At 55.4% G+C, this 115343-nt stretch carries 115 protein-coding genes and 2 tRNA genes (2 of these 117 running past the window's edge); 77 read left to right on the top strand and 40 right to left on the bottom strand.

The features are described from left to right. The 4 genes from KO486_RS11880 to KO486_RS11865 all read left to right on the top strand — a co-directional run. Positions 1-322 carry the 3' portion of a hypothetical protein gene (locus KO486_RS11880; protein ID WP_216037434.1) on the top strand. 50 nt of this gene lie to the left of the window's left edge, so 322 of the gene's 372 nt are visible here — the last part of the coding sequence; its start codon lies off the left edge, out of view; the stop codon is at positions 320-322. 346 nt (positions 323-668) lie between these two features. Then, a complete protein-coding gene (locus KO486_RS11875; protein ID WP_216037433.1) occupies positions 669-872 on the top strand; it encodes a hypothetical protein in 204 nt (67 codons plus the stop codon). A gap of 89 nt (positions 873-961) precedes the next feature. Continuing rightward, positions 962-3007 carry an acetyl/propionyl/methylcrotonyl-CoA carboxylase subunit alpha gene (locus tag KO486_RS11870; protein WP_216037432.1) on the top strand — a complete coding sequence of 682 codons (2046 nt, stop codon included), beginning with the start codon at positions 962-964 and terminating at the stop codon, positions 3005-3007. Positions 3008-3056: 49 nt separating this feature from the next. Continuing rightward, positions 3057-3824 carry a hypothetical protein gene (locus KO486_RS11865; protein WP_216037431.1) on the top strand — a complete coding sequence of 256 codons (768 nt, stop codon included), beginning with the start codon at positions 3057-3059 and terminating at the stop codon, positions 3822-3824. Between the two features lie 4 nt (positions 3825-3828). Here KO486_RS11865 and KO486_RS11860 read toward each other — a convergent pair whose 3' ends face one another. Continuing rightward, positions 3829-4296, bottom strand: coding sequence for a DUF4174 domain-containing protein (locus KO486_RS11860; RefSeq protein ID WP_216037430.1), 468 nt, complete (start codon positions 4294-4296; stop codon positions 3829-3831). A 253-nt stretch (positions 4297-4549) separates the two neighbouring features. Here KO486_RS11860 and KO486_RS11855 point away from each other — a divergent pair, with 253 nt between their 5' ends. Genes KO486_RS11855 through KO486_RS11820 form a run of 8 tightly spaced genes read left to right on the top strand, consistent with a single transcriptional unit; the run spans position 4550 to position 11265 of the window. Further along, a complete protein-coding gene (locus KO486_RS11855) occupies positions 4550-5503 on the top strand; it encodes a hypothetical protein (RefSeq protein ID WP_216037429.1) in 954 nt (317 codons plus the stop codon). Beyond that, entirely contained in the window at positions 5463-7589 is a 2127-nt protein-coding gene (gene scpA / locus KO486_RS11850; protein WP_216037428.1) for a methylmalonyl-CoA mutase, read from the top strand. Before KO486_RS11855 ends, scpA begins: the two co-directional genes overlap by 41 nt. Continuing rightward, positions 7586-8068, top strand: a complete 483-nt coding sequence (locus KO486_RS11845) for an MAPEG family protein (RefSeq protein ID WP_303435516.1) — start codon at positions 7586-7588, stop codon at positions 8066-8068. Before scpA ends, KO486_RS11845 begins: the two co-directional genes overlap by 4 nt. Before the next feature lie 10 nt (positions 8069-8078). Then, on the top strand, positions 8079-8675 hold the full coding sequence (locus KO486_RS11840) for a VOC family protein (RefSeq protein ID WP_216037427.1): 597 nt from the start codon (positions 8079-8081) through the stop codon (positions 8673-8675). Next, entirely contained in the window at positions 8672-9148 is a 477-nt protein-coding gene (locus KO486_RS11835) for a GNAT family N-acetyltransferase (RefSeq protein WP_216037426.1), read from the top strand. The genes KO486_RS11840 and KO486_RS11835 overlap by 4 nt, the downstream gene beginning before the upstream one ends. A gap of 31 nt (positions 9149-9179) precedes the next feature. After that, complete coding sequence (locus KO486_RS11830; protein ID WP_216037425.1) at positions 9180-9863, top strand: molecular chaperone DjiA; 684 nt, start codon at positions 9180-9182, stop codon at positions 9861-9863. Then, complete coding sequence (locus KO486_RS11825) at positions 9860-10861, top strand: endonuclease/exonuclease/phosphatase family protein (RefSeq protein ID WP_216037424.1); 1002 nt, start codon at positions 9860-9862, stop codon at positions 10859-10861. Before KO486_RS11830 ends, KO486_RS11825 begins: the two co-directional genes overlap by 4 nt. Positions 10862-10896: 35 nt before the next feature. After that, entirely contained in the window at positions 10897-11265 is a 369-nt protein-coding gene (locus KO486_RS11820) for a hypothetical protein (RefSeq protein WP_216037423.1), read from the top strand. On the opposite strand, the gene KO486_RS11815 is transcribed toward KO486_RS11820, so the two are convergent. The 4 genes from KO486_RS11815 to KO486_RS11800 form a co-directional block, all read right to left on the bottom strand. Continuing rightward, entirely contained in the window at positions 11262-12845 is a 1584-nt protein-coding gene (locus KO486_RS11815) for a Ppx/GppA family phosphatase (RefSeq protein ID WP_216037576.1), read from the bottom strand. The two genes, KO486_RS11820 and KO486_RS11815, sit on opposite strands and share 4 nt — an antisense overlap. A gap of 62 nt (positions 12846-12907) precedes the next feature. After that, a complete protein-coding gene (locus tag KO486_RS11810; RefSeq protein WP_216037422.1) occupies positions 12908-15076 on the bottom strand; it encodes an RNA degradosome polyphosphate kinase in 2169 nt (722 codons plus the stop codon). A 39-nt stretch (positions 15077-15115) separates the two neighbouring features. Next, positions 15116-15787 (bottom strand): DnaA/Hda family protein, encoded by a 672-nt coding sequence (locus tag KO486_RS11805; protein WP_216037421.1) that lies wholly within the window; start codon positions 15785-15787, stop codon positions 15116-15118. A gap of 1 nt (position 15788) precedes the next feature. Beyond that, the gene (locus tag KO486_RS11800) at positions 15789-16916 is read right to left on the bottom strand and encodes an AI-2E family transporter (protein WP_216037420.1); all 1128 of its coding nucleotides are present in this window, start codon (positions 16914-16916) and stop codon (positions 15789-15791) included. Positions 16917-17083: 167 nt separating this feature from the next. Between KO486_RS11800 and proS the strand changes: the two genes are divergently transcribed. The 5 genes from proS to KO486_RS11775 all read left to right on the top strand — a co-directional run bounded on the left by proS (position 17084) and on the right by KO486_RS11775 (position 22260). Continuing rightward, positions 17084-18433 (top strand): proline--tRNA ligase, encoded by a 1350-nt coding sequence (gene proS / locus KO486_RS11795; protein ID WP_216037419.1) that lies wholly within the window; start codon positions 17084-17086, stop codon positions 18431-18433. A gap of 143 nt (positions 18434-18576) precedes the next feature. Further along, a complete protein-coding gene (locus KO486_RS11790) occupies positions 18577-19908 on the top strand; it encodes an ABC transporter permease (protein WP_216037418.1) in 1332 nt (443 codons plus the stop codon). Next, positions 19901-20578 (top strand): ABC transporter ATP-binding protein, encoded by a 678-nt coding sequence (locus KO486_RS11785; protein WP_216037417.1) that lies wholly within the window; start codon positions 19901-19903, stop codon positions 20576-20578. The genes KO486_RS11790 and KO486_RS11785 overlap by 8 nt, the downstream gene beginning before the upstream one ends. After that, complete coding sequence (locus tag KO486_RS11780; protein WP_216037416.1) at positions 20575-21534, top strand: Ldh family oxidoreductase; 960 nt, start codon at positions 20575-20577, stop codon at positions 21532-21534. Before KO486_RS11785 ends, KO486_RS11780 begins: the two co-directional genes overlap by 4 nt. 84 nt (positions 21535-21618) lie before the next feature. Beyond that, complete coding sequence (locus KO486_RS11775; protein ID WP_216037415.1) at positions 21619-22260, top strand: DUF3047 domain-containing protein; 642 nt, start codon at positions 21619-21621, stop codon at positions 22258-22260. Here KO486_RS11775 and KO486_RS11770 read toward each other — a convergent pair. Further along, the gene (locus KO486_RS11770; protein WP_252734653.1) at positions 22257-22922 is read right to left on the bottom strand and encodes a hypothetical protein; all 666 of its coding nucleotides are present in this window, start codon (positions 22920-22922) and stop codon (positions 22257-22259) included. The two genes, KO486_RS11775 and KO486_RS11770, sit on opposite strands and share 4 nt — an antisense overlap. Positions 22923-23050: 128 nt before the next feature. Here KO486_RS11770 and KO486_RS11765 point away from each other — a divergent pair, with 128 nt between their 5' ends. The 3 genes from KO486_RS11765 to KO486_RS11755 are packed head-to-tail and all read left to right on the top strand — an operon-like array spanning position 23051 to position 24048. Continuing rightward, positions 23051-23452 (top strand): c-type cytochrome, encoded by a 402-nt coding sequence (locus tag KO486_RS11765; protein WP_216037413.1) that lies wholly within the window; start codon positions 23051-23053, stop codon positions 23450-23452. 9 nt (positions 23453-23461) lie between these two features. Further along, positions 23462-23857 carry a cytochrome c gene (locus KO486_RS11760; protein WP_216037412.1) on the top strand — a complete coding sequence of 132 codons (396 nt, stop codon included), beginning with the start codon at positions 23462-23464 and terminating at the stop codon, positions 23855-23857. Between the two features lie 35 nt (positions 23858-23892). Continuing rightward, on the top strand, positions 23893-24048 hold the full coding sequence (locus tag KO486_RS11755; RefSeq protein ID WP_216037411.1) for a DUF1737 domain-containing protein: 156 nt from the start codon (positions 23893-23895) through the stop codon (positions 24046-24048). 73 nt (positions 24049-24121) lie between these two features. Here KO486_RS11755 and KO486_RS11750 read toward each other — a convergent pair whose 3' ends face one another. From KO486_RS11750 to KO486_RS11735, 4 genes are all read right to left on the bottom strand, one after another. Beyond that, a complete protein-coding gene (locus KO486_RS11750; RefSeq protein ID WP_216037410.1) occupies positions 24122-24664 on the bottom strand; it encodes a hypothetical protein in 543 nt (180 codons plus the stop codon). A 332-nt stretch (positions 24665-24996) separates the two neighbouring features. Then, positions 24997-26955, bottom strand: a complete 1959-nt coding sequence (locus KO486_RS11745) for a DNA topoisomerase IV subunit B (RefSeq protein WP_216037409.1) — start codon at positions 26953-26955, stop codon at positions 24997-24999. Between the two features lie 97 nt (positions 26956-27052). After that, on the bottom strand, positions 27053-28249 hold the full coding sequence (locus KO486_RS11740) for a UbiH/UbiF family hydroxylase (protein WP_216037408.1): 1197 nt from the start codon (positions 28247-28249) through the stop codon (positions 27053-27055). A 41-nt stretch (positions 28250-28290) separates the two neighbouring features. Beyond that, entirely contained in the window at positions 28291-28935 is a 645-nt protein-coding gene (locus KO486_RS11735; protein ID WP_216037407.1) for a pyrimidine 5'-nucleotidase, read from the bottom strand. An 88-nt stretch (positions 28936-29023) separates the two neighbouring features. On the opposite strand from KO486_RS11735, the gene KO486_RS11730 reads away from it, so the two are divergent. After that, a complete protein-coding gene (locus tag KO486_RS11730; protein ID WP_216037406.1) occupies positions 29024-29674 on the top strand; it encodes a GntR family transcriptional regulator in 651 nt (216 codons plus the stop codon). Here the strand turns inward: KO486_RS11730 and KO486_RS11725 are convergent. After that, on the bottom strand, positions 29631-31562 hold the full coding sequence (locus KO486_RS11725; RefSeq protein WP_216037405.1) for a glycosyltransferase: 1932 nt from the start codon (positions 31560-31562) through the stop codon (positions 29631-29633). The two genes, KO486_RS11730 and KO486_RS11725, sit on opposite strands and share 44 nt — an antisense overlap. 77 nt (positions 31563-31639) lie before the next feature. Then, positions 31640-32800, bottom strand: coding sequence for a glutamine-hydrolyzing carbamoyl-phosphate synthase small subunit (gene carA / locus KO486_RS11720; protein ID WP_216037404.1), 1161 nt, complete (start codon positions 32798-32800; stop codon positions 31640-31642). 220 nt (positions 32801-33020) lie between these two features. Here carA and KO486_RS11715 point away from each other — a divergent pair, with 220 nt between their 5' ends. Next, the gene (locus tag KO486_RS11715) at positions 33021-33479 is read left to right on the top strand and encodes a GatB/YqeY domain-containing protein (protein WP_216037403.1); all 459 of its coding nucleotides are present in this window, start codon (positions 33021-33023) and stop codon (positions 33477-33479) included. Here KO486_RS11715 and KO486_RS11710 read toward each other — a convergent pair. The 6 genes from KO486_RS11710 to KO486_RS11685 form a co-directional block, all read right to left on the bottom strand. Further along, entirely contained in the window at positions 33460-34386 is a 927-nt protein-coding gene (locus KO486_RS11710; protein ID WP_216037402.1) for a DMT family transporter, read from the bottom strand. The two genes, KO486_RS11715 and KO486_RS11710, sit on opposite strands and share 20 nt — an antisense overlap. 49 nt (positions 34387-34435) lie before the next feature. Next, complete coding sequence (locus tag KO486_RS11705) at positions 34436-34954, bottom strand: DUF2244 domain-containing protein (RefSeq protein WP_216037401.1); 519 nt, start codon at positions 34952-34954, stop codon at positions 34436-34438. Then, entirely contained in the window at positions 34954-35511 is a 558-nt protein-coding gene (locus tag KO486_RS11700) for a hypothetical protein (protein WP_216037400.1), read from the bottom strand. The genes KO486_RS11705 and KO486_RS11700 overlap by 1 nt, the downstream gene beginning before the upstream one ends. A 70-nt stretch (positions 35512-35581) precedes the next feature. Next, entirely contained in the window at positions 35582-37255 is a 1674-nt protein-coding gene (gene ctaD / locus KO486_RS11695; protein ID WP_216037399.1) for a cytochrome c oxidase subunit I, read from the bottom strand. Between the two features lie 269 nt (positions 37256-37524). Then, positions 37525-38184 (bottom strand): lipoyl(octanoyl) transferase LipB, encoded by a 660-nt coding sequence (gene lipB, locus KO486_RS11690; RefSeq protein WP_216037398.1) that lies wholly within the window; start codon positions 38182-38184, stop codon positions 37525-37527. A 3-nt stretch (positions 38185-38187) separates the two neighbouring features. After that, positions 38188-38910, bottom strand: coding sequence for a LytTR family DNA-binding domain-containing protein (locus KO486_RS11685; RefSeq protein ID WP_216037397.1), 723 nt, complete (start codon positions 38908-38910; stop codon positions 38188-38190). 148 nt (positions 38911-39058) lie between these two features. Here KO486_RS11685 and KO486_RS11680 point away from each other — a divergent pair, with 148 nt between their 5' ends. From KO486_RS11680 to KO486_RS11645, 8 genes are all read left to right on the top strand, one after another. Continuing rightward, complete coding sequence (locus tag KO486_RS11680) at positions 39059-39562, top strand: DUF2306 domain-containing protein (protein ID WP_216037396.1); 504 nt, start codon at positions 39059-39061, stop codon at positions 39560-39562. 69 nt (positions 39563-39631) lie between these two features. Then, positions 39632-39718, top strand: a tRNA-Leu gene (locus KO486_RS11675). A 213-nt stretch (positions 39719-39931) separates the two neighbouring features. After that, on the top strand, positions 39932-40969 hold the full coding sequence (locus tag KO486_RS11670; RefSeq protein WP_216037395.1) for a LacI family DNA-binding transcriptional regulator: 1038 nt from the start codon (positions 39932-39934) through the stop codon (positions 40967-40969). 106 nt (positions 40970-41075) lie between these two features. Next, positions 41076-42371: a sugar ABC transporter substrate-binding protein gene (locus KO486_RS11665; RefSeq protein WP_216037394.1), complete on the top strand. Its 1296-nt coding sequence runs from the start codon at positions 41076-41078 to the stop codon at positions 42369-42371. Between the two features lie 172 nt (positions 42372-42543). Beyond that, complete coding sequence (locus KO486_RS11660; RefSeq protein WP_216037393.1) at positions 42544-43482, top strand: sugar ABC transporter permease; 939 nt, start codon at positions 42544-42546, stop codon at positions 43480-43482. Between the two features lie 11 nt (positions 43483-43493). Next, a complete protein-coding gene (locus KO486_RS11655) occupies positions 43494-44330 on the top strand; it encodes a carbohydrate ABC transporter permease (protein WP_216037392.1) in 837 nt (278 codons plus the stop codon). An 11-nt stretch (positions 44331-44341) separates the two neighbouring features. Continuing rightward, complete coding sequence (locus KO486_RS11650; RefSeq protein ID WP_216037391.1) at positions 44342-45358, top strand: ABC transporter ATP-binding protein; 1017 nt, start codon at positions 44342-44344, stop codon at positions 45356-45358. Between the two features lie 28 nt (positions 45359-45386). After that, a complete protein-coding gene (locus tag KO486_RS11645) occupies positions 45387-46850 on the top strand; it encodes a mannitol dehydrogenase family protein (protein WP_216037575.1) in 1464 nt (487 codons plus the stop codon). Between the two features lie 54 nt (positions 46851-46904). On the opposite strand, the gene KO486_RS11640 is transcribed toward KO486_RS11645, so the two are convergent. From KO486_RS11640 to KO486_RS11610, 7 genes are read right to left on the bottom strand one after another with little or no spacing between them, the layout of a single operon-like run. Further along, a complete protein-coding gene (locus KO486_RS11640) occupies positions 46905-47834 on the bottom strand; it encodes an AEC family transporter (protein WP_216037390.1) in 930 nt (309 codons plus the stop codon). A gap of 3 nt (positions 47835-47837) precedes the next feature. Further along, positions 47838-48632: an MBL fold metallo-hydrolase gene (locus KO486_RS11635; protein WP_216037389.1), complete on the bottom strand. Its 795-nt coding sequence runs from the start codon at positions 48630-48632 to the stop codon at positions 47838-47840. Further along, positions 48629-49426: a TatD family hydrolase gene (locus KO486_RS11630; RefSeq protein ID WP_216037388.1), complete on the bottom strand. Its 798-nt coding sequence runs from the start codon at positions 49424-49426 to the stop codon at positions 48629-48631. Before KO486_RS11630 ends, KO486_RS11635 begins: the two co-directional genes overlap by 4 nt. A 24-nt stretch (positions 49427-49450) precedes the next feature. Then, positions 49451-50617: a DNA polymerase III subunit delta' gene (locus KO486_RS11625; protein WP_216037387.1), complete on the bottom strand. Its 1167-nt coding sequence runs from the start codon at positions 50615-50617 to the stop codon at positions 49451-49453. A gap of 1 nt (position 50618) precedes the next feature. Beyond that, positions 50619-51269: a dTMP kinase gene (tmk, locus tag KO486_RS11620; RefSeq protein WP_216037386.1), complete on the bottom strand. Its 651-nt coding sequence runs from the start codon at positions 51267-51269 to the stop codon at positions 50619-50621. A gap of 2 nt (positions 51270-51271) precedes the next feature. After that, positions 51272-52462: a D-alanyl-D-alanine carboxypeptidase family protein gene (locus tag KO486_RS11615; RefSeq protein ID WP_216037385.1), complete on the bottom strand. Its 1191-nt coding sequence runs from the start codon at positions 52460-52462 to the stop codon at positions 51272-51274. A 27-nt stretch (positions 52463-52489) separates the two neighbouring features. Further along, the gene (locus KO486_RS11610) at positions 52490-53383 is read right to left on the bottom strand and encodes an SPOR domain-containing protein (protein WP_216037384.1); all 894 of its coding nucleotides are present in this window, start codon (positions 53381-53383) and stop codon (positions 52490-52492) included. Between the two features lie 223 nt (positions 53384-53606). Between KO486_RS11610 and KO486_RS11605 the strand changes: the two genes are divergently transcribed. The 4 genes from KO486_RS11605 (at position 53607) to KO486_RS11590 (ending at position 59632) form a co-directional block, all read left to right on the top strand. Further along, positions 53607-53696, top strand: a tRNA-Ser gene (locus KO486_RS11605). Positions 53697-53823: 127 nt separating this feature from the next. Further along, on the top strand, positions 53824-55686 hold the full coding sequence (locus tag KO486_RS11600; protein WP_216037383.1) for a DUF4214 domain-containing protein: 1863 nt from the start codon (positions 53824-53826) through the stop codon (positions 55684-55686). Positions 55687-55954: 268 nt separating this feature from the next. Further along, positions 55955-57133 carry a Hint domain-containing protein gene (locus tag KO486_RS11595; RefSeq protein ID WP_216037382.1) on the top strand — a complete coding sequence of 393 codons (1179 nt, stop codon included), beginning with the start codon at positions 55955-55957 and terminating at the stop codon, positions 57131-57133. A 63-nt stretch (positions 57134-57196) separates the two neighbouring features. Then, complete coding sequence (locus tag KO486_RS11590) at positions 57197-59632, top strand: tetratricopeptide repeat protein (RefSeq protein ID WP_216037381.1); 2436 nt, start codon at positions 57197-57199, stop codon at positions 59630-59632. Between the two features lie 46 nt (positions 59633-59678). On the opposite strand, the gene KO486_RS11585 is transcribed toward KO486_RS11590, so the two are convergent. From KO486_RS11585 to KO486_RS11560, 6 genes are all read right to left on the bottom strand, one after another. Continuing rightward, the gene (locus KO486_RS11585) at positions 59679-60116 is read right to left on the bottom strand and encodes a hypothetical protein (protein ID WP_216037380.1); all 438 of its coding nucleotides are present in this window, start codon (positions 60114-60116) and stop codon (positions 59679-59681) included. Between the two features lie 109 nt (positions 60117-60225). Then, positions 60226-60363, bottom strand: coding sequence for a cytochrome bd-I oxidase subunit CydX (gene cydX, locus KO486_RS11580; protein WP_216037379.1), 138 nt, complete (start codon positions 60361-60363; stop codon positions 60226-60228). Positions 60364-60375: 12 nt separating this feature from the next. Then, entirely contained in the window at positions 60376-61536 is a 1161-nt protein-coding gene (cydB, locus tag KO486_RS11575; protein WP_216037378.1) for a cytochrome d ubiquinol oxidase subunit II, read from the bottom strand. A 5-nt stretch (positions 61537-61541) separates the two neighbouring features. Beyond that, positions 61542-63155 (bottom strand): cytochrome ubiquinol oxidase subunit I, encoded by a 1614-nt coding sequence (locus KO486_RS11570; protein WP_216037377.1) that lies wholly within the window; start codon positions 63153-63155, stop codon positions 61542-61544. Positions 63156-63294: 139 nt separating this feature from the next. After that, positions 63295-64941, bottom strand: coding sequence for an ATP-binding cassette domain-containing protein (locus KO486_RS11565; protein WP_216037376.1), 1647 nt, complete (start codon positions 64939-64941; stop codon positions 63295-63297). Continuing rightward, on the bottom strand, positions 64938-66569 hold the full coding sequence (locus KO486_RS11560) for an ATP-binding cassette domain-containing protein (protein WP_216037375.1): 1632 nt from the start codon (positions 66567-66569) through the stop codon (positions 64938-64940). Before KO486_RS11560 ends, KO486_RS11565 begins: the two co-directional genes overlap by 4 nt. A gap of 120 nt (positions 66570-66689) precedes the next feature. Here KO486_RS11560 and KO486_RS11555 point away from each other — a divergent pair, with 120 nt between their 5' ends. Next, positions 66690-67166, top strand: coding sequence for an Rrf2 family transcriptional regulator (locus KO486_RS11555; RefSeq protein WP_216037374.1), 477 nt, complete (start codon positions 66690-66692; stop codon positions 67164-67166). Here the strand turns inward: KO486_RS11555 and KO486_RS11550 are convergent. Continuing rightward, the gene (locus KO486_RS11550; RefSeq protein WP_216037373.1) at positions 67163-67480 is read right to left on the bottom strand and encodes a metalloregulator ArsR/SmtB family transcription factor; all 318 of its coding nucleotides are present in this window, start codon (positions 67478-67480) and stop codon (positions 67163-67165) included. The two genes, KO486_RS11555 and KO486_RS11550, sit on opposite strands and share 4 nt — an antisense overlap. Positions 67481-67604: 124 nt before the next feature. Here KO486_RS11550 and arsH point away from each other — a divergent pair, with 124 nt between their 5' ends. Together arsH and KO486_RS11540 are read left to right on the top strand one after the other, a co-directional pair. Beyond that, positions 67605-68309 (top strand): arsenical resistance protein ArsH, encoded by a 705-nt coding sequence (gene arsH, locus KO486_RS11545; protein ID WP_216037372.1) that lies wholly within the window; start codon positions 67605-67607, stop codon positions 68307-68309. 63 nt (positions 68310-68372) lie between these two features. After that, on the top strand, positions 68373-69224 hold the full coding sequence (locus KO486_RS11540) for a DUF1989 domain-containing protein (protein ID WP_216037371.1): 852 nt from the start codon (positions 68373-68375) through the stop codon (positions 69222-69224). A gap of 3 nt (positions 69225-69227) precedes the next feature. On the opposite strand, the gene argE is transcribed toward KO486_RS11540, so the two are convergent. Together argE and KO486_RS11530 are read right to left on the bottom strand one after the other, a co-directional pair. Continuing rightward, the gene (argE, locus tag KO486_RS11535) at positions 69228-70388 is read right to left on the bottom strand and encodes an acetylornithine deacetylase (RefSeq protein ID WP_216037370.1); all 1161 of its coding nucleotides are present in this window, start codon (positions 70386-70388) and stop codon (positions 69228-69230) included. A 1-nt stretch (position 70389) separates the two neighbouring features. Further along, positions 70390-71574: a M24 family metallopeptidase gene (locus KO486_RS11530; protein ID WP_216037369.1), complete on the bottom strand. Its 1185-nt coding sequence runs from the start codon at positions 71572-71574 to the stop codon at positions 70390-70392. 322 nt (positions 71575-71896) lie between these two features. Here KO486_RS11530 and KO486_RS11525 point away from each other — a divergent pair, with 322 nt between their 5' ends. The 5 genes from KO486_RS11525 to KO486_RS11505 all read left to right on the top strand — a co-directional run bounded on the left by KO486_RS11525 (position 71897) and on the right by KO486_RS11505 (position 79011). Further along, positions 71897-72994: an ABC transporter ATP-binding protein gene (locus tag KO486_RS11525; protein ID WP_216037368.1), complete on the top strand. Its 1098-nt coding sequence runs from the start codon at positions 71897-71899 to the stop codon at positions 72992-72994. 89 nt (positions 72995-73083) lie between these two features. Further along, complete coding sequence (locus KO486_RS11520) at positions 73084-74199, top strand: extracellular solute-binding protein (protein ID WP_216037367.1); 1116 nt, start codon at positions 73084-73086, stop codon at positions 74197-74199. 87 nt (positions 74200-74286) lie between these two features. Next, positions 74287-75945: an ABC transporter permease gene (locus KO486_RS11515; RefSeq protein WP_216037366.1), complete on the top strand. Its 1659-nt coding sequence runs from the start codon at positions 74287-74289 to the stop codon at positions 75943-75945. A 4-nt stretch (positions 75946-75949) separates the two neighbouring features. After that, the gene (locus KO486_RS11510; RefSeq protein ID WP_216037365.1) at positions 75950-77167 is read left to right on the top strand and encodes an ABC transporter permease; all 1218 of its coding nucleotides are present in this window, start codon (positions 75950-75952) and stop codon (positions 77165-77167) included. 218 nt (positions 77168-77385) lie between these two features. Next, positions 77386-79011 (top strand): alpha-D-glucose phosphate-specific phosphoglucomutase, encoded by a 1626-nt coding sequence (locus KO486_RS11505; RefSeq protein WP_216037364.1) that lies wholly within the window; start codon positions 77386-77388, stop codon positions 79009-79011. Positions 79012-79029: 18 nt separating this feature from the next. Here the strand turns inward: KO486_RS11505 and KO486_RS11500 are convergent, their stop codons facing one another. Both KO486_RS11500 and KO486_RS11495 read right to left on the bottom strand, forming a co-directional pair. After that, a complete protein-coding gene (locus KO486_RS11500) occupies positions 79030-79281 on the bottom strand; it encodes a hypothetical protein (protein WP_216037363.1) in 252 nt (83 codons plus the stop codon). A 14-nt stretch (positions 79282-79295) separates the two neighbouring features. Next, the gene (locus KO486_RS11495; protein WP_216037574.1) at positions 79296-81005 is read right to left on the bottom strand and encodes an adenosylcobalamin-dependent ribonucleoside-diphosphate reductase; all 1710 of its coding nucleotides are present in this window, start codon (positions 81003-81005) and stop codon (positions 79296-79298) included. A 219-nt stretch (positions 81006-81224) separates the two neighbouring features. Between KO486_RS11495 and KO486_RS11490 the strand changes: the two genes are divergently transcribed. From KO486_RS11490 to ade, 3 genes are all read left to right on the top strand, one after another. Further along, entirely contained in the window at positions 81225-81881 is a 657-nt protein-coding gene (locus KO486_RS11490; protein WP_354667494.1) for a glutathione S-transferase family protein, read from the top strand. A gap of 27 nt (positions 81882-81908) precedes the next feature. Continuing rightward, the gene (locus KO486_RS11485; protein ID WP_252734652.1) at positions 81909-83948 is read left to right on the top strand and encodes an EAL domain-containing protein; all 2040 of its coding nucleotides are present in this window, start codon (positions 81909-81911) and stop codon (positions 83946-83948) included. A gap of 94 nt (positions 83949-84042) precedes the next feature. Further along, positions 84043-85749 carry an adenine deaminase gene (gene ade, locus KO486_RS11480; protein WP_216037361.1) on the top strand — a complete coding sequence of 569 codons (1707 nt, stop codon included), beginning with the start codon at positions 84043-84045 and terminating at the stop codon, positions 85747-85749. Here the strand turns inward: ade and KO486_RS11475 are convergent. Genes KO486_RS11475 through glmU form a run of 4 tightly spaced genes read right to left on the bottom strand, consistent with a single transcriptional unit; the run spans position 85742 to position 90314 of the window. Continuing rightward, entirely contained in the window at positions 85742-86401 is a 660-nt protein-coding gene (locus KO486_RS11475) for a sugar transporter (protein WP_216037360.1), read from the bottom strand. The genes ade and KO486_RS11475 overlap by 8 nt on opposite strands. Before the next feature lie 57 nt (positions 86402-86458). Then, a complete protein-coding gene (locus KO486_RS11470) occupies positions 86459-87145 on the bottom strand; it encodes a DNA alkylation repair protein (RefSeq protein WP_216037359.1) in 687 nt (228 codons plus the stop codon). Next, positions 87142-88959: a glutamine--fructose-6-phosphate transaminase (isomerizing) gene (glmS, locus tag KO486_RS11465; RefSeq protein ID WP_216037358.1), complete on the bottom strand. Its 1818-nt coding sequence runs from the start codon at positions 88957-88959 to the stop codon at positions 87142-87144. Before glmS ends, KO486_RS11470 begins: the two co-directional genes overlap by 4 nt. A gap of 2 nt (positions 88960-88961) precedes the next feature. Further along, positions 88962-90314, bottom strand: coding sequence for a bifunctional UDP-N-acetylglucosamine diphosphorylase/glucosamine-1-phosphate N-acetyltransferase GlmU (glmU, locus tag KO486_RS11460; protein WP_216037357.1), 1353 nt, complete (start codon positions 90312-90314; stop codon positions 88962-88964). 140 nt (positions 90315-90454) lie between these two features. Here glmU and KO486_RS11455 point away from each other — a divergent pair, with 140 nt between their 5' ends. The 32 genes from KO486_RS11455 to nuoN all read left to right on the top strand — a co-directional run. Next, entirely contained in the window at positions 90455-91117 is a 663-nt protein-coding gene (locus tag KO486_RS11455) for an HAD-IA family hydrolase (RefSeq protein WP_216037356.1), read from the top strand. A 45-nt stretch (positions 91118-91162) separates the two neighbouring features. Further along, positions 91163-92362, top strand: coding sequence for a DegT/DnrJ/EryC1/StrS family aminotransferase (locus tag KO486_RS11450; RefSeq protein ID WP_216037355.1), 1200 nt, complete (start codon positions 91163-91165; stop codon positions 92360-92362). A gap of 46 nt (positions 92363-92408) precedes the next feature. Next, positions 92409-92918 (top strand): lysozyme inhibitor LprI family protein, encoded by a 510-nt coding sequence (locus KO486_RS11445; RefSeq protein WP_216037354.1) that lies wholly within the window; start codon positions 92409-92411, stop codon positions 92916-92918. Beyond that, positions 92915-93442, top strand: a complete 528-nt coding sequence (locus KO486_RS11440) for a lysozyme inhibitor LprI family protein (protein ID WP_252734651.1) — start codon at positions 92915-92917, stop codon at positions 93440-93442. Before KO486_RS11445 ends, KO486_RS11440 begins: the two co-directional genes overlap by 4 nt. A 110-nt stretch (positions 93443-93552) precedes the next feature. After that, positions 93553-94023: a hypothetical protein gene (locus KO486_RS11435; RefSeq protein ID WP_216037352.1), complete on the top strand. Its 471-nt coding sequence runs from the start codon at positions 93553-93555 to the stop codon at positions 94021-94023. 184 nt (positions 94024-94207) lie between these two features. After that, entirely contained in the window at positions 94208-94573 is a 366-nt protein-coding gene (locus KO486_RS11430) for an NADH-quinone oxidoreductase subunit A (protein ID WP_216037351.1), read from the top strand. Beyond that, positions 94564-95097, top strand: coding sequence for an NADH-quinone oxidoreductase subunit B (locus KO486_RS11425; RefSeq protein ID WP_216037350.1), 534 nt, complete (start codon positions 94564-94566; stop codon positions 95095-95097). The genes KO486_RS11430 and KO486_RS11425 overlap by 10 nt, the downstream gene beginning before the upstream one ends. 47 nt (positions 95098-95144) lie before the next feature. Further along, positions 95145-95756 (top strand): NADH-quinone oxidoreductase subunit C, encoded by a 612-nt coding sequence (locus KO486_RS11420; protein WP_216037349.1) that lies wholly within the window; start codon positions 95145-95147, stop codon positions 95754-95756. Further along, positions 95753-96052 carry a hypothetical protein gene (locus KO486_RS11415; RefSeq protein WP_216037348.1) on the top strand — a complete coding sequence of 100 codons (300 nt, stop codon included), beginning with the start codon at positions 95753-95755 and terminating at the stop codon, positions 96050-96052. The genes KO486_RS11420 and KO486_RS11415 overlap by 4 nt, the downstream gene beginning before the upstream one ends. Further along, positions 96049-97275, top strand: a complete 1227-nt coding sequence (locus KO486_RS11410; RefSeq protein WP_216037347.1) for an NADH-quinone oxidoreductase subunit D — start codon at positions 96049-96051, stop codon at positions 97273-97275. The genes KO486_RS11415 and KO486_RS11410 overlap by 4 nt, the downstream gene beginning before the upstream one ends. A 115-nt stretch (positions 97276-97390) precedes the next feature. Continuing rightward, on the top strand, positions 97391-97654 hold the full coding sequence (locus KO486_RS11405) for a hypothetical protein (RefSeq protein ID WP_216037346.1): 264 nt from the start codon (positions 97391-97393) through the stop codon (positions 97652-97654). Beyond that, the gene (locus KO486_RS11400) at positions 97651-97947 is read left to right on the top strand and encodes a hypothetical protein (protein ID WP_216037345.1); all 297 of its coding nucleotides are present in this window, start codon (positions 97651-97653) and stop codon (positions 97945-97947) included. The genes KO486_RS11405 and KO486_RS11400 overlap by 4 nt, the downstream gene beginning before the upstream one ends. Beyond that, positions 97940-99109 (top strand): NADH-quinone oxidoreductase subunit E, encoded by a 1170-nt coding sequence (locus KO486_RS11395; RefSeq protein ID WP_216037344.1) that lies wholly within the window; start codon positions 97940-97942, stop codon positions 99107-99109. The genes KO486_RS11400 and KO486_RS11395 overlap by 8 nt, the downstream gene beginning before the upstream one ends. Before the next feature lie 167 nt (positions 99110-99276). Then, positions 99277-100485 carry a hypothetical protein gene (locus KO486_RS16470; RefSeq protein WP_252734650.1) on the top strand — a complete coding sequence of 403 codons (1209 nt, stop codon included), beginning with the start codon at positions 99277-99279 and terminating at the stop codon, positions 100483-100485. A gap of 85 nt (positions 100486-100570) precedes the next feature. Then, entirely contained in the window at positions 100571-100789 is a 219-nt protein-coding gene (locus KO486_RS11385) for a DUF5337 family protein (protein WP_216037343.1), read from the top strand. 53 nt (positions 100790-100842) lie between these two features. Continuing rightward, positions 100843-102120: an NADH-quinone oxidoreductase subunit NuoF gene (gene nuoF / locus KO486_RS11380; RefSeq protein ID WP_216037342.1), complete on the top strand. Its 1278-nt coding sequence runs from the start codon at positions 100843-100845 to the stop codon at positions 102118-102120. A 278-nt stretch (positions 102121-102398) separates the two neighbouring features. After that, on the top strand, positions 102399-102629 hold the full coding sequence (locus KO486_RS11375; RefSeq protein WP_216037341.1) for a hypothetical protein: 231 nt from the start codon (positions 102399-102401) through the stop codon (positions 102627-102629). Beyond that, the gene (locus tag KO486_RS11370; RefSeq protein ID WP_216037340.1) at positions 102629-103123 is read left to right on the top strand and encodes a hypothetical protein; all 495 of its coding nucleotides are present in this window, start codon (positions 102629-102631) and stop codon (positions 103121-103123) included. The genes KO486_RS11375 and KO486_RS11370 overlap by 1 nt, the downstream gene beginning before the upstream one ends. A 98-nt stretch (positions 103124-103221) precedes the next feature. Next, positions 103222-103638, top strand: a complete 417-nt coding sequence (locus KO486_RS11365) for a hypothetical protein (RefSeq protein ID WP_216037339.1) — start codon at positions 103222-103224, stop codon at positions 103636-103638. Beyond that, the gene (locus KO486_RS11360; RefSeq protein WP_216037338.1) at positions 103638-104087 is read left to right on the top strand and encodes a DUF3291 domain-containing protein; all 450 of its coding nucleotides are present in this window, start codon (positions 103638-103640) and stop codon (positions 104085-104087) included. The genes KO486_RS11365 and KO486_RS11360 overlap by 1 nt, the downstream gene beginning before the upstream one ends. Before the next feature lie 111 nt (positions 104088-104198). Beyond that, the gene (locus KO486_RS11355; protein WP_216037337.1) at positions 104199-104597 is read left to right on the top strand and encodes a DUF5333 domain-containing protein; all 399 of its coding nucleotides are present in this window, start codon (positions 104199-104201) and stop codon (positions 104595-104597) included. Between the two features lie 188 nt (positions 104598-104785). Then, positions 104786-106804, top strand: a complete 2019-nt coding sequence (nuoG, locus tag KO486_RS11350; protein WP_216037336.1) for an NADH-quinone oxidoreductase subunit NuoG — start codon at positions 104786-104788, stop codon at positions 106802-106804. A gap of 3 nt (positions 106805-106807) precedes the next feature. Continuing rightward, positions 106808-107185 carry a hypothetical protein gene (locus KO486_RS11345; protein ID WP_216037335.1) on the top strand — a complete coding sequence of 126 codons (378 nt, stop codon included), beginning with the start codon at positions 106808-106810 and terminating at the stop codon, positions 107183-107185. A 24-nt stretch (positions 107186-107209) separates the two neighbouring features. Beyond that, positions 107210-108250, top strand: coding sequence for an NADH-quinone oxidoreductase subunit NuoH (gene nuoH / locus KO486_RS11340; protein ID WP_216037334.1), 1041 nt, complete (start codon positions 107210-107212; stop codon positions 108248-108250). 1 nt (position 108251) lies between these two features. Further along, entirely contained in the window at positions 108252-108749 is a 498-nt protein-coding gene (nuoI, locus tag KO486_RS11335; RefSeq protein ID WP_216037333.1) for an NADH-quinone oxidoreductase subunit NuoI, read from the top strand. Then, positions 108746-109132 carry a carboxymuconolactone decarboxylase family protein gene (locus KO486_RS11330; RefSeq protein WP_216037332.1) on the top strand — a complete coding sequence of 129 codons (387 nt, stop codon included), beginning with the start codon at positions 108746-108748 and terminating at the stop codon, positions 109130-109132. The genes nuoI and KO486_RS11330 overlap by 4 nt, the downstream gene beginning before the upstream one ends. Further along, positions 109129-109548: a carboxymuconolactone decarboxylase family protein gene (locus KO486_RS11325; protein ID WP_216037331.1), complete on the top strand. Its 420-nt coding sequence runs from the start codon at positions 109129-109131 to the stop codon at positions 109546-109548. The genes KO486_RS11330 and KO486_RS11325 overlap by 4 nt, the downstream gene beginning before the upstream one ends. Then, on the top strand, positions 109548-110153 hold the full coding sequence (locus KO486_RS11320; RefSeq protein ID WP_216037330.1) for an NADH-quinone oxidoreductase subunit J: 606 nt from the start codon (positions 109548-109550) through the stop codon (positions 110151-110153). The genes KO486_RS11325 and KO486_RS11320 overlap by 1 nt, the downstream gene beginning before the upstream one ends. Positions 110154-110155: 2 nt before the next feature. After that, a complete protein-coding gene (gene nuoK / locus KO486_RS11315; RefSeq protein ID WP_216037329.1) occupies positions 110156-110461 on the top strand; it encodes an NADH-quinone oxidoreductase subunit NuoK in 306 nt (101 codons plus the stop codon). 4 nt (positions 110462-110465) lie between these two features. Continuing rightward, positions 110466-112679: an NADH-quinone oxidoreductase subunit L gene (gene nuoL / locus KO486_RS11310; protein ID WP_216037328.1), complete on the top strand. Its 2214-nt coding sequence runs from the start codon at positions 110466-110468 to the stop codon at positions 112677-112679. Beyond that, on the top strand, positions 112679-114223 hold the full coding sequence (locus KO486_RS11305) for an NADH-quinone oxidoreductase subunit M (protein ID WP_216037327.1): 1545 nt from the start codon (positions 112679-112681) through the stop codon (positions 114221-114223). Before nuoL ends, KO486_RS11305 begins: the two co-directional genes overlap by 1 nt. Before the next feature lie 12 nt (positions 114224-114235). After that, positions 114236-115343 carry the 5' portion of an NADH-quinone oxidoreductase subunit NuoN gene (nuoN, locus tag KO486_RS11300; RefSeq protein ID WP_216037326.1) on the top strand. Its footprint extends 332 nt past the window's final position, so 1108 of the gene's 1440 nt are visible here — the first part of the coding sequence; it begins with the start codon at positions 114236-114238; its stop codon lies off the right edge, out of view.

Raw genomic sequence — 115343 nt, 5'->3', positions numbered from 1 at the left:
GTTCACAATCCGGCGTCCCGTCAAAAAGGGTCTGCCTCCCAAGCTGTTCCAACGCGAACGCTATGCGGACCGTCGTCCGGCCGATCGCCGTGCGGACGAAGGGTTTATGTGGGCCCTGAAAGAACACTTCGGGGATCAGCCGTTTGAGCGCGGCAATCTGGATGCAGGGCGATTGAACTTCGTCTTCGGGCGTGAGGTCATCCCAGCAGAGGATCCCTTTGATCCCGAGAGCTATGACGCACTGCTAAAGCTCGATCTAAAACGCACCGAACAATCCTTTCCAGAGATTTTTCGCCCTGATTGGGCGCCGGGGCAGTCATGATGGTAAGCCCTCACATGCGCGGTTTTTGGCCGACTGTTTTGCAACTTTGGCGGGAAATGGCCCAATCTACGCCCCCCGCGCAGAAGTCGAATGACAGGTCGGATCGCTTGTGCAAATCTCAACTTGTAGCCGGACAGCCCAGCAATCTGGACGGCTTAAATTGTCAATACCGTTACCCTTCCCCTCGTCGGTCTGATCCCTTTGGGTTCAGACCGACACTCTTATTGCAATGTGTGACGGGGGATTTGCGCCGTTCACGCTTGTGTGCGCAAAAAACGCTTGTGTTAACTGCGCAAAGGGCAGATTCTGCGCCTTATAATACAAAGCAAAATAAGGGCAGTAACCTATGCAACATATCCGTCTTATTCTCGCTGTTGGCGCCATTGCGTCGCTTTCGGCATGTCTCGACAACGACCTTGAACGCGGCCTTGCCGGCGCTGCCGCAGGTGCAGTTCTCGCAGACGCAACAGGTGTCGATCCTGTCACTGGGGCACTCGTTGGTGGCGCGGCTGGCGCGCTTTGCGACGAAGTTACCAGCGTCTGCCGCTAATCTAACAACGCCTTTCGGGGCAATCACGACTAATGACCGCCGCTCAGGGATGACCCTGTGCGGCGGTTTTGCATTCTAAGGGGCTACCAATGTTCAAGAAAATTCTGATCGCCAACCGAGGTGAGATCGCCTGCCGCGTCATTAAGACAGCACGTAAGATGGGCATCAAAACCGTTGCCGTTTATTCTGATGCGGACCGCAATGCGTTGCACGTCAAAATGGCGGACGAAGCGGTACACATTGGTCCGCCCCCAGCAAATCAATCCTATATCGTGATCGACAAGATCATGGACGCCATCAAACAGACCGGCGCCGAAGCTGTGCACCCGGGGTATGGGTTCTTGTCTGAGAATTCCAAGTTCGCAGAAGCACTTGAAGCCGCAGGCGTTGCCTTTATCGGGCCACCTAAGGGCGCGATTGAAAAAATGGGCGATAAGATTACGTCCAAGAAGATTGCCCAAGATGCGGATGTAAGCACTGTTCCGGGCCATATGGGCCTGATCGAGGACGCCGAAGAAGCTGTGAAGATCAGTCAACAGATCGGCTATCCTGTGATGATCAAAGCCTCTGCTGGTGGCGGTGGTAAGGGCATGCGGATTGCATGGGATGATGATGGTGCCCGCGAAGGGTTCCAGTCCTCCAAGAACGAAGCGGCGAACTCTTTTGGGGATGACCGGATTTTCATCGAGAAATTTGTCACCCAGCCACGTCACATCGAAATTCAGGTTTTGTGCGACAGCCACGGCAACGGTATCTATCTAGGCGAGCGCGAATGTTCGATCCAGCGCCGTCAGCAAAAGGTCATCGAAGAAGCGCCAAGCCCGTTCTTGGATGAGGCGACCCGTAAAGCCATGGGCGAACAGTCCGTCGCGCTGGCCAAGGCTGTTGATTATGCATCTGCGGGTACTGTGGAATTCATCGTTGATGGGGATCGCAATTTCTACTTCCTCGAGATGAACACACGTTTGCAGGTGGAACACCCTGTGACTGAGCTGATCACAGGTGTTGATCTGGTCGAACAGATGATCCGCGTTGCCTACGGCGAAAAGCTCAGCCTCGCGCAGAAGGATGTGACTTTGACAGGCTGGGCGATGGAAAGCCGCCTTTACGCCGAAGACCCATATCGTGGTTTCTTGCCGTCCATTGGCCGTTTGACCACGTACCGTCCGCCATCCGAAGTTGCGGCGGGCCCATTGGTTACCAATGGCAAATGGCAGGGCGATGCGCCAGAAGGCAAACATGCCGTGCGCAATGACACGGGCGTTTATGATGGGGGCGAGATCTCCATGTATTATGACCCGATGATTGCCAAGCTCTGCACATGGGCACCGACCCGTGCCGAAGCGATCGAAGAAATGCGCGTGGCCTTGGATACGTTTGAGGTTGAGGGCATCGGCCACAACATCCCATTCCTGTCCGCCGTGTATGACCACGAGAAATTCACGTCCGGTAACATGACAACCGCCTTTATCGAGGAAGAATACCCCGAAGGGTTCGAAGGTGTCACGCTGCCTGACGGTGAGATCAAACGGATCGCAGCCACTTGTGCAGCAATGCACCGCGTCGCTGAAATCCGTCGCACGCGTGTTACGGGCCGTATGGATAATCATACCCGCCACGTGGACAACAAAGCCGTTGTGACGTTGCAGGGTGTTGAACATGAAGTGGTGTTGGATGCCGATCAAAATGGGGCGGACGTCGCATTCAACGATGGGACAACACTGCGGGTTGAGGGCACTTGGACCCCAGGCATGAGCATTGCGTCCATGTCCGTCGATGGCGAGCCATTGGTTCTTAAAGTGGGCAAAGCAACGCATGGGTTCCGTATTCGCAATCGTGGTGCCGACCTAAAGGTGTTTGTACGTTCGCGTTTGCAGGCCGATATGGCCGCCTTGATGCCAGAAAAATTGCCGCCGGACACATCCAAGATGTTGCTGTGCCCAATGCCGGGATTGATCGTGAAGGTTGATGTCGAAGTTGGCGACGAGGTCGAAGATGGCCAGGTTCTGTGCACTGTCGAGGCAATGAAGATGGAAAACATCTTGCGCGCCGAGAAGAAAGCCACGGTCACGAAGATCAATGCGGCCGCGGGCGACAGCCTGTCCGTTGATGATGTGATTATGGAATTCGAGTAACCCTTTGGACCTTGTGCTGCATATTGGCGCCCATCGCACCGGATCAACCATGGTTGAACGCACGATTACGGCGACGATTGCGGCACATCCGGATTGTGGTGTTGCCATTTGGGGGCCGCGGCGATTGCGAGATACCGAAGGGTTTCAAGCAACCACGCGGCGCCTGGATGACGATGCCGAGCCTATCGATAAGGCGGCTGCTGTTGCCTTGGACGCCTTGGCGTCTCAGATCACAGAAGATGCGGCTGCCGAACGCGCACGCGGGGTCAACACTCTGGTTTTGTCCGAAGAGAACCTGATGGGCTCTATGGGCAATAACTTTCGTTCGGGTGTGTTTTATGGCGATGTCGCTCAGCGTCTTGCAGCCTATGATAGCCTGTTACCACAATCGCCCGACCGCATCGCGATGGGCGTGCGCGACTATGGGGCGGTCTGGACCTCTGCGTTTCATTATCTACCACAGGTCGGCAAGAGCGCGCCTCCGCGAGAGACCGCGAGAGACACCTTGTTAGACAGTCGGCGCGGTTGGCCCGAAGTGGTTCGCGATGTCGCAAAAATATGGCCAGATTCACCTATGTTGCTTTGGCAGCAGGAAGATCTTGAAGCACAGACCGTGCAGATTTGTGCTGCGATCACAGGGTTAGACGCCGATCAGGTTGTTGTTCCGGACGGGAAAATCAACGCCCGAAAGGCGAAGACACCGCGACCTGATGTGTTTGATCCCGAAGAACGCAAGCATTTGACTCATCGCTATAATCGACACCTTCGCCGACTGCGTAAGACTGATGGCGTCAACTGGGCCGGAGGGCAGGCGTGATGGATTACGGTTCTGCGCGTCTGTCTTCGATTTCTTGTTGCCGAAGTGGCATCTTGTCGATGGAACGGGTGATTTCACGCACGGTCCAAGGGGCAGGTTTGCGCAGTTCGACCTCACCGTCCTTGCCGATGATGACCAGCATAAACCCGCGCGGGCGCAATCGCATGCGCAGCGCGCTTTGTGCATCAGGGTCGGTGTCCGTCAAAATGACAACATCGCGCTCCGCAAGATCGTCCGCACGATCGCGCAGCAGCTCCATTTGCTGGATGAAGCGCGGGTCATTGGGGCTGTCCGCAAAGACGACAACAGGGCGTGCGACCCAGACAAAGTCGTTAATATCCGCAGAAATTGCATCAAATGAGAGCGTTTTATCGGCATTCCACTGGTCTAGAACGCCGGGTTCAACGTCGTCTTGTGCGGTGCCCGCCGAGGCCCATAAGACCAATGATAATAAGGCTAATAGTCGGACCATTCTGCTCCCCTTTGATTACGATATAGGTGCACTGGACCCAAAGACTAAGGGGCAATCGACCCAAGACCATGACATTTTTAGCATTAACCATATGGTCAGGAACACAGCCCATTGCATTGGGAAACGTCAGGACTGCGCAATCGCACGGTCCAGTTTCATCCAATGGGGGCGCTGGTCAATGGACGTCATGCTACATCTTGGGGCGCACAGAAGCGCCTCGACATCGTTTCAAAAGTATCTTTGGAGCAACCGCGTGCGGCTGGCCCAACGCGGCCTCACAAGCTGGACGCCCAAGCGCACACGTGATGGGCTGATGGCGGGCATGGTGCGGCATCCCGCCTCGATCACGCTTGAGGATGAACGCAAAGCGGTTCGATCTATTGGCCGGATGAGGGTCGAAATCGAACGGCTGGACCGCGCTGGCCAAAATGGTCTTTTAATCAGCGAAGAGAACCTTATCGGGTCTATGCGGGGCAATGTCTCTGACACGCGGCTTTATCCTTTGCTGAGCGAACGTTTGATGCGCTTTAAGCCCGCGTTCGAGGGGCGCAAGCTGCGCATCGGGTTTGGCATCCGCAGCTACGAGGCCTATTGGACGTCGTGCCTGTCGCGGCTGGTCACGCGTGGTGCGCCGACCCCGAGCGTCGATCTCCTCGATTTCTTGACGACCCAACCGCGCCGCTGGCGCCACGTCATTCGAGATATTTCCCTGACGTTCCCTGACGCAGACCTGTTCGTCTGGCCGTTTGAACGCATGGCAGGATCGCCCGCACGCCAACTTGGTGTGCTGTGGGGGGGCGATTGTCGCGGGCTTGATGGGGGCGATGCGTGGCATAGCCGCAGCTGTAACGTGTGGCAGATGAACGAAATTCTAGCGCTCCGGGGCGAGGCGCCGATTGAGGGTGGCCCGTTGGAAACGGGGGCGCATTGGATGCCTTTTGACGATGAGCAGACGGCGGTTTTACGGGCTGAATATCGCCGCGACCTTGCTTGGTTGGCGAGTGGCGCACAAGGAATGGCGGCTTTCGTAGATGGGCGGCCAACGCCCACTCCAAGTTCGAAAGCCGCACAAGTTAACGGGCAAACAATGCCTGAAATTCGGCCTGACAGGGCTGACGTGACCCGCACCAGCGTAAAATACGCGGTGCCATTGAGAGGACGACAAAATGGGATCGAAGAAGGACTGGGCCGAACAGGCGCAAGCTGAACTACGTGGGCGACCACTAGATGACCTGACATGGAACACCATCGAAGGGATTGATGTTCAACCGGTTTACGGAGCCGACGATTTGGCTGGCGTTGACCATCTTGGTTCGCTTCCGGGTGAAGCACCGTTCACGCGCGGCGTGAAGGCGACGATGTATGCTGGGCGCCCATGGACGATCCGCCAATATGCGGGCTTTTCCACAGCTGAAGAATCCAACGCATTTTACCGCAAAGCACTGGCTGCAGGTCAGCAGGGCGTGTCTGTTGCCTTCGATTTGGCCACACACCGTGGCTACGACAGTGACCACGAACGTGTGGTTGGTGACGTTGGCAAGGCAGGCGTCGCGATTGACAGCGTTGAGGATATGAAAATCCTGTTTGACGGCATTCCACTGGATAAGGTCAGTGTGTCGATGACGATGAACGGGGCCGTTATCCCGATTTTGGCGAACTTTATCGTCGCGGGCGAAGAGCAGGGCCATGATCGTTCGGTTCTGTCGGGGACCATTCAGAATGATATTCTGAAAGAATTCATGGTGCGCAACACCTACGTGTATCCGCCAGAGCCATCGATGCAGCTGGTCGCGGATATTATTGAATACACAGCCAATGAGATGCCGAAGTTCAACTCGATCTCGATCTCCGGCTATCACATGCAAGAAGCCGGTGCGAACTTGGTGCAGGAACTTGCCTTTACGCTGGCGGACGGGCGCGAATACGTGCGCACCGCGATTGCGCGCGGCATGGACGTGGACAAATTCGCACCGCGTCTGTCGTTCTTCTTTGCCATTGGCATGAACTTCTTCATGGAAGCTGCAAAACTGCGGGCCGCGCGTCTGTTGTGGTCCCGTATTATGGCGGAGTTCGAACCGAAATCCGAAAAGTCATCCATGCTGCGGACACACTGCCAGACTTCTGGCGTGTCCCTGCAAGAACAAGACCCCTACAACAACGTCGTGCGCACCGCTTATGAAGCAATGGCGGCCGTTCTGGGCGGAACCCAGTCCCTGCACACCAACGCCTTGGACGAAGCGATCGCTTTGCCGACTGAATTCAGTTCACGCATTGCGCGTAACACCCAGCTGATTTTGCAAGAAGAAACCGGCGTGACCAACGTAGTCGATCCATTGGCTGGGTCTTATTATGTTGAAAAACTGACGTCTGATCTTGCGGAAGAAGCCTGGAAGATCATCGAAGAAGTCGAAGAAATGGGCGGCATGACAAAGGCCGTGGCGTCCGGCATGCCGAAACTGCGGATCGAAGAATCTGCGGCCAAACGACAGGCGATGATCGATCGTGGTGACGAAGTGATCGTTGGCGTGAACAAGTATCGTTTGGACAAAGAAGACCCGATCGACATTCTTGATGTTGATAACGTCGCGGTGCGCGAAGCGCAGGTCGCGCGGTTGGCTCAAATCCGGTCCACCCGTGATCAGGCCGCGTGTGACGCGGCCTTGGCCGAAGTTGAACGCCGCGCCCGTGAAGGGGGCAACCTTTTGGAAGCCGCTATCGAAGCGGCCCGCCATCGTGCAACGGTTGGAGAAATCAGCATGGCTATGGAAAAAGAGTTTGGACGTCACCGTGCGGAAGTCAAAACACTGGCTGGTGTTTACGGCGCCGCATATGAAGGCGACGAAGGCTTTGCCGCGATCCAGAAGGACGTTGAAGACTTCGCCGAAGCCGAGGGGCGTCGCCCGCGTATGTTGGTTGTGAAGATGGGCCAAGATGGCCACGATCGCGGCGCGAAAGTCATCGCGACTGCGTTTGCCGACATCGGTTTCGATGTGGACGTCGGCCCGTTGTTCCAAACACCGGAAGAAGCCGCGCAAGACGCCGTTGATAACGATGTGCACGTCATCGGTATTTCATCGCAGGCGGCTGGGCATAAGACGCTTGCTCCGAAACTGATCGAAGCTTTGAAGGCCGCGGACGCAGAGGATATTCTGGTTATCTGTGGCGGGGTCATCCCGCAGCAAGATTATGACTTCCTGAAAAATGCGGGCGTAAAAGCGATCTTTGGACCTGGCACCAATATCCCGAAGGCGGCGCAGGACATTCTGCGCCTCATTCGCGACGCGAAGGGGTGAAACGGGCGCTCATCCTGATTGGGATGGCGCTTGGCGCGGTTTGGGCTGCCGCGATTGTGGTGTTGCCGTTGCGGATGGGTTTGCCGTTCGTACCGCCAGCACTCGCGTTCCCAGCCGCGTTTCTCATTCCCGGTGCCGTAATGGCGATGATGATCGGTGCGCTTGCCGCGCGGCGGTTCTTTGATCGGGATATCATTGATGGTGACCCGTTTTTGCCAGAAAGCGGCGGGGACATCGATCAGCGCGTGTTAAGCAATACCGTTGAACAGATGGTGCTGGCATTGCTTGTTTGGCCGTTTGTCGGTTTTAGCCTTGGCGGCGTGTCCGTCATTGCGCTTGGTGTCGGGATGGCCGTAGCACGGGTTTTGTTTTGGATTGGCTATCACGTCTCACCACCCTTGCGCGCGTTTGGTTTTGCGGCGAGTTTCTATCCAACGATATTCGGCGCATTCTGGGCCGTCTGGATTTGGATAAACTAAGGAACAGACGATGAAGCTGGACCACTTGGCAATTGCGGCGGAAACGCTGGATGAGGGTGTCGCGTGGGCCGAGGAACGATTGGGTGTCACGTTTCTGAACGGTGGCAAACATGAACGCTATGGAACGCACAACAAGCTGTTGGGTTTGGCGGGGTCAATCTACCTTGAAGTGATTGCCATTGATCCCGACGCTAAATGTTCCGTTCCACGGTGGTTCAATCTGGATAATTTCAGCGGCCCACCACGGTTGGCCAACTGGATTTGTGAGCCCTCAGTATTGGACCCGTTGTTGGTGCACGGAATGCAGCGCGTCCCGATGCAACGTGGCGATCTGCGCTGGGATATGGGCGTGCCGCCTGATGGGACTTTGCCAATGGGAGGCGGGTTTCCGACGGTGTTGTCGTGGGATACGGACGTCCCGCCCGGAGAGTTGTTGCCCTCCACAGGGGTGGTTCTTGAAGAGCTGACTGTTCGACACCCATTGGCCGAAACAATCGCTGCCGAACTTGAAGGCGTATTGACCGATGACCGCGTGAGGTTTCGTAAGGACGATGAAATTTCATTGTCTGCGCAGTTTCGCCATCGCGACAAAGTGGTGACGTTATGATTATCCGGCCTGCAACGCAAAACGACGGCGCTGCGATTGCGGCGTTTTGGTCTCCGCAGATACTCGACACGGTTGTGACGTTTAATTCGGTTCCCAAATCGGCGGATGACGTGGCCGAGATGATCGCCGCGCGGCCGTGTTTTCTTGTGGCTGAAGTCGCCGGAGAGGTTATTGGCTTTGTGACTTACGATCAGTTTCGCGGGGGCGTCGGGTATCGCCATACAATGGAACACACCATTATCCTTGCGCCTGACGCAAAGGGGCAGGGCGCGGGTCGGGCGTTGATGCTGGCTGCTATGGAGCATGCCCGTGCGCGGCAAGTGCATTCGCTTTGGGCGGGCGTCAGCGGCGAGAACGCGGCGGGTGTTGCATTCCATGCGGCTCTGGGGTTTGAACAGGTCGCGGTTCTCCCTCAAGTGGGCCGGAAGTTCGAACGTTGGATGGACCTTGTCTTGATGCAAAAACGGCTCTGACATCCTCGTTCGGTTTGGGTAAGGTCACGTTATGTCACTCTGGACTCGCATTACTGACGCTGTGTCGTCTCTTACCGCAGGCGATAGCCTGTCGGACGTATTTGCCAAATTGCGCACGCCGCCGGAAAGATCGGTCGCGTTTGCAATTGCCGTCATTGCCCTTGGCGCAAAGATGGCCAAGGCGGATGGGCAGGTCACTAAGGACGAAGTCACGGCCTTTCGAGAAGTATTTACCATTCCCGAAGGTGAAGAGAAAAACGCGGGTCGTTTGTTCAACCTCGCGCGTACTGATGTCGCCGGATATGAGGATTATGCACGCAAAATCAAGGCGATGTATGGTGATGATGACGCGGCCCCCTTGTGTGAATTATTGGAAGGGTTGTTCCACATTGCATTGGCAGACGGCCACTACCATCCCAATGAGGATCAGTTCTTAACGCAAGTTGCCGCGATATTTGGGATGGATGATGTGCGGTTTAAGCGGCTGCGGGCGCAATTTGTTCCAGATGCAGACCGTGACCCATATGATGTTTTGGGTGTGACCCCCGATGCAGAGATGACTGAAATTAGGCGTGCCTGGCGCAAACTGGTGCGTGAGACACACCCAGATCAGATGATGGCGCGTGGTGTCCCCGAAGAAGCTGTGAAGCTCGCCGAGAAGAGAATGATTGCGATCAACCTCGCGTGGGATGAAATCAATGAGCGTGCGGCGTGAGGCTGGCAACTTATAACGTTGAATGGTTTTCGCACCTTTTCAATGATGAGGGGACCTTGCTGGATGATGGCGGTTGGTCCGGTCGTTGGGATGTAAAACGCAGAGATCAGATTGCTGCAATCGGTAAAGTCTTTTCCGCATTGGACGTCGATGGGATCATGGTCATCGAAGGGCCGGATTCCCATGCGCGGCGCGATGGTGTTGCGGCCCTAGAAGGGTTTGCGGCGCGTTTCGGCTTGCGCACGCGTAAAGCTATCATCGGCTATATCAATGACACGCAACAAGAAATTCTGTTCTTGTACGACCCAGACGTTTTGAGCGTGCGCCATGATCCCCGCGAAGATGGTGCGCCGTTTTTTGATGGAACGATCAAGATGGATCTGGATGTGGATTCCCACCCTGATCCGGTGCGATGGTCCAAACCGCCCCTTGAATTGGGGGTAAAACACAAAGACGGAACAGAATTCCGGCTGATCGGTGTGCATGCCAAATCCAAAGCACCCCATGGCGCGCGCAACGATGCCGCCGTTATGCGCATTTCGATCGAAAACCGCCGCAAGCAGCTGGCCCAGTGTATTTGGCTGCGTCGCCGCGTCGAAGCGCATTTGGCGGCGGGCGACAATGTCGTCGTCTTGGGGGATTTCAACGACGGGCCTGGGTTGGACGAATACGAAAAACTGTTCGGGCGCTCGGGGGTTGAGATTGTCTTGGGCGAGGGAGCTGGGGAACAGCTGTTTGACCCACACGCACGAATGGCTTTGTCCCAGCGGATCGGTGCAACGCCGATCACAGCACGGTTCCAAAACCATCGGGAAGGGAGTTATCTTTCCGCGTTGCTTGATTATATCATGGTCTCGCAATCCGTGCGCGACATGGGGGCGGAGTGGACGATTTATCACCCCTTTGATCATGCCGAGTGTTTCAATGACAAAGAACTTTGTGCCGCGCTGCTGACGGCGTCAGATCATTTCCCCGTCGTTCTTGATCTGACGGTTTGATTTGAGAAACGCCCAAAGAACCCTATATTAAGCGCATGAAACATTTCATCCTCGCCGTTTGTCTTTGCCTGCCCCTTCCAGCCCTTGCCGAAGAAGAGGGTGATTTCGAAGAAGGGTTTTCTCTGATGGAAGAGGGCGCGAAGCTGCTGTTTCGCGGTTTCATGAATGAGGTCGAACCCACCCTTGATGAGTTTTCGGACCTTGCGGGTGAACTGGAACCCGCCCTTGAGATGCTCGCCTCCGAGATGGGGCCAGCTTTGCTAGAGATGATCCAAACTCTTGATTCCGTGCGGTATTACGACACGCCTGAGGTTTTACCGAACGGCGATATCATTATCCGTCGAAAACCAGATGCGCCCGATTTCACTCCGCGTGAACCTGATGGTGCGGTCATTGACCTTTAGGTCTTAGGTTTGCGCCGTTTGCCTTTGAAACGCACTTCGCCTTCAACGTTGAGGGCTTCCGCCAAAGCATTAAACCGCGCCTGAGCGACCTCCCCAAAGAGCGGTGAGGCGGCGTCTTTGAGCACGAGTTCCAATGTGCCTGCTTTGGCCGAGTATTTCAGTTTACCCGGTTGTTCGTCCGCCGATATCCAAAGCATTGCGCCAAGACGCATCGCTTTGCCAAGAATTTCTGCGCTGAGCTGGTCGCGCGGGTCGGCAAGATTGAACAGCGGTTCAAACCGCGATCCTTCCCGGTTTTTGGTATAGCGGTGAAGCAGGGCGATGCCGAGGTATACCCGCTCGGAGTGTTTCAACCCACCCAAGTTGGCGCGTGTTGTGTTGTCGAACACGACTTCATGGCGGTAATCAGGATGCGCGCGCCAGCTGACATCGTGCAGCAGACACGCCGCTTTGATGATGCGTTTGCGCTGCGCCGTTGCCCGCCCAAACAGCGGCGTGACGAAGTGATACAGCGTGCGCCCGAAACCGGGAAGGCGGGCGTCTTTGGCTTCTGCAAAGCGGCAGGCCTCGATCAGGGGGTCGCGCTCTCGCAATTCGGCGGGCATTTGTTCATAGAGCATGCCTTCGCGGATGCCGTAGCTGGAAACCGCAATGTCTTTGGGTTTGAAACGCTTGACCACTTCGCGCAAAACATGAACGGCATAGGGCACAAGCGACATACGAGAATCTGAAATACCACAGCGTGCCCGTAGGTCTTGAAGGTCGCTTTCTTCGATGTATTTCATAGTTTTGGAAAGGCGGCTTGCTGTCATGCGGTATTCGTGGAGCACCCAGAGCGGATAACCGCGACGTTCCATATCAATGCGCGCAATAGCTCGCCACGACCCGCCCACAAGGAACAGGCGCTTGCCTGTTTCACTGCCCATTTGTTCAAACAGTTCCGCGACAGTGTCTTTGATATAGGCACGGCGGGTTTTCTTGCTGTTGATCTCACGCAGTTTCAGCGGACCAAGGGCGGAGGTTACACGGCGGCCAACGCGCCCTTCGGCAAGATCGGCAAGTTCCATCGATGAGCCGCCAATATCACAGACAAGACCATAGCTGCCGGGCCAGCCAAGCAGAACTCCCTGTGCAGACAAGCGTGCCTCTTCTTGACCATCGATGACCCAAATACGAAGGCCGGTTTCACGCTGCACATCATCGCAAAAGTCCGGCCCATCACTGGCTTCGCGAACGGCGGCGGTGGCGACGGCTGTCAAAGGCGGAATGCCAAGCCCTTGTGCAATGGCCACAAAACGGCGGATGGCCGATAGCGCACGGGCGCGGCCCTCGGGGTTAAGGCGGCCTGTTTCGGCCATGCCAGCACCCAGTCCGGCCATGATTTTTTCGTTGTAAAAATAGGCGGGGCTACGGGCGGCACCGTCAAAAACAACCAAACGAACAGAGTTGGACCCGATGTCGATGACGCCAACACGCGACAGTGCACGTGCTTTTTCATTATCAAAAAGAGGGCGACCAAAACGGCCCCATTCGGGGTGGTCAACATCTGCGATCTGGCCGGTATTCACTTGTTCGCCCATCATCCCCCCTACGGTTTTGCCCATTGACCATGGCCAGTGCGATTTGCCAAGTCAACGCGAGACTAGTCTTCGGTGTGGGTTAACTGGGGCACGTCGGCGGCCCCAGCAGACCCGCGACCGGACAGCGACGGATTTTCCATAAAGAAGCGGTGGCAATTAAAGGCAAAAGTGCCATCTTCGACCTCGGCACGCGTAAAGCTGCCGTCAGGCCCCATGATCCAGCTTTGCGCAACGTCAGCAAGGTTCGCCGCCATGATTTGGCTCACGATCTGGGCTTTTACGGTGTTGTTGTTCACCTCGACCAGCGTTTCGACGCGGCGGTTCAGGTTGCGGCCCATCCAGTCAGCAGACGAGAAAAACACGCGGGCTTTTTTGTGCGGCAGTCCGTAGCCATTGCCGAAACAAACGATCCGCGAGTGTTCGAGGAAGCGGCCGACAATGGATTTGACGCGAATGTTGTCGCTGAGGCCTTTGACGCCGGGGCGCAGGCCGCAAATGCCACGCACCACGAGGCTGATTTTCACGCCCGCTTGGCTGGCGGCGTAAAGCGCATCGATGACGTCTTCTTCTACAAGGCTGTTCATCTTGGCCCAAATCATCGCGGGCTTGCCGTTTTGGGCGTGTTTCGCCTCGGCTGCGATCATCTCCAGCAGGCTGGATTTCAGGGACATCGGCGAGATGGACAGGTTTTCGAGGTTGTCGGGCTGCACGTAGCCGGACAGGTAGTTGAAGACTTTCGTGGCATCGCGCCCCAGGGCCTTGTCGCAGGTGAAAAAGCTCAGGTCGGTGTAGATGCGGGCGGTGATCGGGTGATAGTTGCCCGTGCCATAATGCGTGTAGGTCACCAGCTGATCGCCCTCGCGGCGCACCACAGTGCTGATCTTGGCGTGGGTCTTGAGGTCAAGGAACCCGTACACAACATGCGCGCCCGCACGTTCAAGCCGGCGCGACTGGCGAATATTGGCGGCCTCATCGAAACGCGCCTTGAGTTCGACCAGGGCGGTGACGGATTTCCCGTCTTCGGCGGCTTCGCACAAGGCTTCAACGATGGGCGAGCGTTTGGACGTGCGGTAGAGCGTTTGTTTGATCGCCACGACGTCAGGGTCGCGGGCCGCTTGGGTCAAAAAACGCACAACCATGTCGAAGGTTTCATAGGGGTGGTGCAGCAGCATGTCCTTTTGGCGGATTGCCGCGAACATGTCGCCGTCATGGTCTTGAACGCGTTCGGGAACGCGCGGCGCGAAAGGGGGCCAAAGGAGATCGGCGCGATCATCCAAAACCAGTTCTTTGACGTCCGCCAAACCGATAATGCCATCAATTTCGACGACCTCGGCTTCGGTGACGTGGAGTTCATCCATAATGAGTTGGCGCAGCCCCTTGGGCGCTCCCGATGACACCCGCATGGAAACAACTTCACCGCGGCGACGACGTTTTAGGGCGGTTTCAAATTCCCGCACGAGGTCTTCGGCTTCGTCTTCGACCTCAAGGTCGCTGTCGCGCAGAATCCGAAAAGCGCAGGACCCTTTGACTTTGTACCCGGGGAAAAGGCCTGCCAGATTGTCGATAAGCAGTTCTTCAAGCGGCAAGAAACGCATGCCGTCTGTGGAGGGGCAAGCGATATAGCGGTCAACCTGTTGCGGCACAGGAAGTAGGGCCCGCAGGGCGCGTTTGTCCTTGGTGCGCTCCAGTTCCAGCGCCAGTGCGAACCCTTCGTTGGGAAGAAACGGGAAGGGGTGGGCAGGGTCAATCGCGAGCGGTGACAGGACCGGAAAGACTTTGTTGAAAAACACGTCCTTGAGGTGCGCGCGGTCGGCGTCTGTTAGGTCGTCCCTCTCAAGGATCTTTATGTTTTCGGCCTCCATTTCAGCCCGCAAACCTTCGAAAACCTGCTGCTGGCGGGCAAGCAGGTTTCGTGCATCCAGATCAATCAGGTTCAGCTGTTCCGTAGGGGAGAGACCATCAATGGAGGGGTTTGTGTGCCCTTCACGCGCCAGTTCGCGCAAACCAGCTACGCGGACAGTGTAGAATTCATCCAAGTTCGTGGCCGAAATCGACAGGAACCGCAGGCGTTCCAGCAGTGGCACACGCGCATTTTCCGCTTCTTCGACAACCCGCCAGTTGAAGCCAAGCCAGCTGAGTTCTCGATTAAAGAACCGGCCAGGGCCAGTCATATCACCGTCAGAAAGCTGCGGTTCGGGGAAATCGGCGGTCAGGAAATCTGCAAGTGTCATCAGTGCGTTGTGCCAATAATTTGTAAAGGAGACATGACACTATCGCGCATCATCCCCCATACTGTCCAGCACTGCGCGCACGAAGGGCCGGGTTAGCGCCTTGGATTGCGCCAATGCTTCCCGATCGAGCTGATTGACCACATTCCCGACGGTTTGGAAGGAGCGCGGCAAGTGTTTGATGAGGTAGACCATTGCATTGGGTGTCGGCGACAGTTGGTGGTCTTGAAAATGCTTGAGAAGAACTGCCGTCAGGAGCGATGCGTCGGGCGTGCCGATGGCTACGGTTGTGGCTGCGCTGAGGCGACTGGCCAGATCGGGCAGGGTGATGTTCCAGCGTGCGGGCGCCGTCTGTCCCGTGATTAGCAATGGTTGGTTGGTCGCTCGTAAGTGGTTGTGGGCATGAAACAGCCATTCTTCGCTATCAGCGGGCAAGGCATCACAGTCTTCGACGACCAAAGGACCGTTCGGAAGTGGCGCATCTGGCCGCACATCGCAGGCCGCAATGATCTTGGCCCCAACCTGATTGGCGAACAGGCGTGCTAAATGGGTTTTCCCAGAACTTGGTTCCCCAACGAGCGCGAGCTTGCCATCGGGCCAGGCCTCCGGCGCAAGGACCATGGCAAAGGCTTGCTCATTGGCGTCCGAGACAAAGAAATCCTCAGCCCCCAGCCGCACATCGGCTGGTAAATCCAAGGTGAGTTGCTGTGCCATCTTAGCCGTCTTTTCCGACATGGCCCTTATAAAGCAGGCCAGATTTGTATTCCTTGATCAAGAACCGTGCCAAAACCCCGATGACAGCGGCCACAGGGACTGCGATCAACATGCCCACAAAGCCAAACAGACTGCCAAAGACTGACAAAGCCAGAATGAGCCAGACTGGGTGCAGCCCAACTGAGCTGCCGACCAGTTTGGGCGTCAGGATGTTCCCTTCGAGGAATTGACCAAGCATAAAGATCGCCGCAACGATCCCGATGCGCAGCCAGTTGATGCCGACTTCGACAGTCGCACCGTCAATAACTTCGGTGCCGCCCCACCATTGAAACAGCGCCAGACCAATCGCAAGAACGCCGCCAACCAAGGCCCCGACGTAGGGAATGAACGAAATCAGTCCGGCGATGAACCCGACGATTAGCCCAAAGTTTAGCCCCGCAATCATCAAAGCAATCGCGTAGTAGGTTCCCAAAATCAGACAAACTGTGCCTTGACCGCGAATGAACGAGGCCAGCGTTTTATCGATTTGGCGGGCCAGACTGCGAACAGTTTCCGCGTGATCGCGGGGTAGCAACTCGTCGATCTGCGCAATCATGCGATCCCAGTCCAACAGCATGTAGAACGTCACGACGGGCACGATAACCAACAAAACAACAACGTTGATGACCCCCTGCGCCGAATTCAGCAAAGCTGTCACCAAATCCCCGCCGCGTGACTGAATTGCGTTGCCAAGGCTAACCAGCTGATCGGTCATGAACGTGCCCTCTAGGTCGAGGCTTGGGAACCGACCCGTGAGCCATTCTTTGAACGTTTCCCAAGTTTGGGGCAGGTTCTCGATGATCTGCCCGATGGTGCTGATCAATTGGCCCAATTGGCCAATCAGCGTCGGAACCACCAGCAAGAACAGTAAGAAGAAAATGAAGATCCCCGAAAGGGTGATCACAATTGTTGACATGGCCCTGCTGAGGCCCCATTCTTCTAACCTGTCTGCGATAGGGTCCAAGAAGTATGCAATCGCGCCGCCAAGGATAAATGGCGTCAAGACGTTGCCTAGCCCCCAAATCACCAGCACAAAGACGACCGCGACGATGCCCCAGTATTGAAATTGTTTCTGCGATGGGAGGGCCATAAACTGTCCTGCAAATAAGGTTGGTGTTTGTTGGGACCTTAATTGCAGCGGGCGCGGGGGCAAAGCAAGTAATTGCCCGAACAGATGACGCGAACAATGCGCCTCGCGGCTTGCTCTCTGTTAAGGGGCTGACTAAACCGTCTGTGACCTAGATTGAAAGTAGACCGATGCGCCTTAGCCGCTATTTCTTGCCCGTTCTCAAAGAGAGCCCCCGCGACGCCACGATCATCAGCCACCAGTACATGCTGCGCGCAGGGATGATTAAACAATCAAGCGCCGGCATCTATTCTTGGCTGCCACTGGGGTTCAAAGTTCTGAAGCGGATCGAACAGATCGTTCACGAAGAACAGGCGCGGGCAGGGCACATTGCCATCCAGATGCCAACAATCCAAAGCGCGGACCTCTGGCGTGAAAGCGGGCGATACGAAGCTTACGGTGACGAGCTGCTGCGCATCAAGGATCGAAACGATCATGATATGTTGTTCACGCCGACGGCAGAAGAATTGGTGACAGACATTTTCCGCAGCCATGTGAGCAGTTACAAATCATTGCCGCTGACGCTTTATCAAATTCAGTGGAAGTTCCGCGACGAACGCCGTCCACGTTTTGGCGTCATGCGTGGTCGCGAATTCTACATGAAAGACGGCTACAACTTTGATCTGACCAAAGAAGACGCGCTGCATGCGTATAACCGTCACCTCGTAAGTTACCTGCGCACTTATGAGCGTATGGGCCTTCAGGCGATCCCGATGCGTGCGGATTCCGGCCCGATTGGGGGGGACGATACACATGAATTCCTCGTGCTTGCAGACACTGGCGAAAGCGAAGTGTTCTATGACAGCGCCGTCACGGACCTGAGCTTTGGCGATCGTGAAATCGATTATGATGATGTCGCGCAATGTGCTGGCGTCATGGAAGAATTCACCACCAAATACGCGCGTACTGACGAAACCCATGATGAGGCGCTCTTTGCTGACGTTCCCGAGGATCGCCGCCGCACGGCGCGTGGCATCGAAGTTGGTCAGATCTTCTACTTCGGTACCAAATACTCCGACGCCATGGGCGCGACTGTGCAGGGGCCTGACGGCAAATCAACACCTGTTCATATGGGCTCACACGGGATTGGTGTGTCTCGTCTTCTCGGCGCGATCATTGAAGCGAGCCATGACGACAAGGGCATTATCTGGCCAGAAGGCGTGACACCTTTCCATGTAGGCATCGTGAACCTGAAACAGGGCGACGAAGAAGCCGACGCAGCCTGTCAGTCACTTTATGATCAAATCGAAGGCTTGGGCCTTGAGGCGCTGTATGATGACCGTGATGAACGCGCGGGCGCCAAGTTTGGCACGATGGACCTGATCGGTCTGCCATGGCGCATCACAGTCGGGCCACGTGGCTTGAAAAACGGGGTGGTTGAGCTGACATCGCGCAAAACGGGCGAAAGCGAAGAGATGGCACCGGAAGCCGCCGTGGCCAAAATCGCAGAAATCTATGCAGCCCATGGGCTTGGCAAATAAGCCAGAAGACAGAGCAAACAGACAAAGGCGGCGAGCTGAAATCAGCCTGCCGCCTTTCGCTTATCCGGCTTTGTGAAGGATGGTGTGGTTGACCCGCCTAGCAAAGCCCCGTTAGGTGTTTTGCAAACAATGAGGCAGTCAAAATGGCAGGCAAAACAGCCCCCTTTTCCCGTTTCGAATGGATGATCGCATGGCGCTATATCCGCGCCAAACGCGAGACTGGCGGCGTCAGTATCATGACGTGGATTTCATTGATTGGCGTTACCTTGGCCGTGTTTGCCTTGATCGCGGTCTTGGCCGTGCGCAGCGGGTTTCGCGCTGATTTTGTTGACACTATCGTCGGGGCGAATGCGCATCTGACCGTGCGCCAGAATTTCATGGAGACCGTGACCGTCACCCAAGGGGGTCAGTCCGTGGATGTGACCCGCCGTATCGACACGATTGCAAACGGCGATGTTTTGGCAGCTCAGCTCAGCACGTTGGACGGCATTACACGTGCAGCCCCGATTGTGCGCGGCGAAGGGCTTGCCTCTCAGGCGGATCAATCGTCCTTTGTGCAAGTGTACGGGATCACGTTGACGGATTTGATGAATATTCCGTTGGTGTTGAATCCGCAAAACAGCTCAGGCGCGATTGAAGATTTCGGGCCGGATGATTTGGGCGGTGGCATTGCGCTGGGCTCTGGTGTGGCACGCAAACTGGGCGTGCAGGTCGGGGACCGGATCAATTTGTTGTCTGCCACGGGCGTTCAGACAGCGGCAGGACGCTCTCCGCGGCGTGTGGCCTATGATGTGGCATATATCTTTCAAACGGGGCGCTACCTGACGGACGTCAGTCGCGTGTACCTACCGCTGGCCGATGCGCAGAGCTTTTTCAACCGCGATGGCATGCATGACGAGATTGAGATTTACGTGGAAGACCCAGATCGCGTGGATGAATGGATACAGCCCCTTTACCTCGAACTTGGTCCTGAAAGCTTTCTTTATTCGTGGAAAGACAATGAAGGGGCCTATCTGCGTGCGCTGACGGTTGAGGACAATGTGATGTTTGTCATCATGGCCATTCTGGTGCTGATTGCGTCGATGAACATCATTAGCGGTTTGATTATGCTGGTGAAAAACAAAGGGCGCGACATCGGTATTCTGCGAACCATGGGCCTGACAGAAGGATCGGTTTTGCGGATTTTCTTCATTTGTGGTGCTGGGCTTGGCACGATCGGAACGATCTTGGGTGTGGTATTGGGGTGCTTGTTTGTCATTTACATCGACCAGATTTTCGCGCTGATTAATTATGTGGCCGGCGGTGGTGTGTGGGATCCGTCTATTCGCGGCATCTATGCGATCCCCGCTAAATTGGAACTGGATGACGTGCTCAAGGCGGTTGTTCTTTCGCTGTCCTTGTCATGGATCGTGACGATCTTTCCTGCCCGCCGCGCGGCGCGGATGAACCCTGTCGAGGCGCTGCGCTATGAATGAATTGACCCTGAAACTGGATGGCCTTCGCAAAGGGTATAACCACGGTAAGCCAAACGAAGTGCAGGTCTTGCGCGGGGTGTCCTTGCAAGTCGCCAAAGGCGAGGTCGTTGCGCTGGTTGCCCCATCAGGGGCGGGCAAATCAACGTTACTGCATATCGCAGGGCTATTGGACACGCCGGACGAGGGCACGGTCGCCATTGGCGGAGAAGACATGACCGCGCTGGGGGACCGCAAACGCACGGCGGTGCGGCGCAATGATGTCGGGTTTATCTATCAATTCCATCACCTGCTTCCTGAATTTTCGGCGCTGGAAAACATCGTGTTGCCGCAACTGGCCAATGGTGTGTCTCAGACCGAAGCTGAGGCCCACGCCATGGATCTGCTCACCCGTGTGGGTGTGGATGGTCGTGCGGATCACCGGCCCGCCGCGATGTCGGGTGGTGAACAACAACGTGTCGCGTTTTGTAGATCGCTGGCCAATAAGCCGAGATTGCTGTTGGCGGATGAACCAACGGGAAACCTTGATCCGGGCACATCTGATCGCGTTTTTGATGCTTTGATGGAACTGGTGCGCAGTTCGGGGCTGTCGGCTCTTATTGCAACGCATAACTTGGAACTGGCCGCGCGGATGGACCGCACGGTGAGATTAGAGGCAGGGTTGATCGCATGAAGGTATTCGTTTCCGAAATCGAAGACGTAGCCAAGGCTGCGATGATCTCTCATGGGGCAGGTGCGTGGCAAGCAGGTGAAGTGGCCCGCGCCGTGGCCCGCGCCGAAGCCTTTGGCAATGTCATCTGCGGGCTTTACTACCTTGAAAGCTATTGCACACAGCTGGCGTCTGGCCGCGTGGACGGGCAGGTCGAACCCGTCGTGACCCGCCCGAAGGCTGGCCAAGTGATTGCAGATGCACGGTTCGGGTTTGCGCAGCCCGCGTTTAGCCGTGGTTTGGCGCAAGCGATTGAAGCCGCTCAAGAAAACGGTGTTGCGACATTGGCCGTCGCCCATGCGCACACCTGCACGTCGCTTGGGTTCTTTACAGAACAGATCGCAGCCGCTGGGTTGATTGGCATCGGATTTACCAATGCATCCCCTGTGGTGGCGCCCCCGAATGGCAACACGGCCGTGATCGGGACCAACCCGATTTCGATGTCCTTGCCGGATGGCGGAATGCATTGGGATTTCTCGACCTCTGCCGTGGCTCTGGGCAAGATCACAATGGCGAAGGCCGCAGGCGAGAAAATACCGCTCGGCTGGGCTGTGGACGTGAACGGCCAGCCAACAACTGACCCAGACGCCGCGCTTAAGGGCGCGTTGGTGTCGGCGGGGGGCTATAAGGGCTGGGGCTTTGGCTTGATGGCCGAAGTTCTTGCTGCAGGCATGACCGGATCGGTTAATTCACTGGATGTCAGCGGGTTAAAGCTACCCGATGGCAAACCCCATGACCTTGGCCAGTTCTATATTCTGATGGAACCCGGTGCAGATTTTGCGGCACGCCTATCCCGCGTGGCGCAAGCTGTCGCAGAACAAGACGGCGCCCGCATTCCCGGCCAAAACCGAGAACCAATGGGCGAAATTGACGTGCCCGACGCGCTATGGGCTGCATCACGAGCGCTCGCGTCTGCCTGACATTCACGTGAGAACCGTAACCTTTCATTGAGATTGCCACCGAGTTTGGGTCAACGTGCTCTCAACAAAACGAAAGGTGTTCTTATGCGTATTCTGTCTCTTGCTCTTCCTGTTGTTCTTGCAGCCTCGGCTGCGGCGGCTGGCCCGATTTCCTTTGGCGGCAACTGGAACGAACAGCGTTTGCAACTGTTCAACTCTAACGACTATTCCTTCAACGGTGGATCCATGAGCATCGCATCTGATGGCGGGGTGTCTCTTGCTTGGGCGCGCACGGGGCGTGGCGATTGGGGGTCTACTTCGGCGTCTTGGAACTGGTCGGTCGATCAATCCGTCCCAGCAACAGATTTGCGCCGCAAGGGCGGGGATGATCGCAATATTTCCGTCTATTTCGTCTTCTTGCCAGAGGCCGATGCAGCCTCAATGGAAGGCGCGAATATTCGTCAGCTTAACAGCAACCCCAACGTGCGCATTTTGCAATATGTCTGGGGCGGCAACCATTCGCGTGGCGCGATCCAGCAGTCTCCCTACGCACCTGGTCAGGGCGCAAACGTAATCCTGCGCTCCGCTGGAACGGGCAGCAATTCTGAAAGCGTAAACCTTGCCAGTGACTACGCCGCTGCCTTTGGTGGCAGCATCGGTGCATTGGTTGGCGTCGCAGTATCGGCAGACAGTGACGACACGGACTCAACGATCCGCGCATCGGTTTCAAACCTCGCGGTGCGCTAGTCGCAAACCCCGCGCAGATCGGCATCTTCATAGACCCCAAAGACCTCATCGGGCTTTGGGGTTTGTGCTGGATGTTGCACGGGCATGACGGCTGACAAAGTCTGATAAAGGCGTTCTGTGCGTGCGCCATTCGGGGCAAGCGTGCGACAGCAGATGAACTCTTCGATCAAAACCGCCTGTTGCTCATACCCCAAATCATGAAACGCGACGGCACTGTCTGCCTCTAGCAGATAGGGGTCTGCCCCCGGTTTGTGTTCCGCCAATCCGCGGAATGGCGAATAGCCCGTTGTCGCGCGGTTTTGCCATTGCCAGATGTGCGTCATCTCATGGGCGAAATAAAGCGCCGCTGACAGGTTGATTGCCTCTGGGTAGCCGGGGGCGTAGTCGGGCAGGGTCCAGTCGGGATTGGTTAACACATGGGTCCAGGCCACTGCACCTGCCGTGCGGGTCTGGATTGTCGGGCCTGTGGGCGGTGGATTGATCCGTTCGCGGCAAGTCGTCTGTGGACGGGTCGGGTAGGTGCGGGTCACCATTCCGATCACCCCTAATTCCATCATGTACGCATCATCCGCGACAAAGCTGTCCCCCATGATCGGGAACATCAACGCGCGTTCCCCGTCGCTCAGGCCACGGGCGCAGCCACATAAGATCAAAAAGGCCATGAGAATTCGCATACGCCAAAGCCTAAGCGCAGACTTGCCAAAGGGAAAGAGATGCACCCTACGTCACGTTGATCTGTATCAAGGTGTTGGTTCTGTTAAGGTTTAGGCTAAAGAAAAGGGAGACGATCATGAAACATACCCTATGGATAGCACCGCTGCTTTTAGCGGGCTGTGTTGAACAAGAACTTGATGTCAGCGTCGAGGCGGGCGAGCTCTTATTTCAAAACAACTGTGCGGCCTGTCATGGTGGCGACGCCAAAGGCATGGGCGAGTTCGGCGAACAGCTGTTCAACATGCCATCTGATTTGACGGTCCTCGCTGCCGATAACGGTGGGGTGTTCCCACGCGACTACGTGTTGGGTGTGATTGATGGCTTCCACCGCGCAGACGAGTTTAGCGCCGCGATGCCGGAATTTGGCGCCGAGGGCATGGGACCAACTGTTTTGGTAGAAGATGAAAACGGCGAAGTGACCCCTATCCCCGCGCGTCTGTTGGCGCTCGGAACATATCTGGAGTCCATTCAAGAATAGGAGTTTGCGATGAAGACGATCTTAGCAGCTATGTTGGCTGTGTTGGCTGCCCCTTTGGCGGCGCAAGACGCGCTTGAAGGCCAGTTGATCTATCAAACCTATTGCGCGACCTGCCACGGTGTTGATGCGCAAGGTGGCGGGCCAATGTCGGCGACGCTGATCCTGCAACCACCTGATTTGACGAGGATGGCGGAGCGCAATGACGGCGTCTTTCCGACCACCCGCGCGGCCATGCGCATTGACGGGCGCGACCCGTTGGTCAGTCACGGATCACCGATGCCGGTCTATGGCGATTATTTCGAGGGCAACGACACCCCGATCAAATTGGAAACCGGTCAGCCGATGATGACATCGCGCACCTTGGCGGACGTTGTCGCGTTTCTGGAAGGGATACAGGCAGAATGATCACGCATCCCCAACACGTCACGGAGTATAGAATCTTGACGCAGGAAGATCCGGAGGTTCTGGGCCAAAAGGTCGAGGCCGCGATCCACGACGGCTGGCAACCCTATGGCGGGCTTAGCATCAGTCCGCGCGGGGACGGGTTTCGTTCATCCTATGCGCAAGCCATGGTGAAATACGCGGATCGGTTTTAGGGGGTGACCCTCGGTGAAGTCTAAGATCTCGCAGCGCCAGACTCATATCTGACTTCGTCACGGTGCTGTGCGGCTATCTTTTTCGAGGCCCAAACTGTTCTAAGTCTTCTATCAGCGTTCCGGCAAGATCAGACTTTTTGAAATCGTCGAAACGTTTGCGCACCTCCTCCTCAGACTTTTTGGCCTGCTTCTCGGATAAGGCGCCCATTAAATCAATGCTCTTTGATGCACGAAGACTCAAGTGATGCCAAATCATGGAGGGCGGATTAAAGGGGTGACCACTAAGCTCGCCGTCACCGCAACGAAGGAAGTCCTTCTTAAGTATCCCTTTTCCGTCCCTTATCACTCCTACAAAGAAGACGGGTCCTGTCTTCACGAATGTGGCGCAAAAGGACTCATCTTCTGTAAACAGGATATCGCGTTCTACAGAGCGCTTGATATAGGTGTTCCAGTTCGATGGTAGATCCGGCGCGTCGAAACTATTGAAATAACCTGGGTAATAAAAGTACTGCCTATAGCGCCCCGGATGCTTTGTCTTGTCCAACAAGAACTCCCGGAGTGACTGTTCGGCATCTGAGATTTGATTTCTCAATCCTTCTGAATAAGCATCTGACACCCCACGATAAGATTTTGAGTGTATTGCTCTAATGGACAACGAAGCTGCAAATCTAGACATCCAAGGGCCGTATCGGGGCGTCAACTTCTCAGAGGATATCGCAAATTGAAACACACGTTCTTTGAAGGATTTCTCGAATCTCGAGAAACGATCTTCACATTTTTTGCAGTAGAGAAAGTGTTTGTCGCCGTCCTGAACCCTTCGATTGGGGGTCGCCCCATGTCTTAAGTAAGGCGTCCCACCTGTCTCGATGAGCCATGCGAAAACGAAACGTGGGATGACGTGACTCTCACAGAGTTTTGCCTCTTCCGCGCAGAGCCAGCAGACTGACACTAAACATCCAGCTCCTCAACAAACCTAGCGTTCTCCTGAATATACTGGAACCGCATTTCCGGTTTTTTACCCATCAAACGCTCGACCAAGTCCCCAGTTTCACCCGGTTCGTCTTCGTCAATCGACACGCGGATCAGTTTGCGCGTCGTCACGTCCATTGTGGTTTCTTTCAGGTCTTTCGCGTCCATTTCGCCCAGACCCTTAAAGCGGCTGACGTCCATCTTTCCGGACCCGCCAAGGCCCTTGGCCAGCACTTCGTTCTTTTCGGCCTCGTCCAGACAATATTCACGCCGCGCACCTTGGGTGACGCGGAACAGGGGTGGGCAGGCCAGATACAGGTGCCCCGCGTCGATCATCGGACGCATCTGGCTAAAGAAGAACGTCATCAACAGGGCGGCGATGTGTGCGCCGTCGACGTCCGCATCGGTCATGATGATGACCTTGTCATAGCGCAGATCATCGACGTTGAATTTCGCCCCGAGCTGCACGCCCAAAGCCTGCGTTAGGTCGCTAATTTCAGCGTTAGTGCCCAGTTTTGAGGACGCAGCCCCCAGCACGTTCAGAATCTTACCGCGCAGGGGCAGCAGGGCTTGGGTCTTACGATCCCGCGCCATTTTGGCAGAGCCCCCCGCAGAGTCACCCTCAACGATAAACAGTTCAGTGCCGTCGCGGGTTTTGGAGGAACAATCCACCAGCTTACCGGGGAGGCGCAATTTCGCAGTCGCGGTTTTACGCGCGGTCTCTTTTTCCTGTTTACGTTTAAGGCGTTCTTCGGCGCGCAGCACGAGGAAGTCGAGGATCGCGCTCGCGGCCTTGGTGTCGGCGGCCAGCCAGTTGTCAAAGTGGTCCCGCACGGAGCCTTCGACCATTTTGGCCGCGGATTCATTGGACAAACGGTCTTTGGTTTGGCCGACATACTGCGGATCGCGCACAAAGATAGACACCAGCGCGCAGCCGCCCGTTGTCAGATCATCGCGGTTGATAAGTTTGGCCTTTTTGTTGGCCACGCGGTCGCCGTAGTCGCGGATGCCCTTGAGGACCGCTGACCAGAAGCCTTGTTCGTGCGTGCCCCCTTCGGGGGTGGGGACCGTGTTACAATAAGACTGGATGAAACCATCGCGGGCAGGGGTCCAGTTGATCGCCCATTCGACTTTGCCGGTTTCGTTGAACTTATCGCGGAAATCGACCGTGCCCGCAAATGGGCGTTCGGAATAGACGGTGGACCCGTCGAGACGTTCTTTCAAATAATCGGAAAGGCCGCCGGGGAAGTGGAACTTTGCCTCCATCGGGGTGTCGCCGTCCGCAATGGAGGTTTTCCAGCGGATTTCGACGCCAGAGAACAGGTAGGCCTTACTGCGGGCCATGGCGAACAGGCGGGCAGGTTTAAGTTTCAACGAACCGAAGATTTCGGGGTCAGGGTGGAACGTGACAGCCGTGCCGCGCCGATTGGGGGCCGCGCCTACATTTTCCAACTTGGTTTGGGGTACGCCGCGACTGAATTCCATCGCAACGAGTTCTTTGTTGCGGGCCACTTCGACGCGCAAATGGTCGGATAGGGCGTTCACCACAGAGGAGCCAACGCCGTTCAAGCCACCTGATGTCTCATAGTTTTCGCCCGAGAATTTGCCGCCTGCGTTCAGGGTGCAAAAGATGATCTCAAGCGCGGATTTTGAGGGGTCGGACGGGTGCGGGTCGGTTGGAATGCCGCGCCCGTTGTCGCGCACTGTGACATGGCCGTTTTCGTGCAGTTCGACTTCGATCCAAGTGGCGTGGCCGGCAACGGCTTCGTCCATGGAGTTGTCGACGATTTCGGCAACCATGTGATGCAGCGCGCGGTCGTCTTTACCACCGATATACATACCGGGGCGCAGGCGGACGTGCTCCATATCCTCAAGCACTTGAATGGAGGAAGCATCGTAGTCGGACGCGGGTTTGCCGCTTAGAAGATCATTGGCCATGTGCTGCTCTTTGGTTTTGATTTTGAGCAGTATGCCATGGCGCGTGGAGAGGGGGAAGTGTGGTTGCGTGGCTGTGGATAAGGTTTCGCAGGTTTGGCTAACCCTTGGCCCCCAAGCCGATCTTCATCAATGTTTTACGCAACGGGGCCAACCCGTAAAGCGCATCCACTCCTTTGGCACGTAGGTCGCGCAGCAGCGGGTTTTCGGCTTGGCTGGCGCGATTAAGAAGGTCCACGCCTTTGACGCGTAGCTTAACCTCAGGATGGCGGCGATTGTTATAGGCCTTGAGCATTTCCGCGCTGCCGAGAGTGTCGGGGTTGGCTGCGGCAAAGTCCAGCAAGCACGCCAGATCGCCCAGTGACATGTTCAATCCTTGCGCCCCAATCGGAGGGACGACGTGGGCGGCTTCGGCGACGAGGGCAACTCGCTCTGATGACATTCTATCTGCAACTTGGCTGATGATCGGCCAGACCATGCGCGGTGAAACTAGGGTAAGGGGGCCGTAAGTGTTTGCGCTGCGCTGCGTTGCCTCGTGGTTGAATTCGGCGTCGGGGAGGGCAGCAAGGCGGGCGGTATCTGGCCCGTCTTCCATCCAGACCACCGATGAACACGGTTTGCCGTCGTGATCGGGCAGGGGCACCAATGTGAATGGGCCGCCGGTGCGGTGAACTTCGGTTGAAATGTTTTCATGGGGCGCTTCGTGGGTGACGGCGAATGTCACGGCCTTTTGGCCATAGCGCGTCGTTTTGGCGTGGATGCCTGCTGCGGCGCGCACAGGGCTGTTGCGGCCGTCCGCGCCTATGACCAGATTCGCTGCGATGCGGGTTCCATCTGTCAGGGTCACGCGGGCTTGAGATGTGCGAGACAAAAGTTTGGCAAAACCAACGCCAGACAGGAACGTCACATTGGGAAGATCAGCCAGCCGCGCCACCATTTCTCGGCGCAGCAACCAGTTCGGGAGGTTCCAGCCGAATGGCAGTTCAGAAATATCGGCGGCATCAAAATCTCGGGTGACACGGGCGGTCGGGTCCGCGCCGCCGGCATCAACGATGCGCATGATTTGCAAGGGGGCCGCAAAGGGCACCAATCGGGCCCAAAGGCCCGCGGCGTCTAGAAAGTCCCGTGCAGGCTGGAGGAATGCCGTTGTTCGTTGGTCCGCGCCATCGGCGGTTTCATCGGTCACGGGCGGCATCGGGTCGGCGATCACGACCGAAAAACCAGCCGTGCCAAAGGCCGCTGCTGCGGTAAGACCCGCAACGCCGCCACCTGAAATGAAGATATCCGTTTGCATCATGTCTCTAGTCTAGACCTTGCCTGTGGAACGTAAAAGCCGCGTTAGACCAGCTGCGACAAGAAGCCTGTCAAATCGTTCGTGTGGTGGTGAATATGATCGTGATGATCCGCCAGAGGGGCCACATGCACCGTGCGCATGCCCATCGCGTGGGGCGCGGCAAGATTGCGCACATCGTCTTCAAACATCGCGCCTTGGTCTGGTGGCAAGTTATCCAACGCGAAAACGGCTTCAAAAGCGGCTTGTTCAGGCTTTGGGCGATAAGACGCGTGTTCGACGCCGTAGACCGCGTCAAACAATCCATCCAAACCACGGCCCTTGAGAACGTCTCGGGCGTAGGGCTCTGTCCCATTGGTATAAACGATCTTACGTCCAGGCAGGGCGTTGATCGCCCGCGCCAGATCAGGGTCTTTGGGGAGGACGGAAAAATCGATGTCATGCACCGCGCTTAGAAACGGATCGGGCTCGATATCATGTTCTGCCATCAATCCCGCGAGTGTCGTTCCGTAAGTTGCCCAATAATGCTTGCGCAAGGCATTTGCTTTGTCTGTGCTCACGTTGAGCGCCTTTGACACGTAATCCGCCATCAATTCTTCGATCTGGCCGAAGAGGTTCACCGAGGGTGGGTAGAGAGTGTTGTCGAGGTCAAAGACCCAAGCACGCACGTGAGAGAAAGACGCTTTGACCATAAGGGTTCCGTTCCGTTTGGGTGCAAAATCCTAAGGGTTGATACCGTGGGAAACCGTGGGCTACAAACCGTTGACCAAGGAATTTATTATGCCCCAGCACGAACAACCACAAAAAGTCGCTTATGAATTGATCCTAGAGGCGATCGACACAGGAACCTACAAGCCCGGAAGCCGACTGGTCGAAAGCGAATTGGCGGAACGGTTCGGGTTTTCGCGCACCCCTGTTCGCGAGGCTTTGCAACGGCTTGAGACGCAAAGCCTTCTCACACGGGATGGGCGTTCGTTGATTGTAGCGTCGCTGGACCATAGTCAACTTAGCGAACTTTATGTGGTGCGCGGTGCACTTGAAGGTCTAGCCGCGCGGCTGGCCGCACGCCATGCAACACCCGAGGAACTGGCCGTTCTACGCGATATGCTCGAGGCGGATCGTAAGTTGATAGATGACCCAGATGCCATGAGCCGCGCCAATCGGCGGTTCCACAAACAGATCCACCTTGCGTCCCACAACCGGTTCTTGGTGCAGCAGTTGGACTTGGTTCACCGATCTATGGCGCTTTTGGCGTCCACTTCCATTGCGGCCGAAGGGCGCACGAAAGACACGATGGAAGAACATGAAGTCATCGTTCGTGCCATTGAGGCAGGGGACGGCGATGCGGCGGATGCAGCCCTTCGCGAACACATTTCCAGAGCCTATATTATTCGGCTGCGGTTGGACGCAGAGGCCGTGCAGGCTGGCTAACGTCTGCGATCCCTTCAGAAGTCGGGGCAAAGATGCCGTGGCTGGTCTTGTCCCAGTAGAACGGTTTTGTCGCCAGCTCTATCACGCCTTTATATGCGGCCATTGAGGCCAGCGGAAAATAGAGGTGCAAGGTCGGGGCCCATTTGATGAGGTCCGGTTTTCCAGTGGACGTCACGGCGATAGCAGACACGGTTATCCCTATGAGTTCGCTCACTAGAAAGATCAGCGAAAAGGTAATGGCGACAGATGGTGCAAGGACGCCATCCAGCGGATGTGGCACGCCAAACAGCATCAACCAGAATGACCACAACAAAGGCGCCAACAGGAACTGGCTGATGGTTCCCGCAAACAAAAGCTGCACCCCGAAGAACCGCCATGCCCCCAGATCACGCCATAACTTCAATGGGTTGCGCATGTGAACGCCATAGGTGATTGCATACCCTTTTAACCAACGAGACCGCTGTTTGACCCAAGGCCAAGCGCGCGCGTTGGCTTCTTCCTGGGTGACAGTGTCGATGATTTCTGTGCGATAACCATGACGGGCCAACCGGATCCCAAGGTCCGCGTCTTCAGTGACGTTATGGGCATCCCAGCCACCTAACTCTTCCAGAATTTCGCGTCGGAAGAACAAAGTTGTCCCGCCCAAAGGTATCGCAAGACCCAAGCGTTCAAGGCCCGGAAGGACAATGCGGAACCACGTGGCATACTCGACGGTAAAACACCGCGCCAGCCAGTTGGAATGCGAATTGTAAAAGTCCAAACGCCCTTGTAAACAGGCGACGTCCGGCCCGCGCTGGGCGAAACGGTTCACGACCACATGGATTTGGTCGCTCGCAGGGGCATCTTCGGCGTCATAAACCCCGATGATTGACCCTTTGGCAAAACATAACGCGTAATTCAACGCCCGAGGTTTCGTTTGCAACGTCCCCAAGGGGACCCGAATGGCACGCATCCAAAATGGAAGCTGTGTCTTCGCCAAGGCTTCTTGGGTTGTCGCGTCATCGGCCTCTAGGACCAAACACACATCAAGCCGGTCGGTGGGATAGTCTAGATTTGACAGCCGTTGCACCAGTGCGCCTGCGATGTCGCGTTCTCGGAACAGTGGAACAAGGATCGTGACGATGGGGAGGTGCGCCAGTTGAGGGGCGGCGGCTGGGGGTGGGTCGGATTTGGCCGTGAGGTGCAAAACCACAGATGCAACCTTGAGCATCGTGTTCAGGATCAACGTAAAGACACCCCAGCCACACAAGACGAGGAAACTGAAGGTGGGCCACATGATCAGACAGGCCAGTATGGTAAAGACGATAGCGCCCCCCCAACGAAAGGCTTTTCCGCCGTCCCAACCACGACAGGATTCAACCCGTTTCGTTCGCTTCTCTGCGTTATGTATCAACGTCTTGTGGCACATCTTACTGAGGGCCGCGTCTAGGTTTTCGTTGGTTGTGATGGCCAAATGGACGGGGCCAAAAATTGCGACGAGCGCGTCTCTTACCCGTAAAAACTGATCTGGTGACGTGGTCAAAACGGTAACCCGCCCCGCAGAGGACCGCCACGGCAACACGCGGTGCTTTAGGCACAGATCCGCGCCGAATTTCTCTACCAAACGCGGGTCCGCAGGGGATCGAACTGGGTCAATGACGCTCGTGCCGATTAAGCCTGCTTCGACTTGCGCCAATGTCTCTGGGGGGAGGCCAAGCCGGTGGCGCAGCGCGGTTTCGAGCGCCGCTGCATCGCGATTTCGTTTGTCAGCGCGCGCATCATTTATCGCATTCGCAACGCCATCCGACCCGAGAATATCACCAACGCTTATAGGCTCAGCGAGCCGTCGCGCGTCATCACTTGCGTCGGGCAATGGATGTTGCCGACGTGTGCTAAACGTAAGAGCCATCAAAGCCTCGTTAACCTGTCCCGTCGCCACTGTGGGGGCAAAACAGTTAACGTGCCGTTAAGGGCATGGTAACGTGGTTAAACTTTCGCGCCTGCGCGTTCGGTCATCGCCGCAGAGAACCGTTCGAACAGATAGTAGCTGTCCATTGGGCCTGGTGATGCTTCTGGGTGGTACTGAACCGAAAACACGGGCTTACCTTCGACGGCGATCCCACAGTTGGATCCATCAAAGAGCGATACATGTGTTTCGCGTACACCGCTCGGAAGGGACTGTGCATCCACTGTAAATCCGTGGTTCATCGATGTGATTTCAACTTTCCCTGTATCGTTGTCTTTGACAGGGTGGTTGGCTCCGTGGTGACCGTGGTTCATCTTTACGGTCTTGGCGCCAAGGGCCAGCGCCAACATCTGGTGACCCAGACAGATGCCGAAAACAGGCAGGTCTTTGGCCAACACATCTTTGATCATTGGCACAGCATATACGCCCGTTGCCGCCGGATCACCGGGGCCGTTGGACAAGAAAACACCGTCAGGATTGTGGGCCATCACCTCTTCGGCGGTTGCGGTTGCTGGCAAAACAGTGACGTCACAGCCCGCAGACGCCAGGCAGCGAAGGATGTTACGTTTCGCGCCGAAATCCACGGCGACGACTTTGTGTTTCGGATCGGTCTGACGCGGGAAACCATCGGGCCATGCCCAACGCATTTCATCCCAGTGATAAGACTGCGCACAGGTCACGTCCTTGGCAAGATCAAGGCCCTCAAGGCCCGCAAAGCCACGTGCAGACCCGACCAATGCTTCGACGTCAAAGTTACCATCCGGATCATGGGCAAGGGCTGCGTGTGGCGCACCTTGCTGGCGGATCGCGCGGGTCAGGCGACGTGTGTCGATGCCACCGATCCCAATGCGACCGCGCTTTTCGAGCCACGGTTCAAGCTGTTCAACAGAGCGCCAGTTGCTTGGCTCGGTCGGGTCCCATTTCACCACCATGCCAGCCGCGAAAGGATCGGCTGTTTCATCGTCTTCGGGGGTTACGCCGGTATTGCCAATGTGGGGGAAGGTGAATGTTACGATCTGGCCCGCATAGGATGGGTCGGTCATGATCTCTTGGTAGCCGGTCATCGCTGTGTTGAAGCAAAGCTCTGCTGTGGTCTGCCCGACGGCGCCAAAACCCATACCGTAGAAAACGGTTCCATCAGCGAGAGCAAGGCATGCGGTTGGTTTCTTGGTGTTGGCCATTGGTCTTTTCCCCTGCTGAATAAGGGCCATGCGGGCAGTAAGCACAGCCAAATTGTCCGCTATCTAAGGGCTGGCCTTGTCATGGTCAAGGCATGGATCGAGCGGATTTTTCCGTTGCGTCGCCCAAGCGGGTTCGCGCGTTTGACTGCTTGTTATTTACCCGGCGTTCGCAGTATGGTCCGCGCCACTGTTACCGCTCACAGGATTAGGGATAATCACAATGGAATTGCGCGCTCGGGTCAATGCGGCCCTTACAGCCTCAATGAAAGCTAAAGAGGCAGATCGCTTGTCGACTCTGCGTCTGATTAACGCTGCAATTAAGGATCGCGACATCGAAGCACGCGGCAATGGAAGCGATGAAGGCGTGGGCGACGACGTTGTTCTTGGTATCCTTGGCAAGATGGTCAAGCAGCGCCAAGAAAGCGCGAAAGTCTACGAAGAAGGCGGGCGTCTTGAGTTGGCCGAAAAAGAGCTTTTCGAGATTACGATCATCGAAGAATTCCTGCCACGGCAGTTGTCCGAGGATGAGGTGGCCAAGCAGATCGATGCAGCCATTGCTGAAGTCGGTGCGGATAGCATCCGCGACATGGGCAAGGTCATGGGCATCCTAAAAGCGAAATACACCGGTCAGATTGATTTTGGTAAAGTCGGACCATTGGTTAAGTCCAAGCTCGGCTAACGACGCTTTTGAGCCGCGAGATCAGGCGGCCATCTAGAATGATCAATCCCAATGCAAGTATCCCAAGCCCGACGTAGACGTTGGGCGTTAGGGATTCCTGCAAGACAAGCGCCCCAAGCAGGATTGAAATTGGCGGCATAAGCAGGGTCACGAGCATTAGATTACCAGATCCTGCTGCAGCAAGAATGCGGTAATACAGCAAATAAGCACCTGCGGTCGCGAAGATCACATAGTAGGCGATGGCACCAAGGGCGGTCAGGCTGAGGTCAAAAGACGGAACTCCGTCGATAAAGAACGCGGCAGGCACCATCACCACGGATGATCCGGTCAGCATTCCAGCAGCAGCGACTTGAGGGGCAAGCGTGCTGAGTTTGAGCCGCGCCCACGCACCAGCGAACGCGTAGGACAATGTGCCGCCAATCACCGCCAACTGGCCAAGTGATTTGATGTCGAGGTTGTGCAGGGACTCGAGGCCGATGGCGGTTGCTACGCCCAGAAAGCCAATGACCGAGCCGATGGCCTTGCGCAGCGTGAGCCGTTCATCCGCAAAAACGATCGCCGCAACAATGACGCCGAATATGGCGGTCGTTGAATTGAAGACCGAGGCCAAGCCGGATTCAATATGAAGCTGCCCCCATGCCATAAGAGAGAACGGGATAACGTTGTTTAAACACCCCATGACCAGAAGCGCACTCCAAGTCCGAAGGTCACGTGGAATAGCCAACCCCCGCGCTAGAACGTAGCCCCATAAAAGGAGGGCGGCCCAGAACACACGGTGCGCCACAGAGGTGACAAAGGGCACTTCATCAAGTGCCAAACGTATAGCAAGGAAGACCCCGCCCCAAATGAGCGCGAGCAATAACAGTTCGGCCCAAGTTCGGGTTGAGATGGTGCGTTGCGATGTCATGAGCGGACGCTATGCCGTTCATCAAGGGCGTGCGACCCGAAACTTGCGCCTATGTCTGCCCTGCGTTCAGAACGTCGCGAATTGCATCCGTGATCTCATCATAAAGAACGGCGCGTTCGTCCTCGGACAAGAATGTTCCGATTTCAACTTCGCGGTCATTTCCCTTGAGTGTCAAATAGTTGGGAATGCGTTCATTGTGGGGGTCTATCTTGACCTGAACCCAATAGGGGTTGGCCTCCCAGGAATAGTGACCTTTGCGGGGGTCATGGTGGTCAAGCGTCATGCGGTCGTGCCAGATCGACAGGTCTTCAAGGATTTCGCCATCCTTGTAGCTGCGGTGCAGGGCATACCACATGCCGGCGACAGCGATGATGAAGAAGGGTAAAAGCCCCCACAACACTGGCGAACCGAGTACCGAAAGCATCGGCAGCAAGACCAAGGCGAGAGTGCCCGCGATAAAGATCACAAAATCACGTCGCAGCAGGGATCGGTAGGGCCACAAATGAACCTGCTTTAGGGGTGCGTCCTCATCGGGCTTACCCTGCGGTGTGATCCATTCAACAGGCATTACGCGCGTATCCGTTGAAATGTCGCTTTGACTGCGATCCAGATGAATCCGATCACGGCGATAAAGGTCAGCAGTGATACGATTGACGTGGCAACGACCATTGGGTTCGCTCCGTTCGTGTCCTCCAGATAGCTCCTTGGCATGCCCGCTGACATCATCGCCGCAGCGGCGAAGGGCAGGGCGAGCACTGTGATGTGCAGCATCCAGAACAAAGTTTTCAAAGCGTCATGGGGGAGAGGTGCGCCCCATCTCGCAAGGAGCCAGAACACAAGAGCGATAGCCATGAAGATTAGCATTGGAGCAAGCAGTTGTTCGGCGTTCCCAGCGACAAAATAGGTGTCGTCGTAGAAGTCGGATTTGGTCACGGTTGGTGGTCTGATCATTGATATGAACAAGTCTGCGATTGCGGTAAGGACCGCGGTGGATAAGGCCGCGAGGATCGCAAGCAGATACATCAGGACGACGCTGAGGGAGAGCGCAACAACAGTCTTTCCACGCACATGAAGGAACAGCGGTACGCCTATCAGCACGATGAAGATGATCCAGAAAATAATCATGAATATGCTCCTAAAGAAGAAGGGCCCCGGCGTTTCCGCCGAGGCCCGTATTCATCAGACCTGACGGTCGTTAGTGGGAATGTGCGTGATCCCAGTCTTCCTGTTTTGGAAGCTGCTCGAATGTGTGCTCCGGTGGAGGGGACGGCAAAGTCCATTCCAACGTGTCAGCAAATTCGCCCCATGGGTTATTCTCTGTGCAGTTGCGTGGCGCCAGCAAGACCTTGAACAAGATCACGATGAAGAACACGAAAGATCCGAACGAGATGAACGCACCGATGGAAGACACATAGTTCCAGAGAGCAAAGGCTTCGTTGTAGTCGATGTAGCGGCGCGGCATGCCGTTACGACCCAAGAAGTGCTGTGGGAAGAATGTCAGGTTTGCACCGATAAACATGGCCCAGAAGTGAATCCTACCAGCCCATTCCGGCATCATCCGGCCCGCAAACTTTGGCAGGTAGAAATAGATACCGGCAAAGATACCGAACACAGCCCCCAGCGACATCACGTAGTGGAAGTGTGCCACAACGTAGTAGGTGTCGTGGTAGGCACGGTCGACGCCAGCTTGGGACAGAACGATCCCGGTTACGCCACCAACGGTGAACAGGAACAAGAACCCGAACGCCCAGAGCATCGGCACCTTGAAGGTCACAGACCCGCCCCACATTGTTGCGATCCAGCTGAAGACCTTAACGCCTGTAGGCACCGCGATAACCATGGTTGCCAGCATGAAGTAGGACTGCTGTGTCAAGGACATACCGACCGTGTACATGTGGTGAGCCCAAACGACGAAGCCAAGAACACCAATCGCAACCATCGCGTAGACCATTGGCAGGTAACCGAAGATCGGTTTCTTGGAGAATGTCGCAACGATGTGGCTGATGATGCCAAAGGCCGGAATGACGATGATGTATACTTCTGGGTGACCGAAGAACCACAAGATGTGCTGGTACAGGATCGGGTCGCCGCCGCCAGCAGGGTCAAAGAAGGTCGTGCCGAAGTTACGATCCATCAGAAGCATTGTGATCGCACCAGCCAGAACAGGCAGAGCCAAAAGGATTAGCCAAGCTGTTACGAAGATGGACCAAGCAAACAGCGGCACTTTGTGCAGCGTCATGCCAGGTGCGCGCATGTTCAGGAAGGTTGTGATCATGTTGATCGCGCCAAGGATAGAAGACGCACCGGAGACGTGCACGGCGAAGATCGCGAGGTCCATTGAGATACCAGCCTCGGATGTGGAGAGCGGCGGGTACAGAACCCAACCAACACCAGAGCCCAGCTGACCGTTGCCACCAGGGGCAAGCAGCGAACAGACACCAAGCGCTACACCAGTGCAGAACAGCCAGAACGACAGGTTGTTCAAACGCGGGAACGCCATGTCAGGTGCGCCAATTTGCAATGGCATCAGGTAGTTACCGAAACCACCGAAAAGGGCAGGAATAACAACGAAGAACATCATCAGGACGCCGTGATAGGTCACCATCACGTTCCAGAGGTGCCCGTTCGGGGTACACTCATTCAGAGCTGCCGGGAACAAACGTGCGCCTTCAAGGCACATGTATTGAACACCTGGGTTCATAAGCTCCATCCGCATGTAAACGGTGAAACAGACGGACAAGAACCCGACGAAACCCGCCACAAACAGGTATAAGATACCGATATCTTTGTGGTTTGTGGACATAAACCAGCGGGTAAAGAACCCGCGATTGTCTTCGTGCCCGTGGTCGTGGACGGCTGCGTCTACCATGTGGCGCTCCCTATTTCTTCAACATGATCAGTGAGGGATGAACAGACTCATCCCACGGCTTTGATGGAGTTTTAGAGGGCGTGGCCAAGCAGAGCAACTACCCATGTGCATAATTGCATGGGTTAAATTGGCGCAGGTGGTTGAACACTGCGCTTTATGGCCGTTTTGGCCCGTTCGTTGGCTGGGATTGATATGCAGAGATTCGCAACGCGAGACCTTGATCTAAGACAAACGCTCCGACTTTGACCTTGGCAAAGCCCCGCGATCGCTTAGGGCTCGCGGGACGTGATGCAGTCGTCAAAGGTTTTGCGCAGGGCGACATCGACGTCGTCCATTGTGACGGGCAGGCCAAGATCAACCAGCGATGTCACACCGTGTTCACTGATGCCGCAGGGTACGATCCCGCCAAAATGGCTGAGGTCTGGTTCGACGTTGATACTGATGCCGTGAAAGCTGACCCATTTGCGCAAACGGATGCCGAGGGCGGCGATCTTATCCTCTGCAGGTTGGCCAAGTGCAGTCAGCGGTTTGTCGTCGCGCTGCACCCACACCCCAACGCGACCATCGCGGATTTCGCCTTTGACATTGAATTCTGCCAGCGCCGCAATGACCCAGGTTTCAAGGTCTTTCACAAAGCGTCGCACATCATGGCCGCGTTTGCCGACGTCCAGCATGACATAGGCAACCCGTTGGCCCGGACCATGGTAGGTATATTGCCCGCCGCGTTTTGTTGTGTGCACAGGAAAACGGTCGGGCTCGGTGAGGTCTTCTAGCTTGGCCGATGTGCCGGCCGTATAAAGAGGGGGGTGTTCGATCAGCCAGATACACTCATCGGCCTCACCAAGATGGATCGCCTCCGCGCGCGCCTCCATAAAGGCTTCAGCCTGCGCGTATTCGGTCAAACCTTGTGTCGTGATCCATTCAACCATCACTTACCGAGGCAAAAGCCCCGCCTCCTTTAATTTGCCGACATTGGCGCGGCTTACCGGCACGTCGGGGCCATCTGTCAGGGTCAGCACAGCGCCGTCGCCCTTGCGATTGGCCGCTGTCACTTGGGGCAGGGCGATCCAATGGGACCGATGGACCTGCAATCCGACCGTGTCGCCGACCTCTTTGATCGCATCGCACAGCCGCATCAACACCATGTCTTCGCCTTTTGTCGTTCTAACGCGAACATAATGGTCCTCTACAGACAGCGCGACGAGAGGACCGCGTTTATCAAAAGGGATGCGATCTAGGATTGGGGGCGGGGCCGGCTGCACCGCGTCTTGTTTGGCGCTGCTGTTCGCAACAAAGAAGATCGTGGTGATGATCGACGATATAACAACGACATTGGCCGCAATGATCACCAAGTCCCGCCCTGTGGCCCAGTACTCAACAGCCAGACCGTTCAGTATATAGACAACGGCAAAGACGCCGACGCCGGTTAAGGGCGTCGCTATTAGCAGTCGCGGCAGCAGCCCCGAACGCGGGCCAGCCAGCCTGTCCGCGGTGAGCGTGCCAAAGTAGCCGACACTATAACACAAAACGACGATCGTGCCCCAATAGGCAAACCGCGGGAGATGGCGCATCGCCTCGTCTGTATTAAACGGCCCCATCACCGTCAGGATTATAGCCGCCCCCAATAGGCTCGCCACGCGCGTGGGCTGGGCCATATGGGCCCGCCATTCACGTATCGTGGACTGCGAGGCGGTGGTGTTCACGTATAATCTCTTTCGTTTGGGCAGGGTGCATTGGGTCAGCAAGGCGGTTGGCTAAGACATAGGCAATCAAACCCAAACTGCCAATTCGAAAGGTTTCCTTATGTCACTAGACCCGCTTTTATCCGCACCGCTTCATATCCAGATCCATGCCGCCGCCGCGCTGATCGCTGTCGCGGTTGGGCCTTTGCCGCTTTATCGTAAGAAGAGGGACCGATTGCATAAGATCACGGGTTACATCTGGGTCGCGGCGATGTTTACGGTCGCTGCTTCGGCGTTCTTCATTCACAGTTTTGCTGTGATTGGCCCTTTTAGCCCGTTGCATGGATTCGCGCTGCTGACGTTTTGGTCCCTCTTTACGGGGATGCGTCACATATTTGCGGGGCGGGTTCGTGCGCACCGTGCGACGTTTCGTGCGCTCTATTGGTTTGGATTGATGGGGGCGGGGGTGGCGAATTTTCTGCCGGACCGGCTGATAAACGAAGCTGTATTTGGTGGTTCCGACAATCTGGGCTGGATCGTGATCGGCCTTGCGACAGTGCTTTTGATTTGGATCGCACGCGGTGGCCGTGGCGCGGCGGATTTGGCGCTGGCCCCGCAATCGTAACAACTTGTGAATTTAACGCTTGAGGTGCGCGCAGTGCTTCGCTAAATGGCGCCTACGCTTTCGGACATCGCGGTCGTGGCGGAATTGGTAGACGCGCAGCGTTGAGGTCGCTGTGAGGTAACACTCGTGGGGGTTCGAGTCCCCCCGACCGCACCAGTCGGAGCATTCCCGATCATTATAGAATCTCTATGTCCTACCATGCTGGCTGCATGGTCGACGACATTGCGTTGAGTTGCAGCTGACTCTCCCTCGCCGTGGTCCCCGTTCTGTAAAAAGCATGTAAGGAATTAATTTCCGCGTGTAAAAAAATATCGACAGACGGTTCTGGCTCGCTATACTGAGTTCCAGAGATCAGGGGAGGGTGTCTGCATGGGTAAGCCACGTATCAATACGATGGAGGAGCTGTCTGCCGCGATTGGCGTTTCACGCCCGACGCTGTCACGTTTTTTTCAGGACCCCTCGCTTGTTAAACCAAACACTGTCGCTCGGATCGAAGCGGGGTTGGCGACGGTTGAATACATCCCGAACTTCTTTGCGACGCGCCTCAATCGGAAGTCGACTGGAATGATCGGAGTTATCATTCCCTACCTGAATGATCTGTTCTTCACCAAACTTCTCGAATCAGTTGAGATTGCCGCGATGGAAGCCGGCCTGACCGTCATTACGCAATGCTCTCACTCGGATCCGGCCATCGAAGCGCGCGCCGCCGAGACGTTTATTTCGATGAATGTTGACGGGGCTTTGGTTGCGCCACTTGGGGATCATAGTGATCAGGCGGTTTATCGGCGCCTGCAGTCTCGTCTGCCGTTTGTCATGATGGATTCACGTCCGAATACGATGCAGGGCGTTGATTTTGTTGGAACAAACCACACTCAAAGTACGGGGTTAATCGTCGAGTACCTGTGCCGGATCGGTGATCCGCCGGTGTTTTTGGCGATGCCACGGGTGAATTTCAACGCTCTGGAACGTGAAGCGGCCTATATCGCCAAGATGGAAGAACTTGGGTTCAAGCCACAGGTTTTGGGTACGGAATTGGTGAACGAGGACTGGCATTTTGAGAAGCATGGAGAAGCGGTTCTGAATGCTGAACTCTCTGCTGGTCGCCTCGCGGAACGGTCGATTCTCTGCGCAAATGACCGTTTGGCGATTGGTGCCATACGTGCTGCGACGCGGCACGGCCTATTTCCTGGGCGCAGCAAAGAGGGCGGTTTCCGGATCGCAGGGCATGATGATTACCCGCTATGTCCAAATATTAATCCATCGTTAACCACAGTCGCACAGGATACCGATGCAATTGGTAAGAAAGCAGTTTCTCGGCTTTTGCAGAAGATTAGCGGCGATCTTTCAGATGATACGCCAGAGATTTCGTTGTTTGACGGTAGTCTAATGTTGCGTGAATCGGCCTAGCTTTGAAACTTTTGCTGCGGCGCAGAAAATAGGCAGTTTAAAAACTTTCTTGACAGGCGCGGGTCTCGACGCCAATATTTACATACGTAAAAAAGGGAGGACATTCATGTCTATTAAGAAAACACTGCTAACCACTGCGATTGGTTTCAGCCTCACAGCTGGCGCTGCGGCTGCTGACGGCCATGCAACAGAATTGACAATTGCGATCGTGAACAACGGTCACATGATCAACATGCAAACAGTTGCAGAAGCATACACAGAAGAAACAGGCGTCGTTCTGAACTGGGTATCTCTGGAAGAAGGCGTTCTGCGCGAGCAGGTTACTTCTGACACAGCAACCGGTGGCGGCCAGTACGACATCATCAACATCGGCATGCAGGAAGCACCAATCTGGGGCGCTGCAGGCTGGATCGAACCACTGAACTTCGACGACTCTTACGACGTTGACGACATTCTGCCTGCAATGGCAGCTGGTCTGTCCGCTGACGGTCAGCTTTACGCTGCACCATTCTACGGCGAATCTTCCATGGTTATGTACCGTGGTGATCTTGCTGACGCTGCTGGCGTAACAATCGCTGACAACGACAGCTGGGAAAACGTTGTCGCAGCCGCTGCTGCGATGCACGACCCAGACAACGGCGTTTACGGTGCATGTTTGCGCGGTAAACCAGGTTGGGGTGACAACGGCGCATTCATCGGCACAATCGCGAACTCCTTTGGCGCTGCGTATCTGAACGCTGACATGACTCCGGCATTCGACACACCAGAGTTTAATGCTGCGGTTACTATGTACGTAGACCTGCTGCAGAACTACGGCCCTCCAGGTTCTGAAGGTAACTCCTTCAACGAGATCTTGGCTTTGTACAACGAAGGCAAGTGTGGCCTGTGGATTGATGCGACGATCGCTGCATCCTTCCTTGAGAACGAAAACGTGCGTTACGCTCAGTCGCCAAACGCTGGTAACCCAGTTGGTGCGAACTGGCTGTGGGCTTGGGCAATGGCTGTTCCAACAGGTTCGCCAAACTCCGAAGCTGCTCATGACTTCATCCAGTGGGCAACATCCAAAGAGTACGTTCAGGCTGTAGGCAACCACCCAGACTTCGGTTGGGGTTCTGTTCCAACTGGTCAGCGTGCATCTACATATGCAATCCCTGAGTTCCAGGCAGCTGCTGGTTTTGCAGAAGCTGAACTTGCTGCGATCAACTCTGCTGCTCCAGAAGCAACAGACATCAAGCCTTACGTTGGTGTTCAGTTCGTAGCGATCCCTGAGTTCCCAGAGATCGGTACTGCATTCGGTCAGGAAATGGCAGCGGCATTGTCCGGCGCCAAGTCTGTCGAAGAAGCACTTGCAGCATCTCAGGAAGCAGCTGATGCGATCCTGCGTGAAGCTGGCTACTACTAATACGTAGTTTGACCTTCGAGAAGACCCGGCCTTGCGCCGGGTCTTCTTACTCTACCCTCCGTTTCACTCGCCAATAGTATCTGTGTCCGTTGTCAATTTGACCGGCCTGCCGTTGGCGTGAGAAACCCGAAATTTATTGCTACGCACTTTCACCAAGCTGAGAGACCTCGTTATGGCCAATAGAACAATCCCTCGTCTTCTTCAGACACCAGCCGTGTTGCTGTTGCTGTTCTGGATGATCGTCCCGCTCGCGATGACGCTCTTTTATTCATTTATCCGCTACGTTCTGAACAGCACGGTTCGTCCTGAATGGACAACGCCGTCCTGGTCCAACTGGCGCGGTTTCGGAAACTACGAGTTCGTGATGAACTCCAAAGATTTTATTCTGGCGATTAAGAACAGTCTGTTCATCGTTGGCAGCATCCTGACGCTGACGGTCGTGCTTGGTGTAATGATCGCCGTGTTGATCAACCGGTCCTTCCCGGGCCGCGGTGTTGTTCGTGTTTTGCTGATCTCGCCGTTCTTTGTGATGCCTGCCGTGAACGCGGTGTTGTGGATCAACATGTTGCTTGATCCGGTGCTTGGCCTTCAGGGGATCGCCATTAGCGCGATCAATGACATGGCGGCCGGAATGCAAGATGCGCCGCTTGTTGGGTGGTTCTTTAACCTCTGGCCTGTTTTGGAGCCGATCTCGTTCCGTGCCACGCAAACCTCTGCGATTGCAGTTATCATGATGGTCACATGGCAGTGGACGCCTTTTGCGGTCCTTATCTTTATGACGTCGTTGCAATCGGAAGATCAGCAACAAAAAGAAGCCGCTGTGCTGGATGGCGCAAGCCGCTGGTCGCAGTTCCGGTTCCTGACCTTGCCGCACCTTGGCCGCCCAATGGCGATCGTTGTGATGATCCAGGCGATTTTCCACCTCTCGCTTTATGCAGAGATCGAAATTGTCAGCCGCGGTAACGGCAACAAAAACCTGCCTTATCTGATTGGTGAATTCACCAACAACAACATTGGTGCTGCAAGCGCCACGGGCATTTTCGCAGTCATTCTCGCCAACATCGTCGCCATCTTCTTGCTGCGCGCTGTTGGTAAGACATTGATGGAATAAGGGGACACACAATGGCAATCGTTGCTAAAACTTCACGGTTCTCGAAAATCGCTTGGCCAACCCTCGCTTGGGTCGTCGCACTGATTTTCTTCTTTCCGATCTTTTACATGATCCTGACCAGCTTCAAGACAGACGCTGACGCTGTTAAAGCAGAGCATGTGTTCTTCTTTACTCCGACGTTGGAAAACTACGCCAACATGTCGGACAACTACGACTACTGGCGCTTCGCGACCAACTCGGTGATCACTTCGGTTTTTGCGACGTTGTTCGCGCTGATCGTCGGTGTGCCTTGTGCCTACGCTATGGCGTTCAACCCCAGCCGTGGCACGAAGGACATATTGATGTGGATGTTGTCCACAAAAATGCTGCCTGCGGCGGCTGTTTTGTACCCGATGACATTCCTGACAAAGAACGTGTTTAACGTCTTTGACACACACTTCCTTGTCATCTTCGTGCTGTGCCTGATCAACCTGCCGATCGTGGTCTGGATGTTGTTCACCTATTTTAAGGACATCCCGAAAGACATCATCGAAGCGGGCAAGATGGACGGCCTAACCACATGGGGCGAGGTCAAAGAGATCCTTATCCCACTAGCGTGGGGTGGCATCGTTTCCACCGCACTCTTGACGTTTATTTTCTGCTGGAACGAGGCCTACTGGACAGTGCGTCTCACGACGATTGACGCAGCAACCCTGTCCAAGCTTATCGAGGGCAACCGCGCCCCAGAGGGCTTGTTCTTCGGGCGCTTGTCGGCGGTCTCTACAGCAGCAGTCGGACCAATCATCGTCTTGGGTTGGTTCTGTCAGAAACAATTGGTCTCAGGTTTGACCTTTGGCGCAGTGAAATAAGGAGCGATCTCATGGGAAGCATCGTACTTGATAAAGTTCAGAAGAAATTTGGCGACGTGGAAGTCATTCCGCCGCTGGATCTTGAAATCAACGACGGCGAGTTCGTGGTATTTGTCGGCCCATCGGGTTGCGGTAAGTCCACGCTGTTGCGGATGATCGCAGGTCTGGAAGACCTAACAGCAGGTAAAGTTAACATCGACGACAAAGACGTCACCGAAGTGTCGCCAGCCAAGCGCGGGTTGTCGATGGTGTTCCAGTCTTACGCTTTGTACCCGCACATGACGGTTCGCAAGAACATCGCGTTCCCGATGCGGATGGCGAAAATCCCGCAAGACGTACAAGACGCAAAGATTGAAGCGGCTGCAAAGTCGTTGAACTTGGCGGACTATCTTGACCGTAAGCCGGGCCAATTGTCCGGTGGTCAGCGCCAACGTGTGGCCATTGGTCGTGCGATTGTTCGTGAACCATCCGCGTTCTTGTTTGACGAACCGCTGTCCAACCTTGATGCGGCACTGCGTGTCGGCATGCGTTTGGAAATCATGGAGCTTCATACCAAGCTGAAGACAACCATGATCTACGTGACGCACGACCAAGTCGAAGCGATGACAATGGCCGACAAGATCGTTGTGTTGCAGGCGGGCGTGATCGAACAGGTCGGTTCCCCACTTGAGCTGTACCACACACCACGCAACAAATTCGTTGCGGGTTTCATCGGGTCTCCGAAAATGAACCTGATTGAGGGCGAAGAGGCGGCCAAGCACGATGCGACAACCATCGGCATTCGCCCAGAACACGTTTCGGTTTCAAAGACCGAAGGCACGTGGAAAGGCACCGTCGGCGTAGCAGAGCACCTTGGGTCGGATACCTTCATTCACGTTCACAATACGGGTTTGGATACGGGCGAAGGTGATTTGTTCACCGTGCGTATCTCGGGCGACATCGCAGTGTCTCACGGAGACACCGTTTACCTGACACCTGACATGGACCAGCTGCACAGGTTCGATGCGCAAGGGTTGCGCATCGCGTAATCGAAACTGTTGATCGGTGAATAATACCATGGGGACCAACGTGAAAAATCTAGGCGAACTGCCACAAAGCGTACGCGTGCCGAGCTATGATCGGACTGCTTTATCTGTCGGGATCGTTCATATCGGTCTGGGCAATTTCCACCGTGCCCATCAGGCATGGTATCTTCACCGATTGATGGATCAGGGCCTTGCCCATGATTGGGCGATTGCGGGGGCAGGGGTGCGCCCCGCAGACGCTAATCAGCGTCAAAAGCTTTTGGATCAGGACTGTCTGACAACCCTGATCGAGCTTGACCCGTCTGGTAAATCAGCCGAGGTCATCGGCTCGATGATTGATTTCGTCGAAGTTGAGGCCGACAATGCGTCCCTCATTGCTCAGATGGCCACAGAAGCTGTTCGGATTGTTTCACTGACAGTGACCGAAGGTGGATATTATCAATCTGTTGAGGGTGGTTTGGACACAGGTCACGCTGACGTCGTTCACGATGCGGCAAACCCTGACACGCCTAAAACTGCATTCGGCGCTATGATTGCTGCGCTGAAACTGAGACGTGCCAATGGCTTTGGCCCGTTTACCTGCCAGAGCTGCGACAACCTTCAGGGCAACGGCGACATTCTTCACCAGACGATCATAGCGCTGGCGACCTTGTCTGATCCAGACCTTGCAGCTTGGATTGATGAAAACGCCACGTTCCCGAATTCAATGGTCGACTGCATTGTACCGGCGACTGGCCCAAAGGAGCTTGAACTGGCTGCGTCTTTCGGGATTGCAGATGCTGTTCCGGTTACGCATGAACCGTTTCGCCAGTGGGTGATCGAAGACAAGTTCTGCGCAGGGCGCCCAGATTACGACAAGGTCGGTGCGACATTTACGGATGACGTGCACGGCTTTGAGGATATGAAGCTACGCTTGCTAAATGCAGGCCACCAGATCATCGCGACACCGGGCGAATTGCTGTCTGTCGAAACAATTGCAGGCACCATGGCGCACCCATTGATCCGCGATTTGTTCCGCAAGATCGAAACAACAGAGATCGTGCCGCACGTTCAGTCCGTTCCGGGGCTGACGCCTTTGGAATACGTCGATCTGGTCACTGAGCGTTTTTCCAATCCAGAAATCTACGACACGACCCGCCGCGTGGCTTTTGATGGATCATCACGCCATGCGGGGTTCTTGCATCCCATCATTCGGGATGCCTTGGCGGTAAATGCACCGATTGAGGGCCTTGCCCTGATCGAAGCACTTTGGGCGCGCATGTGCGCTGGGACCCGTGAAGACGGCTCCGAGATAAAAGCCAACGACCCGTTCTGGGATACCTTGGTCGAGCACGCCACCCTTGCGAAAACCGATCCCGCTAAGTGGATCGAGCAAGAGCAATATTACGGGACGCTCGCGCAGAACCCTGTTTTTGCAGAGAGTTTTTCCCGCTGGCTTTCCGTCGTCTGGCGCGACGGGACGCAAGCCGCGATCGAAACCTACCTTAAGGGCTAGATCGGATTAAGAATTCAAACTGGGGGACGAATATTCCCCCAGTTTCGCCCGTATCTAGGGTAGAAAACTAATCCAGATAGATGTGGTTATGACTGACAAGACCGTGCCAAGCAGCACGGAGGATGCAGCCACCCGTTTTGCCGTTCCATACATGTTTGCAAAGACATAGGCGTTGGTTCCTGGCGCGACCGCAGCCGTGACCACCGCCGAGCGTAGTGTCGCCGTGGACAGGTCAAACCAGTGCACCATCCCCCAAACGATCATCGGATGGATGATGAGAGAGACACCACAAACATATAGGATCGTGCGCATATCCCCTTCGGGGCGGTAGCGATACAGCACGCCGCCAAGACCAAACAAAGCGGCCGGAAGGGCGGCGCGGGCCATAAGTTCTACGGCGTCGGTCAACACGGACGGCAATGGAATATTGCCGAGGTTCACCGCTAACCCTAGCCCGATTCCGACGACCATTGCGTTCGAGAACATGGATTTTGCGACCTTTGCAGGCAGTTTGCGCAGCGCAGTTCCCTGCGCGCGGGCCAGTTCCATCGCCGTGATGCCAAGCATGTACCCAAACGGCGCGTGCACGGCGATAATCGTATAGTTTCCCAGTAGGGAGTCAGGTCCGAACGCGCGTTCGGTGATCGGCACGCCAAGCAACAAAGTATTTGAGAAACAGCAGCAAAATGCGATGGCGACACAGTCTTCCCATGACCGTCCAAACAGAAAACGGGCACCAAGTAACCCGAGGATGAACGCCGCAACAACGCCGGCGTAGAAACTAAACAACAGGGGGGCGTTAAAATTCTCACCGATGTCCAATGTTGAAATGGCACGAAACAACAGGACGGGAATTGCGAATTTTTGCGCAAAAAGCATCAACCCGTCCACGGCATCGTCCGTGAACATTTTGCCCCAAACCGCCAAGTACCCAGCCCCCAGTACGATAAAGACCGGCAGAACGATGACGAGGATGTCAATCATGGCTTAACTGTCCAGCGTCAACGTCAACCCATCGTAAGCGGGCTGAATGTGCTCTGGCGTTTCTGCGGCCACGGTCTCGTAGTCCAGATCGATGTGCATATTGGTCAGCACAGCGCGTTTGGGCTGCACGCGGTCGATCCATTCAAGCGCCTTGGCAAGATGTGCGTGGGTTGGGTGGGGATCGCGGCGCAGGGCATCGACAATCCAAAGATCTAAACCTTCGAATGCGGGCCAGGCTGCATCAGGAATGTCTGAGACGTCCGGCAAATACATCGCATTTCCGATCCGAAATCCGAGCGCGTCAATGTTCCCGTGTTGCACTTCGATTGGGGACAGGGTGATCGGCCCACCGGCGCCGTCAACGGTGACATCACCCGTAATGGTGTTGAGGTCGCAAATTGGCGGATAGTTGGAATCTTTGGGTTGAACAAAAGCATACCCGAACCGCGCAAGCAGCTGGTTTCCCGTGTCCGCGTCTGCCCAAACTTGAAGCCTCTGACGCATGTTAAAGACGATCATTCGAACGTCATCGATACCGTGCACATGATCGGCATGGGCATGGGTGTAAACGACCGCGTCCAGCTCTCCGACCTCGGCGTCGAGCAGCTGTTGGCGAAGGTCGGGCGACGTATCGATCAAGACGCGGGTCACGCCGTCGGGCGAGGTGCGTGTCACCAGCAGGGAACAGCGTTTGCGCACATTCTTGGGGTTGGCAGGGTCACACGCGCCCCAGTGCCCGCCAAGACGCGGCACGCCGCCAGAGGACCCGCAGCCAAGGATGCGTAGAGTGATCGTCATGCGGACCAACCCGCGGCCTTTGAAAACAGGCGGTCGAAATTGGCGGTGGTTTGGGCTGCGAAGTCTTCGTAGTTCAACCCGAATGCTTCGGCTCCAATTTTAGCAGTGTGGGCCGTGTAGGCGGGTTCGTTGCGCTTGCCGCGATGGGGCGGGGGCGCAAGGTAAGGGCTGTCGGTTTCAACCAAGATACGATCCACTGGCGCTGCCGCGAAGATGTCGCGCAACTCGGTGGACTTGGGAAAGGCCGCGATGCCCGACATCGAAAGGTAGAACCCAAGGTCAATCGCCACGCGGGCCAGTTCAGCGCTGCTGGAAAAGCAGTGCATCACGCAGGAATAAGGCTTTTGCGCGTGGGCGGTGCTGAGGATATCGATCATGTCCTCGTCGCTGGCGCGGTTGTGAATGATCAGCGGCAGGCCAGTTTCTTGGGCGGCTTGGATGTGAATGCGCAGAGATTGTTTTTGGATTTCGGCGCTCTCAGACGTGTAGTGGTAATCAAGGCCACTTTCACCGATGCCGACAAATTTGGGATGCCGGGACATGGTCACCAGTTCATCGACTGTTGCCAAGGGTTCATCAGCCGCGCTCATCGGGTGTGTGCCTGCGGCGTAAAAGACGGGTGCGTAGGCTTCGGCAATCGCACGGACCTGCGGTTCAAGGCGCAGTTTCGTGCAGATCGTCACCATCCGCGCCACACCAGCGGCCACGGCGCGATCAATGACATCTGCGCGTTCCTCGTCAAAATCTGGGAAATCCAGATGGCAATGACTATCGACAATCTGCGGAGTGGACATACTGCGCCTTTGGGCTTTGGGAAATCAGGGGGTGGCCACGCCCTGCGCGACTTTTTCGATCTTAAATAGCGTATCAAGGATCAGCGCGGCAGGGTCAAGATTGACCGCCTTGCCGTGACGGGTGCTTTCACTGACCTCTTGTTGCAGGGTGGCCCATTTGCGGGCGGCAACATCGTGCGGCGACAGCCGCGACAGCAGCAATGCTTCACCCTGAGAGGCCTGCACGGCGGGCGGCCCTTCAAGGCCGGCGCGGGCAAGGCGGGCCAGAAATGTATCAATCAAATCAAGCACCAAGGCGAAGCGCGTGGCACCCGCTTTGCCGGTGCAACTGTCCGCAAGACGCAAGGCACGCGGGCGGTCAAAGCGGGGCAAGCCGCCCATCAGGCCAACCAGATCGGAATAGATTGTCAGCCCGTCCAGATTGGTCAGGCGGATCGCTTCGCCGACGGACCCACCAGACAGCGCCGCAAGGCTTTCGCTGCCATCAGTGTGCACCTCGGCTTGCTCCAAGGCATGCCCGACATCTGCGGCATTTAGAAAGCCGCAGCGCAACAGCCGACACCGTGACCGGATCGTCGGCAAAAGCCGCGACGGCTGATGCGAGACCAACAAGAAATAGGTGTCCTTGGGCGGCTCTTCGAGAACCTTCAGGATCGAGTTGGCGACTGACGGGTTCATGTCATCGGCGGCATCGATAATGATGACGCGTCGCCCTCCGTCCGTGGCGCTTTGATGCAGAAAATCCATCAGCTTGTTGGGGCCGTCTTTATGGCCGCGCAGTGCTGCCATGGTGATCTGATCCTGAAATCCCGTCTCGGTGGCGTTCAGAACACGGCGCACCACGAATAGGCGTGGATGCGCACCCGCTCGCAGGTGGCGAATGTCAGGATGCTCGGGGTCGATGTCCAAGCTTTCTGGCGGGGGCGGAGCGCCGAACATGTCGTCCGCAGCAACCAAAGGCTGGCTTAATAAAAAGGCCGCCATGCGCCATGCTAGCGTGGCTTTGCCAACGCCACGTGGTCCCGTGATCATCCAGCCCGAATGCATTCGGCCAGAATTGAACGCGTCTAGAAAATCGGCTTCGGCATGGGACTGGCCAAACAAATGTTCGGTTTGGCTGGGGTGGGGGGCGCCTTCGATTTGATCTGACAGAGGCTTTTCACCGTCGTCGTCTTTTGGGGCGCGCGCCATATCAGGCGCCTTCGGACACGTTGGCGGTGCGATCAGCTACATGGGCCGCGATTTCAGCTGCAATCGCCTGAGGATCACGGTTGCCATCAATCAGCACGCAGCGCTGCGGGTTGGCTTTGGCCAAGGCAAGAAACCCGTGGCGCAATGTTTCTTGGAACGCCAACCCCATGTCTTCAAAACGGTCTTCACCGGATTTGCGGGCCAGTCCACGGGTGAGGGCAGCCTCCGGGTCCATGTCGATAATGAACGTCAGGTCCGGTTCTTGGCCGATCATCACATCATGAAGCGCATCAACAGTGCCACGCAGCGCACCACGTGTGGCGCCTTGGTACACGCGCGTGCTGTCCGCAAAACGATCACAAATCACGGTTTTTCCAGCAGCAAGGGCAGGGCGGATTGTCTTTTCAAGATGATCACGGCGCGCAGCTGTGAACAGTAGGATCTCAGTTTCAGCAGACCAGCGATCAGGGTCACCTGTTAGCAAAAGGGCACGGATTTCTTCGGCGCCCGCACTGCCGCCGGGTTCGCGTGTCAGAACCGCATCCGGAAAGCGTTCTGCTAACAGTTTCACTTGTGTGGATTTGCCAGAGCCATCAATGCCTTCAAAAGAGATAAACAGCCCACGAGGGGCGCCGTCATGGGCATGGGTCATGGTTATTCAGTCTCGGCAGGGGCGGCGTCGTCGGGTTCATTGATGCGCGCGACCAAGACGTCGGCAGCCGTGCGAAGGCGTGTGTTGAACCCGCCAGCCGCGACAGATGTCTCAGCGAGCAATGGGACGCGGGTTTCGGGCATGTTTTGAAGTTGGATGACCAATTCCGCAATCTGGTCCCCTTGGGTGACGGGCGCTTGGATCGGTCCGTTGAAAATCACCTCCGCGGCAACATCAGCCCCACCAGCCAGTGGCACAAGCAGAGACAGATCTTCAGCGAGGGTCAGGCCAACGCTTGGCATTTCGCCCATCCAGACGTCAGCCGTGGCGATCCGCGTGCCGCTGCGCCCGAGGTCGCGTTGCGCAAACTGGCGAAAGGACCAATTCACAATGCGTTCCGCTTCTTCGGCGCGGGCCTGCGCACTGTCGAGCCCCGTTAGTACGAAAATAACGCGACGGTCACCCTGTTTGGCCGATCCGACCAAGCCATAGCCCGCCTCGGAGGTGTGGCCCGTTTTTAGACCATCAGCGCCGATCCCGAGTGCCAACAATGGATTGCGGTTCTGGGTGTTGGCGGGGTGTTCGCCATCGTAATCAAAAGATTGCTCAGCAAAGAGAGGATAGAAGGTCGGGTAGTCCGAGATCAGACGATCCGCGAGTATACCAAGGTCACGCATCGACATGCGCTGCCCCGCGGCAGGCCAACCGTTCGAGTTCGCAAAGCTGGAATTCATCATCCCTAATTCGCGGGCACGCACCGTCATCTGCTGGGCAAAACCGGCTTCGGTTCCGTTGATGGAAAGCCCTTCGGCCAGCGCACAAGACGCATCATTGCCAGACAACACAATGACCCCGCGCAGCAGGTCTTCGACCCGAACGCGATCTGATGTGTCCAAGAACATCGTAGAACCTGTGTAATCCATGCAATGTTGGGACACGGGCAGCACATCATCCACCGTGAGCATCGGCAACTGGCCGTTCAACGGATTGATGGCCTCAAACGCCATATAGAGCGTCATCAGTTTTGACATGGACGCAGGCGGCAGCGGTTCATCGGCATTCTTTTCCAGCAAAACAGTGCCGGTTGAATGGTCGATGACATAGGCCGCCGTAGCCCGTGTTTCAAAGGATTGAGCGCTGGCAATTGGCGCGCTCGTGATCAGCAAAAATAGGGCAGATGCAACGCGGATCATGGGGCCTCTTGCGTGGATGGTTGTTGTTTAGTTGGTGACGAAATACGCGTCCTCAAAGCCTTGGGCTTTGACTTGGCGCAGCAGTTCGGCGCGTTCGGATTCAGATGTAGCAGGGCCAACAATGACACGCCAGAAGGTGCGGCCTTGGCTGGTCTGTTCCAGAACCGTCGGAACAATTCCGTTTGAGCGCATGCGCGCAGCGGTGCCGTCCGCGTTGGCCTCAACCGAGAAAATACCGATCTGGATGAAGGGTTTGGACAGCGAAGACGAAGCAGGCGTCGGTGCTGGGCTTGGTGCTGGGGCCGGAGTGGCCACGTCAGCGGCATCAATTGCGGCCGCGGCGGCGGCAATCGGGTCCGGCACATCCAATGGGGCGCTATCAATTGGTGCTGCGGCAATGTCGACGGGGGCCTCGAAGTCAGCGGTTGGCGTTGCTTCAGGTGCGTCGGCGACTTCTTCGCGGCGCAAGGCTGTGACTTGCAGTTGCGCCGGGGCACCCGCGAGCATTTGAAGGGCAGATGCCGCATCAGAGGAAACCTGCAAAGACGGGCCAGGGTTGTCGCGTTCACGACGGAAAAGCGCTCCGATCACAAACGTCCCGTTGGATTGGTTGCGGATAATCACGCGTTCGGGCTCTGTGACGTCAGGATGTGCAACCCAGACACCACCCAAGGACGGGCGACCGTCCCAAAGACCTGATTCTGTAACCTGAAAAGCATCAGGGGCTTCGACATCTCGTTCAACAAGTTGGACGCTTTGGGCTGCTCCGTCGCTGGCTGCGATCGTATCATTTGCCGCCGCGTTGTCTAAAGTCGGGAACGCAAACTCACCGTTCTCGTCACAACCGCTAAGGGCGATGATCGACGACGCCGCCAAAGGAATCGCAAATTTCTTGAATGTTACCCGTGTCTTGCCTGACATTGTGTGCCCTCGTTTTCGCGCCGTTGATCGGCGACTGCGCCCATTTTCGGGCTGTTTTTCTCAGCCCAGATCGTGCGGTAAACCCACACCTTTCGGGGACATTAGCCGTGGTCGCCTTACTTTGAAAGGCTTGTGCACGAATTTCGGCGGAAAACCTCGCAATGAAAAGAGAGCGCTTAGGCACTTTAAGAATCAAATTACCGCAGCTAAAGGTGTCGCCAGCGGAGGCTTGGCAGAGTGGTCGAATGCACCGGTCTTGAAAACCGACGAGGGTGAAAGTCCTCCCAGGGTTCGAATCCCTGAGCCTCCGCCACTAGCTCCTCAATTATGTTCTGACCGCTGGTCGTGGCGTAAAATGCTGCTTTTGCTTCACTTACTAATGGTTGATGCCTATGTAATCTATTTAGAGAAGGTTGTGTGTATCTACGAAGGAAATTGATTTGGCCTCCATTAATCCCGAAGTACGTTTCGATAGTATTTCCGACGCTGTCTTGTTTACCAATACTTTTGTTCAAGGAGGTTGGGTGTTTCCGTCGCCTTCGTATGGTTTTTTAGAGAGTGCTGATGGAATTGAGTTTATCCGTCCCAATAGCCTCGCGTCGACTGGCTATTATAGCATAGACCCAACAGTTACGGTCTCGGGGACCGATCTGTCGGTCAATGAATTCGGGTTGCTGACCGGAACAATCACGGACTTAAAGTTTTCTTCGACAAACCGAGGGACGGTTTTCACAGTCGCGGGCGCGGCTTTCGATGGTTCTGAATTTACGGAAATTCTGCTGGGTCGTATGGAAGGGGATAATCTTTCGAATGACAAGTTTGACCAGCTAATTGGCGAAGGCTTGGGGCAGATCATCCTAGGCGACGATGATGATACTGTCTCTATGCGCGGCTTCATCGAGTACCTGAACGCTTTCGATCTTGGCGCAGGCGACGATTTATTCAGAGCATCCGCACCGTCGCAAGATGGACTGACCATAATGGGCGGGGACGGCTACGACATTCTTTCGCTGGGTGATTTTGGTGTGCCAGATCCATTTGTTGTCGACCTTTCGAGCGGAACGGTTCACGCCAGAGATGTATCGTTTTTGTTTTCCGGTTTCGAAGAGATCAGCGGCAATCCGCATGTTGAAAGATACATTGGGTCGCAAGAAGGCGACATTATCAATGCAGCCGGACGCGATGATTTCATGATTGGTAATGCAGGTAACGACGTTTTGTCGGGTGGTTACGGCGATGACTTGATCTTCGGAGATAAACTTCCGATCGGATATTTTTCCGAGGATGGAGCGTCTGTGTACCGTTTGTACCAAGCCACGCTTGGGCGCGAACCGGATGCGAATGGGCATCAGAACTGGACCACGCGCGTTGCCACGGATGAACTATCGCTGCTTCAGGCCGCGAATGGGTTTGTGAATTCAACGGAATTCCAGAACACATATGGTGCCTTGGAAAATGCCGACTTCGTCAATCTGCTCTATCAAAACGTGCTGAACCGCGATGCGGATGACACCGGCTTGGCCCGTTGGGTCGGCGATCTTGAGGACGGTCTTTCCCGCGCGCAGGTCGTGCTTGGGTTCTCCAACAGTGGCGAATTCAAAAACAACACCGCGACGGATGCTGCGCAGTTCGGGCAAGGCAATACCCAGCAAATTTGGACCGACGATGTGTTCCGCCTGTATCAGGCCACGCTGGATCGCACACCAGACGAGGCTGGGATGTTCAATCGGACGGAACGTCTTGGCTCTGGGACGGAATATTTGGATGAGGCAGCTGGCTTTGTGAACTCAACGGAGTTCAAGAACCGCTTTGGCGACGATCTGAGCAACGCTGAATTCGTCGAACTGATGTATCAGAACGTGCTGGGCCGTGCTGCCGATGACACCGGTTTGGCGCGCTGGGTTGGTGATCTCGAAGACGGGGCATCACGCACCGAAGTTGTGCAAGGCTTTGCCCAATCCAGCGAGTTCCGCAACAACACGGCGGAAGCGTTGGAAGACTGGATGCGCGACAATGCGGCCAGCGACGAAATCGTCGGTGGTGAAGGTGATGATGTGATGGCCGGCGGGTTTGGTTCGGACCTGTTCGTGTTCCGCCAAGCGGATGCTGGCAGCGACGTTGTGCTTGATCTGGAAGCTTGGGATGGCATCGACATCACCGATTTCGAGTTTGGCGACCTAGCAACGGCGCAGGCGGCCTTCACGCAAGACGGCACCGATGTGGTCTTCGCATCCGGTAACGTCGAGGTCGTGTTTGAGGGCACCGATCTGGCTGACTTCGATGACGGCATGCTGTTTGTTTGAGGAGGGGCAGGGTATCAGACGCTAATCTGGTAGGCCTTAGATAAGCGGGTAGGAAAAGTACCACGGTTGGGCTGCTGAAGGCATACATAGCTTGAAGCTCGACTTGCACATTAAATGATCACCGAAAGATCACATTGGTTGCCCATCGTTGATGAAACACGACTTCATGCGTTAATAGTTAACTTGATCTAATTTTGCTGTTACGAAGTGAGTGTCAGTTCGACTGACTTTGAATTTCGCACCTTTGAGACACAGTGGAGAGAGTATCGTGGCAACAACTACAAATGTGATCAATGGCGGTCTGGCGATAAACGAAGTCGGAACTGACCCAAACGGAACTCCCGGATATGACACTGACGGCAGCGGCGATATCGACGCGCTGAAGGATGAGTTCATCGAGATCATCAATGTATCCGGTTCGCCAATATCGCTTGCTGGTGTGGAGCTTTGGGAAGACCAACTGGTGCACAGTTTCTCAGGTGGCACATTGGGCGCAGGGGAAGTCTTGCTGATCTTGGATAACAACGCAGATCTTGCGTCAGCACAGGCCGCGAACCCGAGCGCAACGATTGTGGTGGCAAGCGGATCTCTATCGCTTTCAAATACCGGTGACGGGCTTGCGATGGTCGACACCACGTCAGGTGATTATGTTGCATTTAACTACGGCAATGCCGTCGGTGGCGATGAGGCATCAGACTCGCCAGGATTTCCAGGAACCACTCTAATTGGAACGGACGACGTTTCACTGACCGCTGACGGCCAATCCATCCAGCGCGATCCGGCGGGCGATGACAATATTGTAGTCGACGACGCAACACCTGGATTGCTGTGTTTTGCCGAGGGCACACTAATTCGCAGCTCGAACGGCGAAGTCGCAGTTGAAACCCTTAAAATCGGGCAGAAAATCCTGACAGCGTCAGGTCAGGAATGCGATGTGATTTGGCTTGGAAAACAGACCGTTCGGCCTGGTTCCGCTCAGGTGCCCGCCAAGCTTGAACCTGTACGCATCCGCAAGGGGGCGTTGGGCAACGGAATGCCGCATAGTGATTTAACTGTGACGGCCGATCATGGGATGGTCATAGACGGCTTGGTCATAAACGCCGGATGCCTTGTGAATGGTTCAACCATTCAATGGGTGCCTGCCGCCGAATTGCCAGCAAGCGTTACCTATTTCCATATCGAAACCAAGCACCACGACGTCATCCTTGCTAACGGTGCGCCAACAGAAACCTTTATCGATTACGTTGGGCGGGAAAGTTTCGACAACTACCAAGAATATGTCGATATTTATGGCTGCGAGCGGATCATTCCAGAACTGAAATTCACACGTATTTCGGCCAAGCGACAGCTTCCAAAACATATCCGCGAGCGTTTTGATATTTCTTCATATGATGATGCGGTTGAAGCAGAGTTTGTTGAGATGATGCAAACGCTTAACGCTGGGTGATAAAGCGGTTTGTTGAGATTTTGGTCCGCCATCTAAGGGATGACGCAATCGTGGATCCCTTGAATGGTTGATGCGACAAGACACAACAAACCCACTGCCGCGGACCTGTTAAAAGCAGTGACCGAAGCGCAAATGGTGCTCAACTACAATGGGGCCTTGCAGCAAGTTGTTGCTGCATTGGAACTGTATCCTAACAACCTCCCAATGCAGTTGCGAAAGGCGGTCGTGTTACGGCAGTTGCAGCGCAAAGATGAGGGTATCTCGCATTTACAAGCATTGTTGAAACGGCACCCGCGCAATGTCGCGATTATGTTCGGGCTCGTGGCGGCGCACCGCGAAGCTGGTGAATATGACGCCGGTCTAGAATTGATTGCTGCGATACTGGCATTGCAGGCACGCCACCGTGGCGCACTTATCGCCAAGATCGACATTGCCATTGCGTTGCACAAATTCGACGACGCCCTAAGCCATGCCAATGCAGCCGAGGCTGTCTATCCACACGACCTGACCATTCTAGTCAAGAAAGCCGTCTCTTTTCGAGGTCTTAGGCGCCACGATGAAGGCATTTCCCTTTTGGCTTCGTTGTTGAAGCGCAACCCAAGCGATCTCTCGATTATGCATACGTTAGCAACGTCGCACCGTGTCGCGGGGGATCAAGACGCCAGCCTGAAATTGATTGATATGATGCTGGTGGAACAGCCAAACCACCGTGGTGCGCTTGTTGCGAAAATTGGACTGGCAAGCAAGTTACAAGACTTCGATACGTTGAGCGACTTCGCGGTAACCCGCCTGCCAGTGTTGATGTCAAATAAGGACGAATCCGACAAAACCTTGGGCGCCATACTTGGTGCAACAATTCTTGCCGGTTTACCCGCGAAGTTGTCTGAGGATTTGTTTGATGAAATGTCAGATTGGCTTGTTGCGCATCAGCAAGACATTCCTAGCGCCCTACTATGGCAAGTTTACGAGCGCGCCGATCTTTACGGAAAGGGCGTGTTTGCAGACAGTTTTCTAGGCGAACTGTTTTCACGCGAAACCCTCGGCCTTCAAGAAAGCAAACAGATCTTGGCCAAAGCATTTCAGCTCCAGCTCTCTCTCTGGAAAGAGATCGGGCAGGTGCTTTTGTCCAAGCAGTCGCCAGAAAACCGGCCTCACTTCGAACTCGAGTACCATGCGTTGACCATTGGGGCGTCTAAGGCGCTCAGTCAAAGGGGCCGCGACGGTGGTAACCTGCGCACAGTTGCTGAATGCCTGCTTATTTCCAGACTGCTAAAGCAAGCGGGAAAACAACGCGTCGCGGTTCGGTATTTACATAAAGTTTTTGATCATCACCTTGATAGTGTTCCAGTCTTTCGGGACTATGTGATGACCTCGATTGCATCCGGCGAACCGCATCGTGTCGCCAAGGCTAAAGAACGCCTGCAATCCTCTGCGCCTCATAGCCAGCTTGTCATTGCGCTGTGCCTTATCGAAATGAATGATCTCCATGAGGCGCGCAGGATTCTTGAGGCCATTACGGACCCTCAACTGAAGCTCGACTATCGAGTGGTCTACATTGATGTCTTGATAGGCTTGAACGAGATCGATGCTGCCGAACAAGCCATCCAAGAGATGCGGTCTGAGCAGTCTCAAAAAAGCTACATACATTTCAATCCATCTTTGCAGGGTTTGCTTTTTGCTGACGCTAAAATGGCCAATGATACCGGCTCGGATCAGGCGAGTTTTACGTCAATTTCTCCTGCTGTTGAGGTAATATCTGACTGGATGAACAGCACGGCTGCCAAAACAGCCGAAGATCAAAAGATACCTCGAAATATCGTGCAGTATTGGGATGCAAAGACTCCTCCAGAAGATATTTCCGAGATCATGCAAACGTGGAAAGATGCGCCGCACTGCGATTATCGCCTTTTCAGTCGCGATACGGCCCAACGTTTCATCAATGATCGGCTTGGGCCAAGTTGGGGAAAGGCATTCTTGATGTCTCGTTCACCCACAGAGCAAAGTGACTTCTTTCGCCTTTGCTTTTTGATGTTAGAGGGCGGTATCTACGCCGACTCTGACGATCGGTTGATCTGCAATATCGACAGTCTCTTTTCCCAGTCCAAAGGATTGACCGTCACGCTGGAACCCTTCGGGAAAATTGGAAACAACATCGTCATGGCACCCGCAAAGCATCCCGCAATTGTTTGGGCCGCAGTGTCTGCCAAGACATCTCTTCTACAGCGAGATAACGACAGTACTTGGAGCAAAGCTGGCCCTGGTCTCCTGACGAGGGCCATCGCAAGATATATACAGACGTGCGATTTGGATAAGTCGCACATTAATCTGACCATAATCGAACGATACAAAATCGGAAAATTTGTGCAATATCACACGCCTTTGCCCTACAAAGAGAGCAAGCTTTACTGGAACTCGCAGCATGTCGCAGGAAGCCTGAAGGGGTTATCTAACAAGTTCGCTGGCGCGACTGCCACTCGCGCTACATCCAACCAAATATAAGTTCCGGCGGTGCGCCCGCAGACCAGAAGGGCTGCAGGCGGCTGGGTTAGTAGCTTGCGATGCGTGCGTTTGGTGCAATCATCGCGGCGGCCATCGCTTGGGGCTGGGCGACTGTGACACCGTCCATCAACGCGTCAGCTTGCAGGCCTTTGCCAGGAAGATAGATGGCACAAACCTCGACTTTGGCACCGGGCAGGGCGGCGATCTGGGTTAACAGCCCCTTGGGGCTCATGTCGCGCGGCGGCTGCGGTGCGGTGGCGCTTTCTGGGGCGTCCAGAAGGGCGATATCGCCCGCTGGGCCGCATAGCATGATGTGAGGTGCAGCGCCTTGTTGGGCCGCCTGCATGGCCAGAACCATCGCCATCAATTGTGTCTGGGGTTCCGCTGCGGTCAAGATAGTCACCAGCGTGTCTGGAGCCTCTTGTGCCAAGGCTGGACCTGAGAGCGACAGTGCGGAGCAGGCGGCGAGGAGGAGCTTCTTCATATCGTATGTCCTTTTCGGGAATAGCAAACTGGAAGGGTCTATTGGCGCGGGTCGCTTAGAGAGACGAAACCCGCGCCAGACCGAGGAGGAGGGGACGAACCCCGGTCGTTCAGTGGGTGTGATCACCCATGGGGCAGTCGCCCTCATCTGAGAAGCAGGCGTCTGTGCGCATCTCCAGCCAGATCGCGTTTAGGACGGCGAACATAGCGGCGAGGGGCAGTCCGAGTAGCCAAGCAAAATACCACATATTATTTTCTCCTTAGTAAACGCTGTGAGAGTTTTCGGTGACGTCAGCTTCGGTGACCTTGCCCCAAAGCACTTTGTAGACCCATGCGGTGTACATCAGGATCAGCGGCATAAAGATCGCCGTGACCACCAGCATGATGAACAGGGTCTGGTGCGAGGACGAAGAGTCCCAGACGGTCAGAGAGCTATTTGGATCAATGGTGGAGGGCAGGATGAAGGGGAACATTGTCAGTCCGACGGATGAGATGATCCCGAAAATCCCGAGCTTCGACCACAACAGTGTTGAGACTTCGCGACCCGCGCGCAGACCCATCACAGCAAGCGCGATGCCCACAAAACCCGCAATCGGCGCAATAGCGATCCATGGGCGGGCAGCATAGGCGGCCAGCCATGATCCATCACGTGTCACGTCCGAATAGAGCGGGTTGGACGGGCCGTTCGCAACAACCTCACCCAAGGCGAAACCGTCAATGCCAACCGCAAGCCAAAGACCAGCAAGCGCATAGCCCGCAGCCGCTACGATCCCGGCTTTGACGCCGATTGCACGGGCACGTTCGGCAACAGCACCTTCGGCCTTCAAGGAAAGCCATGCCGCACCGTGCATAAGCAACATTGAAAATGAAACCAAGCCAGCAAGCAGCGCGAAGGGGCGCAGCAGGCCGATGAATTTCATCGCAGCGTTACCCGGATACATCGGCATCAGGTCTTCGGTCAGGTAAAACGGCAGGCCCAAAAGGACGTTCCCAACCGCAACCCCGAACAAAAGGGCAGGCACAGCGCCACCGGCAAACAGCGCCCAATCCCAACGAGACCGCCATTTAGGGTCCTCGCGTTTGGAACGGTATTTGAAAGCCACAGGGCGCACGATGAGCGCGGCAAGAACCACAAACATCGCCAGATACAGCCCCGAGAAGCTTACGGCATAAAGCGGGGGCCAAGCGGCGAAGATCGCACCGCCGCCAAGGACGAACCAAACTTGGTTGCCTTCCCAGACAGGCCCAACCGTGTTGATCGCGATGCGGCGCTCAACGTCAGTCTTGGCGACGAAGGGGAGCAAGGCCCCAACGCCCATGTCAAACCCGTCCGTCAGGGCAAATCCGATCAGCAACACGCCCAAAAGCGCCCACCAGATCACACGAAGGATATCGTATTCGATCAATTCAAAAAGGATCATCGGTTTTACTCCGCTGGTGTGGTGTTGGAGGAAGGAACATCGATCTTGGCGCGAAGACGTGCTTCGTGGCGTTCCTGCCATTCATTGGTTTCTTCCACGTCTTGGAATGGGCCTTTGCGGATGTATTTCACCATCAGGCTCATCTCGATCACGAAGAGGACCGAATAGAAGAGGAGGAAGCCAGCCAAAGTGATCAGCAGATCAGCAATGCTGAGGTGCGAGGCACTCATCGCGGTTGGCAGAACGCCATCCACTGTCCAAGGCTGTCTGCCAAATTCGGCAACGAACCACCCGAGTTCCGCAGCAATCCACGGGGTCGGGATGATGATAACTGCAGCATAAAGTGACCAACGCGGGAACTGCATCTGCCGGAACGAGGCCCGATAGAAGAAGTAGGCCATCACAGCGATAAAGCTAAAGCCAAGGCCAACCATAATCCGGAACGCCCAGAACAGCGGTGCAACACCGGGGACGGTATCGTCAGCGGCCATCTGGATTTGCTCTTCAGTCGCATCGCGTGGATCATCGACATAGCGTTTAAGCAGGTAAGAATAGCCGAGGTTTTCGGAATGGGCCTCAAACGTGTCACGTACCGCTTGTGGTGTGGCGTCACGCTGTTCGCGGATGGTCATCAGCGCGTCATAAGCGATGAGGCCGTCACGAATTCTGACTTCGGATTCTTCCACCAACTCGTTGATACCGGGGATTTCCGTGGTCAGGCTGCGTGTTCCGATCAGGCCCATGGCCCAAGGAAGGTGCACAGCGTAGTGGGTTTCGCGGGCTTCTTGGTCGGGAAAGCCGATCAACGTAAACGAGGCAGGGGCCGGTTCTGTGTGCCACATGGCCTCAATCGCGGCGAGTTTCATGCGTTGTGTGTGGCTGGCAGAATAACCGGATTCATCGCCGAGGACGACAACCGACAAAGCCGCAGCCAGACCAAACGCAGAAGACACAGCAATCGAGCGGCGTGCCAGATCTTTGTGTTTGTCCATGATCAGGTAAATGGCCGAAACACCCAGAACAAAGACGGACGCGGTGACATAACCCGCCGACACTGTGTGCACGAATTTAGCCTGCGCGACTTCGTTGAACAGAACTTCAAAGAACGAGGTCATTTCCATGCGCATTGTCTCGGGGTTGAACTCAGCGCCCACAGGGTTTTGCATCCATCCGTTGGCGATCAGGATCCAGAGCGCGGAGAAGTTCGAACCGATCGCAACGAGCCATGCGACAACCAAGTGCTGAACCTTGCTGAGCTTATCCCAGCCAAAGAAGAACAGACCAACAAAGGTTGCCTCCAGGAAGAACGCCATCAAGCCTTCGATGGCGAGGGGCGCCCCGAAAATGTCACCGACATAGTGGCTGTAATAGCTCCAGTTCATGCCGAACTGGAATTCCATCGTGATGCCGGTTGCGACACCGATCGCGAAGTTGATGCCAAACAGTGTGCCCCAAAACTTGGTCATCTGACGCCAGATGGGGCGGTTTGTCATTACATATACGGTTTCCATGATCGCAACGAGGATCGACAGACCCAACGTTAGCGGCACGAAGAGAAAGTGATACATGGCTGTAAACGCGAATTGCATGCGCGACAGCTCGACCAGTCCGATCTCCATGAGAAGGCTCCTTGAATGATTAAAATGCGCATCAGGGATGCGGATTAAAATTCAAGTATGCTGATTCTGAGATGTGTTATTTGATCTGTGTCAAAAGATGTATTTCAAATGTAGATTATTTCGGTGTTTCCGTTACGTCCTAAGCGACGTGTATGATTTCATCTGCAAATGCCACTTCTTCTGGTCGATGTGCTGCGATCAAAAAGGCGGCATCTGGCAAGGCCTGACGTAAACCTGCTAGCACGACGTTTGCCAGTGGCGCATCAAGTCCCTCGGTTGGCTCATCTAGCAAAAGAAGTGCGGGTTTGCGCAAAATTGCACGGGCAAGAACAAGCCGGCGTGCTTCACCGCCCGACAAACCCACTCCGCGAAACCCGAGGCTACTGTCCATGCCACCTTTGGCACGAATAACATCCGCAAGCTGGGTGGCCTCCAAAGCGTCCCAAAGGTCACCATCTGACGCGGCGGGGGCGGCCAGTCTTAGGTTTTCGGCGATTGTACCGGCGACCAGTGCATGGCGCTGTGGAACCATCGCGACGGTGTGTGTCAAGATCTCTGTCGGAACAAGATGCGGCGCTGATCCTTTGTAAGACAGCTTGCCGTCGCTTGGCGTGATTTGCCCCACGACCATAAGCAAAACCGTGGACTTTCCGCTGCCACTGCGACCCGTCAAAGCAACGGTTTCACCGGGCCGCACGCGAAAGCTTAGGGGCGCGAACAACGGGGCACCAATTGGCTCACGTTTGACGACCAGCGCGTCGGCAACAAGGGGGGCATCAGTGCCGTCCACAATGACATTGGATGGTTCAACATCGGCGTCTGCCAGAAGGGGGATGACCCGTTTCGCGGCGGACCTCATCTGCCCGATCTCGGCCAAGGCGCGGCGCACGGGAGCGACTGCCTCAGAAAGGGCGAGCGCGGCAAACACGCCAATCGCTGCTTGTGCGGCGCTGATCGACCCCGATTGGGTAAGCGAGGCACCAAGCGCAAGTGAAAGTGCGACAACACCCCAGCCCATCATTTCAAGGCAGAAACCGGTTTGACGCTCGATTTTTTCAACAGTGTTTTGGCCGTGTGATTGGTAGGCGATGGCCTTATTGATGCTCTCTTGCGTATGGCGGATTCGGCCAAAGGCGATCAGTTCTTCGCGCACAGTAATCAGGTCAATGACGCGGCTTCGCAGCGCCTGCATCCCTGCTTCGTTTCTGCGCGACGGGCGCTGTGCAAGCGATTGCCCCACGAGGAAGACAAAAGTCGGTCCAAACCCGTACCCAATTAGGATCACTAACGCGATGGAGGGATCGACAAGTAGTCCAACGGCGATCGCCGTAAGCGCGATGACCGCCAAGCCCGCGATCCCGGGGATCAGCAGCCGCAGTGCCAACCCGTCCAGTGCATCAATGTCAGCGGTCACCCGGTTCAAAAACACGCTCGCCCGGAGGCGTTCCAACTGTCGGTAAGGGGCGTGAAGGACGCCGTTTAACAGGCGAATGCGAAGGTTCGACAAGGCCCGCAGGGTCGCGTCATGGGTGGTAAGGCGTTCGCCGTAACGCGCCACGGTGCGGCCCAGTGCCAGAAACCGAACCATCGCGGATGGGCCAAATACGTTAAACACGGTCCCCAACCCGATCAAACCTGCCGCGGCGGCTGCCGTGATGAACCAGCCGGACAGCGACAGCAGCGCGATGCCCATGATGAGCACGGTGAGGGACAAGGCCATGCCTTGCGCAAATGCTTTCTTTTCACCGTTTAGAAGGAGAAGCGCCAATTTCAGGAGGTTTTTCATGCTGCTGCCCCCAGATCGATGTGTCGTTGCAGTCGGGAAACCAACCCTGAATCATGGGTGGCGGCGATCAATGTTCCGCCCTGTGCGACGTAGGCCAAAAGCCCGTCAATAATATCGCGCGCGGTGTCCGCATCCAAATCCGCCGTTGGTTCATCCGCAAAGACAATGCTTGGGCGTTGATGGAGCGCCCGCGCCAACATCACGCGACGTGCTTCTCCGCCAGATAGTCCTGCGCCTGTCTCGCCCAATAGGGTGCTTTCTTTGGCGGGAAGGGTGGCGATGATCGGAGTTACGCGTGTGGCATCCAATACATCTTTATCCAGCTCTTGTCCGAACCCGATGTTTTGGCGCAGCGATTGGCCCAAAAAACGCGGCGCTTGGGGCATCCATCCAAGCGAGGAACGCCACGCATCTGCGGTCGTGTCGTCCAACGTCGCCCCGCCAATTAACACATCACCAGTTGCCGGTCGTTCAAGGCCCGCAAACACCCGAAGCAAGGTTGTCTTGCCGACGCCGCTTGGCCCGGTCAAAGCGATGCTATCACCGGGTTGGATGTCGAAATCTTGATATTCCAGTGTGCGGTCATCACGCCGAACTGTAAGGTCGCGCGCTGATAACCCCATGAACGGCAAAGGTTTGGCGCTCGCTCCTGTTCCCAGAAGGGAAGGGCGGTTTTCGCTGCGCCACGTTTCGATTTCGTCCTGCACAGCATCTGCAGCCGATTTGTCGTGCCATGCCGCCGCCAGTTCGCGGAGAGGTTGAAAATAATCCGGCGCCAAAAGCAAAAGGTAAATCCCTGCAAAAGGCGTCAAAGGGTGCCCCCAAGTGCCCCAGGCAAGTTCCCCCAACAATGCAAAACCCACCCAAACAGCGATCATCGCGACACCAAGCGCCGAGAAGAGTTCCAGAACCGTCGAGGACAAAAACGCCACGCGTAAAACAGCCATTGTGCGTTCTCGAAGCGAAGTGGATGCGGTGCCAAAACCATCAATGACCTGCGGTCCCGCGCCAATTAGTTTCAGGTCTGAAAGGGCGGCTAGTCGGTCTGCCAACAGGTCGTTCAGTGACCCGATTTCGACCATCTGGCGCGCGCTCGCTTCTTTGGCGGCCCAGCCAACCAAGGCCATGAACAGCGGGATCAACGGACCAGCCGCAAACAGCACAATCGCAGCTGCCCAACTGAACCAAGCCGTAATGATCAAGATGACGATCGGGACGACCATCACCCGCGCACGTGCAGGTTTGTACCTAAGAAGATAGGGGCGCAATGCTTCGAGTTTTTCGGTCGCCAGCGCTGCGATTGCTCCGCCGCCACCAAAGGCGGACGGGTCCGCCGTTCCGGTTTCGACAGTGATGAGGTCTGCGCGCAACGACTGGATCTCGGCCTCGGCTGCAGCGCTAAGGTAAACTTGCGCCAAATAATTGAGCGCCGAGCGGATAAGGCCGAGGCCCAAAATGGCAGCGCCCATCGACCATGCCGCCACTGACGCCCCGATAAGCAACGATGACAGAACCCGAGCAATGACCAATGCCTGCACCAACCAGATCAGGCTCGAGGCAACGGCCAGTGCGCCGCCAATCCGACTGTGTCGATGCCGCGTTTCTGTCGGGGTTTGTTCGTGGGTCATGTGTTTGGGCTTCCTTGTGTTGGAGGCTGTGTAGAGTAGTTTTTGAGGGCCAAATGTGATCTGGATCAAAGAAACCGGTATCTGTGATGTGAAATATTGCTTCAAAGCGAAGGAATCCAGATGCGTCTAACGACACGAACCAATCTTGCCGCCCGAACGTTGATGTTTTGTGCCGTCAATGACCGCGATCTTGTTCGGACATCCGACATTGCTGAGCGGTGTAATTCATCGACCAATCATGTCGCGCGGGTGGTCCAAAATCTCCAGGTCGAAGGTTTTGTCGATACCGTGCGCGGTCGGACAGGGGGCATTCGACTGGCCAGACGGCCAGATCAGATTTCTATTGGCGCTGTCTTTCGGGTCTTTGAAACCGAGATCCCGTTTGCGGAGTGTTTTGACAAGGAACGAAACACTTGCCCGCTGGCAACAACATGTCGGTTGCGGTCCTACGTCGCACGCGCGCTTGAGGCGTTTTATCACGAGCTTGATTTAGTGACGCTAGACGATCTGGTGCGCGGGAACTGCGGGTTGGTGGAATTGCTTGCGATGAAGCCGGAGCTCGCCGTTGAGTGTTCGCCAGCGTCTATTGGTGCCTAGGGGCAGAGGGTTATTTTGCAGTCGTCCAGTTGCCCGCTGCAACAATCGGCGATCAAGAATTGAACCAGTTCATTGATATTCGCCAGATTTGCGGCGTAGTGGATTTCGCGTTGATGGCGGGTCGCCGTCAATACGCCCGCACGTTTCAGGATCGACAGATGACCAGACAGTGTGGACGGCTTTGTGCCCAGTTGGCGCGATATCTCCATCGCGGGCAGCCCCTTTGGGCCCGCGCGCACAAGAAGACGAAACGCGTCCAGCCTTGAGGGTTGGGCGAGGGCAGAGAAAGCTTCGATTGCGTTGTCTTGATCCATATTTCGTTAATAGCCGAAATATCGAATCTTGACAAGCTCGGGTGAGTCGACTTAGGTCAAAGTCAATTCGGTATTTGCCGAAATGAATGCGCGGCATCATTGCCAAAAACGGAAAGATACCCTGATGACTGATACACCTAACGTCGTAGAAGACCACTTTCGCACCACAGACACCGACCGCCTTTTTGCCAGTGATGGTCTGACCCATGCGCCGCGCATTTTGCTGCTTTACGGATCGCTTCGAGATCGTTCGTTCAGTCGTTTGATGACCGAAGAGGCGGCGCGCATCTTGCGTCGCCTGGGCGCCGAAACCAAGACATTCAATCCAAGCGGGTTGCCATTGCCTGATGACACGGACGCGGATCACCCAAAGGTGCAAGAATTGCGCGAACTGGTGAACTGGAGCGAGGGCATGGTCTGGTGTTCACCAGAACGACACGGGGCGATGACGGGGATCATGAAAACCCAGATCGATTGGATTCCATTGTCGATGGGGGCTGTCCGTCCGACCCAAGGCAAGACGCTTGCGGTGATGCAGGTGAACGGTGGTTCGCAAAGTTTCAACGCGGTTAACCAGTTACGGATTTTGGGGCGGTGGATGCGGTTGCTCACGATCCCGAACCAGTCCTCTACGCCCAAGGCATTCTTGGAGTTTGACGACAATGACCGCATGAAACCCTCAGGCAACTACGATCGCGTGGTTGATGTCATGGAAGAGCTGGTGAAATTCACTTTGCTGACCCGTGGGCGCGCCGATTATCTGGTTGAACGCTATAGTGAGCGCAAAGAAAGCGGTGAAGAGCTTATCAAGCGGGTGAACACAAAGTAGGGCTGGCTGATTGGATTTCTCAAGCTAAGGTCATGGCAACGGTTCTGATCGAAGGTAAGCGATATGAAATCCAAGACCCCTTCCTTTGCGGCTCCTGCCGATGCGGACGCACGCCGCGCCAAGCCTGCGGTTGTGTGCTACCCCACGACGGACCTTGCGCCACCTGACATGGATATGATCGCGGCTCGACGCAAGAGGGCGGTCAGTTCTGCCAGTGTTGTCGTCCCGCCGCGCGATGCCCGTTGCATTGCGGTTCCCGCGGGCGGGTTCTTTCGCATTACTGCGCCGGAGGGATATCAGGTCGGTGATTTGAATGTTTGGGCCGCCGATGATCTGAGCGAGCACTTTTATTCAGGGAAAACGCGGGCGCTGCATGGCACGCATTTATCCACGGGCGATCGCATGTGGTCGCGGTTCCCGAATATGCGGCCCATGGCGACGGTGACGCAGGACACGCTGGATTGGTATGGCTGGGACGCTGACGGCGGTTCTGTGCATGATGTCATTGGCACACGGTGTGACCCCTATACGGGGCAGCTGTTGTCGGGGACGGATTATCACTATTGCTGTCATTCCAATCTGACGCGGGCGCTTGCCGATTTTACGGGGGTGTCGATCGCCGATGCTGAACCGTTGGTCCATGACGTTTTGAACGTCTTTATGTGTACGGGCTTCACCGCAGACACGCACCAGTATTTCATGAAGGCCAGCCCCGTGCGGGCAGGGGACTATCTGGAATTTTTTGCGGAGATGGATTTGATCGTTGGCTTGTCGGCCTGTCCGGGCGGGGATTGCGGGGACGAGCACACATCTGACAAGGCGACCTGCCATCCGTTGGTCATAGACGTGTTTGACTGCGCCACGCCTTATGATCCGCCGCCACCAAATGCCTATGACCGCAGCCATGGCCGCTAGCTGCTAACTGATGTGATCTGCCAGCGCCGTGAGCATGGCAACGCAAGCGTTGAGCTGATCGACCTCCAGATATTCGTCCGGCTTATGGGCTTGCCGTATCGAGCCCGGTCCACAGACGACAACATCACTTCCAATCGCTTGAAACAACCCCGCTTCGGTGCTGAACGCCACAAGATCAGCGCCGTTTGTACCCGTGAGTTTGGCAACCAGATCGCGGGCCGCGTTCTGGGGCATCGGAACAAGGCCTGCGACTTCGCCGATTGTTGTCACGGAGATCGAGGCCTCGGGGCTGATCGCTTGCATGGCAGGCAAAAGATCAGTCGAGCAGAAACGGGTAATCACGGATTTCACAAAATCTAGATCGCTGACCTGAACCGGACGCATTTCCCAATCGACCACTGCTTTACCCGCGATCACGTTATGGGCGACCCCGCCTGAAATGCGCCCGATGTTGATTGTGCTCCACGGTGGGTCAAAGGGGCTATCTGGTGGGCTGCGTTCAATAAGGTCTTGGCGCAACTCTAGCAGACGGGTGACATAGCGCGTTGCGTATTCCGCCGCATTCACACCCAGATCAGGCGCCGATCCATGGCCCTCGAGCCCGACAAATTCGGCGGTGTATTCACAACACCCTTTGTGCCCTTCGATAATGCGCATTTCAGTTGGCTCACCGATGATCGTGATGTCGGGCACCAACCCTTTATCACGCAAAACAGCCACCAAGGCCCGTGCGCCAAGGCACCCGACTTCTTCGTCATAGGTAAAGGCGAAATGCAGCGGGCGGGTCAGCGTGTGCGCATCAATCGTTTCGGCCACAGCAAGGCACGCGGCGATGAACCCTTTCATGTCACAGGTCCCGCGTCCGTAAAGGCGGTCATTTCGTTGGATCACGTCAAAAGGATCACTGGTCCAGTCTTGATCCGTTACAGGCACAACATCCGTATGGCCTGACAGCAGTATACCACCCGTAGTTTCAGGCCCCAGAGTGGCAAACAGGTTGGCCTTTGTGCCACTCGGATCATGGTCCAAAAACACCCGCGCGCCCAACGCTTCGAACCTGTCAGACAGCCAAGCAATCAAATCTAGGTTGCTGTCGGCTGACACTGACGCAAAACCAACCAAGTGGCGCAAATGTTCAATCGTGCGGTACTCGATCGGTTTCATTCTAGCCCTTCAGATACATCTGGCGTGGCCTGTCACAGAAACACTGCGCTGGGCCATCTTCGGTGATCAAAATGGACTCTGTGATTTCCAGCCCCCAGTCGTCCATCCACAACCCCGGCATAAAATGGAACGTCATGCCTGCTTGCAGGATTGTTTCGTCTGCCTCGCGCAGTGAGATCGTACGCTCCCCCCAATCGGGCGGGTAGCTAAGGCCGATTGGGTAGCCACATCGCGCACTGCGTTCGATGCCAGCGCGTTCAAGGGGCACGGCAAGGGCCGTCGCGATATCGCAAGCGCGATTGCCAGCGCGGGCGGCGTTTAATCCTGCGTCCAACCCTTCGACAAGCGCCGCCTCGGCCCGTTTCAAAAAGTCGGGCGGCGTGCCCAGAAAGACGGATCGGCAAAACGGGATGTGATAGCGGCGGTAACAGCCTGCGAGTTCAAAGAAGGTTCCTTGCCCTTGCTTAAAGGTGTCGCCGTTCCACGTCAGGTGAGGGGCGGCGGCGTCGCTCCCCGATGGCAACAACGGCACAATCGCAGGGTAGTCGCCCCAGTCATCGCCAACCCCGCGGATCACATCGCCGTAGATATCTGCAACCAGATCATTTTTACGCAGGCCCGGTTCAATTCGCTCAATCACGCCGTCCATCACGGCCTCTGCGATGCGCGCGGCTTTGTGCATATAGACCAACTCTTCGTCGGATTTGATGCCGCGTTGCCAATTCACAAGGGCGGTTGCGTCGATGATTTGGGCGCTGGGCAATTCAGCAAGCAATGTGGTGTAGGCCTTGGCTGAGAAATAGTAGTTGTCCATCTCCACACCAAGACGCGCAGCCCCATGACCGATGTCTTTCAGGATGCGTGACAGGTCCTGCATGGGATGACGGGTGCTGGATTGCACAAAAGTATCGTCATACCCCAAGACGCGGTCGTTCCCCATCCAGACTGTACGCACTGCGCCGTTGGCATCCTGATTGCGGCCCCACCAGATCGGGTCGCCGTCCTGTAACACGATCACGCCTTGATGGACATAAAAGGACCACCCGTCATACCCGGTAATCCACGCCATATTGGACGGGTCTTCGACAAACAAAACGTCAATGCCTGCCGTAGTCATCGCAGAGCGCACAAGCGCCAAGCGGCGCGCATATTCCTTGTCGCTGAAGGCGGGGTTTGGGTTTGTCATTCAAGCACTCCTCAGCAGGTTTTGCAGCCTCAGGTTAGGTCGCCCAGCGGGTTATTTCTACGAGTTGGCGACATTGAGGGGGCGTTTTTGAACTATCTCCCGCAACCGAAAGCAGTGCATAGACTGATTCTCAACTCCACCGCGGTATTTGATCACATTTCCACAAAGTGCTGAAATTGGCCGCACAATTCACGGTTAAACGGCGTGTCGGCAGCCTTTCGGACTTGTTCTTGGGAATCCACTTGCAGGTCTGACGTGCGATGGGTTTACTTGCGACAACGAAGAGTGGGGAACCCACCGCGTGATAGATAGGGAGCCCAAGTTGGCTGATACACAACGAGACGACGCGTTTGTCGAATTCGAGAGAGTTCAAAAAAGTTACGACGGTGAAATCCTTGTCGTAAAAGATTTGAACCTTGCACTGCCTAAGGGCGAATTTCTGACTATGCTTGGGCCGTCTGGGTCCGGCAAGACCACTTGCCTGATGATGCTGGCCGGTTTTGAAACCGCCACTCACGGCGATATTCGCCTGAATGGTGAATCGATCAACAACATCCCACCGCACAAGCGCGGTATTGGTATGGTGTTTCAGAACTACGCGTTGTTCCCACATATGACGATCGCCGAAAACCTGTCTTTCCCGTTGGAAGTTCGCAAAATCAGCAAATCCGATCGCGAAGCAAAAGTGAAACGCGCGCTCGACATGGTCGAGATGGGCGATTTCGGTGGCCGACGTCCGGCGCAGCTTTCGGGTGGTCAGCAGCAACGTGTGGCATTGGCCCGTGCGCTGGTTTTCGAACCTGAGTTGGTCTTGATGGATGAACCTCTTGGCGCGCTGGATAAGCAGCTGCGTGAGAAGATGCAGTTCGAGATTACTGATTTGGCGCATAACCTTGGTATTACGACGGTTTACGTGACGCACGACCAAACCGAAGCCTTGACGATGTCCGATCGTGTCGCCGTCTTTGATGATGGCCGTATCCAGCAACTGGCGCCGCCGGATGAGCTTTATGAGCAGCCGCAAAACAGCTTCGTTGCCCAGTTCATCGGTGAGAACAATACGCTCGTGGGCGTTGTTACCAAGATTAAGGGTGACACCTGCGAAGTGAAGCTGGATAGCGGAGAGATCATCGACGCTAAGCCCGTGAATGTAGGCGCTGTTGGCGACCGCACCACTGTTTCTATCCGCCCAGAGCGCGTGGAGATTGATCCAGAACTTGGGCCGGATGCGCATACGCTTAGCGCTGAGGTGCTTGAGTTTATCTATATGGGCGACACGTTCCGCACGCGCCTTCGCGTGGCAGGCAACAGCGACTTTATCGTTAAGACGCGCAACCGTGCCGACCAGCGGCGCTATGCGCGTGGAGACACAGTGAAAATTGGCTGGCTCCCCCAAGATTGCCGCGCTTTGGACGCTTAAGCGTTTAGGGTTCGCAGAATAGGCTGTGCCAAGCTCGGTGCGCGCGGCCTGATCGTAAGAATAGTCCGAGTAAAACATGGAGACTTCTAATGAAACTCACGAAAACGCTCTTGGCGACAACGGCTCTTGGCCTGTCCGCCGCTTCCGTAATGGCCGACGGCCACATGTCCTCTGACATGACGCTTGTTAGCTGGGGCGGTGCATACCAAGCCTCACAATCAGCTGCGTATTCCGACCCATATGTTGCGATGAACGAAGGCGTGACTGTCACTTGGGACGAGTCCTCTGCTGAAGCCGTGGCAAAGCTGCGCGCGATGAACGAAGCGGGAAGCATCACTTGGGATGTTGTTGACGTTGTTGCTGCTGACGCTCTGCGTCTTTGCGACGAAGGTCTGGCGCTGGAAATCGACGCTGATGAACAACTCGCTCCGGCACCTGATGGCACATCCGCCGAAGACGACTTTGGTGACTTGCTGGTTGGCGACTGCTTTATCCCGCAGATCGTTTATTCCACAACATTTGGCTACCGCACGGACTTGGTTCCTGAAGGCGTAGACGCACCGGATGACATCTGTGACGTTTTCGATCTTGAAACATATCCAGGCATGCGCGCACTTGAAAAGCGTCCTATCAACAACGTTGAATGGGCTTTGCTGTGTGACGGCGTAGCAAAAGAAGACGTATACGACGTTCTGTCCACGGAAGAGGGCCAAGAGCAGGCTCTGGCCAAGCTCGACACCATTCGTGACAGCGTAATCTGGTGGTCTGCCGGTGCTGACACGCCACAGCTTTTGGCTGACGGTGAAGTGTTCATGGGCTCCACATACAACGGTCGTCTGTTTGCTGCGATCGAAGAGCAGGACCAGCCAATCGGTATGATGTGGGACGCGCAAGTATTTGACCTTGATGGTTGGATCATCCCAGCGGGTCTGTCCCCTGAGCGTGAAGCACGCGCACTGGACTTCGTTTACTTCGCAACAGACACACAGCGTCTTGCGGATCAGGCCAAGTACATTTCCTACGGTCCTGCGCGTATGTCGTCTGCACCACTGGTTGGTCAGCACGAAACACTGGGCATCGATATGGCACCACACATGCCAACCGATCCTAACAACGCTGCGAACACGTTCTTGTACAACTACGAGTTCTGGGCTGATTACCGCGACGATATCGACGCGAAATTCCAAGCTTGGTTGGCTCAATAAGCGACCTTTCGGAAGGGGCGTTCGCGCCCCTTCCACCCCATTTGTTTCTAAATTTATCCACCTAAAAACTACCTTCGCGGGGACACTATGAGCGACACAACAGGGTCAGGACCAATGCTTGCAGCTGACGGCACGCCACTTAAGGCGAGCCTCGGGCGGGCGTTGCGCCGCCAAAAAATCAGGGCGTTGGCCCTGATTGCGCCTTTGTTGCTTTTCGTGCTGCTGACTTTTGTCGTGCCGATCGTGTCGATGTTGTTTCGATCCGTCGAAAACCAGATCGTGTCAGGGACATTGCCCGGCACGGTTGTCGCCCTTGAAAGCTGGGACGCTGAAAGTGGGAATATCCCGTCAGAGGACGTATTCCAGAACCTGTTCTTTGACATGTTCAACGCTGCCGAAGCCAAAGAGCACACCAAGCTGGGGACACGCCTGAATTACGAAAACACCGGCCTTGCGTCGATGTTTCGTACATCCGGACGGTCTTTGGATGACGTCGGAGAGGTGTTTCAGGACGCCATCGAAGACGTCGATGATCAATTTGAAGATGGCGCCTTTTGGTTTGCCATGATGAACGGCGCAGGCGGCGAGGACTTGCTACGCGAACGTCGTGAACGCTGGGTTGATTTGACCGGCGATGACATGCGCGGCGACGTGGGTTTTGTGCCCTCTGCCGAGATTGTCGAGCTGCTCCCGACGACCGCAGCCGCCTACACGGACTGGGCAATCTGGACTGTGATTGAAGACGAAGAGGTCGTCGCCGAAGAAGACCCATGGGAAGCGGTCTATGCCGCTTTGGTTGTTGATCTTGAAAACCCCGCCACAGGAACCGCGATTGCTGCCTATGAGGGCGAAGGTGCCCAAGCGCTGCAGGCCATTGCCGCCGCTGAAATGCCAAAGGCCGATTTTACTGCCGCGTTTGCCGATCTAGACGAAGACTGGGTCAAGACGGATGTTTGGACAACGATCGAAGTCTATAGTTCCGCCTACACAACAGGGTACTTTCTGAACTCCGTTGACCGTGAATTGACGCCTGATGGCGTTGATCTGCGCCCTGATAACGAACGCCTTTACATCAAACTGTTTGGCCGCACGATGTGGATGTCCATGATCATCACACTGAGCTGTATTATCTTGGGCTATCCGGTGGCTTGGTTGCTGGCGAACTTGCCAATGAAGTCGGCTAACGTATTGATGATACTTGTGCTTCTGCCATTTTGGACGTCACTTCTTGTGCGGACGTCGGCGTGGAAAGTACTGCTGCAACAGCAAGGTGTGATCAATGAATTGCTGGTCTGGCTTGGCTTTGTGGATGATGCCAACCGCCTCATCTTGATGAACAACTCGACCGGTACGATCATTGCGATGACGCATATCCTGCTGCCGTTCATGATCCTGCCGCTTTATTCAGTTATGAAGACCATAAACCCGACCTATCTGCGCGCGGCTAAATCGCTGGGCGCAACGAATGTCACTGCGTTCCGTCGCGTGTATTTCCCGCAGTCCGTTCCGGGCATCGGGGCAGGGTCGATCCTCGTGTTCATCTTGGCGATTGGGTACTACATCACGCCGGAAATTGTTGGCGGCACCGATGGTGTCTTCATCTCGAACCGGATCGCCTATCATATTTCCAGATCGCTGAACTGGGGCCTTGCGGCCGCGCTCGGGACGATCTTGCTGGTGCTCGTTTTGGCGCTTTACTGGGTCTACGATCAGATCGTCGGCATCGACAACGTGAAATTGGGATAACGACATGAGCATCACGACACCCAACACCCCGCGTTCTGACTTGATGACCTTTACCCTGCCATTGACCGCCTTACTGGCCGCCATGTTCGGCTTTGTGGGTGGTAATATGATTGGCCATCCTTGGTATGGCGCACTGATCGGCGCGGTCATTGGCGCAGCCGTCGCCTTTATCGTTGAAAACAACCTGTCCCGCCGCACCGCCGTGCGTTGGGGGCTGATTGGAGCCTTCGCCGTGGCCGGATTTGTCTTTGGTAACCTTGGAACGGCGATATCTGGTGCCATTGTTGGCGCAGTCCTTGGCTGGGCCGGGTATTGGCTGGCAACGGGCAAATATCGCGCGGGCGTTCCTGTTTATTACACGGCGGGGCAAACGCTTTGGCACAACGCGTTCTTGCTGATTTGCGGGTTCATCTTTTTCTTCCTGATCGCGCCGCTGTTCCCCGTCATGTGGCTCAGCTTTAACGCGCAGGATTTCTTTACCTTCACGCCTGAAATGCTGAACTTTCAGGCCGAGGGCTATAGCCTGAAACACTACCGCGATTTCCTTGGCACCGATGAATGGATGGTGCCGCTAAAGAACTCGCTGATCATTGCACCGATTGCGACGGTCATTTCGGTGTCCCTTGGCACATTGGCCGCTGTGGGCCTCAGCCAAAGCCACGTCCCTGGACGGCGCGCAATGATGGCAATTTTGATTTCCCCTATGATCGTGCCGCTGATCATTTCGGCGACAGGCATGTTCTTTTTCTATGCACCATTGGGCAACTGGCTTGAGGCGACTTTGGGTCTGTCACAGACCTTTGTCGGCTTTGTCAAAGTGATCCTTGCTCATGCGGTCTTGGGAATTCCGTTCGTTATCATCACCGTGACAGCGACTTTAGTTGGCTTTGACAACTCGCTGACCCGTGCGGCGGCGTCGATGGGGTCTGCGCCTTTGCCGACGTTTTTTAAGGTGCAGATGCCACTCATCATGCCGGGTGTTATTTCGGGGGCCTTGTTTGCGTTCATTACGTCGTTTGACGAAGTTGTCGTGGTGTTGTTCGTCGGATCGGCCCAGCAACAGACTTTGCCTTGGCAGATGTTCACGGGACTGCGCGAACAGATTTCACCGACCATTCTGGCGGCTGCGACGGTTCTTGTGGTGATGTCGATCTTGCTTTTGACAACAGTGGAACTCCTGCGTCGCCGCTCTGAGCGGCTGCGCGGGCTAAGCCCCGCGTAATCAGATCCGTTTGGGGTTGGTGACGAGCATGGCTGCCCCCAGTGGCACGGGCTACGGGGTGATAAAGGATGCAATCGCTCAGGTCGCCTAAAGGCGGGCGGTATAACCTTGTATCACGCCTGTTTCCGCAGGATATTCCCGTAACCAATTATCAGTTTTTGCATGCGTTCGCAGAACGATCGAGTAGATTTGCGACCAAAAGAGAAAGAGTATTTCCAATGCTAACAGTTCAAACGCGCCCAATTGAGGGGCAAAAACCTGGCACAAGCGGGCTGCGCAAGAAGACGGCGGTGTTCATGGGGCCGCATTACCTTGAGAACTATGTGCAATCTACGTTTGACGGCATTGGTGGCGTTCAGGGGAAAACCTTGGTCGTCGGTGGGGACGGGCGGTTCTTCAATGATCGCGCTATTCAGGTGATATTGCGGATGGCCGCTGCGAATGGTGCTGTGAAATGTATCGTCGGGCAGGGCGGGATTTTGTCGACGCCAGCCGCGTCCCACCTTATTCGGAAACGTAAGGCGGACGGCGGTTTGATCCTATCAGCGAGCCATAACCCTGGCGGCAAAGATGAAGATTTCGGTCTGAAATACAACGGTCCCAATGGCGGGCCCGCAACAGAGGCCGTCACGGACAAGATCTTTGCGCGCACGTTGGACATTGATGTCTACAAGATCATTGAGAGCGCTGACATCGACATTGATACGCTTGGTGTTACGTCTCTCGGGGCGCTGGAGGTCGAAGTTGTCGATCCCGTTGCGGATTACAAAGAGCTGATGGAGACGCTCTTTGATTTCAACAAGATCGGCGCGTTGTTTTCGGGCGGGTTCACGATGCGGTTTGACGCGATGCATGCGGTGACGGGCCCTTATGCCCACGCGATCCTCGAAGGGGCGTTGGGGGCGGCCAAAGGCACAGTGATGAACGGCACGCCGAGCCCTGACTTTGGCGGCGGCCACCCCGACCCGAACCCGATTTGGGCCAAAGATCTGATGAACATTATGCATGGTCCAGACGCACCAGATTTCGGGGCTGCGTCTGATGGCGATGGCGACCGCAATATGATTGTGGGCCGCAACGCTTATGTAACGCCGTCTGACAGTCTCGCGGTTCTTACGGCCAAGGCACATCTAGCACCGGCCTATAGTGGCGGGTTGGCGGGCGTGGCGCGGTCTATGCCGACGTCGCGTGCGGTTGATCGGGTCGCGGATAGTCTTGGCATCAAATGCTATGAAACGCCGACGGGCTGGAAGTTCTTTGGCAATCTTTTGGATGCAGGGTTGGTGACGCTCTGTGGTGAAGAAAGTGCGGGCACGGGATCGGACCATGTTCGTGAAAAGGATGGGCTTTGGGCGGTTCTGTTGTGGCTGAATATCCTTGCAGAAACGGGGCTGTCTGTGGCCGAAACTCTGGATGACCTTTGGGCCACTCATGGACGGTGCTATTATTCGCGCCACGACTATGAAGCTGTGGACAGCGACAAAGCTGGGGCCATGATGTCGGCGTTACGCGATCAGCTGCCCTCGCTGGCGGGAACGTCAGTGGGCGGGACGACAGTCGAGGCCGCGGATGAGTTTTCCTATGATGATCCGGTGGATCAATCCCATTCCGCAGGGCAGGGCATTCGTATTGCGTTCAAAGGCGGCGGGCGTGCTGTCTTCCGTCTGTCAGGAACAGGGACGGAAGGCGCGACCATCCGCATTTATCTGGAACACCTGCAAACAGATGCCAGTAAGCTGCATATGAAGCCCGAGGATGCCTTGGCCGACGTCTGCACTGCTGCGCGCGAGGTCTCTGACCTAACGGCGCTCACAGGACGGGTTGATCCGGACGTGATTACCTAGCGCCAGTCTGGCAAACCGCTAATTGTCCGGGTTGCCTTGGTTCAGGGGGGTAAATCGCCCGTCATCGAACTCCGCCTTGGAACGGACCCAAATGGTGCCGACGGCATCATCATAAATGGCAACGGCGGACATGTCCGCTTCAAATGTTCCGTAGCTCAAAAGCCGGTAAAGCCCGCCTTTACGATGTTTGTGTGTCGGCTGCCATCCGGCCCGCGCAAGAGGCGAAGCTTGCGTTGGTGAGTCTTCGGCGGGTGCTTTGCGGCGAAACATTTATTAGGTCCCCTTCACGTGGACAAAATCGAACCAGTAATGGCGTTGGGGCGGTATGTCGTGCACCCTTTGCAATGCGTATCATAGGCCGACTTATAGACATCTTTGAAGGTTTCGAACGGGATATCTTCCGGGCAGTTTACCGTTTTCGAAATACCGCTATCGACCCATTTCTGCGCCGCCGCCTGCATTGCCACGTGATCTTCGGGTGTGAGGTCCGCAGCCGTGGTGAACGTCTCTGGCAGATCCGCGTTTTCGCCAAAGAGGTTGTTAAATTGCAGAGCCGCGAAATCCATGACCCTTTCCGTTGTTGTAATGCCATTTGCAGCGTTCACCCGCCGTGTGTAGGCGGTGGAAAAGATCGGCTCGATCCCGGATGACACGTTTCCAGCCAGCATTGAAATCGTCCCCGTCGGCGCGATGGTCGTCAAAGTGCCATTGCGCAAACCATAACGAGACACCTTGGCGCGGACGGACTCGTCCAGTGATTTGACGCTCTTGGTTTCAAGGTGACGTTCGGCATTGTAAGCTGGAAAAGCGCCACGTTCTTTGGCCAGCTCCGCAGATGCAAGGTAGGCCGTGTTCTGAATGGTTTGCATCCAATTTCCCAGCAATTGCACAGCGTTCTCTGATCCGTATCTGACGCCGAGCATCGCTATTGCATTCGCAACACCTGTTACACCGAGCCCGATGCGACGTTGTTCTTGGGCTTTCAGGCGCTGTGCTTCTAATGGGAAGCGCGACACATCCAAGGTGTTGTCCAGCATCCGTACCGCAATCGCCACGAGGCGCCTCATCTCAGCAGTGTCGAGTGACGCCGATTTCGAGAATGGAGCCCTGACCAATTGCGCGAGGTTAATCGATGCGAGCGGGCAAGTCCCGTTAGGCGGAAGCGGCTGTTCAGCACAAGAATTGGTCGCGGAAATCGTTTCAAGATACGCCAATGGATTGGCGTCATTGATCCGGTCGATGAACAGCACCCCGGGTTCCGCCGCACGATAGGTCATTTTCATGATCGCGTTCCAAAGATCCTGCGCCTTCAGGGTGCGAAGAACCGATCCGTTCCACGTCAGGTTCCAATCGCGATTGGTTTCAACCGCATTCATGAAGTCATCGGTTATCAAAACAGATAGGTTGAAATTACGCATGCGGCTGCGGTCGGACTTGGCGAAGATGAACGCCTCGATGTCGGGATGATCGCACCGCATCGTCGCCATCATCGCACCGCGCCCCATGCCTTTAACGAGCATTTTGCAGGTGGTGTCGAAAATATCCATCGCTGCAAGCGGACCTGCCGCTGGGCAATCCAAACCGGCGACACGCATTCCAGAGGGGCGCAAAGTAGAGAAATCAAATCCAATTCCGCCACCCATTTGCATGGTTAATGCCGCATCTTTCAAGGTATCCATAATTCCGGACACGGAATCCGGGACGGTTCGCATTACGAATGTATTTGAAAGCGTCACATTCCGTTCGGTCCCGCAGCCGGCCAATATTCTGCCCGCCGGAAGAATTTTGAAACCTTTCATGGCTTCATAAAAAAGCGTCCGTATTCTGTCTCGCTCGCCCGGCGCCTCGGCTGAGCTGAGTCCATTGGCAACACGTTTCCATGTGTCGGTTAAATTGGCGTCGACAATCTGCCCACCGCGCACGTACCGATATTTTTGGTCCCATATTTGTGCAGCTATGGGTTGTTCGAAGTCTAGCACAGGCGCAGCTGCCATGCTTAGGTCGTTCATAGTTTTTCTACCCCAAGTCTTGTAAATACTAACATTATATTAGTGAACTGTGTTAAGTAAGTATTAACCTTAAGGTTGTGATAGAGTTGAAGTGGTGAAAATTTCCCGTCGCTGATTTTTTTGACGGTTCTGGCATTTTTGCTGCGCCTTTGGGCGGCCTGCGGTTAGGCTCGTCTTAACAACACATCGGTAGTTAGATGGTAAATGAATCTAATTCAGGAGTGTAACATGGTGACTTTATATGCGTGTGAGGGGTCCGGAAACTGTATGAAACCTTGGCTTGCAATGATTCAATTGGACCAAGAATTTGAAGTGAAACTCATTGACGTTTTAAATGGCGAACAAAAGCGGCCCGATTTCCTTGAATTGAATCCGTTGGGGGTGGTCCCTTTTCTTGAATATAGCAAAGACATCAGGCTCGGCGAGAGTAACGCAATGCTGTGGTTCTTGGCCGAGGGAACCCACCTGATGCCTGATGCTGCGGCCGAAAGGGCCGAAGCATTGCAATGGATGTTCTTTGAACAATCCAAGCTTGAGCCCTTTATTTCACCAGCTCGTTTTTACTCTTTCATCCTTCCAGAGCAGCGCGAAGCACATATCGATGAAATTTCACAGTGGTTGGACAGGGCACGCCCTGGTCTTGAACGCTTGGACGCGCACCTCGGATCGCGTCGCTTCATGTTACAATCCGGCTATTCCGTCACGGACATTGCGATTTTTGGTTACGTGCATGTTTTGAACGAAGCAGGAATTGATCCCGCTGATTACCCTATGATCGAACGTTGGATTGAGGACGTAACGCTCACGGATAAATTTCAACCTCTCCAAAACCTGGGCATGTCAAATGCCAAGGCTGCATAGACCAACTTACAAAGGCGTCTGTTCCAATTGACCAAAGTTAGCTCACTGACAACGAAACTGAACCAACAGCGGGATGACCCGTTTCAGGATTTCGTTCCATTCGACCTAGCACAACGGCTTGACGCAGCCGTGTGGATTTTCGACATCGATAACTCGTGCATCGCCAGCGCGAATGACGCGGCCTGCCGTCTTTGGCGTGCCTCTAGCGAAGAAGAGCTGACAGCGCGGGACCTTTCGCGCGATATGTCGAGTACGGTTGCGAAACGCCTGTTGCAGTATCAGGCTGATTTCAAAGCGAGCGACACGACCTTTACCGAGCTTTGGACCCTTTACCCGAGCGGTAAACCCGAAAGCGTAATGGTCGTTTATAGCGGCTACCGACTGGAAGATGGCCGCATGGCCATGATGTGCGAAGCTTTGGGCCGGGCCGAAGACCAACCCGATAACTTGCGCAGCGCAGAAGCGCTGTTGCACACCGACGTCATGATCACGTTGTTCAGTCGGGACGGACCACCGCTGTATTTGAACCCCGCAGCCCGCAACGCGTTTGCAAGTCCTGTCGTGGATTTTGCCCGCCTGTTCGTGGAACCGACCGACTGTGATGAACTGCTGGATCAGATGGAACGTTTGGGCGAATACCGCCTTGTTGCGCGGATGAATACAGCACGCGGTAAACGATGGTATGACGTTTCGGCCAAGAAATGTTCGGATGCAGTCACAGGTCAACCTGCAATTCTAATAACCGCAATTGACGTTAGCGAACTCAAAGAAGCCCGCGACACAGCGCGGCATTTGGCGGACAGGGACCAGCTTACGAACCTTCACAACCGCGCATTTCTTCAGAACCACCTTTCGACTTTGTACCGCGTGAGGCCGGACACGCCATGTGCTTTGGTCTTCTTTGACGTTGACCGTTTTAAGCTTATCAACGACCGCTACGGCCATGAGGCAGGGGACACAGTCCTCAAGCAAATCGCATTGCGCACCCGAGCGACACTGAGGTCTCAAGACATGATTGCGCGTCTCGGCGGCGATGAATTTGTCGTTTTGATCGAAGATGTGCGCGACCGTGCCAGCTTGGAGGCTCAGATATCGCGGCTTCGCTTAGCAATCTCCCGGCCCATTTTGCACAATAAGACCCGTATCGATGCTCGGATCAGTGTCGGTGTGGCGTCGTTCTTCCCGCGAAAAGGCGACCAAAGCGATGTGCTGCGCGAGGCCGACATTGCCCTATACGCGTCCAAGCAAAGCGGTCGCGATAAGGTGACGTACTTCACGCCTGAGATGGGCATTGCCGCCAAGGCCCGTGACCGCCTTGAGATCGAATTGAGACATGCTGTCGAGAACCAGGAATTCGTTCTTTATTACCAGCCTCGCCTTGATATCGAAACTGGCAAAATCACCGGTGCCGAGGGACTTGCCCGTTGGATGCATCCTGAACGCGGTGTTCTACTTCCGGATAGTTTCATACCGATTTGCGAAGAAACCGGATTGATCGAAGAAGTTGGGCGCTTGGTCCTCGAACTGGGGTGCAAGCAGGCCATTGAATGGGCGCGTCAGGGGCGCGATTTGAGCGTGTCTCTCAACGTATCACCGAGGCAGTTTAGTGACCCCGGATTTATTAACACATTGACGCTGTTGGCCACGGATCCGGATTTCCCGACAGGAAAGATCGAGCTTGAAGTGACCGAAACCGTTCTAATTGGGGATCATGACCTGATTGCTGGCCGCCTGCGCGCCATTACAGCCATGGGGTATCGACTTGCGATTGATGACTTCGGGACGGGCTACTCTAATCTGTCCTACATCTCTCGGTTCCCATTGACGTGCCTTAAGATTGACAGGTCATTCATTTCACAACTTCCTGACACGGGCCCGATCGTTCAATTGATTTTGACGCTCGGTCAGCAGCTTGGCGCGACGGTCGTTTCTGAGGGTGTCGAAACGGCTGAACAGTTGGCGTGGCTCGCCGAACACAATTGTGACGAAGCGCAAGGGTATTACATCACAGCTCCCCTTCCTGTTCCCGAGTTTGAGGCCTTTACGGATAGCGTGCGCATTTTCTAATCTTCATGTTCGCAATGAAGCTGCTTGAGCTAATCTGCGCACTGGACCTTGACGGGGTTCTCATGTCTCTTGTGCCCCTAGCAGGAGATATGAAATGCAACGTAGCCCCGCCGAACTTAGCGATAGAATTGCCCAAGGGCGCGGGGACGACCCCGCCGAACTTGTCCTGCGCGGCGGACGCATTTTTGATGTCATTACCGGAGCTTTCTTAGAGGGTGACGTTGCAATCTGTGGCGATACGATCGTCGGAACCTGCGACAGCTATGACGGCCGCGAGGTGGTCGATGTCACGGGACTAACTCTCGTTCCGGGGTTCATCGACACCCATCTGCATATTGAATCCAGCCTCGTCACTCCGTTCGAGTTTGACCGTTTGGTGACGCCGCTGGGTGTGACGACCGCGATTTGCGATCCCCATGAGATTGCCAATGTTCTGGGCGTCGCAGGCATTCAGTATTTCTTGGATGCGGCGTTGGAAACGGTTCTAGATATCCGCGTGAACCTTAGTTCCTGTGTGCCGTCTACGGATATGGAAACCTCTGGCGCCCGTATTGAAGCGGACGACTTGATTCCGCTGATGGGGCATCCGCAGGTCATCGGGCTGGCCGAAGTCATGAATTACCCCGGTGTGATCCATCAAGACGCAGGTATCATGGCCAAGCTTGAGGCGTTCAAAGGCGGGCACATCGACGGGCATGCGCCTTTGTTGTCAGGGCGCGATCTGAACGCCTACATCGCAGCGGGTATCCGTACTGAACACGAAGCCACCAGCGCTGATGAGGCCCGTGAAAAGCTGCAAAAGGGGCTGCGTGTCCTGATCCGGGAAGGATCGGTTTCAAAGGACCTTGATGCGCTGTTGCCTTTGCTGGACGAACGCACGGCAAGCTATATGTGTTTGTGCACAGATGATCGAAATCCCTTGGATATCGGCGAACATGGCCACCTTGATTACCTTATCAGGACGGCTGTCGCGCGCGGGGTTTCGCCTGTTGCCGCGTATCGCGCAGCCTCTCTTTCGGCGGCAGAGGCATTTGGCCTAAAAGATAGGGGACTCATTGCGCCAGGGCAGAGGGCTGACATTGTGGCGCTCGGAAGCCTAGAAGACTGCGACGCGCAGCTGACGTTGTGTGGTGGTGTCCACGCCGCAGAGGCCGCGTTTAACGCTCGCAAGATTACGCCAGTGATTGGTCGCCAATCCGTAAAAGCGCCCAAGGTATCGGCTAGCGATTTTCGCACCACATCCAACCGCAGCGAAACCGATGTGATCGGCGTGATCCCCGGTAAAATCATCACCGACCACCTGCATGAGGTGATCGAGCCAAAGAATGGCGACAAACAGCCTAATACTCAGCGTGATCTGGTCAAGATCGCGGTGATTGAACGTCACGGAATCAACGGCAATATCGCAACGGGCTTCGTCAAAGGGTTTGGCCTGAAAACAGGGGCCATCGCGTCGACTGTTTGTCATGACCATCACAACATCGCCTGCGTTGGGGCGGATTATGATGACATGGCGCTGGCCTGCAATCGGATGACAGACCTTGAGGGCGGTTTTGTCGTCGCCTCGGGCGGTGAAATTGTGGCGGAACTTGCCTTGCCTGTGGCTGGGCTTATGTCTCTGAAACCGTTCGAAGATGTGCGCGCCAGCCTTGAAACGTTACGGGATGCAGCGCGTGCGCTGGGTGTGACCTTAGAAGAGCCATTCTTGCAGCTCGCGTTTTTAGCGTTGCCTGTGATCCCGATGTTGAAGATCACGGATCGCGGCATGGTCGACGTCGCAAAATTTGAGATAATCAGCTAGGGTCAAAGCCCTGCAATGTTCCATCCGCAAGCAGTGTCACCGTCGCAGGAAGGCCGCGATCCAAGACGGCTTGGGCGTTGGGAATGTCATTTGACGTCGCGCGCCGTGTTGCCGCCGCAGAGCTGAGACCATGACCCAACCAACGTTGGATGAGCCGCGCGCGAAGATCGGGCATCGGGACGTCCAGACGCACCGACAGGGTCCATAGCGGCGCAAGGTTGAACCATGGCGCATCATCAAACAGTAGATAGTTGCCTTCAACGATCACCACTTCGGCGCTGGCCGGCACAATCCGAGCCCCCGCAATCGAGATGTCGCGAGAGCGATCAAACAAAGGCACGGCAACATCGACGCGTTCTTTCAGGCGGCGCACCATATGCACGAACCCAGCCCCATCAAAGGTCTGGGGCGCGCCTTTGCGGGACAGTTCGCCCATTTCGACTAGCACGGCGTTGTCCAGATGAAACCCGTCCATCGGGACCACGGATGTCTCGCATTTTTGATCGTTGAGACGCCGTGCAAGTTCGCTGGCCAAGGTCGTTTTGCCGCTTGCCGGTGGGCCTGAAATAGCAGCCAATACCCGTGCCGGACCCTCTCGCAAAGGTTGGATCAGATCGGACAACGCGTTCACCTGTGGCGTCAGGTCAATCATAGAGGGCTCCTTTGGCACAAGGGATGCACTTAGACGTAAGCATGGGCAAGGCGGCCGTTATGCAGGCGGCAGTTTTCGGCTTGCGTCCTTGCGGGCGAAAGGTTTCATCGCGTCGCCATGGTCGGCCAGAAATGTCCGAACACGTGGTGCATCATGACGCCCGAGTTCACGCAGCCACCATGAAATGGATTTCTGGATGAACCATGCTTGGTCGGTTGTGTAGTCCGCCGCCCAGCCTAAAATCCGTTCCCGCGCGGCCAAGTCAGCCGCCTTGGGGTTGTTCATTTTGGTCCACGGAAGGGTCATCACCAAAGCGGCACGTTTGGTCCACATGTGATCAGATGTTGTCCATGTTTCGACTTCGTCCAGACGGGCAGGGTCCGCAAGGAGCCGCCGGGATCCCGCACCGCACACATGATCGGCAATTGCCCAAGCATCAAACTGAGGAACCCAAGATGTGATTAACTCCCACGCCGCGTCATCTGGCCGAATGCGCGCCTGCACCAAGAGCTTGGCGGCTGCGACACGGCATTCATGGATATTGGTGTCCCAAAGTTCAGATGCGAGCGTCAGACGGTCATCAAGCGAAAGCTCCGCGCGCCAGTCTTTGACGGCGGCGTCGATCGCAGGATTGGCCACACCAAAATAGGGGCGGTCGGCCTTGTGATACTTGCGCATCTCAAGGGCCTTTTGCGCGTCGCCTTGCATCTGCAATGTGGCGACTGCATCTTCGATAGGGATCATTCTACTGTTACCGATTTTGCGAGGTTACGTGGTTGGTCAACGTCTGTGCCTTTGGCGACAGCGGTGTGATAGGCGATCAACTGAGCAGGAATTGCATAAAGGATCGGCGCGATGAAAGAGCCCGCTTCCGGCATCAGGATCGTGTCCCAAACACCGCTCCCAGCTTCTTTGGCACCTTGAGCGTCGGTGATCAACAACACCTTACCGCCACGGGCCATGACTTCTTGCATGTTCGAAATCGTCTTGTCGAACAGGGCATCACGCGGGGCCATAACGATCACAGGAACATGTTCGTCGACCAGCGCGATTGGGCCGTGCTTGAGTTCACCTGAAGCGTAAGCTTCGGCGTGTATATAGCTGATTTCTTTTAGTTTAAGTGCACCTTCATGGGCGAGGGGGTACATCGCGCCGCGGCCCAAGAACAAGATGTCACGCGCTTCTGATAGCTTACGGGAAACGGCCTTTGAGCGATCACCAAGCGTCAAGGCCTGGTTCATCAAACCGGGAACGGATTGCAGCTGCTCAAGCGCCTCGGCGACCTGCGCCGCGTCCATATGGCCACGATCTTGAGCGGCCTTCAGCGCAAGAATCGCAAGGACCGTGAGCTGACAGGTGAACGCTTTGGTGGACGCCACACCGATCTCGCGACCTGCTAGAATTGGCAGTGCCAAATCGCTTTCTCGCGCGATAGAGCTTTCGGGGACGTTGACCACGGAGACGATCTTGTCGGCTTTCTCGTTGCAGTAACGAAGTGCGGCCAAGGTGTCGGCGGTTTCGCCGGACTGGCTTACGAAGAGGGCAGCCGTGCGGTTCGGGATCGGTGGTTCACGGTAGCGGAACTCGGACGCGACATCGACATCAACGGGCAGGCGGGCGATCTGCTCGAACCAGTATTTCGCGGTAAGGCAGGCGAAGAATGCAGTGCCGCAGGCCACCATCGACAGGCGGTCAATCTTCGTGAAGTCGAGCCCACCGTCAGGCAGTTCAATTTTGCCGTCCTTGATGTAGTAGCCCAAGGCATTTGTCAGCACAGAGGGCTGCTCGGCGATTTCTTTCGCCATGTAGTGTTTATAGCCACCCTTATCGACCGCAGAAACGTCGACCTCGATCACGCGCATGTCACGATTTGCGATGCGGCCTTCGGCGTCTCGGATTTCAATGCTTGAGCGTGTGATGATCGCCCAGTCACCTTCTTCGAGGTAGGTGATCTTGTCAGTCATCGGTGCCAGCGCAATCGCGTCAGACCCGACAAAGTTTTCGCCGTCTCCATGGCCGATCGCTAAGGGAGACCCTTTGCGCGCCGCGATCATAAGGTCGTCTTCGCCCTCAAACAGGAAACAGAGCGCGTAAGCACCGTCCAAGCGGGCAATGGTCTTTTCTGCGGCGTCTTGGGGCGCATCGCCCTGATCCAGATAGCTTTGCGCCAGAAGTGCGACGGTTTCTGTGTCGGTATCGGTTTCATAGCCGATGCCTTTGGCAGACAATTCTTCGCGCAGCTCGCGGAAGTTTTCGATGATACCGTTATGAACAACGGCCACGCGACGTGTCTGGTGGGGGTGGGCGTTTTTTACGTTCGGTTCGCCGTGGGTCGCCCAGCGGGTGTGGCCGATCCCAGACTTGCCGGCAAGTGGTTCATGGACCAGCAAATCTTGCAGGTTAACCAGTTTGCCGACGGCGCGACGGCGATCCAGATCGCCACCATTTACGGTTGCAATACCGGCGCTGTCATAGCCGCGATATTCCAGCTTTTTCAGCGCTTCAACGAGGATGGGCGCAGCTTCGTGCCGCCCTAGAACACCTACAATACCACACATTTTCAGGTCTCCTTAGCCGCTTTGGCCTTCTTTGACTTTAACTTTTCGAACATCCGCCGTGCAAATCCGGCTTTGTTTTCCTGACGGGCGCGACCGACAGCCAAATCGCCGTCGGGCACATCGCGTGTGACGACCGTTCCGGTCGCTGTCATGCTTTCGTCGCCCAGTGTAACGGGGGCCACAAGCATGGTGTTTGACCCGACGAAGACATCCGCACCGATTGTTGTTTTGTGTTTGAAAACACCGTCGTAGTTGCAGGTGATGGTGCCTGCGCCGATGTTTGTACGCTCACCTACCTGTGCGTCACCGATATAGCTGAGGTGGTTCACTTTCGACCCTGCATCAAGGTAGGCGTTCTTAATTTCGACGAAATTGCCGATCTTCACACCCTCGGCAAGCTCCGCACCGGGGCGCAGACGAGCATAAGGGCCGACAACGCTGTCACGTGACACGTGGCAGCCTTCTAGGTGACTAAAAGCGCGGATCGTTGCGTTGTTTTCAACGGTCACGCCAACGGCGAACACGACATTCGGTTCAACGATTGCATCTGTGCCAATATAGGTATCATGGCTGAAATAAACGGTGTCGGGCGCTTGTAACGTCACACCGTTTTCCATGGCGTCGCTGCGGGCGCGGGTTTGAAACGCGACCTCTGCAACGGCCAATTCGGCGCGTGAATTGATGCCCATTGTTTCGGCCTCATCGCAGCGCACCACGGTGGCGGATAGCTCTTGGGCACGGGCAATGCCGATGATGTCCGTAAGGTAGTATTCGCCAGCAGCGTTGTCATCTGTGACCTTATCCAAAAGGTCGAACAAAACGTCTGATTTTGCACAAATAACGCCTGAATTACATAGTGTTATGGCGCGGGTGGCGTCATCGGCGTCTTTGTATTCTACGATGGCATCCAGTGCGTCGCCTTTCATCACCAACCGCCCGTAACGTCCAGGGTCGGCTGCGTCAAAGCCCAGTACAACAACGTCGTTTTCTGCACGTGCCGCGATCATAGCCTCAAGTGTTTCAGGTTGGATAAACGGCGTGTCACCGTAAAGCACAATCGCATCGCCCTCAAACCCATCTAGGGCGTCTTGGGCCTGCAAAACCGCATGCCCCGTACCAAGCTGTTCGGACTGTAAAACGACCTGCGCATCATCAGACCAATCGCGCGCAGCCGCTTCCACGAGTTCAGCGCCGTGGCCAGTCACAACAATGGTTTTTTCCGGCTCAAGGGACGCGCCAGACTTCATCGCGTGCACCAGCAACGGCGCACCAGCGATTTTGTGCAGGACTTTTGGCAAGTCGGATTTCATCCGAGACCCTTTACCTGCGGCCAGAATTATCAACGCGACTGCCATGTGCCCAACCCTTATTACTTTTGCGACCTTCATAGCCGTGAATGCCAATAGCGCAAGGCCCGGACCTGATATGGGGGTTCACATCCCGTGTCGCTTGGTTACAGAGACGTTAACACCAGTTTTGGAATAGGGCAGGACATATGAAAACGGTTATCTTTGATCTCGACGGGACATTGGCGGATACATCCGGCGATCTTATCGCAGCGGCAAACGTATGTTTTGAAGGTCTCGGGCTTGGCGCACTGCTTGATCCAGCCACAGATGCGGGGACTGCTTTGCGGGGGGGGCGTGCCATGCTGAAGCTGGGTTTCAGCCGTGTTGAAGGGTTCGGAGAAGATGAAATTCTGCGCCAGTATCCCATTTTGTTGGAGGCCTATGCCCAAGATATCGATACGCATACCGTCCTTTACCCCCGTGCGATGGACGCAGTTGAGGCGTTAAAGGTCGCAGGATACGGCGTGGGCATCGCGACGAACAAACCCGAAGGGCTCGCCGAAGACCTTATGCGCCGCTTGGGTGTTCGCGATGCGTTTGCCTCTTTGGTTGGGGCGGACACTTTGCGAGTGCGCAAACCTGACCCAGAACATTTGTTCGAAGCAGCAAGGCGTGCGGGCGGCGATCCGGCGCTCACGTGTTTGGTTGGGGACAGCGACACTGATCGCAATACATCCAAGAATGGTGGGGTTCCGTCAATCCTCGTGACGTTCGGACCATCGGGTGAAGATATGGCTGCGCTTGAACCAGAAGCCTTGCTAGATGACTTCGCTGACCTTCCCGCTGTCGTGGCCCGCCTACTGGACTGATCGAAACGTGTTGACCCAGTCCAGATGGCTGCGCACAAACACACTATGACAGAAAAATTTACCGGCAGTTTCACCCAACAAGAACCGATCCCACAGGCTGGCATTGATGCCGCCCTTGCCGTGATGAATCACGGACGCTTGCATCGCTATAACACGCAGGGTGATGAGATCGCTGAAACCGCGTTGTTGGAAGAAGAATTTGCAGCCGCAACAGGTGCGAAATACTGCCTTGCGGTGGCGTCTGGCGGATATGCGATGACGACCGCACTGCGCGCTTGCGGTGTGGGACATGGCGATACCGTTCTGACGAATGCGTTCACGCTTGCGCCCGTACCGGGTGCGATTGCTGCGGTTGGGGGGACACCAATCTATGTCGGCGTGACAGAGGACCTTGTCATCGATTTGGATGATCTTGCGGATAAGATCACACAGTCAAAGGTGCTATTGCTGTCACATATGCGCGGCCATATCTGCGACATGGAGGCCCTGATGGCCCTATGCGACGATGCCGGTGTGACAGTGATCGAGGATTGCGCGCACACGATGGGCGCCACATGGAACGGGATACCGTCGGGGCGTTGGGGGAGGTTTGGCTGTTATTCGACGCAAACCTACAAGCATATGAATTCCGGCGAAGGCGGCTTGCTGATCTCGGATGATGCTGAGGGAATGGCCCGCGCGATCATGTTGTCTGGCAGCTATATGCTGTTTGAACGCCACCGTGCTGCACCGCCCGTCGAGACGTTTAAGCAGATCAAATATGAAACACCCAATATATCGGGCCGAATGGACAATCTGCGCGCCGCGATTTTGCGACCGCAATTGGCGGATTTGCAGACCCAATGCGACCGTTGGAACGCGCTTTATCGTGAGGTTGAAACCGGACTGACAGAGACACCCGGATTGCACGTGCCACCACGCCCCGAAAAAGAGGGCTTTGTGGCGTCATCGTTCCAGTTCCTTTTGTTAGACTGGCCCCCTGCAGCCGTTCAGGATGTGATTGCACGATGCCTCGCGCGCGGGGTTGAGCTGAAATGGTTCGGCGGTGCAGAGCCGACAGGGTTCACGTCCCGCTATGACAGTTGGCGGTATGCCCCGTCCGAAAAAATGCCAGACAGCGACCGCATTTTGGCAGGCATCATCGATATGCGCTTGCCGTTGACCTTTACCACTGAGGATTGCACCCTGATTGCGCGTATTATTCGCGCCGAAGTCAGTGCGGTCTATCAAGCCCAAGTGGCCTGAACACCAAACCTTCTACGCGCGGCAATGAAGTGTGAGGTTTATCAGTATGCGTTCGATCCTAATTTTAGTTCTGGGGCTCTCAGTGCCTTTCGGGGTCGCGGCGCAAGATCTGAACGATGACTACGATGACTACGATGTCGCGATTCTTGATCTGTGTTTGGAAAACGCCGAAACGCGTGCTGATCGGGAATCGTGCATCGGGCGTGCGTCAAACGACTGCATGACGACCGAAGCGGGGCAATCAACGCTCGGCCAAGGGTACTGTATGAGCCAAGAGTGGCAACAATGGGATCAGCGTCTCAATACGGTTTATCAGCGATTGCTTGTGCAGCAGGTCGAATTGGCCGAGGACAACGCAGCCTTTAACCCACAGATTCCGGATGCAGTCGAATTGCTGCGGGACATGCAACGCAAATGGGTCGCCTTTCGCGATGCGGCCTGTGATTGGGAATATGTTCAATGGGGCGGTGGAACGGGGGCAGGGCCCGCCTCGGCGGAATGCATGATGCGACTCACAGCCCATCAAACCCTTTTCCTCGAAGGACGAAGCCATTGACCCATTTTGTCAGATCTATCGCAGCCTGCGCCTTGATTGCAGGGCCGGCCGCCGCCGAACCGCAACCCGCTGTGGCGGCGCTGATGCATTATATGGAGGTTGTCGAAACCTGTTTTGACAATGCCGGAGACAGCGAGGCCGCTCACGCCTGTATTGGGCAGGGGGCTAGCCTGTGTATGGACACCGAAGCCGATGGTTATACGACCGTGGGAATGATGTTCTGCTCATTGGCGGAGCACGAAGAATGGGACCGTCTTTTGAACGAGACGTACACCAAGACCATGGCCTTTCTTGAACGCGACGATGCCGCCGAGGCGGAATCGTTTCCTGAATTCGCGAACCGCGCAGACTCATTGCGCGCGGCGCAACGCGCTTGGATTCCCTTTCGGGATGCTGACTGCAGCTTAGAATATGCGATGTGGGGTGCGGGTTCGATGCGCCAAATCGCAGGGGCGGGGTGCAGGCTTCGCATGACCGCAGAACGTACGATTTTCTTGAGGTTTCTTGGGGACCAAATGCGATAGCGCGATGCGCGGCAGTTTGTGTTCTTGCGCTTGCCTAGGGGGGCACCTTATCTAGGTCCAATGTCCCCGCGCCGTTTGTGGCGCGTCCTCTAGATTAGAAAGTTCGCCCCGTGGCCAGCAATGAATCAAAACCGGATTTCTACTCGGGCATTCCATGGGTCTATGTTCCACCAGAGCAAGCCCGCGCGCACCCCAAGGGTCAGTTGAACTGGATCATGTGGCTTATCTCGCTGTATTTCATCGGGATCGGGCTGTTCAAAATCTATTGGATCATCACGTCGGGTTACGGAATTGGCACAGCCTTTTTGAATGGGACGTGGCCGGTGCTGACGGGGGTCGGACTTATGTTGCGGTTTCCATACGCCGTGATGATGGCGGTGATTACCGCGGGGTTCAGTGCTTTCACGTTGTTGCGCGGGATAGGAGACACCGGAACTGTCTTGATATTGATGCAAGCATTGATCGCATTCGGGATCCTGTTTTACTTGATCGATGGGGACCGCCCGAATTTCATCTACCGCCATCGATACCGCAAGTATTCGGCGGCAAATGATGGGTCAGCGCCCGCCGCAGACGACTAACCGAGACGGGAATCAGCAGGGCGCGCATCCCTTCGAACACTTAATCGTTCAAAAGCTGCAAAAATCCCACCGTGAGCAGGGGTTTCAGCCCCGTCCCCCCGTTGACCCCCCTGAGCCAGAGCGGTAAACGCGAGGGGACGCGACAGATGCGCAAACGCGCACCGCCATTATAGGGAGTCTGCAGGTGGAAGAGTTTCTTAGGGAATACTTACCAATCGTCATCTTTCTTGGACTCGCCATCGTGCTGGGAATCGTTTTGATCCTTGCCGCTGTGGTCTTGGCCGTTCGTAATCCTGATCCTGAAAAAGTGTCAGCCTATGAGTGCGGGTTTAACGCTTTTGATGATGCGCGGATGAAATTTGATGTTCGGTTCTACCTTGTGTCGATCCTGTTCATTATCTTCGATCTGGAAATCGCATTCTTGTTCCCGTGGGCCGTGGCCTTTGGTGATATCTCAATGGTCGGCTTCTGGTCGATGATGGTCTTCCTCGCGGTGCTTACCGTGGGCTTTGCCTACGAATGGAAAAAAGGAGCACTCGAATGGGAGTAGCTGTTGGCCAAAACACTGCAGGCGCGGACCCAGAGTACGCAACGCAGACATTGAACAAAGAGCTGACGGATAAGGGTTTTCTTGTTACGTCCTCTGCTGATCTGATCAACTGGGCCCGCACGGGGTCCTTGCACTGGATGACTTTCGGGTTGGCCTGTTGTGCGGTTGAGATGATGCACACGTCTATGCCGCGCTATGATGCTGAACGTTTCGGTATCGCGCCGCGTGCGTCCCCACGTCAGTCCGATGTGATGATTGTGGCGGGTACACTGACAAACAAAATGGCCCCGGCGCTGCGCAAGGTTTATGACCAAATGCCAGAGCCGCGCTATGTGATCTCTATGGGGTCCTGCGCGAACGGTGGCGGTTACTATCACTATTCTTACAGCGTTGTGCGTGGCTGTGACCGGATCGTCCCGGTTGATATCTACGTGCCTGGTTGCCCTCCGACAGCGGAAGCACTGTTGTACGGTATCCTGCAACTGCAACGCAAAATCCGCCGTACTGGCACGATTGTCCGCTAACGCGGGACGGGCCGCCGCGCCCGATACGACCTTCAAAGGGAACGCTCATGTCTGACGACCTCAAAGAACTCGGCCAACACATCGAACTCAAGCGCCCTGATTGCGTGCTGTCTTGGGACGTGACGGGGGGCGAGCTTACAATCGCTGTCGCTCCGGCGAACTTGGCTTCGTTTGTGGAATTTCTGAAGGTTGATAGCTCGTGCAAGTTCAGCTCTCTGGTGGATATCACGGCTGTTGATTACCCGGGCCGCGCTCAGCGGTTTGATGTCGTTTACCACTTCCTGTCCATGTACCAAAACCACCGCATCCGTTTGCGGGTGAAGGCGCGCGAAGATGAAATGGTTCAGTCCATCATCGACGTGCACCCGTCTTCAAACTGGTTTGAACGTGAAGTGTTCGACATGTTCGGCATTATCTTTAAGGGTCACCCAGACCTGCGCCGCATCCTGACGGACTATGGTTTCCGCGGCTACCCGCTGCGCAAGGATTTCCCGACGACTGGCTATACCGAGGTCCGCTACGACGAAGTGCAAAAACGCGTCGTCTATGAACCTGTATCGCTGGTTCAAGAATACCGACAGTTCGACTTCATGTCCCCATGGGAAGGTGCCGAATACATCCTTCCGGGTGACGAGAAGACGAAGGAGGAAGCGAAATGATGGACGGCTTTTTCGCTGATTTCGTTAGCGGTGCCCAATCCAGATGGGTTTTGGCGGTGATCTCTTTCGGATTTCTTTTTGTGATTAAGTTTACCCTTGGAGGGCGTATAAATTGGCTGATGGGCATTGCCATCTTTTTCGTTGTGTTTGTGGTAAACACTCTTGGATTGAGTTCTGAAGCACAAAACATCGGCTCAATAGTTGGATGTGCGCTGCTTGGCGCGATAGGTTATTTTCTCGCAAACTTGGCAAACGCTCAGTGGTCGAAACAGCAAACAAATGAGGCTTCCTCATGATGGACGGCACCAAAAACTTCGACGACGCGCTTACGGGCGAACAGAAGATCCGCAATTTCAACATCAACTTCGGCCCGCAGCACCCTGCGGCGCACGGGGTTTTGCGTCTGGTTTTGGAACTCGATGGTGAGATCGTAGAACGCTGCGATCCGCATATTGGCTTGCTGCACCGTGGCACCGAAAAGCTGATGGAAAGCCGCACGTACCTGCAAAACCTGCCGTACTTTGATCGCCTCGATTACGTGGCGCCAATGAACCAAGAACACGCTTGGTGTCTGGCGATCGAAAAGCTGACAGGCACTGTGGTGCCGCGTCGTGGATCGTTGATCCGCGTGTTGTTCTGCGAAATTGGCCGTATCTTGAACCACCTGATGAACGTCACCACACAGGCGATGGACGTTGGTGCGTTGACGCCACCTGTCTGGGGCTTTGAAGAACGCGAACAGTTGATGGTGTTTTACGAACGTGCCTGTGGTGCCCGTTTGCACGCTGCTTATTTCCGTCCCGGCGGTGTTCACCAAGACCTGCCAGAAGGCCTGATGGAAGACATCGAGGCATGGGCTGATCAGTTCATGGCCCGTTTCATGGTCGATCTGGATGGCCTGCTGACTGAAAACCGTATCTTTAAACAGCGTAACGTCGACATCGGCGTTGTGACTGAAAAAGACATTCAAGACTGGGGTTTCTCAGGCGTGATGGTACGCGGATCCGGTCTTGCGTGGGATTTGCGCCGCGCGCAGCCTTATGAGTGCTACGACGAGTTTGAATTCCAAGTGCCCGTTGGCAAAAACGGCGACTGCTATGACCGTTACCTCTGCCGCATGGAAGAAATGCGTCAGTCCGTTTCGATCATCCGTCAAGCGATCACCAAGTTGCGTGAACCCGAAGGGCAGGGCGATGTGATGGCGCGCGGTAAGATGACCCCGCCGACACGCGCCGCGATGAAGACGGACATGGAAAGCCTGATCCACCACTTCAAACTTTACACCGAAGGGTTCCACGTTCCAGCGGGTGAAGTTTACGCCGCAGTTGAAGCGCCCAAAGGTGAATTTGGCGTGTTCCTTGTGGCGGATGGCTCTAACAAACCTTACCGCGCGAAAATTCGAGCACCGGGGTATCTGCACCTGCAGGCGATGGATCACGTTGCGGGCAAACACCAACTTGCCGACGTTGCGGCGATCATCGGCACGATGGACGTCGTGTTCGGGGAGATTGACCGTTGATGGCTTTCGGTTTGGTGCAACTTTTTCCTTTGGCCATGGTTCTTGCGCCTGGCGGCGTTATGCCTGCAAGCCTATTCGTCATGTTTAGTGGCGCTGCATTTGGGGGCGGACTGTAATGTTCAGAACAGCCTTGGTTCTCTCGGTTGCTGCGACGTCTGCTTTTGCGCAGGGCGCGAGCGAAGCCAATATTGCGGCGATGGTGGCTGCGATTGAGGATGCTGGATGTGTTGTGACGGCGGACAACGGGGATGCTGTTCATCTTGCATCCGGTTTAACCGAAGATGAAACCATGGCCGTGGTCCTTACAATGTATGCGGATGGTATGGTCGCACTCGAAGAAGACGGGACCATGTCCCTTTTCACTGAGGCGTGCCCATGATCCGCGTTGCGCTATTTGTCTGTGCGGGCTTTATGCTTGCGGGCTGTGATGGCGCTGCGACTGAAACACTCCCTGACGGCGTGAGCGCTGCTGACGTCGCCTTGTTTAAATCCGCAGTAACTGATGCGGGTTGTGATATCACGAACGATGATCAAGCTGCGTTGGTCGAAGACAAAACTGGCTTTGACGACGCAACACTTTCGATCATTGTTCAATACCTTACACTTGCCGGCGAAAGCGAACCTCTCGCAACCGGTTTTCGACTGACTTCAGGATCTTGTGCCAATGCTTAGACGCCTCCACCTCGACCAACCCGCTAGCTTTGCTTTCACTTCGGACAACCAGAAATGGGCCGAAGCACAGGTGACGAAATATCCAGAAGGCCGTCAGGCCAGCGCGATCATCCCATTGTTGTGGCGTGCGCAAGAACAAGAGGGTTGGCTGACACGTCCGGCAATTGAATACGTCGCGGAAATGCTGGGTCTTGCCTACATGCGCGCTCTCGAAGTTGCGTCTTTCTACTTCATGTTCCAACTGCAGCCTGTTGGCTCCGTTGCGCATATTCAGGTGTGTGGCACCACGTCTTGCATGATTTGCGGCGCTGAAGATCTTGTCGCGGTTTGCAAAGAGAAGATTGCGCCAAACGCGCATGAAGTATCTGCAGATGGCAAGTTTTCTTGGGAAGAAGTCGAATGCTTGGGCTCGTGTTCCAACGCTCCGATGGCTCAGATCGGCAAAGATTATTACGAAGACCTGACCGCGGCTAAAATGGGTGAACTGATCGACGCGCTTGGCCGTGGCGAAGTCCCTCTGCCGGGCCCACAAAATGGTCGCTACGCGGCTGAGCCTCTCAAGGGGCTGACAACGTTGACAGAATTTGACAGTGGCAATCATCAGTATAACGCGTCCGTACAATTGGCCCATGACATTGGCGATACGGTCAAACGTATTGACGGCACAGAAGTTCCATTGCTCGCGCCATGGAACCAAGCAGCACCAACATCTGGCGGCAAAGCGGCGGCACCCGTCAAGAAAGCGCCTGCTGCAAAGAAAGCAGCGCCAAAACCAGCGGCTAAGAAAGCTACAGCAAAGACGGCGGCCGCTAAACCTGCTGCCAAGGCCGCTGCAAAAGCGAGCACCGCAAAGGCTGCTAAGCCCGCTGCGAAAGTGGCCAAGGCAACACCAAAACCCGCAACTGCGTCGGCTGCTGGCGAAACGAAACCCAGAACAATGTCCAAACCACGCGCGGCGGGTGCGGATGATCTGAAACGCATCAGCGGCGTTGGCCCGAAACTTGAGGGTGTGCTGAACGACCTCGGCTTCTGGCATTTCGACCAGATTGCCAAATGGGGCGCAGGCGAAATTGCTTGGGTCGATAGCCGCCTGAAATTTAAAGGTCGTATTGAACGCGACAATTGGGTTGATCAGGCGACCGCATTCGCCGCCGAAAAGTAAAATAGCGCCGATTTTCGTCGATAGTTTGTAGAAACACCGCTCAAACGCCTTATTTGGGCGGTTTTCGCACGGGTTCCCCTTATCAAGTGCAGGTTGTCCAACTAGGATTGGGCCTGTTGGCATGTCGGGGCGTGAGATTTCGCATGCGCACAGGGAAAGGGTACAACATGAATAATACTTCTTCGAAGGGGACGGGCGCATTTTTGATCGCTGCCTTGTTCGGTCTTGCGGCACTTTTGGTTGCTTGGGGCATTTTGGACTTCCGGTTCTTCGGGTCATTGGTGATTGGTGTGATCGTTGCGATTATCACTTGGGTCGTTCTTTGGCTCGGTTGGGGTAAAGATGATGCCGACACAGGGTCGAGCACGGGGACGTCCGCAGGAACGACAGCTGCAGCTGGTATTGCCGGTGCGGCTGGCATCGCGGGTGCTGCGGCAGGCGCGGCGAAATCAGCAGCGGGATCCGCAGCAAGCACCGCAAAGGACGCCGCATCCGCAACAGCAGACACCGCTAAAAGCGCAGCATCGACAGCTGCTGAAACGGCGACATCTGCAGCGTCAAGCACTGCGGACGTAGCAACCAGCGCGGCCGCAAAGACCGCGGATGCTGGAAAAGCTGCGGCCTCCACAACGGCGTCTGCAGCTAAGGGCGCGGCAAGCACGGCGAAATCCACGGCGAAGAAGGCCACTGGGGCCGCGAAATCTGCGGCAACTGAGGCGAAATCAGCGGGCAAGGCCGCCGGGACGGGCGCAAAGACAGCGGCCAAATCCACGGCGTCGGATGCGGCAACAGCAACCAAAGCAGCTGCATCAAGTGCTAAGACAACAGCGAAAGCTGCAACGTCCAAAGCGAAAGCTGCCGCAACACCCGCGGCAAAGGACAAGAAGACAGCTGCGAAATCAACGGCCGCCAAACCAAAGGCAGCGGCAAAGCCCAAAGCAGCCGCAAAGTCTGCGGCTTCGACGTCGAAAGCCGCTACAAAACCAGCGGCTAAGGTTGCGAAGCCAGCAGCCAAAACAGCAAAACCTGCTGCCAAGTCCACGGCTAAGCCTGCTGCCAAGTCCGCAGCCAAGTCGACTAAGGCATCAGCCAAGTCTGCTGCAAGCGCAACGCCTGAGATTCTAAAGGCAGCGCGTTCGGGCGGGGCTGATGATCTGAAACTCCTTAAAGGTGTTGGGCCAGGTCTTGAGAAAACTCTGAACGAGCTTGGATTCTTCCACTTCGATCAAGTTGGGTCTTGGAAGAAGAAAGACGTTGAGTGGGTTGATAGCCGCTTGAAATTCAAAGGTCGCATTGAACGCGACGGTTGGGTGAAACAGGCGAAAACCTTGGCAAAGGGCGGAGAGACCGAGTTCTCCAAACGCGCGAAGAAGTAAATCATTTCAAATGAAACAGTAAAAGGCCCGCCGGACACCCCGCGCGGGCCTTTTCTTTTGCACTCCCAAAGGGCAAACTGGCGCCATGACCACGCCACTTAATCCCACGGACGCAAAACAGGGCCGCCAAGCTGCAATCGTGATTGCTGTTGCGGGCCTTCTCAGCATTTTTGCCCCCGCGATCACCCGCGTATTGGGCGCTGAGCCTCGGGTTGAAATGCTCTTATACTTAATCTCTCTTGCTGGGTTCATTTGGTCACTGGTGGTGACGTGGAAGCTGTGGCAAAAGACACGGGATAAATGATACCTTTGCCACCTTGCCGGTAAAGACGCCTAACCTAGATCGAGGACTTCGCGATGCTCGCTGATAATGACCGCATTTTCACCAACCTTTACGGAATGCACGATCGCACGCTTAAGGGCGCGCAAAAGCGAGGGCATTGGGATGGCACGGCCAAGATCATTCAGAACGGTCGCGATTGGATCATCGACCAGATGAAAGCCTCCGGTCTGCGTGGCCGTGGTGGGGCGGGTTTCCCGACGGGTCTGAAGTGGTCTTTCATGCCGAAAGAATCTGATGGCCGTCCTGCGTATCTTGTTGTGAACGCTGACGAATCCGAGCCTGGAACATGTAAAGACCGCGAGATCATGCGTCATGATCCGCACACATTGATCGAGGGCTGCTTGATCGCGTCTTTCGCGATGAATGCGAACGCCTGCTACATCTACATCCGCGGTGAATACATCCGCGAGAAAGAAGCGCTGCAGGCTGCTATTGATGAAGCTTACGAAGCGGGTCTTGTGGGTAAGAACGCTGCCAAATCTGGTTGGGATTTCGACATCTATCTGCACCACGGGGCAGGGGCTTATATCTGCGGCGAAGAAACCGCATTGCTCGAATCCCTCGAAGGCAAAAAGGGCATGCCGCGCATGAAGCCGCCGTTTCCTGCGGGCGCGGGACTTTATGGCTGCCCGACAACAGTGAACAACGTTGAATCTATTGCGGTGGTTCCGACCATTTTGCGCCGTGGTCCTGAATGGTTCGCGGGTTTTGGTCGCCCGAACAACGCCGGAACCAAACTGTTTGCGATTTCCGGTCATGTGAACAACCCCTGTGTGGTTGAAGAAAGCATGTCGATTTCATTCGAAGAACTGATCGAAAAGCACTGCGGCGGTATTCGCGGTGGTTGGGACAACCTCAAGGCTGTGATCCCGGGTGGGTCGTCCGTGCCAATGGTGCGCGGTGAAAACATGCGCGACGCGATCATGGATTTTGATGCGTTGAAGGAAAAGGGGTCTTCCCTTGGCACCGCCGCTGTGATCGTGATGGACCAGTCGACCGACGTGATCAAAGCGATCTGGCGCTTGTCCAAATTCTACAAACACGAATCTTGTGGTCAGTGTACGCCATGCCGCGAAGGCACGGGCTGGATGATGCGCGTGATGGATCGTCTGGTGAAGGGCGATGCGGATCCTGCGGAAATCGACATGTTGCTCGACGTGACCAAACAAGTCGAAGGCCACACAATCTGTGCGCTGGGTGATGCGGCGGCTTGGCCGATCCAAGGCTTGATCAAGAACTTCCGCGACGAAATCGAAGATCGTATCGCGCATAAGCGTATCGCTGCTGAGTGAGCAGTTATAGGCTCATCACGCTCCTCGAGCGAGAGACACCTAAATGGTGTGATGAATGCCAGCGCAACGTGAAGGGGGCCGATATACACGATGCGGATTGCCCGAATGCTCCTGAACCGGAGCCTACCTACGCGTTGACTGCAGTGCTGACCGGCGCGCTCGTTTTGCTTTTCATCGCATTTCTGGTTTTTCTTGTGATGTACAATGTCGCCTAGCCAAATGGTTTCACTTGGCGTGTCGTCTACTGAGCTTCTAGAAAATCGACTATAGGTAATAACATGAAATCCTTCCTCGACGGCACCGCCAGCTTCCTTGCCGCCCTTGCGACGATCGCAATCTGCGGTGGCCCTGCGTGGTTTACCTACAAAGCAATCGAAGCAAACGTCGCCCCGTGGTGGGCTTGGTTTTTCATCGTTGCCCTAGCAGGGGTTGGCGTAATCATGACGGTTGCTTTTTTGCGCAAAACCATTGGCGGCATCGCGCCGTCGCGCGAACGGAAACGCCGTTGATGTTCAAGATGACACGTCTGGCGAGCCTCGCACTTGCGGGTTCTTTTGCCGTTCCTGCGACGGCTGACGAAACGCAGCCAGCTGTCGCCGAAGTGATGGTCGCCATGGCGGATGCACGCCTCTCGGATAATTACATTCTGATAGAAGGCGGGTTTTATGATGGCGCGGCCGCGACACAAACTGTGCGATTTATCGTGACGCCAGAAGATGAAGTGCTTTGCACTTTTATAGTTGGCGCGATGTTTGACGATGAAGAGTTTAACGAACCGGCTACGGCAAGGGGCTATGCATTCGAAAAGGCGGGCATGTTTAATGACCTGTCCGAATTCTTGTTGCCAAATAACGCACCCCCTTCGGACGCTTTCACATTCACCATCGAGGCCAAGCAAGACGGCGTGCTGTCTATCAGCTCTCTCGGATGGATGGACCCGCGATATGACCTGTTCCGAAACTACATCGGACTTAACCACAACTCTTGTTGGACCTTTGGCTAATGCTCTTTCAGAAAATGACGACGTTGATGATGCGAACCGCATTCTTATCGCTAACCGTTTTGGCGGGGTGTGTGGGGCCTTCTGCTGCCCCTAATCCCATGAGCGTTCCCAATGTTTTGCAAAGCATGACCCAAACCCGCAGCGAAGTCGGGACGATTTACGTGTCGGGGGGCTATTATGACGGTGCATCAGCGGATCAGACGGCGCGGTTTGTGGTCACACCGGATGATCAATTGATCTGCACGTTCCAGTCGGGTCCGAATGCGTCTTTTGGCGAAACGGAAACCTCTGTAACGGCGCATCGCCTGACTGTACCAGGGCTACATCGGGCTATGATGGGCGTGCTTTCGCAGACCAATGTTGGCCCCGGCGACGATGATTTTACAAACTTCACAGCCGAGCAACGCACACCATCGGGGCTGAACACCACGCAAATCAATATCGGCGACTCGCGAGCAGATGCGCTGCAAAACGTCTTTGTGTCGATGCCTACGCCATGCTGGGCGTTCAACTAATGCATCTCGCTGAACTTAACATGGGCCGATTGCTGGCCCCGACCGATGATCCTCGCGTTGCGGAGTTCATGGATAATCTTGATCGCATTAACGGGTTGGGCAAACGCATGCCGGGATTCGTTTGGATGGCTGAAGGATCGGGCGAGCCCGGCACCGGAAATACGCAAGACGCAGTCGATGGCGACCCGCAGCTCGTTTTTAATCTGACGGTCTGGGAGGACCTGCCGAGCCTTGAGGCCTTCGTCTATAAAACGCTGCATACAAAATTCATGGATCGCAAAGCCGAATGGTTCGAAGTCTTGGACCAACAGCATTTTGTCATGTGGTGGATCGAAGAGGGACATCAGCCCACGCGCGATGAAGCGCTGGCAAAGCTGGATGAGTTGCGCACGAACGGACCGAGCGAGCGCGCATTCGGTTGGGACTGGATTCGCGCCCAAAACGGGTAAAACACGCCGAAATAGCTGATAACGGGGCTTTGCTATTGAATAGCACAGCCGCCTGACGGACATCTAACCCAACCGGCGCACCTGATGCGGCGTATGATTTGGAGTATTGTTATGAAGACCAAGATGACATGGGCGATGGCTGCAACAATTGCGATGACATTAAGCGGCACGGCCTCGGCGAATCCGGGCAATGTCGAACGCGTAACTGAGGGGCTGATCGCTGCGGGTATGGCGATTGAACTGGATGATCATTGTGGCAGCGTCAGTGTGCGCATGATCCGTGGGCTCAATTTTCTTCAGGGGTTAAAGCGTCACCTGTCCGATCTCGGATACTCGAATTCGGAAATTGATCAATACATTGATAATGATGCGGAAAAAGACCGCCTTGAAGCGATCGCCCGTCAACGGCTCGCGGATTTGGGCGTGCGTCGTAGTGATCCGTCAACGTATTGCACGGTGGCACGCAGTCAGATGGCGGCGGGCACACAGGTTGGCCAATTGCTAAGATAGTATAAACCCGACTCTTTCAGTCGGATAGCGGGCGCATTTTTATGCGCCCGTTTTGCTTTTTTGGTGGGCAATTCGATACCATTCGCACTGGCAAACCTGATCGTGTCGCGATAGAACCGCAACCAACCTGTGGCCCAAAGTTTTGGGTCATTCGGCAGCAAAGCACTACGGGAACAGGGAACACGTCCATGTCCGATCTGCGCAAGATCATTATCGATGACCAAGAGGTCGAAGTTTCGGGCGCCATGACGCTCATTCAGGCCTGCGAAGAAGCCGGTATTGAAATCCCTCGTTTCTGTTACCACGAACGCCTTTCCATTGCTGGCAACTGCCGCATGTGTCTGGTTGAAGTGGTCGGTGGCCCACCAAAACCAGCAGCCTCCTGTGCGATGCAGGTGCGCGACTTGCGCCCTGGCCCTGAGGGGCAACCGCCTGTTGTTAAAACAAATTCTCCGATGGTGAAGAAGGCACGCGAAGGCGTGATGGAATTTCTTCTGATCAACCACCCGCTGGATTGCCCGATTTGCGATCAGGGTGGTGAGTGTGATTTGCAGGATCAAGCGATGGCTTACGGCGTCGATTTTTCCCGTTTCCGCGAACCAAAGCGCGCCGCGACCGACCTTGATCTTGGCCCGCTCGTAGAGACTCACATGACCCGCTGCATTTCCTGCACGCGCTGTGTGCGATTCACGACCGAAGTCGCAGGGATCACACAGATGGGCCAAACGGGCCGTGGCGAAGATTCGGAAATCACAAGCTATCTGGGCGAAACGCTCGACAGTAACATGCAGGGTAACATCATTGATTTGTGCCCCGTCGGTGCGCTGGTCTCCAAGCCATACGCCTTTACGGCCCGCCCTTGGGAACTGACCAAGACCGAATCTATCGATGTGATGGATGGTCTGGGCGCGAACATTCGCGTTGATACGAAGGGCCGTGAAGTGATGCGGTTCTTGCCGCGTAACCATGATGGCGTGAACGAAGAATGGATTTCCGATAAATCCCGTTTCGTTTGGGACGGCTTGCGCCGCCAGCGTTTGGATACTCCGTACATCCGTGAAAACGGCAAGCTGCGCAAAGCAGGTTGGGACGAAGCCTTGAAAGCAGCTGCCGCTGCGATGACAGGTAAGAAGGTTGTTGGCTTGGTCGGCGATCTGGCGAACACCGAATCTGCGTTCAGCCTTAAGTCATTGATCGAAGGGCAGGGCGGTGTTGTTGAATGCCGCGTTGATAATGCAAAGCTGCCATCAGGGAACCGGTCTGGTTATGTTGGCACCGCAACCATCGAAGACATTGATGATGCGAAGTTCGTAATGTTCGTTGGAACCGATCCTGTTGCGGAAGCCCCCGTGCTGAACGCGCGCGTGCGTCGTGCTTGGTCCAAGGGCTGTAATGTAGATCTCGTCGGTCCGGCCGTTGATCTGACATATGACTACAACCACAAAGGCGATGATCGCGCTGCCTTGCAGAAGCTTTTGGAAACGAAGCCTGCGAAGGCCGTCAAAGAAAACCCATCCGTGATTGTTCTCGGGCAGGGTGCTTTGCAAGAAGCAGACGGTTCGGCTGTTTTGGCTGCTGTCATGCAGATGTGTGAAGAGTCAGAGTCCAAACTGATGATCCTTCATTCCGCAGCTGGCCGTGTTGGTGCGATGGATGTGGATGCGACGAACGCTGATGGTATGAAAGCTGTCGAAAGTGCCGAGGTTGTTTACAATCTTGGGGCTGACGAGGTGGAAATCGCCGACGGTCCATTCGTGATCTACCAAGGGTCACACGGGGATCGTGGTGCGCACCGCGCTGACATCATTCTGCCGGGTGCCGCTTATACAGAAGAAAACGCGGTGTTCGTAAACACAGAAGGTCGCCCACAATTGGCGATGCGCGCTGGGTTTGCACCAGGTGAAGCCAAAGAAAACTGGGCGATCTTGCGGGCGCTCTCTGCTGAACTGGGCGCACAACAGCCTTGGGATAGTCTTGCCCAGTTGCGGCAGGCTCTCATTGCGGCGGTTCCGCATCTGGCGGACATTGATGTCGTTGCTGAAAACGACTGGCAGCCGGTTAAGACAGGCAAGCTGGGTAAGGCGACGTTCCGCGCAGCGGTTGAGGATTTCTATCTGACAAACCCGATTGCACGGGCATCCCAGCTGATGGCTGAGTTGAGCGCAAACGCCAAAGCACGGGCCGAAGCCCCGATCGCGGCGGAGTAAGTGATGCGCTCGGCCCTCATAACCCTCACAGCGCTCGCCGCGTGCGAGACTGTAACGGAGCCTCCTGTAGGTGCCGTGCGTTATGATGGAATCGAGACGCGTCTGTTGGACGGTGATTTGGTCAACTTTCATGTGAAAGCGGGCAACACCTTGGAACAGCAAGATATTGCGGATTATGCGGAATGTGCCGCAGCCCAATATGCGCTGATCCGCGGGTACGGATTTGCGCGCCATGTGCGCACGCAAGTGGACGAAGAGGGTGGCAATTGGACAGGTGATGCGGTTTATACCATCTCGCCGGCTCTGCCACGTGGATTACGAACGATAGATGCGGAAGTCACGGTTGCCGAATGCGCGCGCCGGGCTATTCCGACGGTCTAGGGCCAGGGGTCTAAGGGAACGAATATGGTTGAATTTTTCACCACCACCAATCTGGGAATTGTGCTTTTGATCTTGGGGCAATGCCTTTTGATCTTGTTGCCACTGTTGGTCGCACTTGCGTTCCTGATGTATGCTGACCGTAAGATTTGGGCCGCTGTGCAGATGCGCAAAGGACCAAACGTTGTTGGTGTCTTTGGCTTGCTGCAAAGTTTTGCCGACTTCATTAAATACATCGTCAAAGAAGTCGTCGTGCCTGCGGGCGCCGACAAAGCGGTGTTTTTCCTTGCTCCGATGATCACCTTCGTTCTCGCGGTTATCGCTTGGGCGGTCATTCCGTTCAACGACGGTTGGGTTCTCAGCGATATCAACGTCGCGATCCTGTATGTCTTCGCGATCTCATCGCTTGAAGTCTACGGCGTGATCATGGGCGGTTGGGCCTCCAACTCGAAATACCCATTCTTGGGATCGCTTCGCTCTGCGGCGCAGATGATTTCTTATGAAGTGTCCATCGGCCTGATCATCATTGGTGTTGTTATCTCTACCGGCTCTTTGAACTTTGGCGATATCGTCATGGCTCAAGAGAGCGACTACGGCATCTTTGGCTGGTACTTTATCCCGCACTTCCCGATGTTGTTCTTGTTCTTTATCAGCGCCTTGGCTGAAACGAACCGTCCACCATTCGACCTTCCCGAAGCGGAATCAGAATTGGTTGCTGGTTATCAGGTTGAATATTCTTCCACGCCGTTCTTGTTGTTCATGATCGGTGAATTGATGGCCGTCGTACTGATGTGCGCATTGGTGTCGCTGCTGTTCCTTGGTGGCTGGTTGTCACCGATCGGGTTCTTGCCGGATGGCATCTTGTGGCTGATCGGTAAAATGTTGGTCTGTTTCTTCATCTTTGCGATGGTCAAAGCGATTACACCTCGTTTCCGCTATGACCAGCTGATGCGGATTGGTTGGAAAATCTTCCTGCCGCTGTCGCTGTTCTGGGTCGTGTTGGTAAGCTTCTTGGCGAAATTCGAAGTAATGGGCGGCTTCTGGGCCCGCTGGGCAATTGGGGGCTGATATGACACAGCAGATCGACTACAAACGGCACGCCAAATACTTCCTTTTGATGGACGTCATCAAAGGCTTTGGCCTTGGGTTCAAATACTTCTTCGCCCCAAAGGCGACATTGAACTACCCACACGAAAAGGGACCACTGTCCCCGCGTTTTCGTGGTGAGCACGCGCTGCGTCGTTATCCAAACGGCGAAGAACGCTGCATTGCTTGTAAACTCTGCGAAGCCGTGTGCCCTGCGCAGGCGATCACCATTGATGCGGAACCCCGCGAAGATGGGTCGCGCCGCACGACGCGGTATGACATCGACATGACCAAATGCATCTACTGCGGTTTCTGCCAAGAAGCCTGCCCAGTGGACGCAATCGTCGAAGGTCCGAACTTTGAATTCTCCACGGAAACCCGTGAAGAGCTTTACTACGACAAAGAAAAACTGCTCGACAACGGCGACCGTTGGGAAGCGGAAATCGCACGCAACCTCGAATTGGATGCCCCTTACCGATGAACGCCCAATCCGCATATGAGCGCGGCAAAGCGCTGTCGGAACAGGTTAACCCCGGCATGGAGGACGCTTTGGCGGCCCGCTATGACGCGTTGGTGCCTGGCCTGTCCCGTATGGTCGTAGAGGTGCCTTATGGCACGTTCTATAGCCGCGGCACTGTGGATGAGAAAACGCGCCTGTTGTCGACGATTGCGGCGCTGACCGCACTTGGTGGACAGACGGCGCCACAGCTCAAGGTCAACATCGCCAGTGCGCGTGCCGTGGGTGCATCCCGCGAAGAGGTTTGTGAAATCATTTACCAAATGACGCTCTATGGCGGGTTTCCGTCCATGATCAATGCGATGAATGCGGCGATCGAAGTTTTTGAGGCGGAGGACACCGCATGAGTGACCAAAACCCCTTTGAAGCATGGATCAAAACCAGTCAGGACTGGGCGAAGGGCGTAAGCCCCGAATTCGCCGAGGTCATGGCTGAATCCATGAAGGGTGTGCAGGACCTCATGCCGACGATGCCCAAAGAGATGATGGAAGCCTTCATCGGTAAGGGTGCGAACCCGGATGCTTTGGACGCGAAAACGAAACTTCTACTGACGTTGCAAGGTCTGACGATCCAAGGCGCGATTGCAGAGCCTCAGATCACATTGACAGTGCGCCACGCACTGGAAGCCGGCGCAACGCCGACAGAAGTAACCGAGACGATTGGATTGGCGGGCCTGTTTGGCGGCGCCCTTGGAATGACTAAAGCCCTTGAACTTGCGAACGCCGTGATCAACAAGGCCCCGACTGATAAGGACGCGAAATAATGACCCCAGCTCTGATTGCATTTTACGCATTCGCTGTGACGACGATTGGCGGCGGTTTGATGACCGTTGTTAGCCGCAACCCCGTTCACTCGGTGCTGTGGTTGATCCTCGCATTCCTAAGTTCGGCAGGTTTGTTCGTGCTTTTGGGCGCGGAATTTGTCGCCATGTTGCTAATCATTGTCTACGTCGGCGCCGTCGCGGTGTTGTTCCTTTTCGTTGTGATGATGCTGGACGTCGATTTCGCCGAGCTAAAGGCCGAGATGGCGCGCTACATGCCGCTGGCCTTGCTGATTGGCGTTGTTTTGTTGATGCAACTTGGGTTGGCCTTCGGTGTATGGGGCTTCTCAGAAGGCGTTGATACCCGACTGGCACAGCCGATTTCAGACGCTGAGAACACCAAGCAGCTCGGCATGCTCCTTTATGATCAATACTTCCTGATCTTCCAACTGGCGGGATTGATCCTGCTGGTCGCGATGATCGGTGCAATCGTTCTGACCCTGCGCCACCGCACGGACGTCAAACGCCAAAACGTTATGGTGCAGATGTCACGTGATCCGGCGAAGACAATGGAACTTAAAGACGTGAAACCGGGGCAGGGGCTGTAATCATGATCGGACTTGAACATTATCTTACAGTCGCGGCGGCCTTGTTCGTCATTGGCATCTTCGGGCTCTTCTTGAACCGCAAGAACGTCATCATTCTTTTGATGAGCATTGAGCTGATGCTTCTCGCAGTGAACATCAACTTCATCGCGTTCTCCTCATTCCTTGGCGATCTCGTCGGGCAGGTCTTTACCTTGTTCGTCCTGACGGTCGCCGCCGCTGAGGCCGCGATTGGCCTTGCGATCCTCGTTTGTTTCTTCCGCAACCGCGGGACGATTGATGTCGAAGACGTCAACGTCATGAAAGGCTAAGACCATGGAACTGATTATTCTTTTTGCCCCATTGGTCGGCGCCATCATTGGCGGTTTTGGCTGGAAAATTATGGGCGAGGCTGCGGCACAGTGGCTAACCACTGGCCTGCTGTTCCTCGCGGCGATCCTGTCTTGGGTCATCATGCTGACGTTCGATGCGTCCGCCCATGAAAACGGCTATTACTGGGTCGAGATCATGACGTGGATCCAGTCCGGCACATTGGACACCTCTTGGGGTATTCGGATGGATCGCCTGACTGCGATTATGTTGGTTGTTATCAATACCGTGTCGGCCTTGGTTCACCTGTATTCATTCGGCTATATGGCCCATGACGAACAGTTCCCTGACACGCCTTACAAAGCGCGTTTCTTTGCCTACCTGAGCTTCTTTACCTTCGCGATGCTGATGCTCGTGACCTCTGGCAACCTTGTTCAGATGTTCTTTGGTTGGGAAGGCGTTGGCGTTGCGTCCTATCTGTTGATCGGTTTCTACTATAAGAAACCCTCTGCGAACGCCGCAGCGATCAAAGCCTTTGTTGTTAACCGAGTTGGTGACTTCGGGTTTGCGCTGGGTATCTTTGCGATCTTCTATGTGACTGGTTCCATCAACTTTGATGTGATCTTTGCCGAAGCCCACACAATTTCCGAAACCACGTTGCACTTCTTGTGGCGCGATTGGAACGCCGCCGAAGTTATCGCGCTGCTGTTGTTCATCGGTGCCATGGGTAAATCGGCGCAGCTGTTCCTACACACTTGGTTGCCTGACGCGATGGAAGGTCCGACACCTGTGTCCGCCCTGATCCACGCCGCTACAATGGTTACAGCTGGTGTGTTCTTGGTCTGTCGCATGTCGCCGATCATGGAATTTGCACCATCCGCGACAGGTTTCATCGTATTCCTTGGCGCAACGACTGCCTTTTTTGCCGCGACTGTTGGCCTTGTGCAGAATGACATCAAACGTGTCATTGCTTATTCCACATGTTCCCAGCTGGGTTACATGTTCGTGGCAGCTGGCCTTGGTGTCTATTCGGTTGCGATGTTCCACCTGCTGACACACGCTTTCTTTAAGGCGATGTTGTTCCTTGGGGCTGGTTCTGTGATCCACGGGATGCACCACGAACAAGACATGCGGAACTATGGCGGTCTGAAAGACAAGCTGCCGTATACGTTCTGGGCCATGATGATCGGCACATTGGCGATCACCGGTGTTGGCATTCCATTGCTCTACCTTGGTTTCCCAGTTGGTTTTGCGGGTTTTGTATCCAAAGATGCGATCATCGAGAGCGCCTATGCGGGCACGATGGGTGGCTACGCCTTCTGGATGCTGGTTGTCGCGGCACTATTCACAAGCTTCTACAGCTGGCGCTTGATGTTCTTGACGTTCTACGGCAAGCCACGCGGCGACAAGCACACTCATGAACACGCGCACGAAAGCCCCAAAGTTATGCTGGCTCCGCTGGCGATCCTTGCTGTTGGCGCGATCTTTGCGGGTATGGTTTTCTACAAGCCATTCTTCGGAAACGCGAAATATGTGGGCCAGTACTTTGGCGTTGCTTACGCGGAGCAGGGCCATGGTGACGATCACGCGATGGACGGTCATACGGATGACACGCACGCGGATGACGATCATGCTGCAACCGTCGAAGAGCACCACGACGAAGAGGCTGAAAACCACGGCGATGCGTCTCACAATGATGAGGCCAACGGTTATGATGCCGCCGAGGATGACCATGGCGAAACGCATTACGCATTCGATGGTGAACCGGGTGAGGGCGCAATTTATGTCGCTCACGACAACACCACATTGGATGATGCGCACCTTGTTCCTGTTTGGGTCAAACTCGCGCCGTTCTTTGCGATGCTTCTTGGCTTCGTGACTGCCTACATCTTCTATATTCGTAAGCCTGAACTGCCGCGCAAACTGGCCGAACAGCAGGCTCCGCTTTACAACTTCCTGCTCAACAAGTGGTACTTTGATGAGCTTTACGATGCGATCTTCGTGAAGCCCGCGATGAAGCTTGGTAAATTCTTGTGGAAGCGCGGCGATGGCAATGTCATCGATGGCACGATTAACGGTGTTGCAATGGGTCTTATCCCGATGCTGACCCGTCTCGCTGGGCGCGCGCAGTCTGGTTATGTCTTCACCTATGCATTTGCGATGGTGATCGGGATCGTGGTGATCCTGACCTACTTCACGATCACCGGAGGGTACGAATAATGAGCAACCTTCTTTCTATCACCACCTTCATCCCTGCTATTGCAGCTGCTATTCTGGCCTTGTTCCTGCGCGGTGATGACGAGGCGGCACAGCGCAATGCAAAGTGGCTGGCGATGGCAGCGACGGCGATGACATTCATCGTGTCCCTGTTCATTCTGATCGGTTTTGATGCTGATGACACTGGTTTCCAGTTCGTCGAAGACCGCTCATGGATCATGGGTCTGAACTACAAGATGGGTGTCGACGGGATTTCGATCCTGTTTGTCATGCTCACAACGTTCCTTATGCCGATTGTGATTGCGTCCTGCTGGACAGTGAACACACGCGTCAAAGAATACATGATTGCCTTCTTGCTGCTTGAAACACTGATGCTTGGTGTATTCATGGCGCTGGATCTGGTGCTGTTCTACCTCTTCTTCGAAGCAGGTCTGATCCCGATGTTCCTGATTATCGGGATCTGGGGCGGCAAAGAACGCATCTACGCGTCGTTCAAGTTCTTCCTTTATACCTTCCTTGGTTCGGTGCTGATGTTGGTTGCTATGGTTGCAATGTATTCAGCGGCTGGCACGACAGATATTCCGACACTGATGCAGTTCCCGTTCGGAACTGACACGTTTAGCATCCTCGGCATTCAGATCATCGGCGGCATGCAGACGTTGCTATGGCTGGCGTTCTTTGCGTCCTTTGCGGTGAAAATGCCGATGTGGCCTGTGCACACATGGTTGCCAGACGCCCACGTTCAGGCCCCAACTGCGGGTTCCGTTGTTCTGGCGGCGATCCTGCTGAAAATGGGCGGCTACGGCTTCTTGCGTTTCTCTTTGCCAATGTTCCCGATCGGGTCCGAGGTTATGGGGTCACTGGTGTTGTGGATGTCTGCAATTGCGATCGTCTACACCTCGCTTGTGGCGCTGGTCCAAGAGGACATGAAAAAGCTGATCGCCTATTCATCCGTCGCCCACATGGGTTTCGTGACCATGGGTATCTTTACGTTCAACCAGCAGGGCCTTGATGGCGCGATCTTCCAGATGCTGTCACACGGCTTTATCTCTGGTGCGTTGTTCTTGTGTGTTGGTGTGATCTACGACCGTATGCACACACGTGAAATTGACGCTTACGGTGGCCTAGTGAATCGCATGCCGGCCTATGCGCTGATCTTTATGTTCTTCACGATGGCAAACGTCGGCCTTCCAGGAACATCTGGTTTTGTTGGCGAATTCCTGACGCTGATGGCGGTCTTCCAAGTGAACACTTGGGTTGCTGCTGTGGCGACGACGGGCGTTATCTTCTCCGCCGCTTATGCGCTTTGGCTTTACCGCCGCGTTGTTATGGGCGATCTGATCAAAGAAAGCCTGAAATCCATTACCGACATGACAACCCGCGAACGTGCAATCTTTGCGCCGCTGGTGATCATGACTTTGCTGTTGGGCGTCTACCCCAGCCTTGTCACTGATATTATCGGGCCCTCGGTCGCCGCTTTGGTCGATCATGTTGAAACTGCGCAGGCGGCATTCACGCCGACTGCTGCCGCTGTGGCCTCGCATTAAGGAACCGATCTGATGTTGTCCCAAGACCTGAACACCATCCTGCCGGAAATCATTCTGTCGCTCTTCGCGATGGGGGCACTTCTGGGTGCGGTTTATACTGTAAAAGATAAAAGCGCCGCGCTGCTTGTCTGGCTGACCTCTGGGTTGTTTGTCGCATTGGCCTTCTGGATCGGCACCACAGGCGAGGGCACAACGACGGCCTTCTCTGGTATGTTTGTCGACGACGCTTTTAGCCGTTTCACCAAGGTCGCCATCTTGCTGGCTGCTGCCGCGGTACTGGTGATGAGCCAAGACTACATGCAAAAGCGCGAGCTGTTGCGCTTTGAATACCCACTGCTGATCGCTTTGGCGGTTGTTGGTATGATGGTGATGGTGTCTGCAGGCGACTTGATGTCGCTTTACATGGGCCTCGAGCTTCAATCGCTGGCGCTTTATGTCGTTGCATCCTTGCGTCGTGACTCTGTGAAATCCACGGAAGCGGGTCTGAAATACTTCGTGCTGGGCGCTTTGTCGTCGGGTCTGCTGCTGTACGGCGCATCGCTAACATACGGCTTTGCTGGCACTACGTCCTTTGCTGGTATCATCGAAGCAACAGAGGGCGGCGTATCGCTGGGCCTTCTGTTTGGCCTTGTGTTCCTAAGCGCGGGTTTCGCGTTCAAGGTTTCCGCAGCGCCGTTCCACATGTGGACACCAGACGTCTATGAGGGCTCCCCAACACCGGTAACCGCGTTCTTCGCGACAGCACCAAAAATCGCAGCCATGGCGCTGTTTGCACGGGTCATGCACGACGCCTTTGGCAATTCCATCGCAGACTGGCAGCAGATCGTTGCCTTCCTTGCCGTGATTTCCATGTTCCTTGGCGGGATTGCTGCGATTGGCCAAACTGACATCAAACGTTTGATGGCCTATTCGTCGATCTCTCACATGGGCTTTGCGCTGATGGGCCTCGCGTCTGGTACGGCGTTCGGTGTGCAGGCGATGTTGGTTTACCTCGGCATCTATGTCGCGATGAACGTCGGTACCTTCGCGTTTATCCTCAGCATGGAAAAAGACGGTCGTCCTGTGACAGATATCGGATCGCTTAACATGTATTCTAAACGTGAGCCGCTTAAGGCGCTGG

Origin of the sequence: Octadecabacter sp. B2R22, assembly GCF_018861045.1 — a bacterium.
GTDB lineage: Bacteria > Pseudomonadota > Alphaproteobacteria > Rhodobacterales > Rhodobacteraceae > Octadecabacter.
The sequence above is the reverse complement of the archived record's forward strand: the minus strand, read 5'-3'. Positions and strand labels throughout refer to the sequence as shown.

Coding starts and splice junctions, on each gene's coding strand:
- KO486_RS11875 (WP_216037433.1), top strand. CDS start 669: ATGCAACATATCCGTCTTATTCTCGCTGTTGGCGCCATTGCGTCGCTT.
- KO486_RS11870 (WP_216037432.1), top strand. CDS start 962: ATGTTCAAGAAAATTCTGATCGCCAACCGAGGTGAGATCGCCTGCCGC.
- KO486_RS11865 (WP_216037431.1), top strand. CDS start 3,057: ATGGTTGAACGCACGATTACGGCGACGATTGCGGCACATCCGGATTGT.
- KO486_RS11860 (WP_216037430.1), bottom strand. CDS start 4,296: ATGGTCCGACTATTAGCCTTATTATCATTGGTCTTATGGGCCTCGGCG.
- scpA (WP_216037428.1), top strand. CDS start 5,463: ATGGGATCGAAGAAGGACTGGGCCGAACAGGCGCAAGCTGAACTACGT.
- KO486_RS11840 (WP_216037427.1), top strand. CDS start 8,079: ATGAAGCTGGACCACTTGGCAATTGCGGCGGAAACGCTGGATGAGGGT.
- KO486_RS11835 (WP_216037426.1), top strand. CDS start 8,672: ATGATTATCCGGCCTGCAACGCAAAACGACGGCGCTGCGATTGCGGCG.
- KO486_RS11830 (WP_216037425.1), top strand. CDS start 9,180: ATGTCACTCTGGACTCGCATTACTGACGCTGTGTCGTCTCTTACCGCA.
- KO486_RS11820 (WP_216037423.1), top strand. CDS start 10,897: ATGAAACATTTCATCCTCGCCGTTTGTCTTTGCCTGCCCCTTCCAGCC.
- KO486_RS11815 (WP_216037576.1), bottom strand. CDS start 12,845: ATGGGCGAACAAGTGAATACCGGCCAGATCGCAGATGTTGACCACCCC.
- KO486_RS11810 (WP_216037422.1), bottom strand. CDS start 15,076: ATGACACTTGCAGATTTCCTGACCGCCGATTTCCCCGAACCGCAGCTT.
- KO486_RS11805 (WP_216037421.1), bottom strand. CDS start 15,787: ATGGCACAGCAACTCACCTTGGATTTACCAGCCGATGTGCGGCTGGGG.
- KO486_RS11800 (WP_216037420.1), bottom strand. CDS start 16,916: ATGGCCCTCCCATCGCAGAAACAATTTCAATACTGGGGCATCGTCGCG.
- proS (WP_216037419.1), top strand. CDS start 17,084: ATGCGCCTTAGCCGCTATTTCTTGCCCGTTCTCAAAGAGAGCCCCCGC.
- KO486_RS11790 (WP_216037418.1), top strand. CDS start 18,577: ATGGCAGGCAAAACAGCCCCCTTTTCCCGTTTCGAATGGATGATCGCA.
- KO486_RS11785 (WP_216037417.1), top strand. CDS start 19,901: ATGAATGAATTGACCCTGAAACTGGATGGCCTTCGCAAAGGGTATAAC.
- KO486_RS11780 (WP_216037416.1), top strand. CDS start 20,575: ATGAAGGTATTCGTTTCCGAAATCGAAGACGTAGCCAAGGCTGCGATG.
- KO486_RS11775 (WP_216037415.1), top strand. CDS start 21,619: ATGCGTATTCTGTCTCTTGCTCTTCCTGTTGTTCTTGCAGCCTCGGCT.
- KO486_RS11770 (WP_252734653.1), bottom strand. CDS start 22,922: ATGGCCTTTTTGATCTTATGTGGCTGCGCCCGTGGCCTGAGCGACGGG.
- KO486_RS11765 (WP_216037413.1), top strand. CDS start 23,051: ATGAAACATACCCTATGGATAGCACCGCTGCTTTTAGCGGGCTGTGTT.
- KO486_RS11760 (WP_216037412.1), top strand. CDS start 23,462: ATGAAGACGATCTTAGCAGCTATGTTGGCTGTGTTGGCTGCCCCTTTG.
- KO486_RS11745 (WP_216037409.1), bottom strand. CDS start 26,955: ATGGCCAATGATCTTCTAAGCGGCAAACCCGCGTCCGACTACGATGCT.
- KO486_RS11740 (WP_216037408.1), bottom strand. CDS start 28,249: ATGATGCAAACGGATATCTTCATTTCAGGTGGCGGCGTTGCGGGTCTT.
- KO486_RS11735 (WP_216037407.1), bottom strand. CDS start 28,935: ATGGTCAAAGCGTCTTTCTCTCACGTGCGTGCTTGGGTCTTTGACCTC.
- KO486_RS11730 (WP_216037406.1), top strand. CDS start 29,024: ATGCCCCAGCACGAACAACCACAAAAAGTCGCTTATGAATTGATCCTA.
- KO486_RS11725 (WP_216037405.1), bottom strand. CDS start 31,562: ATGGCTCTTACGTTTAGCACACGTCGGCAACATCCATTGCCCGACGCA.
- carA (WP_216037404.1), bottom strand. CDS start 32,800: ATGGCCAACACCAAGAAACCAACCGCATGCCTTGCTCTCGCTGATGGA.
- KO486_RS11715 (WP_216037403.1), top strand. CDS start 33,021: ATGGAATTGCGCGCTCGGGTCAATGCGGCCCTTACAGCCTCAATGAAA.
- KO486_RS11710 (WP_216037402.1), bottom strand. CDS start 34,386: ATGACATCGCAACGCACCATCTCAACCCGAACTTGGGCCGAACTGTTA.
- KO486_RS11705 (WP_216037401.1), bottom strand. CDS start 34,954: ATGCCTGTTGAATGGATCACACCGCAGGGTAAGCCCGATGAGGACGCA.
- KO486_RS11700 (WP_216037400.1), bottom strand. CDS start 35,511: ATGATTATTTTCTGGATCATCTTCATCGTGCTGATAGGCGTACCGCTG.
- ctaD (WP_216037399.1), bottom strand. CDS start 37,255: ATGGTAGACGCAGCCGTCCACGACCACGGGCACGAAGACAATCGCGGG.
- lipB (WP_216037398.1), bottom strand. CDS start 38,184: ATGGTTGAATGGATCACGACACAAGGTTTGACCGAATACGCGCAGGCT.
- KO486_RS11685 (WP_216037397.1), bottom strand. CDS start 38,910: ATGGCCCAGCCCACGCGCGTGGCGAGCCTATTGGGGGCGGCTATAATC.
- KO486_RS11680 (WP_216037396.1), top strand. CDS start 39,059: ATGTCACTAGACCCGCTTTTATCCGCACCGCTTCATATCCAGATCCAT.
- KO486_RS11670 (WP_216037395.1), top strand. CDS start 39,932: ATGGGTAAGCCACGTATCAATACGATGGAGGAGCTGTCTGCCGCGATT.
- KO486_RS11665 (WP_216037394.1), top strand. CDS start 41,076: ATGTCTATTAAGAAAACACTGCTAACCACTGCGATTGGTTTCAGCCTC.
- KO486_RS11660 (WP_216037393.1), top strand. CDS start 42,544: ATGGCCAATAGAACAATCCCTCGTCTTCTTCAGACACCAGCCGTGTTG.
- KO486_RS11655 (WP_216037392.1), top strand. CDS start 43,494: ATGGCAATCGTTGCTAAAACTTCACGGTTCTCGAAAATCGCTTGGCCA.
- KO486_RS11650 (WP_216037391.1), top strand. CDS start 44,342: ATGGGAAGCATCGTACTTGATAAAGTTCAGAAGAAATTTGGCGACGTG.
- KO486_RS11645 (WP_216037575.1), top strand. CDS start 45,387: ATGGGGACCAACGTGAAAAATCTAGGCGAACTGCCACAAAGCGTACGC.
- KO486_RS11640 (WP_216037390.1), bottom strand. CDS start 47,834: ATGATTGACATCCTCGTCATCGTTCTGCCGGTCTTTATCGTACTGGGG.
- KO486_RS11635 (WP_216037389.1), bottom strand. CDS start 48,632: ATGACGATCACTCTACGCATCCTTGGCTGCGGGTCCTCTGGCGGCGTG.
- KO486_RS11630 (WP_216037388.1), bottom strand. CDS start 49,426: ATGTCCACTCCGCAGATTGTCGATAGTCATTGCCATCTGGATTTCCCA.
- KO486_RS11625 (WP_216037387.1), bottom strand. CDS start 50,617: ATGGCGCGCGCCCCAAAAGACGACGACGGTGAAAAGCCTCTGTCAGAT.
- tmk (WP_216037386.1), bottom strand. CDS start 51,269: ATGACCCATGCCCATGACGGCGCCCCTCGTGGGCTGTTTATCTCTTTT.
- KO486_RS11615 (WP_216037385.1), bottom strand. CDS start 52,462: ATGATCCGCGTTGCATCTGCCCTATTTTTGCTGATCACGAGCGCGCCA.
- KO486_RS11610 (WP_216037384.1), bottom strand. CDS start 53,383: ATGTCAGGCAAGACACGGGTAACATTCAAGAAATTTGCGATTCCTTTG.
- KO486_RS11590 (WP_216037381.1), top strand. CDS start 57,197: ATGGTTGATGCGACAAGACACAACAAACCCACTGCCGCGGACCTGTTA.
- KO486_RS11585 (WP_216037380.1), bottom strand. CDS start 60,116: ATGAAGAAGCTCCTCCTCGCCGCCTGCTCCGCACTGTCGCTCTCAGGT.
- cydX (WP_216037379.1), bottom strand. CDS start 60,363: ATGTGGTATTTTGCTTGGCTACTCGGACTGCCCCTCGCCGCTATGTTC.
- cydB (WP_216037378.1), bottom strand. CDS start 61,536: ATGATCCTTTTTGAATTGATCGAATACGATATCCTTCGTGTGATCTGG.
- KO486_RS11570 (WP_216037377.1), bottom strand. CDS start 63,155: ATGGAGATCGGACTGGTCGAGCTGTCGCGCATGCAATTCGCGTTTACA.
- KO486_RS11565 (WP_216037376.1), bottom strand. CDS start 64,941: ATGAAAAACCTCCTGAAATTGGCGCTTCTCCTTCTAAACGGTGAAAAG.
- KO486_RS11560 (WP_216037375.1), bottom strand. CDS start 66,569: ATGACCCACGAACAAACCCCGACAGAAACGCGGCATCGACACAGTCGG.
- KO486_RS11555 (WP_216037374.1), top strand. CDS start 66,690: ATGCGTCTAACGACACGAACCAATCTTGCCGCCCGAACGTTGATGTTT.
- KO486_RS11550 (WP_216037373.1), bottom strand. CDS start 67,480: ATGGATCAAGACAACGCAATCGAAGCTTTCTCTGCCCTCGCCCAACCC.
- arsH (WP_216037372.1), top strand. CDS start 67,605: ATGACTGATACACCTAACGTCGTAGAAGACCACTTTCGCACCACAGAC.
- KO486_RS11540 (WP_216037371.1), top strand. CDS start 68,373: ATGAAATCCAAGACCCCTTCCTTTGCGGCTCCTGCCGATGCGGACGCA.
- argE (WP_216037370.1), bottom strand. CDS start 70,388: ATGAAACCGATCGAGTACCGCACGATTGAACATTTGCGCCACTTGGTT.
- KO486_RS11530 (WP_216037369.1), bottom strand. CDS start 71,574: ATGACAAACCCAAACCCCGCCTTCAGCGACAAGGAATATGCGCGCCGC.
- KO486_RS11520 (WP_216037367.1), top strand. CDS start 73,084: ATGAAACTCACGAAAACGCTCTTGGCGACAACGGCTCTTGGCCTGTCC.
- KO486_RS11515 (WP_216037366.1), top strand. CDS start 74,287: ATGAGCGACACAACAGGGTCAGGACCAATGCTTGCAGCTGACGGCACG.
- KO486_RS11510 (WP_216037365.1), top strand. CDS start 75,950: ATGAGCATCACGACACCCAACACCCCGCGTTCTGACTTGATGACCTTT.
- KO486_RS11505 (WP_216037364.1), top strand. CDS start 77,386: ATGCTAACAGTTCAAACGCGCCCAATTGAGGGGCAAAAACCTGGCACA.
- KO486_RS11500 (WP_216037363.1), bottom strand. CDS start 79,281: ATGTTTCGCCGCAAAGCACCCGCCGAAGACTCACCAACGCAAGCTTCG.
- KO486_RS11495 (WP_216037574.1), bottom strand. CDS start 81,005: ATGGCAGCTGCGCCTGTGCTAGACTTCGAACAACCCATAGCTGCACAA.
- KO486_RS11490 (WP_354667494.1), top strand. CDS start 81,225: ATGAATCTAATTCAGGAGTGTAACATGGTGACTTTATATGCGTGTGAG.
- ade (WP_216037361.1), top strand. CDS start 84,043: ATGCAACGTAGCCCCGCCGAACTTAGCGATAGAATTGCCCAAGGGCGC.
- KO486_RS11475 (WP_216037360.1), bottom strand. CDS start 86,401: ATGATTGACCTGACGCCACAGGTGAACGCGTTGTCCGATCTGATCCAA.
- KO486_RS11470 (WP_216037359.1), bottom strand. CDS start 87,145: ATGATCCCTATCGAAGATGCAGTCGCCACATTGCAGATGCAAGGCGAC.
- glmS (WP_216037358.1), bottom strand. CDS start 88,959: ATGTGTGGTATTGTAGGTGTTCTAGGGCGGCACGAAGCTGCGCCCATC.
- glmU (WP_216037357.1), bottom strand. CDS start 90,314: ATGGCAGTCGCGTTGATAATTCTGGCCGCAGGTAAAGGGTCTCGGATG.
- KO486_RS11455 (WP_216037356.1), top strand. CDS start 90,455: ATGAAAACGGTTATCTTTGATCTCGACGGGACATTGGCGGATACATCC.
- KO486_RS11450 (WP_216037355.1), top strand. CDS start 91,163: ATGACAGAAAAATTTACCGGCAGTTTCACCCAACAAGAACCGATCCCA.
- KO486_RS11445 (WP_216037354.1), top strand. CDS start 92,409: ATGCGTTCGATCCTAATTTTAGTTCTGGGGCTCTCAGTGCCTTTCGGG.
- KO486_RS11425 (WP_216037350.1), top strand. CDS start 94,564: ATGGGAGTAGCTGTTGGCCAAAACACTGCAGGCGCGGACCCAGAGTAC.
- KO486_RS11420 (WP_216037349.1), top strand. CDS start 95,145: ATGTCTGACGACCTCAAAGAACTCGGCCAACACATCGAACTCAAGCGC.
- KO486_RS11415 (WP_216037348.1), top strand. CDS start 95,753: ATGATGGACGGCTTTTTCGCTGATTTCGTTAGCGGTGCCCAATCCAGA.
- KO486_RS11410 (WP_216037347.1), top strand. CDS start 96,049: ATGATGGACGGCACCAAAAACTTCGACGACGCGCTTACGGGCGAACAG.
- KO486_RS11405 (WP_216037346.1), top strand. CDS start 97,391: ATGTTCAGAACAGCCTTGGTTCTCTCGGTTGCTGCGACGTCTGCTTTT.
- KO486_RS11400 (WP_216037345.1), top strand. CDS start 97,651: ATGATCCGCGTTGCGCTATTTGTCTGTGCGGGCTTTATGCTTGCGGGC.
- KO486_RS11395 (WP_216037344.1), top strand. CDS start 97,940: ATGCTTAGACGCCTCCACCTCGACCAACCCGCTAGCTTTGCTTTCACT.
- KO486_RS16470 (WP_252734650.1), top strand. CDS start 99,277: ATGAATAATACTTCTTCGAAGGGGACGGGCGCATTTTTGATCGCTGCC.
- KO486_RS11385 (WP_216037343.1), top strand. CDS start 100,571: ATGACCACGCCACTTAATCCCACGGACGCAAAACAGGGCCGCCAAGCT.
- nuoF (WP_216037342.1), top strand. CDS start 100,843: ATGCTCGCTGATAATGACCGCATTTTCACCAACCTTTACGGAATGCAC.
- KO486_RS11375 (WP_216037341.1), top strand. CDS start 102,399: ATGAAATCCTTCCTCGACGGCACCGCCAGCTTCCTTGCCGCCCTTGCG.
- KO486_RS11370 (WP_216037340.1), top strand. CDS start 102,629: ATGTTCAAGATGACACGTCTGGCGAGCCTCGCACTTGCGGGTTCTTTT.
- KO486_RS11365 (WP_216037339.1), top strand. CDS start 103,222: ATGAGCGTTCCCAATGTTTTGCAAAGCATGACCCAAACCCGCAGCGAA.
- KO486_RS11360 (WP_216037338.1), top strand. CDS start 103,638: ATGCATCTCGCTGAACTTAACATGGGCCGATTGCTGGCCCCGACCGAT.
- KO486_RS11355 (WP_216037337.1), top strand. CDS start 104,199: ATGAAGACCAAGATGACATGGGCGATGGCTGCAACAATTGCGATGACA.
- nuoG (WP_216037336.1), top strand. CDS start 104,786: ATGTCCGATCTGCGCAAGATCATTATCGATGACCAAGAGGTCGAAGTT.
- KO486_RS11345 (WP_216037335.1), top strand. CDS start 106,808: ATGCGCTCGGCCCTCATAACCCTCACAGCGCTCGCCGCGTGCGAGACT.
- nuoH (WP_216037334.1), top strand. CDS start 107,210: ATGGTTGAATTTTTCACCACCACCAATCTGGGAATTGTGCTTTTGATC.
- nuoI (WP_216037333.1), top strand. CDS start 108,252: ATGACACAGCAGATCGACTACAAACGGCACGCCAAATACTTCCTTTTG.
- KO486_RS11330 (WP_216037332.1), top strand. CDS start 108,746: ATGAACGCCCAATCCGCATATGAGCGCGGCAAAGCGCTGTCGGAACAG.
- KO486_RS11325 (WP_216037331.1), top strand. CDS start 109,129: ATGAGTGACCAAAACCCCTTTGAAGCATGGATCAAAACCAGTCAGGAC.
- KO486_RS11320 (WP_216037330.1), top strand. CDS start 109,548: ATGACCCCAGCTCTGATTGCATTTTACGCATTCGCTGTGACGACGATT.
- nuoK (WP_216037329.1), top strand. CDS start 110,156: ATGATCGGACTTGAACATTATCTTACAGTCGCGGCGGCCTTGTTCGTC.
- nuoL (WP_216037328.1), top strand. CDS start 110,466: ATGGAACTGATTATTCTTTTTGCCCCATTGGTCGGCGCCATCATTGGC.
- KO486_RS11305 (WP_216037327.1), top strand. CDS start 112,679: ATGAGCAACCTTCTTTCTATCACCACCTTCATCCCTGCTATTGCAGCT.